Below are 115,343 nucleotides of genomic sequence, written 5' to 3' on the forward strand. Positions count from 1 at the left end.
GCTCTCCTAAGAACGGTTAGGAGGGGCCCCTTGTACAACACTAGGCGTTGACAAGGGGCCCTTCCTTTCAGATCAGGGCAGGATCCACTTCTGGTTCGCGGCGGCGGTGCAGGTCCAGAGGTGCACGACGGTGCTGTCCGCCGAGTTGTTTCCGGAGACGTCGAGGCACTTGCCGGACTGCGCGTTACGCACCGTGCCGTCGGCCTGCGCGGCCCAGTTCTGCGCCCCGGTCCCGTTGCAGGTCCAGAGCTGGATCTTGGTGCCGTCGGCCGACCCGCCACCCGAGACGTCGAGGCACTTGCCCAACGCCCTGATCGTGGAGTTCGGCGTGACCGTCCAGGTCTGCGCTGTACTGCCGTTGCAGGTGTAGATCTGGATCTGCGTACCGTCGGCGGTGGCGGCGTTGCGCACGTCCAGGCACTTGCCGCCCAGACCCTTGATCGGCCCAGCCCCGCCGGCGGGCGGCGTACCGGTGACGAAGGTGAACGCGTCCAGGTCGTAGAGCGCGCCGGTGCCCGACCCGGCGAAGGTCAGGTAGAGCGTCGTGGTGCCGGTCGGCGGGTTGGTGATCGCCCCCGTCACCGTGGTGAAGGTTTCCCAGCCTCCGGTGACCGGGACCGTGGCCGAACCGAGCACCGTGCCGGTGGCGGAGCCGGCCCGGACCTGGAGAGTGCCGCCGGCACCCGCCGAGGAGACCCGGGCGCTGAACGAGGTCACGTTGCCCAGCCGGTACGGCTGGAACGCGATCCAGTCACCGTTGTTGATGTCACCGACGGTCTTGCCACCCTCGGCCGGGGTCTTGCTGAACACGTTGATCCCGGACGAGGTGCCGAAGAACTCGGCCTGCCGGTGCCGCGGCGGCAGCGTGTGCTGCGTGTGCGTGGTCAGCCCACCCGCGTCGGTGTACTCGGCGTCGAAGATGGCGAAGATGTTCGCCGCGTCGTCGTGCTCACCGTCGACCGGGATGGTGATCGATCCGGAGCAGCCGGTCTTCGAGGTGATCTGGTGCCCGTGCTGGTCGTGCCCGAGGACGTAGGTCATCTTGACCTTCGTGCAGTCGATCGTGCCGTCCTCCGGGTCGGTCACGGTGATGCTGAACGGCACCGTGTCGCCGAAGCTGAACAGCTGCCCGTTGCCGGGGCTGTTGATGGTCACGGTGGGCGCGGTGTTGCCAACGTTGATCACCACGCTGGCGGTGCCGGTGGCGCCCTGCGGGTCCCGCACGGTCAACGTCGCGGTGTAGGTGCCGTTGGCGGTGTAAGTCTTGGACGGGTTGGCTGCCGTGGAACTGGTGCCGTCACCGAAGTTCCACGAGTACGTCAGCGCGCCGCCCTCCGGGTCGGACGAGCCGGCCGAGGAGAACGTCACCGCCAGCGGTGCGGCGCCGGAGGTCCGGTTCGCGCTGGCCGAGGCGTTGGGTGCCCGGTTGCCGCCGCCGACGTAGTCGAAGCGGTAGAGCGCGGAGTTGGCGTCGCCGTTGAAGTAGCCGGTGCCGTAGTCGAGCACGTAGTACGCGCCGTCCGGGCCGAACGCCGAGTCCATCACCTGCTTGCCCACCCACGGGAAGGTGTCGATGACGCCTCGGGAGCCGTCCGCGTTGACGTGGATCGGCTTGATCCAGCCGCGGCCGAACTCGGTGGCGAAGAACTGCCCGTCGAACGACTGCGGGAACTTCGTCGTCGAGGTGGACGAGGCGTTGTACCGGTAGACCGGGCCGCCCATCGGTGACTCGGAGCCGCCGCCGAACTCGGGCGGGGTGCCGGCGTCGCCGGCGTACCGGATCCAGGCCGGCTTGGCCGCCGGCAGGGTGCCCAGGCCGGTGTTGCGGAACGAGTTGTTGGTCGGCCCGCCGGTGCAGTTGTACTTCGCTCCGCCAGTGTTGGTGGCGAAGTCCCACTCGTTGTACGTCTCGGTGCTGGTGTTGGTGCCGGTGCAGTACGGCCAGCCGTAGTTGCCGGCCGATGGGACCCGGTTGAACTCCACCTGGCCGGACGGCCCGCGGGTGGCGCTGGTCGAGCCGGCGTCCGGCCCGTAGTCACCGACGTAGACGACGCCGGTGGCCTTGTCCACGCTGATCCGGAACGGGTTGCGGAAGCCCATCGCGTAGATCTCCGGCCGGGTCCTGGCCGTGCCGGGCGCGAACAGGTTGCCCGCCGGGATGGAGTACGTGCCGTTCGCGTTCACCTTGATCCGCAGGATCTTGCCGCGCAGGTCGTTGGTGTTGCCGGCGCTGCGCTGCGCGTCGTACCCCGGGTTGCGGTTGGTCCGCTCGTCCAGGGGCGCGTATCCAGCGGAGTCGAACGGGTTGGTGTCGTCCCCGGTGGACAGGTAGAGGTTGCCGGCGGCGTCGAAGTCGATGTCTCCGCCGACGTGGCAGCACAGGCCGCGATCGGCCGGCACGTCGAGCACGTCGACCTTGCTGGCCTGGTTGATGGTGAAGTCGGCGTTGAGGGTGAACCGGGAGAGCCGGTTGACGCCCTGCCAGGCCGAGAAGTTGGTGCCGGTGGCGGGCGCGTCGCCGCCGGGGGTGGAGAGCGGCGGGGCGTAGTAGAGGAAGATCTGCCGGTTGCTGGCGAAGTTGGGGTCGACCCCGACGCCCTGCAGGCCCTCCTCGTCGTGGGTGTAGACCGGCAGGGTGCCGATCACCGAGGTGGTGCCGTTGGCGTCGGTGCGGCGCAGGGTGCCGTTGCGGGCGGTGTGCAGGACCGAGCGGTCCGGCAGCACGGCCAACGACATCGGTTCACCCATGTCGGCCACGCCGCGGGCCAGCTCGACCTGCTGAAAGTCCGTGGCGTTGATGGGGTGGGCCTGGGCGGGGGTCGGGCCACCGAGCGCGGCCGGGCCGACGCCGAGCGCGACCGTGCCGGCCGCGGCCACCAGGAGCAGTGCCGATCCGGCGGAGAACCATCGTCGGGACCGGTGAGTGGAAGCGTCCTTTATGGACATTGGTGTGCTGTCCCTTCCTGACGAATGACTGCCAGGCCGGGCGCGCGCCGTCGCGCCGGGTGCCGTAGCGGTGGTGGGGATGCGGTCGGCCCACCGGGTGCGTCCCGGCCGGCCGTGACCACCGAGGTGGTGGGGGCCACGTGCTCGGAGGTCACCAGTCGATGGGTTACCGCGCCGCCGGTTCACCTCGACGAAACATTGTCGTGTTGGCCACGACACTAAATCGTGGAGTGTCGATGTGTCTATACCTTCCGGCGGATCGCCGTGAACTTTCGTCGATCCGATCGAAAGTCGGCAGGCAGCGCCGTTTCCCAGACGCCGCAGGGATGTCCGGGGAACGTGTCCGGCGAGCGCCGGCGGGTCAGGCGCGGCGGTCGATCGCCTGCGCGGCCAGCGCGACCAACGCAGCGCGGGCCTCCTCGGCCACCGCGGCGCTCTCCAGCGCGGCCAGCGCGGCCTCGGTCCGGACCCGGATCATCTGCTCGATCCGCTCCCGAGCACCGGTCGCCTCGATGATCCCGCGCAGCTCCGCCGCGCCGTCGGCGTCCAGCGCCGGATTGCCGAACAGCTCGCGCAGCCGGGCGGTCTGCGGCCGGTCGGCGGCGCTACGGGCCAGCGCCATCATCACCGTCGGCTTGCCCTCCCGCAGGTCGTCCAGGACCGACTTGCCGGTGACCGCCGGGTCGCCGAAGACGCCCAGCACGTCGTCGCGGAGCTGGAACGCGTCGCCCAGCGGGTCACCGAACTCGCCCAGCGCGGCGATCAGCTCCGGCCCCGCGCCGGCCAGAGCCGCGCCGATCTGCAGCGGCCGGGTCACCGTGTACCGGGCGGCCTTCATCCGGATCACGGTGAGCGCGCTGGCCACCGAGCCGTCGCCCACCCCGGACACCAGGTCCAGGTACTCCCCCGCGATCACCTCGGTACGCATCAACGCGAACACCCCGTACCCCCGGTGCACCTGCTCGGTACTCAGGCCGCACTCGTGGAACATCTGGTCCGACCAGGCCGCGCAGAGATCCCCGCAGAGCAGCGCCGTGTTGCGTCCGTACGCCTCGGGGTCGCCGCGCCAGGACGAACGTGCGTGCAGGTCGGCGAAGAGCCGGTGCACCGACGGCTCGCCCCGGCGGCGGTCGCTGCCGTCCAGGATGTCGTCGTGGATCAAGGCGAACGCGTGGAACAGCTCCAGTGCCGCCGCGGCCACCACGATCGGGGTGCCGTCGGGCGCCCCGGCACCGCGCCAGCCCCAGTAGCAGAAGAGCGGGCGCAGCCGCTTCCCGCCGGCCAGCACGAACCGGTACAGCGCGGTGAACACTCCGCGTGGCGCGCCGTCCGGCCAGTCCGGGCCCTGCCGGTCCAGGAACCCGGCCAGCTCCGCGTCGAAACGCGCCCGCAGCCCGCTCGCGTCGGTGGGCGTGACGGTGACGGTCATGAACCCTCCCTCGACCGGTCCGCCTCGGCGCCACCGCCGGGAATCAGCCCGGCCAGCTCCAGCAGCAGTGCCTTCACCTCGGTGGCCGCGATCCGCTCCCGGGCGGCGGCCGGGTCGGAACAGAGCAGCACCGGGGCGTCCGCCGGGTCGTCCGGCAGCCGACCGTGCGACCCGCGTACCGCCCGCGCCCCGGCGTCCAGGCCGACCGCGCTCATCAGGTAACGCATGCCCAGCTTCTTGCGGGCCAGCGCGATGCCCGCCCGACGCTTCGCCGCACCCGGCGCGGCCGGATCGAAGAACAGCTCGGCCGGGTCGTAGCCCGGCTTCCGGTGAATCTCCACCAGCCGGGCGAAGTCCGGTGCGCGGGCGTCGTCCAGCCAGTAGTAGTAGGTGAACCAGGCGTCCGGCTCGGCCACCAGCACCAGCTCACCGGCGCGCGGATGATCCAGCCCGTGCGCGGCCTTGCCCTCGGCGTCGAGCACCTCGGCCACTCCGGGCAGCCCGGCGCAGAGCTTCGCCACCGTCGGCACGTCGGCCGGGTCCCGCACGTAGACGTGCGCGATCTGGTGGTCGGCGACCGCGAACGCCCGGGACGTCCACGGGTCGAGGTACTCCATGCCGGCCTGGGTGTGCACCCGCAGCAGCCCCTCGGCGCGCAACAGCCGGTTGACGTCCACCGGCCGGGACACGTCGGTGATGCCGTACTCGGAGAGCACCACGACGGTGGCGTCGCGGGCCCGGGCGGCGTCCAGGAGCGGCCCGAGCACCGTGTCGAGTTCGGCCGCCGCGGCCGCCGCCTGGGCGGAGGACGGGCCGTACCGTTGCAGGTCGTAGTCCAGGTGCGGGACGTAGACCAGGGTCAGGTCGGGCGACACGGCGGCCAGGATCTGCTCGGCCGCCTGGCAGATCCACCGCGACGAGGGCAGCCCGGCTGTCGGCCCCCAGTAGGTGAACAGCGGGAAGGTGCCCAGCCGCCCGGTGAGCGCGTCGTGCAGCTCCGGCGGGTCGGTGTAGCAGTCCGGCTCCTTGCGCCCGTCGGCGTAGTACACGGGCCGTGGAGTGACCGTCCAGTCGACGTCCGCGCCCATCGCGTACCACCAGCAGACGTTGGCGACGGTGTAGCCGGGCTCGGCCCGGCGGGCCGCCTGCCAGAGCTTCTCCCCGCCGACCAGCGCGTTGTGCTGCCGCCACAGCAGCACCTCACCCAGCTCCCGGAAGTACCAGCCGTTGCCGACGATCCCGTGTCCGCTCGGCGGCTCGCCGGTGAGGAAGGTGGACTGCACCGAGCAGGTCACCGCGGGCAGCACGGTGCCGAGCTCGGCCCGGAAGCCGCCGTCGGCGACCCCCCGCAGCCGGGGCATGTGCGCCAGCAGCCGCGGGGTCAACCCGACCACGTCGAGCACCACGAGTCGCCGGCTCATCGCGACACCCCCGCCGTGGCCGTCGTGGTCAGCTCCGGGGTCAGGCCCAGACCGACCAGCTCGTCGCGGGCGAAGGCCAGCTCGGCGGCGATGCCGGCGGCCAGCTCCGCGTCGGTGCCCGGCCGCCGCGCGGCCGGCAGCACCCCCCAGGTGTACGTCTCCACGTCGAGGTGGTCGCAGCCGGCGGCGGGGCCGGCGTAGAGCGCGGCCAGCGCGGCGCGCAGCACCGGCAGGGTGGACCCGAGTGGTTCCTCGGGTGGGGCGTGCAGCGGCACGTGGTAGTGCACCCGCCACGGCCCGGGCAGCGCCGCGTCGAGCGCCTCGTCGAGGTCGTCGGCGGCGTACGCCGGGTCGGCCGGGTCGGCCCCGCCGGCGCAGCCGGCACCCCGGGTCTGGTGCAGGAAGCGCGGCTCCACCCACCGGCGCAGCGCTTCGGCGCCGCCGGCCGGGTCGGCCGCCTCGACGGCGGCGGAGACCTGCACCTTGACCACCGGCAGGCCGGCCGCCCGCAGCCGGTCCAGCGCCACCGCCGGCTCCTCCCAGGCACAGGCCAGGTGGGCCAGGTCGAGGCAGACGCCCAGCCGCTCGGTGTCCATCCCGGACAGCAGCGCGGCGGCCTGACCGGTGCTCTCCACCACGCAGCCGGGCTCCGGCTCGAAGGCGACCCGCACCTGGCGGCCGGTGTCCCGCTGGACCGCGGCCAGGCCGGCCGCGAGCTGGTCCAGCCGGCGGCGGGCCGCGTCGGCCCGATCGGTGTCCCACGGTTGGCGCCAGGCCAGCGGCAGGGTGGAGATCGAGCCCCGGGCGGCGTCGTCGGGCAGCAGGTCGGCGAGCACCCGGGCCAGGTTCAGGGTGTACGTCAGTCGCTGCTCGGTGGTCCAGTCCGGCCGGTAGACCTCATGCTTGACCACCGGTGCCTGGAAGGCGGCGTACGGGAAGCCGTTGAGGGTGACCACCTCCAGGCCACGCGCGTCCAGTTCGGTGCGCAGCCGGCGGCGCAGCGCCGGGTCGGCGGCCAGTTCGGCGGCGACCGGGGCGGCCAGCCACAGGCCGAGCCCGAGCAGGTCGCTGCCGAGCGCCGCGCGTACCGGCACGGCGTAGGTGTCCAGTTGGGCGAGGATGCCGGCGAGATCCTCGGCGGGGTGCACGTTGGTGCAGTAGCCGAGGTGCACGGTGTCGCCGCCGGCGTGCCGCAGCCGCATCAGCTGCCGCCACGCAGGATCGAGTTGCCGGTCTCCGGGTCGACGGCCGCGAGTTCCAGGTCGGTCAGGTCGAGCCGGCCGGACTGCCCGTAGAACTGCACCGGGTTGCGCCACAGCACCTGGTCGACGTCGTCGTCGGTGAATCCGGCCAGCAGCATCGCCTCGCCGGTGGCGCGGGTCAGCAGCGGGTCCGAGCGCCCCCAGTCGGCGGCCGAGTTGACCAGCATCCGTTCCGTCCCGTACTCCCGCAGCAGCTCCACCATGCGTGGCGGTGACATCTTGGTGTCCGGGTAGATGGAGAACCCCAGCCAGCAGCCGGTGTCCCGGACCAGCTTGACGGTCACCTCGTTGAGGTGGTCGACGACCACCCGGCCCGGGTCGATGCCGGATTCGGTGACCACGGCGAGGGTGCGCTCGACACCGCGGGCCTTGTCCCGGTGCGGGGTGTGCACCAGCGCCGGCAGGTCGTACGCCACGGCCAGCGCGAGCTGTGCGGCGAACGCCTCGTCCTCCTCCGGTGTCATCGAGTCGTACCCGATCTCGCCGACCGCGACCACCGCGTCCTTGTCCAGGTAGCGCGGCAGCAGGTCGAGCACCGGCCGGCAGCGGGCGTCGTTCGCCTCCTTGGGGTTCAGCGCCACGGTGGCGTGGTGCCGCACCCCGAACTGCCCGGCCCGGAACGGCTCCCAGCCGATCAGGGAGTCGAAGTAGTCGGCGAACGAGGCGGCGCTGGTGCGGGGCTGGCCCAGCCAGAACGCAGGCTCCACCACGGCCCGGACGCCGGCGGCGGCCATCCGTTCGTAGTCGTCGGTGGTGCGTGAGGTCATGTGGATGTGCGGGTCGAAGATGCGCATCACGCCTCCGTGGGGGTGGGACGGTCGACGGTGCCGGTTCCTCCGCTGTGCGCGGTGAGCCGGTCGAGCAGGTCGGTGGCGTCGGCGGGCAGCTCCCGGCCGGCGGCGTGCCGCTCGGCGGCCAGCGCGGCCAGCATCGCGGCCAGCTCACCGTCGGCGCGGGCGTCCAGGTCGGCCACAGCGGCCAGCGGCACGCCGGAGAACACGCACTTGAGCACCGCCTGCCGCCACGCCGCCGGGTCGAGGTGCCGGGCGTACGGGCCGAGCGCGGCGGCGACCAGTCGGGTGTCGTTGGTCCGGATCGCGTCGTGCAGCAACGGCACCCCGGCGGCCCCGATCGGCAGCAGCGGCAGGGCTCGCAGCACCGCCCGCCGCTCGGCCGCGTCGCCGTGCCGGTAGAGCGTGCCGGCGTGCTCGGCGTGGTCAGCGGGCAGCGCGGTGAGCAGCAGCACCCGGGCCGCGTCGTCGGCCGTCCAGCCCGGTGCGTCGGGCAGTGCGGCCCGGCCGCAGCGCCGGCCGGCGGCCGGGAAGAGCCGGGCGATCGCGCCGGGCTCTGCCGCGACCCGGCGCAGCGCCGTGTCCAGCCAGCCGGGATCGGGTACGCCCCGCAGCGCGGCCCGTAGTGAATCCGGTGTCATCCCGTCTCCTCCCTCGTGCTGCTCCGCAGGCACCCCAGGCGCGCCCTTTGCTCTGCTTCACTCCACGCGACGGCCACTGTCCGGATATCGGACGGCCGCTGTTGCGTCCGTTGAAGCAGGGCAAAGGGCGTCTCGGGGCACCTCGTGCGCGCTGCGCCGGTCAGTCGCCGTCGTGATCGCGGTGGTGCTCCGGGCCGCCGCCGTCGCGACGGCGGCGCGCAGGAACTCGATCGACCGGGCGGCCACGGCGGGCGCGGCATGCGAGTCCCGGGGCAGCTCGACGGCGACCAGCCCGCGGTAGCCGGCCTGCGCCAGGGCCGCCAGCACCGGCGGGAAGTCGATCTCGCCGGAGCCGAACTCCAGGTGCTCGTGCACGCCCCGGCGCATGTCGTCGATCTGCACGTTGACCAGGTGCCCGGCCACCTCGGCGACGCACTGCGGCACCGGCCACGGCTCCAGGCAGCGGCAGTGCCCGATGTCGAGGGTGATGCCGAAGCGGCCGGGGTCTCCGAGCGCCGCGCGCAACCGGCGCCAGCCGGCGATGTCCTCGACCAGCATCCCCGGCTCCGGTTCGAAGCCGAGGGTGACACCGGCGGCGTCGGCGGCGTCGACCACGGTGGCGCAGCCGGCCACCAGCCGGTCCCAGGCGGTCTGCGCCGGCACGGCGTCGGGGCGGACGCCAGCCCAGAAGGAGACCGCCTCCGCGCCCAGGTCGGCGCCGATCCGGACGGCCCGGCGCAGGAACTCGATCCGCCGGGTCGGGTCGTCGTGCAGCAGCGTCGGTGCGTGCTTGTGCCACGGGTCGAGCAGGTAGCGGGCTCCGGTCTCGATCACCACCGCGAGGCCCAGCGCGCTCAGCCGCCGGCCCACCACCGCGATCCGGCGGGACAGACCGGGGGCGAACGGGTCGAGGTGGTCGTGGTCGAGCGTGAGCGCCACCCCGACGTAGCCGAGGTCGGCGAGGACCGCGAGCGCGTCATCGAGCCGGTGGTTGGCGAAGCCGTTGGTGCCGTACCCGAGGCGCAGCGTCCGTGGGTCGGCGACCGGCGGTGCGGCGCGGGGCTGGGGGGCGGTCATGTCGGGGAGACCTTCCGGGCCAGCCGCCGGCCCAGCGGCGCCGCCGCCGCGACGGCCAGCCCGAGCAGGCCGGCTCCGCCGCGCGCGGTGAGCGCTCCCTGCAGGGCGGGCAGTCCGGTGATCCCGGCGCCGACCGCGGCGCGTACCCGCCCGGCCGACGGGTCCCGGACCACCTGGGCCTGTGCCGCGCCGTAGCGGGCGGCGTACCAGCCGGACAGTATCGCGGGCAGCGCGGCGGCGAGCCCGAGCGACCGGGCCCGGCCGCCGCCCACACCGGCCCGGTCGTCGGCCGGGCTCCGCCCGGCGCGCCGGGCGGCGGCGCCGGGGGCTGCGACGGCGGCGCTGGCCGCGACCAGTGCGGTGCCGGCCAGCGTGCGCAGTGGCAGGGCCGCGTCGGCGCCGGTGACCTCGCGGCGGGACAGCGCGGTGACCGTCCAGGTGTGCGCGGCGACGGTCGCCGCCGCCGGCAGCGCCCGGGTCAGCCGACCGCCGGACGCGCCGAGCAGCACGTCCAGCCCGCGGCAGGCGGCCATCACGGCGGGCCCGGCGGCCGTGTTCTTGGCCAGCAGGTCGTACCCCCAGATGCTGGCCGCCAGCGGCACGGCGAGCGCGGCGGCGCGGCGACCGCCCACGGCGACGGCCAGGCCCAGGCCGGCGGCGGTGAGGCCGGCCGCGAGACCAACCGCGGCGGCCGGAGTGACGCGGCCGCTGGGGATGGGCCGCTCGGGCCGCTCGACGGCGTCCAGCCGCCGGTCGGCCCAGTCGTTGGCGGCCATGCCGGCCCAGTAGAGCAGCACCGAGGCGCCGGCCAGGGCGGGGGTACGCCGGCTCAGCGCGCCGGCCGCCGCGGCGCCGGCGACCACGTCCCCGGGGACCGAGAGCGCGGCCGGCGCCCGGACCAGCTCGGCGAGGTCAGCCAACGTTGTCATCAGAACCGTCCCGACCGGCGTGCAGCTGACGGGTGAAGTCGACCAGCCGGGCCCACTGCTCGGCCAGCGAGTGGGTGGGCGCGCCGAGCGGGTCCTTGAAGAAGAAGCCCAGCTCGGCCAGCGGCCCGACGTGACCGGCGGCGTGCGCGGCGGCGGTGAGCCGGGCCAGGTCGAGCACCAGCGGCGCGGCCAGCGCGGAGTCGCAGCCGTGCCAGGTGAACTCCATCCGCATCCCGGTGCCGAGGAAGCCGGCGAAGGTGATCAGATCCCAGGCGGTCTTGAAGTCGCCCAGCTCCTCGACGTACTCGATCCGGGTGCCGCCCTGCGGCAGGTAGCCCAGCGTCTCGCCGAGCACCCGCTGCTTGCTCTGCACCTTGGCCGCGTTGGCGGCCGGGTCGGCGAGGGTGGCGCCGTCGCCACCGCCCAGCAGGTTGACCCCGGACCAGGAACGCACGGCCAGGTTCCGCATCGCGAACATCGGCGCGAGCACCGACTTGACCAGGGTCTCCCCGGTCTTGCCGTCGTGCCCGGCGTACGGCAGCCGGACCTGCTCGGCCAGCGCGGTCAGCGCCGGCAGCCGCAGCCCGGTGGACGGGGTGAAGTCGACGTACGGGCAGCCGGCCAGCAGCGCCGAGTACGCGTACAGGGAGCTGGACGGCAGCACCTCGTCGGGGCCGGTGAGGGCGGCGCGCAGCGCGTCCGGATCGGCGTGCCCGGGATGCGGTGCGGGGGCCGGTTCGGTGGCGGAGACGTTGACGACCACCACCCGGTCCAGCGCGTGCCGCTCACGGAAGGCGGTGAGGTCGCGGACCACGGCGGCGGCCCGGTCGGCCTGGGTGGCGCCGACCGGCGCGGGGCGCAGCTCCTGCTCGACGGCGGCCAGCTCGTCGGGGAGCGCGGCGACCAGCCGGCCGGGGATGACGCCGCTGTCGGCCAGTGCCTCGGCCCGCTTGCACAGCGGGGTGGTGGCCACGTCGTGCCCGCCGAAGACCAGATCGGCGAAGGACGGCAGGGCGGGGCCGCGTAGCTCCGGCAGCTCGGTGACGCAGCCGGTCGGCCCGGCCAGGCCGGCCCGCAGCGCGAGCCCTCCGACGATGCTGGTGGTCGCGACGGAACCGCGCGCGCCCACCAACCAGACACCCGTTCGCATGGTGCTCCTTCCCGTCCAGGAGGAACCGTCGGTGTAACTAAATATAGGAATATCAGAATATTACTCGAAAAGATACGCCCTTGGTGGATGGGCCCCGCCCGCCCGCCCCGCACGGGATGGCACCGGACTCCGACATCGGCGTCGGCGGCGACGACGCCGGACCGGCTCCCGGCACGGGTGCGGGCAGACGGGGCTGGTAGGCAGGGTCGGTCGGCGTCTCGACCCTGCCTCCCCCGCATCCGGCCAGCCGGGGCGTTGGCGCGCCCCGACCGGACGTCTCAGGCCGCCGTGCCCAGCGGATCGTCGACCGGTGTGCGGCCCGCCGGACGTCGGCGAGCGGAAGCGGTACGGGTGGGGGCAGCGGCGGGCGGTGCCATCGGGTCCTCCGGATCGCCGAGGGTGGTGGCGGTCCTCCGGTGCGGCCGGGGAATCCCGGTCCGGTCGCACCGGACGACCGTCCTGCTCGTGCGCTACCGGGCCGTACGGCCCGGCTGCACGCCCTCCGGTGCCGACCTCGTCCCGGCCGCGGGGCGCAAACCGCGGCCGGTCCCTCGCCGGTCGGCTCCGGAAAGCCGGTCGGGCGATGGCGGCGCGAACACCACCATCGCGGATGGTCAGAGGTCAGACAGCCACCGCGGCCAGCGCCGGTTGCACCTCGGTCCAGGAGGAGCCGATCTCCGCCGAACGGGTCACCGCGTCCAGCACGAGCTGGACCTGCAACGCGTCGGCGAAGGAGGGAGCCGGGTCGGCGCCGGTGGCGACCGCCTCGATGAAGTCGCGCATCTGGTGGGTGAAGGAGTGCTCGTAGCCGATGATGTGGCCGGGCGGCCACCACGCCGACATGTACGGGTGCTCGCCCTCGGTCACCAGGATGCGGCTGAAACCCTGTTCCACGCTGGGCCGGGTGGCGTCGTAGAACTCCAGTTCGTTGAGGCGTTCCAGGTCGAAGACCACACTGCCCAGCGAGCCGTTGATCTCGACACGCAGGGCGTTCTTGCGACCGGTGGCGAACCTGCTCGCCTCGTACGTGGCTAGGGCGCCACCGTCGAGCCGGGCCACGAAGACCGCGGCGTCGTCGACGGTGACCGGACCGGTGGCCGGGGCGTTGCCGTCCACCGAACCGCTGCCGTCCACCGAGGCCGCCAACCCGCTGGACCCGGCCGGCAACGGCCGCTCCTTGACGAAGGTCTCGGTGACCGCGCTGACGCCGGTGATCCGCTGGCCGGTGACGAACTGGGTCAGATCGATGATGTGCGCGCCGATGTCACCGAGCGCACCGGAGCCCGCCCTGTCCTTCTGCAACCGCCACACCAGCGGGAACTGCGGGTCCACGATCCAGTCCTGCAGGTACGTCGCTCGGACGTGTCGAATCACCCCGAGTCGTCCGTCGGCGACCAGCTGGCGCATCATCGTGACCGCGGGAACCCGGCGGTAGTTGAACCCGCACATCGACCGCACCCCGGCTGCCCGGGCGGTGTCCGCCGCGGCGGTCATCGCCCGCGCCTCGGCCACCGTGTTGGCCAACGGCTTCTCACACAGCACGTGCTTGCCGGCGGCCAACGCGGCGAGTGCGATCTCGGCGTGGCTGTCACCCGGGGTGCAGACGTCGACCACGTCGATGTCGTCCCGGCTGATCAGGTCACGCCAGTCCGTGGTGTACGCGTCCCAACCGAGCCGGTCGGCGGCGTCCGCCACCTTTCCGGTGTCCCGGCCGCAGATCAGCGCCATCCGGGCCCGCGCCGGCAGGTCGTACACGCGGTTCACGGTCCGCCACGCCTGCGAGTGCGCGGCGCCCATGAACGCGTAGCCGACCATGCCGACCCGCAGTTCTCTGTCTGTCGTGGACAAGGTGGGTCTCCCCCCGTGTGTCAGAACCCGAGCTTCTCGTAGCTGCTCGCGTTCTCCTTGGTGATCGTCTCCGAGGCGAGGGTCAGTTCCTTGGGCACCTGCAGCTCCGTGAGGTCACCCAGGCCCCGGCCCTGGGCGATGAGCCGGGCGAGCGAGATCGCCGACGAGGCCATCGACGGGTTGTAGGTGACCGTCGCCTTGAGCACGCTGTTGTCGGCCTTGATCGCCTCGATCGCGAGCTTCGAGCCCGCGCCGCCGACCATGAAGAACTCCGAGCGGTTGGCCTGCTTGATGGCGGCGAGCACGCCGATGCCCTGGTCGTCGTCGTGGTTCCAGATCGCGTCGATCTTCGGCAGCGCCTGGAGCAACTGGGCCGCCTCGCGCTGGCCGCTGTCCGAGGTGAACTCGGCCGAGCGGCGGTTGTTCACCTCGAACCCGTAGGTGGCCAGGGCCGCCGCGAAGCCCGCGCTGCGCTCGACGGTCAGCGGGATCTCCAGACCGGCGATCTCACCGATGATCGGGTTGGCGACGCCCTTGTCCTTGAGCTGCTTGCCGATGAAGTGCCCGGCGGAGACGCCCATGCCGTAGTTGTCGCCCTTGATGACCAGCCGCGAGGCCAGCGCGTCGGGGAAGACCCGGTCGAGGTTGACGATCGGGATGCCCGCCTGCATCGCCTGGAGGGCGACCGCGTTGACCTCCTTGCCGTCGTGCGGCAGCACGACGATGATGTCCGGCTTCTGGGCGATCAGCGTGCCGAGGGTCGAGCGCTGAGCCTCGGAGGTCGTCCCACCGTCGACCTCCTTGAGCTCCACGTCCGAGTACGCGGCGGCCTGCGCCTTGGCGTTGGCGTGGATCGCGCCCATCCAGCCGTGGTCGGCGGCGGGGGCGGAGAAGCCGATGACGACCTTCTTGCCCGGGGCGTTGTTGCCGGCGCCGTCTCCGGCGGCCTTGGTCTGGGTGCTGGCCGCGGGGGTTTCGTTACTGGTGCAGGCGGTGAGCAGGGTGGCAGCGCCGACGGCGGCCCCACCGAAAAGCAAGCGACGACGCGACAGGTCGCGACTGTGCTGGGTCATGACGACCTCCTGGGAACGGGATGGAGTTGTTGAGGGTGTGCGAGGTCCGGCCACTGTCGAATGTCTCGACGTCGCCAGGAACAACGTGCGGTGCGTCAGGTTGTGGTGGTGAGCCTGTTCCGCGCGAGGAGCCGAGTGAAGGACTTGAACTGGAACTGCTGGACCAGGACGGCGGCGACGATGATGCCGCCCTTGACCATGTTCTGTGCCTCGATGGAGAGGCCGTTGATGGCGAAGAGGTTGGTGATCGTGGCAAAGATGATCACGCCGAGCAGCGAGCCGACGATCGTGCCCCGACCACCGCTGAGCAGCGTCCCGCCGATGATCGCTGCGGCGATCGCGTCCAGCTCGTAGAGGTTGGCCATCGCCGCCTGGGCCGAGGTGGCCTGGGAGGTGAGCATGATGGCGGCGATGCCGCAGCAGAGGCCGGAGAGCGCGTAGAGCAGCATGGTGTGCCGGCGGACGTTGATGCCGGCCAGCCGCGCGGCCTCCGGGTTGCCGCCGACCGCGATGGTCCGCCGCCCGAAGGTCGTCCGGTTGAGCAGGACCCACCCGGCCACCACGACCGCGCCGAGGATGTAGACCAGGATCGGAATCCCGAGCACCTTGCGCGCCGCGATGTCGTTGATGAACGTGCTGCTCGAGACCTGGGTCTGCTTGTTGGAGATCGACGCCGCGAGCCCGCGAGCGGCCACCAGCATCGCGAGCGTCGCGATGAAGGGCACCAGCCGCCCGTACGAGATGAGCACGCCGTTGACCAGACCCACGCAGATGCCGACCACGATCGCGGTGAAGATCATGCCGGCGGCGCCGTAGCTCTGGGTGGCCACCGTGGTGCACCAGACGCCGGCCAGCGCGACGATCGCTCCGACCGACAGGTCGATGCCGCCGCCGATGATCACGAAGGTCATGCCCACCGTGACCACGCCGACGACCGAGGCGAGCTGGAGGATGGCCAGGATGTTGTTCCAGACCCAGGTGGGATCGTCGTAGAGGTCGGGCTTGGTGATCGCGCCGACCAGGATGAGCGCGGCCAGCACTCCGATCAGACCGAGGTTGCGCTTGACACCGTCGCCGTTGTCACCCCGCCACCAGGAGAGCCGCCCCCTGGATGCCGCCTTGTCGCCGGCCACCGCCGTCTCGGCCGGGTCCACCGGCGGCGACTGCACCGGAAGCTGCGTGCGCTCCGGTGTCGCGGTGGGTGTGGGAGTCGCGTCGCTCATGCCGGTGCGCCTTCCATCAGGGACCCCGCCATCACGAGGTCGAGCACGGTGTTCTCGTCGAGTTCGCCGGCCGGGGCCTCGCGGACGACCCGACCCTCCCGCATGACCAGCACCCGGTCGGCCAGGCCGAGCACCTCGGGCACCTCGCTGGAGACCAGCAGCACCCCGACGCCCTGTGCGGCCAACGCCCGGATGACCTGGTAGAGCTCAGCCCGGGCACCCACGTCCACGCCCCGGGTGGGCTCGTCGAGCAGCAGCAGTTTGGTGCCGCCGAGCAGCCAGCGCCCGACCACCACCTTCTGCTGGTTGCCGCCGGAGAGGGTGCGCACCGGCCGTCCGACATCCCGGGGCCGCAGCTCCAGGCTCTCGGCGATCCGGTCCGCTTCGGCCCGTTCCTTGGCGGCGTCGGTGAAGCCGAGCCGCGCGTACCGGCCGAAGGTGGCCAGCGTGACGTTGCGGTAGATCGGTTCACCGAGCAGCAGCGCCTGGCTCTTGCGTTCCTCGGGGGCCATCCCCATGCCGGCCCGTACCGCGGCGCCGACACTGCCCGGACGCAGCACCCGCCCGGCCATCCGGACCGAGCCGGCCTCCGCGACGCGGGCGCCGTAGATGGTCTCCAGCAACTCCGAGCGGCCGGAGCCGACCAGTCCGGCGATGCCGACGATCTCCCCGGCGCGGACGTCGAGCGAGACGTCGGCGAACTCGCCGGGACGGGTCAGCCCCTCCACCTGGAGCAGCTCGGCGCCGACCGTGTCGTCGGTCGGCCGGTCCGGGAAGACGTACTCGATGGTGCGGCCGGTCATCCGGCTGACCAGGTCGCGGGTCGGGGTGTCGCGCGCCGGCAGGTTCGCCGCCGTGGTCCGGCCGTCCTTGAGTACGGTGACCCGGTCGCCGATCTCGCGGATCTCCTCCAGGCGATGGGAGATGTAGATGACCGCGATGCCCTGTGCGGTCAGCTCGCGGATGATCCGGAACAGGTTGCCGACCTCGTCGTGGGCCAGCACGGCGCTCGGCTCGTCCATGATGATCAGCCGGGCCTCGTGCGACAGCGCCCGTGCCATGCTGACGATCTGCTTGCCGGCGGCCGGCAGTGCGCGGACCATCCGCCCGGGCGGGATCTCGCCGTGGCCGAGCCGGCCGAGGATCTGCCGGGTGTGCCGGGCCATCTTGCCGCGCCGGACGAAACCGAAGCTGCGGTGCTCGTGGCCGAGGAAGGCGTTCTCCGCCACCGAGAGATCCTCGACCAGGTCGAGTTCCTGGTAGATGGTCGCGATGCCGGCGCGCATGGCGGCCTGCGGATTGGCGAAGCTGACCGGCTCGCCGCGCCACTCGACCTCGCCGGAGTCCGGCTGGTGCACGCCGGCCAGCACCTTGATCAGGGTGGACTTGCCGGCGCCGTTCTGCCCGAGCAGGCAGTGCACCTCGCCGGCGCGTACCTCCAGCTGCACGCCGTCCAGGGCGCGTACCCCGGGGAAGGTCTTGACCACGTCGGTGAGGCGCAGGACGACCTCACCGGCGACGGTGTCGGCGGGGGCTTCGATCAGCGGCGCGTCGGCACCGGTGGCCGTCGGCTCGGTGGCGGCGTTCTCCTCGGAATGGGCCACGGTCTCCTCCTCGCTCACGACGGTTTTCCGGCTTGCGACTGCGGGCTCATGACGCCTCCGCGAAGGCGACGTCGCTGGCGAGCACCGCCGCGCCGGCGACGCCGGCCCGACCGCCGAGCTCGGAGAGCACGACCGGCAGGTTGCCGGTGGCCAGCGGCAGCGAACGGCGGTAGACCACGCTGCGGATCTCGGCGAGCAGGATGTGCCCGAGCTGGGCGAGCCCGCCGCCGATCACGATCATCGACGGGTTGGTGAAGCTGACCAGGCCGGCGAGCACCCCGCCGACCCGCCGTCCGCCGTCACGGATCAGCTGGATGCAGGTCACGTCCCCCTCGACGGCGCCTTCGGCGACGTCGAGTGCGGTCACCACGCCGCGCAGGGCCATCCGCTCGGCGAGCGCCGGCGACACCCCGCTGCGGGCGGCGGCGGTGGCGTCCTTGGCCAGCGCGGCGCCGCTGAACAACGCCTCCAGGCAGCCGACGTTGCCGCAGGAGCACATCGGACCGTGCGCGTCGACCTGGATGTGGCCGATGTCCCCGGCGCAGCCGTCGGTGCCCCGGTAGACCTCCCCGGTGAGGTAGATCCCGCACCCTATTCCGGTGCCGATCTTCACGAAGAGGAAGTCGTCCACCGAGTGGGCCACCCCGCCGTGTCGCTCGCCGATCGCCATGATGTTGACGTCGTTGTCGACCACCGCCGGGCAGCCGTGCTCCCGGCTGAGCAGCTCGCGCACCGGGAACCGGTCCCAGCCGGGCATGATCGGCGGCGAGACGGGGACGCCGTCGCGGAAGCTGACCGGGCCGGGCACGCCGATGCCCACCGCGTCCAGCCGCTCGTACGCGCCGTCGACCTTTGCCTTGTGCAGCAGCTCGTTGACCCGTTGCAGGGTCACCTTCGGTCCGTTGCGGATGTCGGCGGCTTCGGCGTAGTGGGCCACCGGTTCGAGCCGGCCGTTGACCACCTCGACGTCCATCGAGCTGGCGCCCAGGTCGACGGCCGCGAACCGCAGCTTCGGGTTCAGCTCGACCAGCGTGGAGCGACGCCCGCCCCGGGAGGCGGCGAGCCCGGCCTCCGCGACGTAGCCCAACGCGACCAGTCGGTCCAGCTCAGCCAGGAGACGCGGGCGGGGCATCTGCAGCCGGTCGGCCAGCTCGGCCCGGGACACGGCCCCCTCGTCGCGGAGTAACCGCAACAGCCGGACGTGCAGGGGGTCGACGGTCCGCACCCGGACTCACCTCTTCATTGGACTCGTTCACATCGGCGCAATGCCGATGTGTTGTGTCCGACACAGTAGGAGCGTTCCGTGCCGCCTGTCCAGAGCTTCAGCCATTCTGATCCCAACTTTTGTCCGAAAGAACAAAAGCTACTAGTCGATCAAGAAAAGGATCACCGAGCGCCCGGGTCCGCTCGCCCGATGTGCCACCGCCGGACACGCGACCGCCCCACCACCCGATATGCAGGTGGCGGGGCGATCGGCGCGGACGGGTCAGCGGCGGCGGGCGGAGTTCCGCTTCTTCTTGAGCTTGCGGTCGTCGCGCAGCTCGACGTACGGCTCCTCGTCGACCGAGTGGCCCGCCGAGATGGCCCGGCTGCGCTCCAGCTCCGCGTCGAACTCGGCGCCCAGCAGGATCGCGATGTTGCTCAGCCAGAGCCAGACCAGGAAGATGATCACCCCGGCCAGCGCCCCGTAGGTCTTGTTGTACGAGCCGAAGTTGCTCACGTAGAAGGCGAACAGGCCGGAGATCACCAGCCAGATCACCACGGCCAGCACACCGCCCGGGCTGACCCAGCGGAACCCGCCGTGCCGTGCGTTCGGCGACGCCCAGTACAGGATCGCGAACATCAGGCTGACCAGGATCAGCAGCACCGGCCACTTGGCGACATCCCACACCGTGACCGCCGTCGAGCCGAGGCCGATCGCATCACCGACCAGCTCGGCGAGACGGCCGGTGAAGACCACGATCACCGCGCTGGCCAGCAGCAGCACCCCGATCACCGCGGTCACGCCGAGCCGGATCGGCAGCGTCTTCCAGATCGGCCGCCCCTCCGGCACGTCGTAGATGGCGTTGGAGGCGCGCATGAACGCGCCGATGTACCCGGACGCGGACCAGAACGCCGCCAGCAGACCGAGGATCGCCGCGATGCTGGCCAGGCCGCCGTTCTTGTCCGCTGTGCCTATCGCGTCGGTGATGATCTGCCGGATGTTGCCCTCCGGCACCGCCTGGTTGACGGTGTCCGTGACGCCCTGGGTGGCGCTCTCGCCGAGCAGGCCGAGGAGGGAGATCAGCACCAGCAGGCCGGGGAAGATGGACAGCACCCCGTAGTAGGTCAGCGCCGCCGCCCAGTCGGTCAGGCTGTCGTCCTGGAACTCGGTGACCGTCCGGCGCAGCGCCGCCTTCCAGCCGCTGCCGGGCAGGTCGGCGGGGCTTTCCGGCCCCTCGTCCGGGCCGACCGGCCCACGAGCCGAGTCACGGTCACGCCCGCCGCCAACGGAAGACTGGTCGGAGGCCATCGCCCCTCCTCATCGTCGTGGTGTCGCCTCCGACATGCCCCGAGGAGGGCGGCGGGTAACCCCTACCGGTAGAGCAACCTGCCCATCCGGCGGGAAGCGACCAGCAGGCCGAGCGCCATCATCGCCAGCAGGTAGAGCACGTCGAGCAGCCAGGACCAACCGCTGCCGCCCAGCGCCAGACCGCGGATCAGGTGCACCGACCGGTAGAGCGGGGTGACCTCGATCAGCCAGTGCAGCAGGGTCGGATAGGCCTGCGCCGGCACGAACGTCCCGGAGAAGAGGAAAAGGGTGAACTGGGCGGACCCCATCAGGTCGAAATCCTGCCAGCTGCGCATGAAGGTGGACAGCGCCATGCCGAGCGCACCGAACGCGAACCCGACCAGCGCGGCGGCCGGGAAGGCGGTCAGCGCCCGGGCGACGGTGGTCAGGTCCAGTGCGACCATCACCCCGAGGAACGCGGCCGAGTAGGCGCTGCCCCGCAGCATCGCCCAACCCAACTCGCCGAGGGCGATCTCGAACGGCCGTACCGGGGTGGCGATCACCCCGTCGTACAGCTTCATGTACTTCATCTTGCCGAAGAAGTTGAAAGTCGTCTCCGCGAGCGCCCCGGTCATCGCGGAGGAGGCGAGCATCGCCGGAGCCACGAACTCGGCGTACGGGACCAGCCGCCCGTCGGGCAGCGGGAGGTCGCCGACCAGCGTGCCGACGCCCACCCCGATCGAGAGCAGGTAGAGCAGCGGCTCCACGAAGCCGGAGAGCAGCAGCAGCCAGTAGACCGACTTCAGCGCCGCGACGTTGCGCTCGACCACGGACGCCGACCGCCGGGACGCGGCGGAGACGTCGACCAGCCGAGGCAGGATCAGCGTGACCACGACCACTCCCTAGACGATGAGCTTGCGACGGAACGCGCGCAGCGCCAGCAGCCAGCCGGCGAGCGACCAGGCCACCAGGTAGAGCAGGTGCCCGGCGACCGACCATTGTGGGGCGACGCCGAGCGTGGCCGCACGGCAGAGGTCGACGGCGTGCCACAGCGGCGTCGCGTACGCCAGCCAGCGCAGCGCGTCGGGCAACGACTCGACCGGGAAGAACACGCCAGCGAACAGCGTCATCGGGATGACGGCGAACCGGAACAGCATCGCCAGCCAGCTGTCGCTGGACACCGACGCGGCGTACGCGAAGGTCGGCGCGGCCACGGCCAGCCCGAGCAGCGCCACCACCGGTAGGGTGGCCACCGCCCACGCCGAGTGCAGAGCCCCGAACAGCCCGGTGACCAGCAGGAACGCCGCGATCGCGGTGAGCACCCGGAACATCACGAAGGCCAGGTGCCCGGCCAGGATGTCGGCCACCCGCAGCGGGGCCGCGCTCTGGGCGAAGTACGTCTTGATCCACTGGAAGTTGCTGAACACCGGCCACGTCGAGTCGCCGACGGTCACCTGGAGGGCGGTCGAGGCGATCAGCCCGGGGACCAGCCAGTCGAGGTAACGCACCCCACCGACGCCCTGGTCGATGTAGGCGCCGACGCCGAGCCCGAAGCCGAGCACGGTCAGCACCGGCAGCAGGAACGAGGAGAACACCCCGGCCCGCCAGGTGCGCCGGTAACCCACCAGGAAGTAGTCGAACACGGCGAGCGCCGGCACCCGTGGCAACGCGGGCCGAGCCCGCTCCCGCGCCGAACCCGCCACGCTCACCACGACCACCTCCGCCACACCACGCCCGTCACGCCGACCTTCCTACCCCCGGGGTACGACAGGCCGCCGGTCACCCTACGGCGACCCCGCCGGCATGTCGCCCGGGTTTCCGGAAGTCGAGTTGTCCCGACTCGACCGGCTCGTACGCGCCGGTCAGGCCGGCCGGTGGGCGCGGACCAGCGCCTGCACGGCGTAGCCGAGCAGCAGCAGCCCCGCGCCGGTGCCGATCACCAGACCGGCGGACACCGCCGAGGCGAGCGCGGCGACGAGGCCCGCCGCCGCCACCACGCACAGCGCGACGCCGAGCGGCCGCAGCAGTGGGTCCCGCAGCAACGGGGCGAGCGGGAAGAAGTGCAGCCCGACCACCGCGCAGACCAGCACCGGGACGTACTCGGACCAGCCGGCGGCGGCCAGCACGGCGGCGCCCAGCCCCGCGGCGGCGAATTCGGCGACGACGATGAGCAGGTACCGCCGGTCGGTAGCCCGGTCCCGGGGGCCGCCCGCGCCCCGGGTGTGGGCCGACAGCACGCCGCCCGCCACGGCGGTGAGCAGTGCGGCGATGCTGCCCACCACGAGCAGGGCGCGCAACGGCTGCTCCGCGGCCGGCACGCTGAACCAGACCATCCCGAAGATGCCCAGGTAGAGGGCAGTCAGCCCGGCCTGGTGCCGGCTGTTGGTCTGCACGTCGGACATGAAACCCCCGTGGTCAGCTCCCGGTCGGACGGGCGCGTCGACCGGGCGCGCAGATGTTACCCATGATCAGCTACGGACAGCGCTCCCCGCTCACGCGCAGCCTCCCCGCCCGGAAAGCGGCCAGAGCCCACCGAGCCGCGATCGTTGGCGGCTCAGCAGCTCGGCCCGCGACCGTCAGTCGACCAGGGTGCGGCCGGTCAGGTGCAGGAAGACGTCCTCCAGGCCGCTGCGCCGCACCAGCACGTTGGCCGGACTGAGCCCCAGCGCGGAGACCTCGGCGACCGCCGCGTCGCCATCGGGCACATACAGCAGGACCCGGTCGGGCAGCACCTCGACCCGCTCCCCCAGCCCGGCGAGCTTGCCGGCGAACGGCTCCTGCGACTCGGCGGCGAAGCGAAGCTCGACCACCTCGCGGGTGGAGTGCCGCTCGATCAGCGCCCGGGGCGAGCCCTCGGCGACGATCCGCCCGCCGTCCATCACCACCAGCCGGTCGCAGAGCTGCTCGGCCTCGTCCATGTAGTGCGTGGTGAGCACCAGCGTGACGCCCTGCTGCTTGAGCCGGAACAGCCGCTCCCAGACCAGGTGCCGGGCCTGCGGGTCGAGCCCCGTCGTCGGCTCGTCGAGCAGCACGATCTCCGGCTCGTTGACGAGCGCGCGGGCGATGGTCAGCCGACGCTTCATCCCGCCGGAGAGCGGCTCGACCTTGCTGTCGGCCCGCTCGGTGAGCTGGACGAAGTCGAGCAGCTCGGCCGCCCGCTCCCGGGCCGCCCGCCGCGAGATGCCGAAGTAGCGGGCGTAGACGGTCAGGTTCTCCCGGACGGTCAGCTCCGGGTCGAGGTTGTCCAGCTGCGGGCAGACGCCGAGCCGGGCCCGGATCGCCGGCCCGTCGCGGACCGGGTCCATGTCGAGGATGCGCAGCTCGCCCCCGCTCGGTGGGGAGATGCAGCCGACCATCCGCATGGTGGAGGACTTGCCGGCGCCGTTGGGCCCGAGGAAGCCGAACGCCTCGCCCGAGCGCACGTCGACGTCGATGCCGTCCACAGCGGTGAAGTCGCCGAACCGCTTCACCAGCCCACGAGCCTGAATCAGTGGTCGCCCCGAAGTCACCGTCCGACCCTAGCGGCCGGGTCCGACAGCTCTCCAGGCAAATTCCACCAGGGGCGGCGGGACGACGCCGACCCCGATCGCACCGCGACGAAACACCCGTCGATGCCCCACCCGCCGCTTGATCGACGTGTATCGTCCCCTCGTGTCGCCCACCCGTTCGCCCGACGGTTCGCCGCCACCCGCACAGCCGGCCAACTCCCCCGCCGATGAGCCCGCACCGGGCGACGGCGGCGCACCACCCCGACCGAGAGCGGCCGAGGCGAGCGCGCCCGGTCCGGCCGCCAGCGCCGAGCAGACCGGGCTGGCCGACGACGACGCCCGCATCGACGCCGAACGGGCGACGCGGGACCTGGCCGCCCAGTTCGAGGACGAGAAGCCGGGGCGGGTGTTGTCCGGGCCGGCCGGTCTGCTCCTCACCGCAGCGGCGCTGGCGGTCGGCGGGCTCGCCCTCTGGCAGGTGTTCCGCCCGCTGGCGCAGGGCAGCAAGTACTACCTGATCTTCTTCCTGGCGGGCGTACTGCCGCTGGTCTTCCTGGTCTACCCGGCCGACCTGCGGCTGGCAGCCCGGCTGCGGGCCCGGCTGCGCCGCACCGGCGGCACCGACCGACCGGCCGGGCCGGACCTGCCACGTCCGGCGCCGGCGCGACCCACCGCAATGGACTGGGCCCTGGTGGCCCTGGCGGTGATCGGCTGCCTCTACCCCGTGCTGCCGATCGGGATCGGTACGGGCGGCGGCGGCTACAACGCCTTCCTCGACCGGCAGGGCCTGCTCGCGCCGATGGACCTGGCGATGGGCACCGTCCTGCTGCTCCTGCTGCTCGAAGCGTGCCGGCGGACCACCGGGTGGATCCTGCCCGCGGTCTGCCTGCTGTTCCTCGGCTACGGCTACTACGGCGGACTGCTGCCGCAGGCCTGGCCGGTCGCCCACGCGGGGCTCGACTTCAGCCAGCTGGTCGACGCGTTCTACAACTCGGACAGCGGCTTCTACGGCACGCCGTTGGATGTGGCCGCCTCGTACATCGTGCTGTTCACCATCTACGGGGCGGTGCTGGAGCTATCCGGAGCCGGGCGGTTCTTCGTCGAGCTGTCCGCGGCGGCGTTCCGCCGCTCGCGCACCGCCGCCGGGCGGACGGCGGTGGCCTCCGGCTTCCTTCTCGGCACCGTCTCCGGGTCCGGTGCCGCGACGACGGTGAGCATCGGCGCGGTCACCTGGCCGCTGCTGCGCCGCGCCGGCTATCCCCCGGAGAGGGCCGGCGGCATGCTCGCCGCGGCGGGGGTTGGCGCGATCCTCTCCCCGCCCACCCTGGGGGCGGCGGCGTTCATCATCGCCGAGTACCTCGGCGTCTCGTATCTCCAGGTGCTGGGCTGGGCCACCGTGCCGACGGTGCTCTACTACCTCGGCATCCTGCTCGCCGTGGAGATCGACGCCCGGCGCTCCGGCGTACGCCCGGTGGTGATCGACGTCAGCTCGCCGTGGCGCCTGCTGGCCCGGTTCGGCTACCACTTCGCCTCGCTGATCGCCATCGTCGTGCTTCTCGCCGTCGGCGTGTCCGCGACGAGGGCGGTCGTCTTCGCCACCCTCCTGGCGGTCGCGCTCTCCTTCCTGGACCGGGCGCACCGGCTCACCCCGGCCCGACTGGTGGCGGCGCTCGTCACCGGCGTACGCGGGGTGCTGGCGGTGACCGTCGTCTGCGCCGCGGCCGGCATCATCACGGCCACCACCACGAAGACCGGCCTCGGGCCGCAGGCGGCGGCGCTGCTGATCGGCGGGGCCGAGGCGGTCACCTCGGACCCGACCCTCGTCCTGGTGCTCACCGCGCTGCTCGCGGCCGTCGCACTGAGCCTGCTGGGCCTGGCCGTGCCGGTCACCGCCTCGTTCGTGATCGGCTGGGTGATCGTCGGCCCGGCGCTGCTCGACCTGGGCGTGACGGCGCCGGCGGCGGCGATGTTCGTCTTCTACTTCGCGGTCCTGTCCGAGGTGTCCCCGCCGACCGCGCTCGCCGCGGTGGCCGCAGCGGCGGTCACCGGCGGCCGGCTGGTGCCGACCATGTGGCAGACCCTGCGGTACGCGTTGCCGGCCTACCTGACCCCGATCGCCTTCGTGATCACGCCGGCCGGGCTCGGGCTGCTCGGCATCGGTGGCGCGCAGCGGATCGCCTTCGCCGGTGTGGTCACCGCGCTCAGCGTGGCGGTGCTCGCCGTCGCCGCCGGTGGTTGGCTGCCCGGCGTCGGCCCCGCCGGCGCCCCGGAGCGCGTGCTCGGCGCGGTCGCCGGCGTCACCCTGCTCTGGCTCGAACCCGTGCCGGTCACGGTCGGCGCCACACTGGCCGCCGTCGCCGTCGCGGGGGTGCTCGTACGACGCGGAGCCGCCGGCCGGACCGGCGGGCCGCGAGCCGGATCACCAGCTAACCTCCGGGAGGAGAAACTGTGAGACGAATCGACGTACGGCTCGTGGCGGGCCTGAGCGTGGTGGCTCTCGTCGCGGTCGGCGCCGCGGGTTGCGGGGGCCAGCAGGGCGGCGCGGCCAAGGACGACGCGGCCAACGAGGTCACCTGTGCGGTGAGCCGGGAGACCCGGGTGGGCATCGCCACCGGAAACGCCACCGGCGTCTACTACGTGGTCGGCAACGCCCTGGCCGGGCAGCTGTCCGGGGCGACCGGCGGCAAGCTCACCGGCACCGCCGCGGAGACGGGCGCCTCGGTGCAGAACGTCGAGCAACTGGTCAGCGGCCAGTACGACGTGGCGTTCTCCCTCTTCGACACGGCGGTCAACGCGGTTCAGGGCAAGGGCAGCTTCACCGCGCCGCAGCCAGTCGAGGCGCTCGCGCGGATCTACGACAACTACACCCAGGTCGTCGTCCGCAACGACGCTCAGATCGGCTCGGTGGCCGACATGCGGGGCAAGCGGATCTCCACCGGGTCGCCGAAGTCCGGCACGGAGGTGATCGCCAACCGGCTGCTGGAGGCCGCGGGCCTCGATCCGGCCAAGGACATCCGGGCGCAGCGCCTCGACCTGACCAAGACGGTCGAAGGCATGAAGGATGGCAGCATCGATGGCTTCTTCTGGTCCGGTGGCCTGCCCACCGGCGGCCTGACCGACCTGTTCACCACCTCCGGCGACACGGTGAAGTTCATCGACATCGCGCCGCTGCTGCCGAAGATGAACGAGTTGAGCCCCGCCTACCAGGCCGGGACGATCGGCCGGGACGCGTACCGGACGGCGGCGGACACCCCGACGATCGTCGTGCCGAACGTGCTGCTGGTCCGCAAGGACCTGGACGCCAACGTCGCCTGCGCGATCACCCGGACGGTGTTCGACAAGCGGGACGCCCTGGCCCAGGCGAACCCGGCGGCCCGGGGCATCTCGCTGGAGAACGCCCGCAAGACCGAGCCGGTGCCGCTGCACCGCGGTGCCGCCAAGGCGCTGGAGGATCTCGGCGCCAACTGACCTGGCCGGCGGGTCGGGCGGTCGACGGGCCGCCCGACCGGCTAGCCGTCGACCGGTGCGGTGGCGGCACGGGCGGTGGTCACCAGACGGTCAATCTCGGCGAGCAGGTCCTCGTCGTCGGGCGAGGTGCCGGGGTCGAGTCGGACGGTCCAGGTCAGACCGTCCACTCCGGCCACGCGCCGAGCCGCCACCCGAGCCGCGCCGCCGGGCACCGGGTGATGCTCGGTGTACGCGACCGAGCGGGTCACCCGGGCCCGGACCTGGTGCGGCAGCTCGCCGGGGTCGACCAGCAGGTAGGTCTCGGCCGGGCCGTCGGCGACCACCGTGTAGCCGTCGCGTTCGACGAGGGTCTCGGCGGGCGTGACGGTCAGCTCGCGACCGGACCAGACCGCCTTGAGGATCGCGTGCCAGCCGAGCCGGTGCCCCCGGCCGGGCAGCCACAACCCAAGGTTACTGGCCACCACCACCCCGTCGCCCTCGCCGTTGCCCGCCGCCGCCCAGGCCAGCACCCGCTCGTCGGCGGCCAGGGGCGGCCGGTCGGCCGGCGGAAGCTTCGGCTTGCGGCTGAACAGTCCCATCTAGAGCCCTCCTGCGGCCTGCTCGCGCAGCGCCCGCGCGTGCTGCTCCAGCGACAGCAGCTCGCCGAAGGCGGCGAAGTACTCGTCCTTGTTGTTGACCGGGTTGATGCGCTGGATCCGGGACTTGAGGTCCCGGATGCGGGCCGTGACCGACCCGAACTGCACCCGGGCCATTGTGATCGACACGTAGCGCGGGTCCGGTTCGCCGTCGATCCGCAGCGGCTCCACGGCCAGCTCGCCGACGAGCGCCGCCGACGCCAGGTCGTCGCAGGCGTCGCGGACCGACTCGATCCAGACCGCGCCGCCGGTCGCCGACGCGGCCCCGCCGGCCGCCGCGATGGCGGCGCGCACCGCGACGTGCACCGGGTGGCGGTACTCCGTGGCCTCGACCGCGTCGAACATGGGCCCGGCCAGCACCGGCTGCTGGAGGGCGAGCTTCAACGCCTCCCGCTCGACCATCGACTGCGGGCTGTCCAGCGCCGGCTCGGGGCGGGCCGGGGCGGGGCGGGCCGCGGATGCGGCGTCCCGAGCGGATGCGGCGTCCCGAGCGCTGGGCGGCGGGGCGGACGCGGCGGCGAGCACCGCCCGCTGCACCGGCTCGATCTCCATGCCGAGGTCCATGGCGAGCTTGCGGACGTACTCCGGGCGCTTCTCGCGGTCCTTGAGCTGCGCGACCAGCGGCGCGGCCCGCCGCATCGCCTCGACCCGGCCGTCGACGGTGTCCAGGTCGTACCGGCTGATCACGTGCCGCAGCGCGAAGTCGACCAGCGGCTCGCGCCGGGCGACCAGGTCGCGCACCGCCAGGTCACCCTTGGCCAGCCGCAGCTCGCACGGGTCCATGTTGTCCGGGCTGACCGCGATGAACGTCCGGCCCACGAACCGTTGGTCGTCGGAGAAGGCGCGCAGCGCCGCCTTCTGCCCGGCGGCATCGCCGTCGAAGGTGAAGATGATCTCCCCGGCCACCGAGTCGGTGTCCAGCAGGAGCCGGCGCAGCACCCCGATGTGGTCCGCGCCGAACGCGGTGCCGCAGGTCGCCACCGCCGTGGTCACGCCCGCCAGGTGACAGGCCATCACGTCGGTGTAGCCCTCGACGATCACCGCGCGGCCCTGCTTGGCGATCTCCCGCTTGGCCTGGTCGATGCCGTAGAGCACGTGCGACTTCTTGTAGATCGGCGTCTCGGGGGTGTTCAGGTACTTCGGCCCGTCGTCGTCGTCGAAGAGCTTGCGGGCGCCGAAGCCGATCACGTCACCGGCGAGGTCGCGGATCGGCCAGAGCAGCCGGCGACGGAACCGGTCGATCAGCGTGCCGGAGCGGGACTCGCGGGACAGCCCGGCGGTGACCAGCTCCTGGTGGCTGAAGCCCTGTTGGCGAAGGTGCTTGGTGAGCAGGTCCCAGCCCTCCGGCGCGAAGCCGCAGCCGTAGCGCTCGGCGGCGGCCCGGTCGAAACCGCGCTGCGCCAGGAACTCCCGCGCCGGCCGGGCGCCGGCGGTGCTGAGCTGCGCCCGGTAGAACTCGACCGCGGCGGCGTGCGCGGCCACCAGGCGCTGGCGCTGGCCCTGCTGGGGGCGGGGGCGCGGGGTGCCCTTGTCGTCCTCGATGTAACGCAGCTGGATGCCGGCGCGCCCAGCCAGCCGCTCGACGGACTCGACGAAGCTGAGGTGCTCGGCGTCCATCAGGAACTTGATCGCGTCGCCGCCGGCCCCGCAGCCGAAGCAGTACCAGACGTTGCGGGCCGGAGAGACGTTGAACGACGGGCTCTTCTCGTCGTGGAACGGGCACAGGCCCTTGAGGTTGCCGCCACCGGCGGACTTCAGGGTGACCGTCTCGGAGATCACATCCCCGATCGAGGTGCGTTCCCGGACCAGTGCGATGTCCTCGTCCCGGATCCGCCCAGCCATGCGCCACCCCCTCGCCGTACATCCTGCCCTGCCGGACCGACGACGCGGCGGCCGGGGGACGCGGGTGTGGCGACGGCCGCTGTCGGCCTCTCCGGTTCCGGCCCGGGAGCCGGGCCCGCGCGGGGACGATGACCAGATGCCCAGGGTACGGACCGTCAGCGCCCGCTTGCCGGGATGGTTGACCGGTTGGCTGGGCGTGCGCGGGCCCGCACCGCTGACGGACGAGGCCGGGCACCGGCACGCCACCTGGCTGGAACTCTTCCTGGACATCATCTTCGTGTACGCGCTGGCGGCGGTGGTGGCCCGGCTGGGCACCGACCCGACCCCGACACCGACAGCCATGCTGGCCGTGATCGGGCTCTTCGTGGTGGTCCAGTGGGCCTGGTTGGGGCAGGTCTACTACGACACCCGATTCGACCCGGACGACCTGCCGCACCGGCTGTTGGTGCTGGTCGCGCTGGTCGGCGCCGGCGCGATGACGCTCGGCGTGGACGAGGTGCCGGAGAGCCGGCTGCTGCCGATCGGCTACCTGATCGTCCGTGGCGTACTGCTCCTGCTCTACCTGCGGGCCCGGTCGACCAGCCCGAGGGCCGGGACGGTGACCTCGGTCTACCTGCTCGGCTTCGGGCTGGGCTGGTTGATCTGGCTGGTCTCGCTGGTCGTGCCCACCGCACTGCGCCCGGTGCTGTGGATCGTCGCGATGGCATCGAGCTGGCCACGCCCTGGGTCGGCCGGCACCGGCTCGAGCAGTGGCCGGTCGACCGCCGGCACCTGCCGGAACGGATCGGGCAGTTCACCATCATCGTGCTGGGCAGCGCGTTGGCCAGCCTGCTCTTCGCCGTGCCGGACCACCCCCGGCCGCACATGATCCTCACCGCCGGGTTGGCCTTCGTGGTGCCGGCCGCCGTCTGGTGGGTCTACACCACCTTCGTCACCACGGGCCTGTCGACGACCCGCCTGCTCGGCGGGCAGGCGTACACCTACCTGCACATCCCGCTCGGCGGTTCGCTGCTGCTGCTCGGCTGGTCGCTCGGGCAGGCGGTCCGGCTGGTCGACACCGGCACGACACGGCTGCCGATGGAGGTGCGGCTGCTGCTGGCCGCCTCGGTGGTGGTCTGGACGCTGTGCGGGCTGGGCCTGTACGCGCTCTCGAACCGGCCGAGCAGGGCCCGGCTGGCGATCGCCGGCTACGGGGTGGCCTCGGTCAGCCTGATCGGCGCGACGGTACGCGAGCCGCGTCTGCTGTTGTTCCTGATCGCCGTGGCGATCGTCGGATACGCCGTGCTGCTCAACCGGCGGCTCACCGCGGTCCGCGAGGAGTGGGAGCGCCGGTCCGGCGGCTGACCGTGCTCAGGCGGCCGTGGCCTCCTCGGCCGCCGCCTGCCGGTTCCAGTCGGCCTTGGTCGAGCGCCAGCCCTCGTCGTCCATGCCGCGCCGCCAGTACCCGGAGATGGAGAGCCGATCGGCGGGCACCCCGCGCTCGGCGCGCAGCAGCCGGCGCAGCTCCCGGACGAAAATCGCCTCGCCGTGGACGAAGGCGTGCACCTGGCCCGGCGGGAACTCCAGCTCCCGTACCGCCGCCACCAGAGCGGCGCCCACCGGACGCTCGCCGCGGTGCAGCCAGGTGAGCTGGACCGCGCCCGGGCTGAGCAGCTTCTGCTCCTCCGCCGGATCGGCGATCTCCACGAAGACATGGGCCGGTGCGCCCAGCGGCAGCCGTTCCAGGGCGGCGCCGATCGCCGGCAGCGCGCTCTCGTCGCCGACCAGCAGGTGCCAGTCCGCGTCCGGGCTCGGGGCGTACGCCCCGCCGGGGCCGACGAAGTGCACCGGATCGCCCGGGCGCAGCGCGGCGGCCCACGGCCCGGCCAGCCCCTCGTCGCCGTGGTGCACCACGTCGACGGTCAACTCCTCGGCGAGCGGGTCCCAGCGCCGCACGGTGTACGCGCGCAGCCGGGGCCACTGCTCCCGGGGCAGATCCCGGCGGATCGCGGCGAGGTCCAGCGGCTGCGGGTACGCGACGCCGGGCTGCGGGAAGACCACCTTGATGTAGTGGTCGGTGAACTCGCCCACCGGCAGGTCGGCCAGCCCGTCCCCGCCGAGGACGAGCCGGATGAGGTGCGGGGTGGGCCGCTCGGTGCGCAGCACCCGGACCGAGGTGACGTTCCTGGGGCGTTCCGTCATGCCACTTAGGCTAGCCTAATCTTCGCCGTCCCCCACGGGCGGTGCGCTGCCGCCGACCAGACGGGTGTGCCAGGTCACCGCCGCCGGGTCGGTGAGCGAGGCGACCTGGTCGATCACGACCCGGAGCCGGGCGGCGTCGTCCGGCGCGGCCCGCCACAGCGGGGCGAAGACCGGATCGAGCCCGTCCGGCGCCCGCCGGACCAGCGCGGCCACCAGCTCGGCCAGCATCGTCCGCTGCAGCTCGTAGCGGCCCCGGAAGCCGGGACGACGCATCACGTAGCGCAGCGCGATGCCCTTGAGCAGGGCGCAGTGGGCCCGGACCAGCCGCGGCACCACCAGGTCGGCCGCGTAGCGGCGGTGCGGGCCGGGGCCGAACCGCTCCTCGGTGGCGGCCACCGCCGCGGAGACGAACCGACCGGTCAGCCCGCTGGTGGTGGCCTTCAGCGCGACCTGCGCCCGGTGGCTGCCGTCGTACCCGGCGAGCGGCGCCAGCAGCGGGTCCGCCAGCAGCTCGACCAGCAGCTCGGCCAGGTCGCCCGGGGACTCCCCGGAGTAGGTGGCGGCCACGTCGGCGCAGAGGGCGGCCCGCTCGTCGGCGTCGGCGAGCAGCGGGCGCAGCGACACGTACCCGCCGTGGATGCCGTCCTCCACGTCGTGCACCGAGTACGCGACGTCGTCGGCCCAGTCCATCACCTGCGCCTCCAGGCAACGCCGGTCGCCGGGCGCGCCGGCCCGGATCCAGTCGAAGACCGGGACGTCGTCGGCGTACACCCCGAACTTCCGCTGCCCCGGCCGGCGCGCCCAGGGGTACTTGCCGATGGCGTCGAGCGACGCCCGGGTCAGGTTCAGCCCGGCGGACGAGCCGTCCGGGGCGAGCACCTTCGCCTCCAGCCGGGTCAGCACCCGCAGCGTCTGCGCGTTGCCCTCGAAGCCGCCGCAGGGCGTGGCGAGCAGGTCCAGCGCCGCCTCGCCGTTGTGCCCGAACGGCGGGTGCCCGAGGTCGTGGGCGAGCCCGGCGACGTCCACCACGTCAGGGTCGCAGCCCAACCGGGCGCCCATTTCCCGGGCGATCTGGGCGACCTCCAGCGAGTGGGTGAGCCGGGTGCGCAGGAAGTCGTCGGTGCCGGCGGTGTGCACCTGCGTCTTGGTGGCCAGCCGGCGGAAGGCCGCGGAGTGCAGCACCCGGGCGCGGTCGCGCTCGTACGGTGACCGGCGGTGGCCGGTGTCCTTGGGGGCCTCCTCGACCAGCCGGGCGTCCGCCGCGGCGGACGGCACTGCGGTCAACCGGTCACCGACCTAAGCCTTCTGCCGCAAGACGCAGAACTCGTTGCCCTCCGGGTCGGCCAGCACCGTCCACTGCACGTCGCCCTGGCCGATGTCGACGTGCCGGGCGCCCATGTCGACCAGCCGCTCGACCTCGGCCTCCTGGTCGGCGGGGCGCAGGTCCAGGTGCAGCCGGTTCTTCCGCTCCTTGCCGTCGGCGACCGGCACGAAGACCAGGCCGGGAAGCCGGTCCGCGGACTGGCGGATCTCCACCTCGTCCGGCTTCTCGGTGGTGATCTGGTAGCCGAGCGCCTCGGCCCACCAGCGGGCCAGTCGGGCCGGATCGCGGGCGTCGACGGTCAGGCTCTCCCAGACGCTGCTCATGCAGTCACCCTTCCCCTCGACGGCGTGCGCAATCGGCGGTGTACGAGCGAGCCAAGATTACGCCCGCCGGAGCCGCCCGGCCTGCCCGCGACGCCACGCCGAAAGGTCCACAACCGCCGATTGGCCGGGAGTTGTCAGCCGATCGCCGAGGGTTACGGCCTCGCGGCCGGAGGTAGCCGCCGGTAGCGCCCCCAGCGCGGAACGTGACCAACCGATCGCACGACCGGTAGGGAGAGACGCTCGTGGACGCATCGTGGCCGGTGGCGGCCCGGAAGCCCGGGCCACCACCGGCGACGCGTCAGCGGCTGTCCGAGCCGTCGGTCTCCACCACCGCCCGGCCGGCCTCCAGCCGGGCCACCGGCACCCGGAACGGCGAGCAGGAGACGTAGTCCAGGCCGACCTCGTGGAAGAAGTGCACCGAGTCGGGGTCTCCGCCGTGCTCACCGCAGATACCGAGCTTCAGCCCGGGCCGGGCGGCCCGGCCCTCCTCGGCGGCGATCCGCACCAGCCGGCCGACACCGTCGCGGTCGATCGACTCGAACGGCGAGATGCCGAAGATGCCCAGCTCCAGGTAGCGCCAGAAGAACGCGCCCTCCACGTCGTCGCGGGAGAAGCCCCAGGCCATCTGGGTGAGGTCGTTGGTGCCGAAGGAGAAGAACTCCGCCGCCTCGGCGATCTGCCCGGCGGTCAGCGCCGCCCGGGGCACCTCGATCATGGTGCCGATCAGCACCTCGACGCCGCTGTCCCCGACCACCTCGGCGATGATCTTTTCGGCCTCGGCGCGGACCGTCTCCAGCTCCTGCACGGCGCCGACCAGTGGCACCATGATCTCCGGCTTGGCTGTCCCGCCTGCGCGGGCGCAGGTGACGGCCGCCTCGGCGATGGCCCGGACCTGCATCGCGAAGAGGCCGGGGATGACCAGGCCGAGGCGGACGCCCCGCAGCCCGAGCATCGGGTTCTCCTCGTGCATCCGCCGGACGGCGGCGAGCAGCGCCTCCTCCTTGGCCACGTCCTCGCCGCGCTCCTGGGCGACCGCGACGTTCACCGCGAGCTGCTCCAGCGGCGGGAGGAACTCGTGCAGCGGCGGGTCGATCAGCCGGACGGTCACCGGCAGGCCGTCCATCTCGCGGAAGATCTCCTCGAAGTCGGCCCGCTGCAACGGCAACAGCGCCGCCAGCGCCGCCTCCCGCTCACCCTCGGCTCGGGCCAGGATCAACCGCTCGACCAGCTCCCGCCGGTCACCGAGGAACATGTGTTCGGTGCGGCAGAGTCCGATGCCCTCGGCGCCGAAGCGCCGGGCACGGGCGGCGTCCGCACCGGTGTCGGCGTTCGTGCGAACCGCGAGCCGCCGCTTGCCGTCGGCGTGCGTCATGATCCGGTGTACGGCCCGAACCAGCGCGTTGTCGATGTGCTCCGGGTCGAGACTGCCCTCGAAGTACTGCACCACCTCCGACGGCATGACCGGCACCTCGCCCAGGTAGACCTTGCCGGTGGTGCCGTCGATGGAGACGACGTCGCCCTCGCTCACGGTCTGCCCGGCCACCGTGAACCGCTTCGCCGGCACGTTCACGTCGATCTCGTCGGCGCCGGAGACGCAGGTCTTGCCCATCCCGCGGGCCACCACGGCGGCGTGGCTGGTCTTGCCACCGCGCGAGGTGAGGATGCCCTTGGCGGCGATCATGCCGGTCAGGTCGTCCGGGTTGGTCTCCCGGCGGACCAGAATCACCGACTCGCCCTCGGCCGCCAGCTCGACAGCCCGGGCGGAGGTGAAGACCACCTTGCCCGACGCCGCGCCCGGCGAGGCGCCGATGCCCTTGGCGACCGGCTGGAACTCGTGGTCGAGCTGGAAGCGGGGGAACATCAGCTGGGCCAGCTGCGCGCCGTTGACCCGGTGCAGCGCCTCGTCCAGGTCGATCAGGCCCTCGTCGACGAGCTGCCCGGCGATGACGAACGCGGCGGCGGCGGTGCGCTTGCCGACCCGGGTCTGCAACATCCACAGCTTGCCGCGCTCGATGGTGAACTCGATGTCGCAGAGGTCCCGGTAGTGCTCCTCCAGCCGGGCCATGAAGGAGAGCAGCTGGTCGTAGGACGTCTTGTCCAGCTGCTCCAGCTGCTGCAACGGCACCGTGTTGCGGATGCCGGCGACCACGTCCTCGCCCTGGGCGTTGGCCAGGTAGTCGCCGTAGATGCCCTGGGCGCCGCTGGCCGGGTCGCGGGTGAACGCGACACCGGTGCCGGAATCGGGGCCGAGGTTGCCGAAGACCATGGTCACCACGTTGACCGCGGTGCCGAGGTCGGCCGGGATGCGCTCCTGGCGGCGGTAGAGCACCGCGCGCTCGGCGTTCCACGACTCGAAGACCGCCCGGATGGCCAGGTCGAGCTGTTCGCGCGGCTGCTGCGGGAACTCCCGACCCGTGTGCTTGAGGAAGATCTTCTTGTACGCGTCGACCAGCCCGCGCAGGTCGTCGGCGTCCAGGTCCAGGTCGTTGTGGGTGCCCTTGGCGCGTTTGACGTCGTCGAGGGCGTGCTCGAACTCCTCGCCCGGCACCTCGCAGACGGTCTTGCCGAACATCTGGATGAGGCGTCGGTAGGAGTCCCAGGCGAACCGGTCGTTGCCGCCCGCCTGGGCGGAGAGGCCCACCACGCTCTGGTCGTTGAGCCCGACGTTGAGGACGGTCTCCATCATGCCGGGCATGGAGAACTTGGCGCCGGAGCGGACGGAGACCAGCAGTGGGTCCCGCGGGTCACCGAGGCGCTTGCCCATCGCGCGCTCCAGCGATTCCAGGTGCGCCTCGATCTGGCCGGCGAGCCCGTCCGGCTCCCGGCCGGTCGCGAGGTACGCCTGGCAGGCCTCGGTGGTGATGGTGAAGCCGGGCGGAACGGGCAGACCGAGGTTGGTCATCTCGGCGAGATTGGCGCCCTTGCCGCCGAGCAGGTCCTTGAGGTCCTTGTTGCCCTCGGTGAAGTCGTAGACGTACTTGTGATCGACGGTCTCTTGCGCTGCCACCAGAGCCTCCCACGCGCGCCGGATTGACACTTAACGAAGGTTCAGTTTCCTCATACCCCGGGACGGACCACCGGTAATCCCGGAGTCGACGCCGATCGGTGGGCGAAGGTTAAGCGAACATCGAGTGGCCTGGGCCCGTTCGGTGACAATAGGCACAGCTATCACGACTTTCCGTGTTCGTACCGGTTTTTGGGAACGCTTCCATGCGCACGATCACGCATCCCGGCCTGTCGCCGTACCCTTGACGGCACAGCCAGCCGGTGAACCTCACTTTTGCCATAACCGACGCGAATACACCCCCGGAGCCGCCGCCGTGTCGACCATCCCCTTCCCCGGACCCACCGCCACCCCCGGCGGGTCCGGCGCCCCCGACTCGGTGCCGCTGTCTGCTCACGAACCGGACGCGGCCACCCTGGCCCGGTCGGCCGAACAGGCCGCCGGCGAGCTGCTCGCCCCGCCGGCCCCGGTCCGGCTGGCCGACGTCGTGCCCGCGCCGCAGCAGGTCGAGCCGGACGCGGCCGAGGACTGGCTGCTGCCGCCCGACGCCGTCATCGTGGCCAGCGCCGACCCCGCCGCGCTGACGGTCGCCGCGCACCTCGCCGAGCTGCTGCGACCGGCCACCGGTTACCCGCTGCCGGTCACCGACACCACCCGACCGGCATCGGCCGGTGGCATCGCGCTCGCGCTCACCGACGACGACAGCCTGGGCGCGGAGGGATACCGGCTCGCCGTGACCCGCGCCGGGGTCACCATCACCGCGGTCACCGCCACCGGCCTCTTCTACGGCGCGCAGACCCTGCGCCAGCTGCTACCGCCGGCGATCGAGAGCCCGGTCCCGATCACCGAACGGTGGATGCTGCCCGGCGGGACCATCACCGACGCACCCCGGTTCCCGTACCGGGGCGCGATGCTCGACGTGGCACGGCACTTCTTCGCCGTCGAGGACGTGCTGCGCGTCGTCGACCACCTGGCCCGGTACAAGCTCAACCACCTGCACCTGCACCTCACCGACGACCAGGGCTGGCGGATCGCCGTCGACTCCTGGCCGAAGTTGACCACCGTCGGCGGGGCGACCGAGGTCGGCGGCGGCCCCGGCGGGCACTACACGAAGGCCGACTACCTGCGGATCGTCTCCTACGCCGCCGCCCACCACGTCACCGTCGTTCCGGAGATCGACCTTCCCGGGCACACCAACTCGGCGCTGGTCGCGTACCCCGAACTGGCGCCGGACAAGGTCGCGCCGCCGCCGTACACCGGCACCGAGGTCGGCTTCAGCTACGTCGACCCGACCGACGAGCGGACGTACGACTTCATCGCCGACGTGCTGGGTGAGGTGGCCGCGCTCACCCCCGGCCCGTGGCTGCACATCGGCGGCGACGAGGCGTTCAAGGTCAAGGGTGAGGTCTACACCGGTTTCGTCGAGCGGACGCAGCGGATCGTCGCCGACACCGGCAAGATCGTGGTCGGCTGGCACCAGCTCGCGCCGGCCGCGCACGTCGACGGCCGGGTCCTCCAGTGGTGGGGCACGAACGGCGCGGACCCGGGCACCCTCGAAGCGGTACGCCGGGGCGCACGATTGATCCTCTCCCCGGGCAACCACGCCTACCTGGACATGAAGTACGACCCGGACACCCCGGTCGGGCACGACTGGGCCGGCCTCATCGACGTGCGCCGGGCGTACGACTGGGATCCCGGGTCACACGTGACGGGCGTGCCGGACGCGGCGGTACTCGGTGTCGAGGCACCGCTCTGGACCGAATCGGTCACCTCGCTGGCCGAGATCGAGTTCATGCTGCTGCCCCGGCTGCCCGCCATCGCCGAGCTGGGTTGGTCGTCCCCGGCAACGCACGACTGGGCCGGGTTCCGCGACCGGCTGGCCGGGCACGGCCCGCGCTGGGCCACCGCCGGAATCACCTTCCACCGCGCGCCCGAGGTCCCCTGGCCGGCCGAGCAGGCCACGCCCACCCTGCCGACCCCTCGCGGCCCGGCCGAGGCCGACACCCTCGCCGACAAGCCCTGACCGGGAGGACACCTCCCCCGCTGCCTGTCGAGCTGCCCCGAACCTGGACCGGATCGATGTGCGGGTGCCGGCTCCGGCGCCCCACATCCGGGGCAGCTCGACAGGAGCCTCGCGCCCGCCCCGATCCTCGCGAAGTCGGCACGCCGAAGACCCGGCTCTGGCGCGCGTGTGACCTCTGTGCAAGGCCGTCCGGTTTGGGGACGCCTGTCCCGTGGGCGGGGCCACTCCCAGGGTGGAATCGGGGCTGAGCCCCGGTCGTTACACCTGGCATACCGCCGTGGCTCCGCAGCCCGGCGCGACAGCCGCCGGGAACACCCGCCAGGCCGTCGCGGTTAAACCCCCCGGACACCCGAGCAGGCCCCGGCCGCCGGGCAGATTCCCTTCTGAACTTCCCCGTGCGGCCCGCCCCCTTCGTGCGGGTCGCACGTATCCCCCGAACAGAGGAGCACGCCATCATGCGTACCGATCTGATCCGCAAGACCGCTCTGACCGCTGCCGGCCTCGCCTTCACGGGCGGTGCCATCGCCGTCCCCATCACCGCCGCCTACGCGATGTCGGAGGCGAAGCCGGCCACGCAGACCCAGACCGACCGCAAGGGCCACGGCGACCGCGAGCTCAACGTCCGCTACGAGGCCCAGCCCAACTTCTACTACTGCGGCCCGGCCGCCACGCGTAACGCCCTGTCCGTGCAGGGCAAGAACATCGACGTGGACGCCATGGCCAAGGAGATGGGCACCACCGAGGCCGGCACCAACTCGATCAACGACATCACCCCGGTGCTGAACAAGGAGACCGGCAAGGACGCGTACCGCAGCGTCGAGATCAGCAGCTCCAGCGCCGACGACAAGCAGACCGGCAAGCTGCGCGCCGACATCGTGCACACCGTGGACGAGGGCCGCGCTGTGGTCGCGAACATCGCCGGCACCACCACCGACGTCGATGGCGCCGTCCACTCCTTCGAGGGTGGCCACTACATCAGCGTCGTGGGCTACCGCGACGGCGGCGAGACGGTGAAGATCGCCGACTCGGCCGACCCGAACATGGCCTCGTACTGGATCAGCGTGGACAACCTGGCCGACTGGATCGCCACCCGCGGTTACTCGGCCTCGTGACACAGCGACAACAACGCGAAGGGCCGGCCCCAGCAGGGGCCGGCCCTTTTCGTCGTCCGGATCAGCCGCCGGAGTCGTCCAGCTCCGCGTCCTCCGGGACGGCGTCGTCGTCCCGGCTCGCGAGCCAACCGTCGGGCAGGAAGACCTTGCCCGGGGAGTTCGTCCGGCCGCGCGGCTGGCCGAGGGCGGCCACCGGGAACGGCTCCGCCGGGTCGAGCTTGCCGAGCAGGTCGTCGAGCTGGGCCAGGCTCTCGATCATCGCCAGCGAGCGGCGCAGCTCGCCGCCGACCGGAAAGCCCTTGAGATACCAGGCGACGTGCTTGCGGAAGTCGGTGCAGCCGTCCCGCTCACCGCGGGCCGGGTTGCGCGCGCCCGCGACGAACTGGTCGACCAGCAGCTCAGCGTGCCGGCGCATGGTCACCGCCACCTCGCCGAGGGTGGGCAGCCGCCGCTCCGGCCGACCGTGGAAGGCGGCCTCCAGGTCGGCGAAGAGCCACGGCCGGCCCAGGCAGCCCCGCCCGATCACCACGCCGTCGACCCCGGTGTGCGCGACCATCCGTAGCGCGTCGTCGGCCTCCCAGATGTCGCCGTTGCCGAGCACCGGCACGTCGAGGGCCTGCTTCAGGGTGGCGATGGCGTCCCAGTCGGCGGTGCCCGAGTAGCGCTGCCCGGCCGTCCGCCCGTGCAGGGCCACCGCGGCGACGCCGGCGTCCTGGGCGGCGAGCCCGGCCTCGACGTACGTCAGGTGGTCGTCGTCGATGCCCTTGCGCATCTTCACCGTGACCGGCACCCCGGCCGGTGCCGCGGCGTCCACCGCGGCCTTCACCAGCCGGGCGAAGAGCCGGCGCCGCCACGGCAACGCCGCGCCGCCACCCCGGCGGGTCACCTTGGGCACCGGGCAGCCGAAGTTGAGGTCGATGTGATCGGCCAGATCGCGCTCGACCACGATCCGTACCGCGGCGGCGGTGATCTCCGGATCGGTGCCGTAGAGCTGGAGGCTCCGCGGCTGCTCGTCCGCGCCGAACGCGATCATGCGCAGCGTCTTCGGGTTCCGCTCGACCAGCGCCCGGGTGGTGATCATCTCGCAGACGTAGATGCCGCCGCCCTGCTCCCGGCAGAGCCGCCGGAACCCGACGTTCGTGATCCCGGCCATCGGCGCGAGCACCACCGGCGGCCACACCTGATACCGCCCGAGCGTCAACGGGCGCAGCACAGGAACGGTCGAGGCAGTCACCGCACAAGTGTACGGGGCCCCGACCGGCGCTTTCCGCGTCGGCCGAGGCCCCGTGCCGACCGTCTCAGCAGCCGGGGAGGCGCTCGATCAGGTAGCGCTCGACCTGGTCCAGGGAGACCCGCTCCTGCGCCATGGTGTCCCGGTTGCGCACCGTCACGGCGTTGTCGTCCAGGGTGTCGAAGTCCACCGTCACGCAGAACGGGGTGCCGATCTCGTCCTGCCGACGGTAGCGGCGGCCGATCGCCTGCGAGTCGTCGAACTCCACCACCCAGCGCTTGCGCAGCAGGGCGGCGAGGTCCTTCGCCTTCGGCGACAGCGCCTCGTTGCGGGACAGCGGCAGCACCGCCACCTTGACCGGGGCCAGTCGCGGGTCGAACCGCATCACGGTCCGCTTGTCCACGCCGCCCTTGGTGTTCGGCGCCTCGTCCTCGTCGTACGCCTCCAGCAGGAAGGCGAGCACCGCGCGGGTCAGACCCGCGGCCGGCTCGATGACGTACGGCATCCAGCGCTCGCTCTTGGTCTGGTCGAAGTAGGACAGGTCGACGCCGGAGTGCTTGCTGTGCGTGGAGAGGTCGAAGTCGGTGCGGTTGGCGACGCCCTCCAGCTCGGCGAACTCGGTGCCACCGAACTGGAAGCGGTACTCGATGTCCACGGTCCGCTTCGAGTAGTGCGAGAGCTTCTCCTTGGGGTGCTCGTAGAGCCGCAGGTTGTCCGCCGACAGGCCGAGGTCGAGGTACCAGTTCCAGCGCTCCTGGAGCCAGTACTCGTGCCACTGCTCGTCGGTGCCCGGCTCGACGAAGAACTCCATCTCCATCTGCTCGAACTCACGCGTCCGGAAAATGAAGTTGCCCGGGGTGATCTCGTTGCGGAACGACTTGCCGGTCTGCGCGATGCCGAACGGCGGCTTCTTGCGGGCGACCGTCTCGACGTTCTTGTAGTTGACGAAGATGCCCTGCGCGGTCTCCGGGCGCAGGTAGTGCAGCCCTTCGTCGCTCTCCACCGGGCCCAGGTAGGTCTTCATCAGGCCGTTGAACATCTTCGGCTCGGTGAAGGTGCCCTTGTTGCCGCAGTTCGGGCAGTTCAGCTCGGCGAGCGAGGTCAGCGGCTTGCCGTGCTTCTCGGCGTACGCCTCTTCGAGGTGGTCCGCCCGGAACCGCTTGTGGCAGAACTGGCACTCGGTGAGCGGGTCGACGAACTCGGCGATGTGACCGGACGCCTCCCACACCTTGCGGGCCAGGATCACGGCGGAGTCGAGGCCGACCACGTCGTCGCGCTGCTGGACCATGGTCTTCCACCACTGCCGGCGGACGTTCTCCTTGAGCTCCACGCCGAGCGGGCCGTAGTCCCACGCCGATCGGGTGCCTCCGTAGATCTCGCTGGAGGGGAAGACGAAGCCTCGGCGCTTGGCGAGGCTGACGACGGCGTCGATACGGTCGGCTGGCATGTTTCCTCCTACGCCGGCTGGCGGTCGGCGGGGGCGAGATGTGGATGGATCGGTCAGTTCGGGGACAACGGTACGACCACCGTCGCCCCGAGCCCAGCAGAATACCGGGGCCGGCTCAGCTCACCCCGCAGACCTCCATGCCGCCGGTCTGGCCGTCCTGGCCCAGGCTGACCTGCTGCTGCTCCCGGTCGCCGCCGTCGAGCGTCACGTCGACCGGCACGGTCAGGCTGGTGGTGTCCACGTCACCGACCCGGAACGCGGCGACCTGCGGCTCGGCGGCCGCCCGCCGCTCGAACTCGGGGCGGGACTCGCGCCGCTGCGCGTCGTCGCAGAGCTGGTCGTAGGCCCGTCCATAGTTCCGCTCGACCAGCGCCTGGTAGTAGTCGCTGGTCACCGTGCGGCCCTGTTCCCGGATCGCCTGCACGCCGGTGACGGCCAGGCCGACCACGGCCGCTCCACCCCCGCCACAGCAGAGCAGCACGGCGAGCGCGCCGACGCCGAGGCCGATCCAGAGCCGGGTCCGACGGCCCTCGGTGGGCGGCGCGGCGAACAGCGGCGCCACCCCGGGACCGGGCGGCGGGGCGGGTGCGGTCATAGGAGCAGCGTAGTGTCCGGCGGCTCAGCGGTAAGGACCCGCAGCCCGATCACTCTCGGCAACCACGACGGCCCCGCCGGGCGCGGCGGTGGCGAGGGCCTCGTACGCGGACGGCTCGTCCACCGACTCGGCGAGCAACGGCACGGCGCTCACCTTGACCTCGAAGGCGCCCAGCGCCCGCCGGTACGTGCCGACCGACTCCCACTCGGTGACCAGGGACCAGTGGCGGGGGTCGTCCAGTGCCCGGACCAGTTGACCGCGCAGGTAGCCGGGGCGGGCGGCCAGCGCGGTGAGGGCGGCGTGCGCCCGTTCGGTGAAGTCGTCGGCGACATCGACGTCGACCACGAACCGGTTGGTCACCAGCACCGGGTTCCTCCTCGTAGAGTCTGTGGGATGCAGCGTACGCAGCGCCCTCTGCTGGCTCGGTTGGCCGGGGCGAACCCGACGTCGGTGTTCCTGCTCACCCTGGTGGTGGTGCTGGTCGCGTTCTTCACGCCGGGGGTGGTCGGCGGGCTGCTGACGCTGGCGCTCGCCGCGGGTCTGATCGCCCTGTTGGCCACCACCTGGCCGGTTCAGGCCCCGCAGACCCGGCTGATCCGGCTGCTGATGCTGACCCTGCTGGTGACGGTGGGCCTGGCGAAGCTGCTCTGACATGCAATCATGCGTTTTTGACAATCATTGTCGTTACCACGGACAGTTGAGGGCATGACCAACCGCACCACGTCCCGTGTCCTGGCCGCCGCGACCGCCCTGCTCGCCCTGGGTGCCGGCGCCGGCTGCTCCACCGGCGGCGCCGCCGGCGCCGATCCCCAACGGGTCGACGTGGTCGCCGCGTTCTACCCACTCCAGTTCCTCGCCGAGCGGATCGGCGGCAACGCGGTCCGGGTGACCAACCTCGCCAAGCCCGGCGCCGAACCGCACGACCTGGAGCTCACGCCGAGCCAGGTCGGCCAGGTCAGCGAGGCCGAGCTGATCGTCTACCTGAAGGGCTTCCAGCCGGCGGTGGACGACGCCGTCGAGCAGAACGGTAACGACCGGGCGTTCGACGTCACCAGCGTGCAGCCGCTGCTGGACGCGAGCGCCGGCGGGCACAACCACGCGGGCGAGGGCGCGGACGAGCACGCCGAGGAGAAGAACGGCGGCAAGGACCCGCACGTCTGGCTCGACCCGACCCGCCTGTCCGCCATCGGCGACCAGCTCGCCCAGCGGCTCGGCAAGGCCGACCCGGACCACGCCGCCGACTACACCGCCCGCTCCGCGGCGCTGCGCGCCGACCTGACGACCCTGGACGGCGAGTTCAACCAGGGCCTGCAGACCTGCCAGCGGCGGGAGATCGTGACCAGCCACGCCGCGTTCGGCTACCTGGCCGACCGGTACCGGCTCGAGCAGGTCGGCATCACCGGGCTGAGCCCGGACGTCGAGCCCTCGCCGCAGCGACTCGCGCAGGTGATCGAGGAGGCGAAGGAGCACCGGGCGAGCACGATCTTCTTCGAAACGCTGGTCAGCCCGAAGGTCGCCGAGACCATCGCCGGTCAGGTCGGCGCGCGGACCGCGGTGCTGGACCCGATCGAAGGGCTCGCCGCCGGCAGCGGCGCGGACTACCTTTCGGTCATGCGTACCAACCTGCAGACCTTGCGGACGGCGTTGAGCTGCTCGTGAGCGCACCCGTGATCACCGTCGAGCACGGGGTGGTCGGCTACGACGGCCGCCCCGTGCTCCGGGACGTCTCGCTCACCGTGACCGCCGGGGAGGTGGTCGCGGTGCTCGGCGCCAACGGCTCCGGCAAGTCCACGCTGATCCGGGCCGTGCTCGGGCTGGTGCCGCTCGCCGCCGGCTCGATCACCCTCTTCGACCGGCCGTTGCGCCAGTTCCGCCAGTGGCAGCGCATCGGGTACGTCCCGCAGCGCCTGGGCGCCGGCGGCGGCGTGCCCGCCACCGTCCGCGAGGTCGTGGCCTCCGGCCGGCTGGCCCGCCGGGGGGTGCTCCGGCCACCGGGTAGAGCCGACCGGGCCGCCGTCGACGCCGCACTGCGCGCGGTCGGGCTCGCCGACCGGGCCGCGGACCCGGTGTCCACCCTCTCCGGCGGCCAGCAGCAGCGCACGCTGATCGCCCGAGCGCTGGCCGGCCAACCGGAGCTGCTGATCCTCGACGAGCCCACCGCGGGGGTGGACGCGGCCAGCCAGGAAGCGTTCGCCGGCGCGCTGCGTGACTTCGTCGCCGACGGCGGGACGGTGCTGCTGGTGGCCCACGAGCTGGGCCCGCTGCGACCGGTGATCAGCCGGGCGGTCGTCGTCCACCAGGGCGGCATCTGTCACGACGGTGCCGTGCCGGACCCGGCCGGCCATCATGCGGAGCCCGACCACGACCATGTGCACCCGCACGGTCCCGACGAGCCCGCCGGGCTGTGGAGCAACTAAGCATGGAACTCTTCCAGTACCCCTACATGCAGCGCGCCCTGATCGGCGCGCTGGTGATCGGCCTGGCCGCGCCGGCGCTCGGCATCTACCTGGTGCAGCGCCGGCTGGCGTTGATCGGCGACGGCGTCGGGCACGTGGCGTTGACCGGTGTCGGCGCCGGCCTCCTGCTCAACCGCTCGCCGGTGCTGGTGGCGGTGATCGTGGCCACCATCGGGGCGATCGCCATCGAGCTGGTCCGCGCCCGCGGGCGCACCTCCGGCGACCTGGCTCTGGCGCTGCTCTTCTACGGCGGCATCGCCGGTGGCGTACTGCTGGTCGGGCTCTCCAACGCGACCAGCACCAACCTCAACGCCTACCTGTTCGGGTCGCTGACCACCATCCAGGTCGGCGATCTGATCACCATCGCGGTGCTGGGTGCGGCGATCCTCGTCACCATGATCGCGCTGCGGCCGGCGCTCTTCGCGGTCTGCCACGACGAGGAGTACGCCCGGGTCTCCGGCCTGCCGGTGCGCACACTCAACCTGCTGATCGCGGTGACCACCGCGATCACGGTGACCATCGCGATGCGGGCCGTCGGCGTGCTGCTGATCAGCGCGCTGATGGTGGTGCCGGTGGCCACCGCCCAGCAGGTCACCCGGGGTTTCCGCAGCACGATGACCGCCGCGATGGCGCTCGGGTTCTTCGCCGCCGGCTCCGGCGTGTGGGTGGCGGCCACGGCGGACACGCCGCCGGGCGCCTCGGTGGTGCTGCTGGCGATCGCCTCGTTCCTGGTGGTGGCGGTGGCGGGCGGGGTCTGGCGGGCGTTGCGCCGCCGGGCCACTCCGGCCGCCGCGCCGGCGCCGGAACCGCACGAGGTCGTGCTGGGATGAGCCTGATCAGCGGGATGTCGGTGGTATTGGTTACCGTTGCAGGGTGACCAGCGCAACGGGCTACGAGGGGTTCGATGGGGCCAGCGAGTTGCTCCGCGCCCTGTCGGCGCCCATCCGGCTGGCCATCGTCAGTGAGCTCGCCGGCGGCGAGCGGTGCGTGCACGAGCTGGTGGAGAAGCTCGGGGCCGCGCAACCGCTGGTCTCCCAGCACCTGCGGGTGCTGCGCGGCGCGGGCGTGGTGCGGGGTTCCCGCCGGGGTCGGGAGATCGCCTACAGCCTGGTCGACGAGCACGTCGCGCACATCGTGGCGGACGCGGTCAGCCACGCCGGGGAGGGATGATGAGCGAGAGTGGCGCCGCCGTGCGCAACACCCGGCAGCGCTCGGCCGTGAGCGCGCTGCTCGCCGAGATGGAGGGCTTCCACAGCGCTCAGGACCTGCACGCGATGCTGCGGCAGCGCGGCGAGCGGGTCGGCCTGACCACGGTCTACCGCACGCTCCAGGGGCTGGCCGACGCGGGCGAGATCGACGTGATGCGCCCACCGGGCGGCGAGCACCTCTACCGCCGGTGCAGCGAGGGGCACCACCACCACCTGGTCTGCCGGGCCTGCGGGAGCACGGTCGAGGTGGCCGGCCCGGCGGTGGAGAGCTGGGCCGACCGGGTCGCCGCCCAGCATGGGTACGACGACGTCAGCCACACCCTGGAGATCTTCGGCACCTGCCCGACCTGCGCCCGCTGACGGTGCCGCGCCGGTCCGGGCGTCCCGCCGGCTGATCCGACAGGTGCCCGGTCCGGCCGTTCGTGGCACGCTGTCCGGCGTGAAGATCTACGCCGATCGCTTTCCGACCGCCGCCCGCCAGTTGTTCACCGACCTGCTCGTCGTCGCCTGGGTGTACGTCGCGATCCGCGGCGCGCTCTGGCTGCACGACCTGGTGCAGAAGCTCGCCGTACCCGGGCAGAAGCTGGAGGGCGCCGGCAGCGGGCTCGCCGACAACTTGGGCGACGCCGGCAGCAAGGTCGGCCGAGTGCCGCTGGTCGGCGACGAGCTGACCGCGCCCTTCCAGCGGGCCGCCGACGCCGCCCGGTCGCTCGCCGACGCGGGCCGCGACCAGCAGCAGCTGGTCGACCAGCTCGCCCTCGCCCTCGCCGTCGCAGTGCTGATCTTCCCGCTCGGTCTGGTGCTGTTCGGATGGCTGCCCCTGCGGGTCCGCTGGATGCGCCGGGCCTCCTCGGCCGCGAAGCTGGCCGCCGGGCCGGCCGGCCGGGACCTGCTAGCCCTGCGCGCGCTGGCCACCCAGCCGCTGGGCCGGCTGACCCGGATCGCGCCGGACGTGGCCGAGGCGTGGCGGCGCGGCGACGACGACACCGTCGACGCCCTGGCCGCGCTGGAGCTGCGGCAGCTCGGCCTGCGCGGCAGGAGCCGCTGAGCGGCCCGCTAAGGTCGTCGGCGTGTTCTACTTCCTGGTCGTCATCGCCGTCCTGCTGCTCGGCTACGCCGCGGTCCTGGTCTCCTTCGTCCGGCGGGGCAGGAAGATCCCGCCCGCGGCGTACCTGGGCCTGGCGGTGCTCAACGGCCTGATCCTGGCGGCGGTGCTGGCCTGGGCGGTCGCCCGCTGACCGCCCGGCACGGCGACGCGCCGGGCGGCGCCGGTCACGGCTTCGGCGGGATACGGCGCCGGACGTCGCCGACGGTGGACGGACCGGGTGACCAGCGGGCCACCCAGGGCATCTCGTCGGACGGGGTGATGACGCCCTCCTCCAGGCCCGCGTACCGACCGGCGAGGATCCGCTTCGCGGCGGCGGTGCCGACCGAGTCGGTGTTGTCCCAGAGTGCGGCGAACAGCGTGTCCACCCGGACCCGGGCCTGCCGGCAGAACAGGTCGGCCAGCTCGACGTTCTCCGGCCGGCTGTCCCGCTCGGCGGACGCCCGGACACAGACCGCAGACATCGCGAACAGCTCCGCGCCGATGTCCACCACCCGGCCGAGGAACGCCTGCTTGCGCTCCATCTTTCCCTGCCAGCGGGACATCGCGTAGAACGTCGACCGGGCAAGCTTGCGCGACGAGCGCTCCACCTGACGCAGGTGCGCGGCCAGTGGCCCGAACTCGGCGTACGCCGACGGGCTCTGCCCCCGGCCGACGGCCAGGGTGGGCAGCCACTTCGCGTAGAAGGCCCCGGCTCGGGCGCCGGCTCGGGCCTTGCGACCCAGCCCCGCCTCCGGGTCGATGATGTCGCCGGCCACCGACAGGTGCGCATCGACGGCCTCCCGGGCGATCAGCAGGTGCATGATCTCGGTGGAGCCCTCGAAGATCCGGTTGATCCGCAGGTCGCGCAGCATCTGCTCGACCGCGGCCGGCCGTTCGCCGCGGGCGGCCAGCGAGTCGGCCGTCTCGTAGCCCCGGCCGCCCCGGATCTGGATCAGCTCGTCGGCGATCTTCCAGGCCATCTCGCTGGCGTACAGCTTGACGAGCGCGGCCTCGATCCGGATGTCGTTGCGGTCGTCGTCGGCGAGCAGGCAGCAGAGATCGAGCATGGTCTCCATGCCGTACGTGGTGGCGGCGATGAAGGCGAGCTTCTGGGCGACCGCCTCGTGCTCGCCGACCGGCCGGCCCCACTGGACCCGGTCGGCGGCCCACTCCCGGGCCACGTTCAGCGCCCACTTGCCAGCGCCCACGCACATCGCCGGCAGCGAGAGCCGGCCGGTGTTCAGCGTGGTCAGGGCGATCTTGAGCCCCTTGCCCTCGCCACCGATGACATTCTCGGCCGGCACGAACACGTCGTGGAACCGGGTGACGCTGTTTTCCAGGCCGCGCAGGCCGACGAACTCGTTGCGCCGCTCCACGGTGATGCCCGCGCTGTCGCCGTCCACCACGAACGCGGTGATCCCGCCGCGCCGCCCCTCGGTGGCCGGCACCCGGGCCATCACCACCAGCAGGGTGGCGACGATGCCGTTGGTGGCCCAGAGCTTCACGCCGTTGAGCCGGTAACCGGTGCCGTCCTCGGTCGGCTCGGCGGTGGTGGCCAGCCGGGCCGGGTCGGAGCCGACGTCCGGCTCGGTGAGCAGGAACGCGGACACCTCGCCGGCGGCGAGCCGGGGCAGGAAGCGCTGCTTCTGCTCGGCGGTGCCGAACATCTTCAGCGGCTGCGGCACGCCGATCGACTGGTGCGCCGAGAGCAGCGCGCCGATCGCCGGGCTGACCGAGCCGGCCAGCATCAGCGCGCGGCAGTAGTGCAGGTTGCTCAGCCCGAGACCGCCGTACCTGCGGTCGATCTTCATGCCGAACGCGCCGAGGTCAGCCAGCCCGTGGAACACCGCGTCCGGAATGGACGCGTCGCGCTCGATTGCCGCACCGTCCACCTCGGAGGTCAGGAAGGCGCGGAACCGGCTGAGGAAGTCGTCGGCGCGAGCCACGTCGGCCGGGTCGGACCGGGGCCACGGGTCGATCAGGTCGAGCCGGAACCGGCCGAGGAACAGCTCCTTGCCGAAGCTGGGCCGGTCCCAGGCGGACTCGCGAGCCGCCTCGGCGACCTGCCGGGCCTCCTTCTCGGAGACCTGTCCGGCCTCCGCCGGCAACGGCCCCGCAGCGCCGGCGGTGCTCGGAGCGGGGCCGGGATCGGGGCCGTCCGCTGCCGGTCGGCCGTTCTGCGTCGTGGTCACGGCTGCCCCCTCGAATCTCTCGGTGCGGCTGCGTCGACGTGCGCGACTACCGTCACGCTACCCCCGGGTGTTACTCAGGGGTAGCGGTCCGTGAAGATCGAGTTCAATCCACCAGGGGGCGGCGTCAGGTGGACTCGCTCCGCGGGTTGTCATCCTCGTCGTCGATGTCCTCCTCGCCCCAACTGCGCCGGGCGAACGGCAGGGCCAACCAGAACGTGAGGAACCAGAGCCCGGTCAGCGCGCTGAGCACGAACGCGATCGGCCGTTCCAGCACGAAGTCGGTGATCAGCAGCACCGCGCTGACCATCGAGACCAGCATGAAGGCCAGCCCGCCGCTGGCCATCCGGTGCGCGAACCGGACCAGCTCCGGCTTGCGCCCCTGCCGGAACAGCGCCCGGTGGAACGCCACCGGCGAGATGATCAGCGCGGTGGCGGCGGCCGCGGCGAGCAGGGCGACGATGTAGACGTCCCGCTGGAACTCGGTGGTCTCGGTGAACCCGTTGCTGAACGGCAGCGTGAGCAGGAAGGCGAAGAGGATCTGCACACCGGTCTGGGCGACCCGCAACTCCTGCAACAGGTCGGCGAAGTTGCGCTGCCAACGCTGCTTCTCGGTCTCCTTGGACACGCGCTACCTCCGCTGCGACGGTACTGCCGGCGGTCCTGGCCGCCGGCAGCAACGCCAATGCCCCACCCGGCCGAGCGCGAAACTGGTTCACGACACCGGTCGGTCACCTGCCCGACATTAAGCCCGTCCGAGCGGGCTCAGGAGCCGCGCCGGATGCGACCCGCGTACCGGGCCTCCAGCGCCGCGTTGTGCGCGTCGCCGTCCGGGATGTTCGCCGACAGGTAGACCGGGGGCCGCTCCCCCGCCGCCAGCAACCTGGCCACCACTTCCACGGTGACCTGCTGGGCCAGCAGCGCCGCCGTGATCGAGGAGACCGCGCCCACCGCGCCACCGCCGGGCAGCGGCAGTGTCGCGTCGCCGTACGGCGCGCCGTTGTCGAGCACCACGTCGGCGAGGTCCGCCAGCTTGCGCCCGGACGGGTGGCGGGAGGTCATCCGGCCGGAGTGCTGGGCGGAGGTGATCGCCACCAGCCCGTGACCGCGCTGCTTCACCAGCGTGGCGAACTCCACCATCGCTCCGTTGACCCCGGAGTTCGAGGCGAGCACGAAGACGTCGGTGGGCCGCACCGGGGCCAGCTCGTACAGCCGGTGCGCCACCGCCGGGTCCCGCTCCAGGAACGGGCCGAGCTGGTCGGCCGGTTCGCCGCCGAGCAGCACCAGGTCGCGCAGTGCGATCCGGTTGGTCGGCACCAGACCGCCCGCCCGGCCGGCGATCTCCATGGCGAGGGCCTCCGAGTGCCCGGTGCCGAAGGCGTGCACCACCCCGTCCGCGCGCACCGCGTCGGCGATCAGGTCAGCGGCCCGCCCCACCGCCGCTCGCTGACTCTCGGCCACCCGGCCGATCGTCTCGGTCACCACGGCCAGGTAGTCCTCGGCACTCACCGTCATGCGTCCTCCGTCGTCCGGTTGCGGGCCAGCCATTGCCCTGCGAAGTCGACCGCCGCCCGCTGGCGCATCAACCTCCCAGTCCCGGTGCCGACCCGTCCGGTACGGACCGCTCCGGTCGCCTCCAGGTCCCGGCCCAACGCGCCGAAGTCGGTCTCGTCGAGCCGTACGTCCTGCCACCACACCCATTCGCGGCCACCGTCGGCGGTGCACACGGCCGCGCCCAGCCGATCCCGGCGCGGGGCCGGACGGCGGTACTCGGCCAGGTGCAGCGAGGTGTTCACCGTGTGATCCACACCGAGCAGCAGCACGCTGGCGTCGAGATCGTAGAGCCGGGCCAGCGGGGAGCCCTCGCCAAGCATGTCGGCCCGGGTGTGCCCGGCCACCACCTGTTCGGCGGCCGGGCCGAGGGCTGCGAACGACACGTGGGGGTGCGAGCTGCGCAGCGCTCCGGGCCAGCAGCGGACCGTCTCGGCGAACACGCCCATGAACCGGCTCGGGGTGACCGCCGGATCGAATCCGGGCATCTCGGCGCGGATCAGTGGCCACCAGTCCACCGAAACCGGCGGGTTGCGCCACTGCGCGGGGTCGCTGTTGTCGGGGGTGTGGGTGGGCACCACGATCGTGCCGTCCGGGCCGAGCGCGTCGCGCAGGGCGAGCACGAGCGCGTGCGGCCCACCGCAGACGAAGCCCAGCGGGCGCAGCGCGGCGTGCACCAGCAGCGTCCCGCCGGGGCGTACTCCCAGCATGCGCAGCTGCGCGGCGATCGAGCGTCGGGTGCTCGGCTCGCCGGCGTCCGTCGTCACGGTGCTCCTCCGACCGACACGGCTCAGGCCGTTCCGTTGGCTCGGGCCAGGATCGCCTCGGAGAGCGGGCCCGGCGCGGCGTCCGGGATCCAGTGGCTCACCCCGGGCAGCTGCACGAAGCGGTAGTCCCCGGTGGCGTGGGCGGCGCACGCCTCGGCGGCGGTCCGGCCGATGGCGATGTCCTTGTCGCTCCACACGTACGTGGTGGGCACCGCGACCGGGCCGACGGCGGCCAGGTCGGCGCGGGACATCGCCCGGTACCAGTTCAGCGCGGCGGTCAGCGCCCCCGGCTCGCGCATCGGGTCGGCGTAGTGGTCCACCCGGGACGCGTCACCCACCCCGGTGAGCATCTTGCGCAGTGCGGTGGCGTTCCACGCCAGCAGCACCTTCTCCGCCTTGTCCGGCTTGCGGAACAGCGCGATGTACGACGAGCGGGCCTTCTGCTGGCCGTCGGTGGCGAGGGCGTGCGCCATGGCCGCCGGATGCGGCACGGACACCGCGGTCAACGTACGGACCCGCTCGGGGTGCCCGGCGGCCAGCGCCCAGGCCACGATCGCACCCCAGTCGTGGCCGACCAGGTGGACGGCGTCCAGTCCGAGCGTGTCGAGCACCGCCACCGCGTCGGCGACCAGCTCGGGGATCCGGTAGTCGGCGACCGCCGCCGGCCGGGCGCCCGGCGAGTAGCCCCGCTGGTCCAGCGCGTACGTGCGCAGCCCGGCGGCGTGCAGCGTCGCGGCGACCTCGTCCCACTCGCCGGAGTGCTGGGGGAAGCCGTGCAGCAGCAGGACGGGCGCGCCGTCCGGCGGACCGCCGGCGCGTACGTCGAACGTGAGACCCCGTGCGTCAATCCGCATGATCGTCAGCCTACCCAGCCGACGTCGCCTGAATCGGACGCTGGGACGGCGGACGCCCTGCTGGGCCGGTACCCCTGGTCGGTGCTAGCGTCACCGAGACAACTTCACATCCGACAGGGGAGCGCACAGCGCTGAGAGTGCGGGCACGCCCGCAGACCCTCGAACCTGATCTGGGTAATGCCAGCGCAGGGAGTTCGGTCGACCTCCAGCCGCGCCGTCGTCCGGTGCCACCGGGCGCGCGGCGTGCGTCTTCTCCTGGTTCGCAGTCAGGACTGGGAGCATCGACATGACATTCACCGACACCAACCGCTGGCGCACCATCGACATCGTGGTCGCCTCGGTGATCGCGGTCGCCTTCGGCGTCATCTTCTGGGCCTGGGGCCTGGTCTGGAGCGCCACCGAGGGCGCTTTCGCCTTCTTTCCGCCGGCACAGACCCTGATCTACGGCGTCTGGCTGATGCCGGCCGTGGTCGGCGGCCTGGTCATCCGCAAGCCCGGTGCCGCGCTCTACTGCGAGACGGTGGCCGCGGTCCTCTCCGCGCTGCTGGGCAGCCAGTGGGCCGGCACGGTGATCCCGCAGGGGATCGTGCAGGGTCTCGGCGCCGAGCTGGCCTTCGCCGCCTTCCGGTACCGGTCGTTCCGGCTGCCGACCGCGGTGCTGGCCGGCGCGCTGACCGGGCTCAGCGCCGCGCTCTTCGACTTCTTCGTCTGGAACGCCGACTACGAGCTGGCCGACTACCGCATCCCGTACGCGCTGCTCACCATCGTCAGCGCCACGGTGGTCGCCGGCGCCGGCGGCTGGGCCCTCACCCGCGCCCTGGCCGACACCGGCGTCCTCGACCGCTTCCCGGTCGCCCGCGACCGCGCCGCCATCTGACCCCGTCCGTGTCGATCATGAGGTTGGCGGTCGGGTGGATCTCCCGAAGCGCCGCCAACCTCATGATCGACGGGGCAGGGTGGAGCCGGCGGCGGGGCTGGGGGGTGCGGTGAGCGGGGTGCAGCTGCGGGGGTTCGGGTGGCGGCACGCTGGGCGGCTCGCCTGGGCCGTGCGTGGCGTGGACCTGCGGATCGAGGCTGGGGAGCGGGTGCTGTTGCTCGGGCCGTCGGGGGCCGGCAAGAGCACGCTGCTCAGCGCGCTGGCCGGGCTGCTGCCCGAGGACTCCGGCGAGCAGGAGGGCACCGTCGAGATCGACGGGCTCGACCCGCGCAAGGGTCGCGAACGGGTCGGCATCGTCTTCCAGGACCCGGAGAGCCAGCTGGTGATGGCCCGCAGCGGCGACGACGTCGCGTTCGGGCTGGAAAACCGGGGGGTGCCGGCGGGCGAGATCTGGCCCCGGGTGGACGAGGCGCTGCGCCGGGTCGGCTTCCCGTACGACCGGGACCGGCCCACCGCCGCGCTCTCCGGCGGCGAGCAGCAACGCCTCGCCCTCGCCGGCGCGCTGGCCCTGCGCCCCGGCCTGTTGCTGCTCGACGAACCGACCGCCAACCTCGACCCGGCCGGGGCCGACCTCGTCCGGCGGGCGGTGGCCGGCGCGTTGGACACCGACACCACGCTGATCCTGGTCGAGCACCGGGTCGCCGAGGCGCTCCCGCTGGTCGACCGGGTGGTCGTCCTGGAGCCCGGCGGCGGGGTCCGCGCGGACGGCCCGCCCGAGGCGGTCTTCGCCGCGCACGGCGCCACCCTCGCCGCCGAGGGCGTCTGGGTGCCGGGTCACCCCATCGCCACCCGGCCGGCGACCGCCACCCCCGGCGAGCTGCTGCTCACCGCCGACCGCCTCGGCCTGCCGCCCCGGCTGGCCCCCACCGACCTGGCGGTACGCGCCGGCGAGGCGCTCGCCGTACGCGGGCCCAACGGAGCCGGCAAGTCCACCCTGGCGCTGCTGCTCGGTGGGCTGCTCCGACCGGGCGCCGGCCGGGTCTCCGCGTCCGCCGAGCTGGCCGGGCCGGACCACCGCACTCCCCCGCACCGGTGGCGGGCGCCCGCGCTGGCCCGGCGGATCGGGTCGGTCTTCCAGGACCCGGAACACCAGTTCGTGACCAGCACCGTCTTCGACGAGCTGGCGCTCGGCCCGCGCCGGACCGGCCAGCCCGAGGCGACCGTCAAGGCGACCGTGGCGGGGTTGCTGGACCGGCTGCGGCTGGCCCGGCTCGCCGCCGCCAACCCGTACACCCTCTCCGGTGGGGAGGCCCGGCGGCTGAGCGTGGCGACCGCCCTGGCCACCGCGCCCCGTCTGCTGATCTGCGACGAACCCACCTTCGGCCAGGACCGGCGCACCTGGCGGGAGCTGGTCGACCTCTTCGCCGACCTCCGCGACGCCGGGCACGGCGTGGTCACCGTGACCCACGACCCGGACTTCGTCGCCGCGCTCGCCGACCGCACCGTCACCCTGGAGCGATCGTGACCGGCCGGAACAGCACCCGGTGATCAGCATCGAGCCGGTCGCCGCGCCCGGTGCGCCGCTGGCCCGCCGCAACCCGGTGGCGAAGGTTGCCGCCGCGCTGGTCTTCTCGTTCACCCTGCTGGCCACCCTGGACCCGGTGGCCCCGGCGATCGCCATCGCCGTCGAACTCGCCGTGCTGCCGCTGTTCGGCATCCGCTACCGGGTGCTGGCCCGCCGGGCCTGGCCGCTGCTGGTCAGCGCCGTCGGCATCCTGGTCACCCTGGTGCTCTTCGCCGCCGACCGGTCCGGCCGGGTCCTGCTGGACGCCGGACCGGTGCTGGTGACCACCGGAGTGCTGCTCACCGCGCTCGGCCTGATCCTGCGGGTGCTCGCGGTCGCCCTGCCCGGCGTGATCGTCTTCGCCACCACCGACCCCACCGACCTGGCCGACGCGCTGATCCAGAACGCGAAGGCGCCGGCCCGGTTCGCCATCGGGGCGCTGGCCGCGTTCCGGCTGGTGCCGCTGCTCGGTCAGGAGTGGCAGATGATCAGCATGGCCCGGCGGGCGCGAGGCGTCGACGCCGGACGTAACCCGGCGGCGAAGCTGCGGCTGTTCGCCTCGACCGCGTTCGCGCTGCTGGTCGGGGCGATCCGCCGGGGCACGCGGCTGGCCGTGGCGATGGACGCCCGCGGCTTCGACGCCGGCACCCCACGCACCGTGGCCCGCCGCCAGCCCTTCACCCGCGCCGACGCCGTGCTCATCGCCGCGGCCGCCGCACTGGCCGCCACCGCCCTCACCACCAGCGTCCTGCTGGGCACCTTCCGCCCCCTGCTCGGCTAACCCCCCCGGGTCCCCACCCCCCGCGATCCCCGCGACCCCGGTCCCCCCGGCGATCTTGCAGTTGCTGTCGCCGATCTGTCCGCTATCTGCGTGATGTGGAGGCAGCAACTGCAAGATCGCCGGGGGTGGGGGTGGGGGGTGAGGGTTTAGCTGCGGCGGAAGGCGTAGCGGCGGCTCTGGCCGGCTGGTTGACCACGCCCGCCGGCCGAGCGCGTCCCGCCACCCTGCGGCGGTCCGGCCGTCGGTGCCTTCGGTCGCCCGGCCACCTTCGGCAGGTCTGCCACCGCCGGCGCGTCGACCGCTGCCGGCACGTCGACCGGCGGCACCAGCTCACCCGGTACCACCGCCGGCAGAGCCGGCTGATTCAGCACCGCCGGCAGAGCCGGCTCGACCAGCGCTGCCGGCTCACCCAATGCCGCCGGAAGCGCCGGCTCGACCAGGAGAGCCGGTTCGACCGCGAGGTCCACGTCGGGGCGGGTTGGTAGGAGCGCGTCATGGCCGGCCGTCGGGTCTGCGCCGGCGGACGTGGGTGCCTTGGTACGGGACTTCTTCCGATTGCGCCTGGCGGGCATCCGGGCCTCCTTCGGTGCCGACCGTCACGGCCGTTCCCGCGTTCCGGCGGTCGGTCGGCTCGGCTGGTGACCGTCGTACCGCGACGGTCGAGAGGAATGGGACTGCTCACCGGGGTCGGGCAGGACCAGCACCGCATGCGGCGGGTGGGGATGCGGGACGCCCGGGAGCGCACGGACCGCGGCGCGGGGCGGCGGGCCGGCTCGGAAGTGGGGCGTCAGTTACGCATGCCCGCACGCTATCCGGTGGGCGGGCACCGGCGCATCCGGTTTTCCTGGCAGCATCAGCGGCATGCTGATCGCGTTCTCGATTACCCCGCTCGGTGTCGGTGAGTCCGTCGGTGACCTGGTCGCCGACGCGGTACGGGTGGTCCGCGAGTCCGGCCTGCCCAACCGGACGGATGCCATGTTCACCACCGTCGAGGGCGAGTGGGACGAGGTGATGGCGGTGGTGAAGCGGGCGGTCGACGTGGTGGCCGCGGGGGCGCCCCGGGTGAGTGTGGTGCTCAAGGCCGACGTCCGGCCGGGGGTGACCGACGCGCTCACCGCGAAGGTGACGCGCGTGGAGGACCGGCTGGCCCAGGGCTGAGCGCCACCACTCGGTGACCGGCTGTCGACGAGGCGGCCCGCTCCGCCGCGCACCGCGATACGGTCGCAGCACGGCAGTACGACGGTGAGAGGTGGCGGCACGGATGGCTGAGCAGGCGACGGCGCAGATCGGCGTGACCGGGCTGGCGGTGATGGGCCGCAACCTGGCCCGCAACCTGGCCCGCAACGGCTTCACCGTGGCGGTGCACAACCGTTCGCCGGAGCGCACCCGCAGCCTGATCGCCGAGCACGGCGACGAGGGCACGTTCGTGCCCGGCGAGTCGATGGCCGACTTCGTGGCGTCGCTGGAACGGCCCCGCGCGGTCATCGTGATGGTCAAGGCGGGTGCGCCCACCGACGCGGTGATCGACGAGCTGGTGCCGCTGCTGGAGGAGGGCGACATCGTCGTCGACTGCGGCAACGCCCACTTCGCCGACACCCGCCGCCGGGAGGAGGCGTTGCGGGGGGCCGGGCTGCACTTCGTCGGCACCGGCGTCTCCGGCGGCGAGGAGGGCGCGCTGCTCGGGCCGAGCATCATGCCGGGCGGTTCGACCGAGTCGTACGCCAAGCTCGGGCCGATGTTCGAGAAGATTTCCGCCCACGTGGACGGGGTGCCGTGCTGCCGGCACATCGGGCCGGACGGTGCCGGGCACTTCGTCAAGATGGTGCACAACGGCATCGAGTACGCCGACATGCAGCTCATCGCCGAGGCGTACGACCTGCTCCGCGCGGGCCTGGGCGCGAATCCGGCCGAGATCGCGGAGATCTTCCGGGGGTGGAACGGCGGCGAGTTGGAGTCCTTCCTCATCGAGATCACCGCCGACGTGCTGGCCCACCACGACGCGGCCACCGGCCGGCCCTTCGTCGACGTGGTGCTGGACCGGGCCGAGCAGAAGGGCACCGGGCGGTGGACGGTGCAGAGCGCGCTGGATCTGGGCGTACCGATCACCGGGATCGCCGAGGCGACGTTCGCCCGCTCACTCTCCGGGCACGTCGACCAGCGGGAGGCGGCCCGCCGGGCCTTCCCGGACGCCGGTGAGAAGTGGCAGGTGACCGATCGGGAGGCGTTCGTCGAGGACGTCCGCCGGGCGCTGCTCGCCTCGAAGATCGTCGCGTACGCGCAGGGCTTCGACCACATCCGCGCCGGCAGCCGGGAGTACGACTGGGACATCGATCTCGGCGGCACGGCGACCATCTGGCGGGGTGGCTGCATCATCCGGGCCCGCTTCCTGGACCGGATCCGCGAGGCGTACGACGAGCAGCCCGAGCTGTCCACGCTGCTGGTGGCGCCGTACTTCGCCGAGGCGGTCGGCGCGGGCGTGCCGAGCTGGCGGCGGGTGGTGGCCGACGCGGCCCGGGCGGGGGTGCCGACGCCGGCGTTCTCGTCGTCGCTGGCGTACTTCGACGCGTTGCGCGCCGAGCGCCTGCCGGCCGCGCTGATCCAGGGCCTGCGGGACAACTTCGGCGCGCACACCTACCAGCGTGTCGATCGCGAGGGCTCGTTCCACACCACCTGGGCGGGAGACCGCGCCGAGTCCCCGGCCTGACGGCACGTCGCCTGGCCCTCTGCCCGTCACCGGGTGCGGGGGTCAGGCGATGGTGGCGTGCATCTCCCAGACGAGGATCTCGGCCGGCTCGTCGGCGGTGACCCGACGGCCGCCGGTCCGGGTGAGCCGGGCCGCGTCACCGGTGCCGAGCGGGCCGCTGCCCTCCAGGTTCACCGTGCCGTTGGGCACGTACAGGTGCACGAAGGGCGCGTCCGGGATGGTGACCTCGTCGCCGGGGGCGAGTCGGGCGGCGTGCAGGGTCGCGTACCGGTTGCGGATCCGGATCGCGGAGGCGCCGTCGTAGCGTTCCATGCCGGAGGCGATCGGCACGAGGCCGCCGCGCAGCAGTTCGTCCTCGATCTCCAGCTGCTCGTAGCCGGGGTCGACGCCCTGCTCGTCGGGGAGCACCCACATCTGCACGAAGTGCACCGGGTCGCTGTGCGGCTCCTGGTTGTTGAGCCGCCAGGCGTCGTTCTTCTCGGAGTGCAGGATGCCGGTGCCGGCGCTCATCCGTTGAGCCAGCCCCGGGTAGATCACTCCCGAGTGCCCGGTGGAGTCCTGGTGCACGAGGGAACCGCGCAGCACCCAGGTGACGATCTCCATGTCCTGGTGCGGGTGGGTCTCGAAGCCGGCGCCCGGGCGGACCACGTCGTCATTGTTGACCAGCAGAAGGCCGTGGTGGGTGTTGGCCGGGTCGTAGTGCCGGGAGAACGAGAAGGAGTGCTTGGAGTCCAGCCAGGAGATCCGGGTGGCGAAGCGGTCCTCGGCCCGGCGCACGTCGACCGACGGGGCGGGGGCGGTCGCGGTCACCAGGCACGCTGCCCGGTGTCGGCGGGCGACGGTGCCCAGGTCAGCGCCGGGTCTCCGGTGGCCAGCTCGGCGATCTCGCCGGAGCGCAGCTGCGGGGTGTGGCCGAACTCGGCGCAGTGCTGCTCGGCGATCTCCGCGCAGATCTCGGCCACCTGCTCGCACATCGGGTCACCCAGATCGGCCGCGTTCAACGCCATGATCATCTTGTACCGGAGATCCCGCATGTCCACCTCCGACCGACACGGTTCCGCCCCTCTCGGACCCTACCCGCCCCCATCCCCCACAACCTGGGAAATCACCACACCCCGCAGCCACTGACGCGCACCCCCCGCCGGTGGGCATGCAGAGGCGCCGCCCCCGGGAAGACGGGGACGGCGCCTGGGGTCGCGAGTTACCAGAATCGGCGGCGCTTGGCCTTCTGGGGGCGGATCATGTCGGCGCCCCGGGTCAGCAGCCGGGTCACCCCGGAGGGACCACGCCGGGCCTCCAGGGTGTGGCTGAGCCGGCGGGCGCCGGCCGCGGCCAGTGGCACCGCGACCGCCATCACCGCCCACTGTGCGATGCGCTTCTGGATCATGTGGGTTCACCTCCGTCAGTGGCTCCTGACAGGGGTGATACCCAGCGTGACGTGCCGGTAAGCCTCGGCTCAGCCCACCGGGGCGACCGGGTTGGGCAGCGCCCCGCCGAACCGCCGGTCGCGCTGGGCGTACAGCTCGCACGCGTACCAGAGGTGACGGCGGTCGAAATCCGGCCAGAGCGTGTCCAGGAAGACCAGCTCGGCGTACGCGGTCTGCCAGAGCAGGAAGTTGGAGATGCGCTCCTCGCCGGAGGGGCGGAGGAACAGGTCCACCTCCGGGATCTCCGGGTGGTAAAGGTACTTCGCCACGGTCTTCTCGGTGACCTTCGCCGGATCCAGCCGGCCGGCCGCCACGTCGCGGGCGATCGCGGCGGCGGCGTCGCCGATCTCCGCCTGCCCGCCGTAGTTGACGCAGAACTGCAGGGTCAGTGTCGAGTTGCCGCGGGACATCTCCTCGGCGGTCTGCAACTCGGAGATGACGCTCTTCCACAACCGCCCGGGCCGGCCCGACCAGACCACCCGGACGCCGAGATCGACCAGCTGGTCGCGGCGACGGCGAATGACGTCCCGGTTGAACCCCATCAGGAACCGGACCTCGTCGGGTGAGCGGCGCCAGTTCTCGGTGGAGAAGGCGTACGCCGACAGGTAGGGGATGCCCATCTCGATGGCGCCCTCGATGGTGTCGAAGAGGCTGTGCTCCCCCGCCTCGTGACCCTTGGTGCGGGGCAGCCCGCGCTCCTTGGCCCACCGACCGTTGCCGTCCATCACCACGGCGACGTGCTTCGGAACCGCCTCGGTGGGCAGCGCCGGCGGCCGGGCGCCCGACGGGTGCGGTGTCGGCGGCATCGGCTCGCGCCGGCCGGCCCTCATCGATCGGATCACTCGGCTCTCTCCCTGCTCGCACCGTCCGCCCCGGCCTCCACGTCGCCGTGCGGCCGGAGCGTCGGGGCCCCGGCGCCGCCCGGCGGCGGGACCGCGCCGGCCACCGAGGGACCCCGGTCGACCAGCGGCAGCGAGCGTAGCGCGCGTTCCAGGTGCCACTGCAGGTGAGCCGCCACCAGGCCACTGCACTCCCGGCGTACGCCGGTCTCGGTGGCGTCGGCGATCACCCAGTCGCCGGTGGTCAGCGCGGACATCAGGTCGATGGTGGCCGGGGCGGGATGGGCCGCGCCGGGCGGCCGGCAGTCCGGGCAGACCGCGCCGCCGGCCGGCACGGAGAACGCCCGGTGCCGCCCCGGCGTGCCGCAGACCGCGCACGCGATCAGCGCCGGCGCCCAGCCCGCGAGGGCCATCCCGCGCAGCAGGTACGCGTCGAGCACCAGGGTGGTGGCGTGCTCGCCCCGGGACAGCGCCTTCAGCGCGCCCACGGTGAGCTGGAACAGCCGCAGCGACGGCTCCCGCTCCACCGGGGTCAGCCGCTCGGCGGTCTCGGCGATCGCGCTGGCCGCCGTGTAGCGGGGATAGTCACCGAGGAACCGCTTGCCGTACAGGTCGATGCCCTCGACCTGGCTGACGGTGTGCAGCGAGCTGCCCAGGTTGCCCTTCGGGTCGCCGGCGAGCTGAAGATCGACGTGGCCGAACGGCTCCAGCCGGGCGCCGAACTTGCTGGTGGTGCGGCGGATCCCCCGGGCCACCGCGCGCAGCCGGCCGTGCCGGCGCGTCAGCAGGGTGATGATCCGGTCGGACTCGCCGAGCTTCTGCACGCGCAGCACCACCGCGTCGTCGCGGTAGAGCTGTCGGCGGTACCCGGCCATCGGACCATTCTCCCTCGGGGTGTGAAATCAGGGTCGGTTCGGGGTGGATGCGCGGACGAACCCCGATGCGCCGGGCCGGTGACCGGCCGTAGCGTGCTCGCCATGGCACTGCACGAAATCCGCACCGGCTCCCGTCGCCACGCTAGCGCCCCCATCGCGCTCGGCATGGCCACTGCCCTCATCCTGCTCGCCGGGTGCGACAACCTGTCCTTCCGCCGGCTCGACTACGACGACACCGAGACGGTGAAGATCACCACGATCCGGGTCCAGGGGGGCTCCGGCGATGTGGTGGTCCGGGGCACCGGCCCGGCCGGGCAGGCGCGGATCAAGCGGGTGGTGCGCTACCAGGGCGGCGAACCGGACAACGCCAGGTACGAGATCGAGGGCAGCGAACTGGTGCTGGACACCGACTGTGGCTCGCGATGCAGCATCTCCTACGAGGTGACCGTGCCGGAGGGTGTGGGCGTGCAGGGCGAGGTCGGCTCCGGCAACATCGAGCTGAGCCGGGTCGGCACGGTGGAGGTGCGACTGGGCTCGGGTGACGTGCGCGTCGCCGACGCCTCCGGCGCGCTCGGGGTGGAGACCCGTTCGGGCAACATCGAGGTGAGTGAGACCAGCGCGGCGGTACGGCTGCGTGCCTCGTCCGGGGACATCACGGCGCGCCGGCTGGGCGGCACGGTCGACGCCGAGGCCAGCTCCGGCAATGTCACCGTCGAGCTGGAGACGCCCGCCTCGGCCCGGGCGCACGCCTCCAGCGGGGACGTCACCCTGCTGGTGCCGGCGGGCAGCTACCGGGTCCGAGCCAACGCCGGATCCGGTGACGAGCGGATCACCGTCGCCGACAACCCGGCCGCGTCCCTGGTGCTCGACGGTTCGGCCGGCAGCGGCAACGTCACGATCAGCCAGCGGTGACCTCGACGGTGGCCGCCTCCCCGGCCACCCGCTGCGCCGGCACCACCGCTCGTCCGGCGGTCTTCCCCGCCGGACGAGCTCCGGACCGGCCTGCCGTGTCGGCGCCGGACCGGGCCGGCGGTGCGGCGGGGCGCGGTCGACCACCGGGCACCAGCTCCGCGGGTCGGCGGGCGGCGACGTCCTCGACCCAGCCGACGGCAAGGGTGACCAGCCCCACCAGCGCGAAGACCAGCAAGACCCGCACGGCCAGTCCCAGCGGATCCTGGTGGGACCAGCCGACCACGTCCACCAGCGGGGTGAGCGCCACCACGAACGGCATGTGCCAGAGGTAGACGGTCAGCGCCCGCCGATTGACCACGGTCACCACCCGGTCGGCCAGCCGGCTACGCCCCAACCAGGCGATCCCCGCCGGTGCCCGACCCAGCACGATCAGGATGAACGCGGCGGACCAGAGGGCGTTGCCGAGGTGGTTGTCGTTGAGGTCGTACCCGCGTGGGCCCGGATGCGAGATGATCCAGGCCCCGCCGGCCAGCGCGAGCGTCAGCGCCACCGGGTAGAGCACCCGGCCGGCGAGGCGGCGCAGCATCCCGGCGTGGTGGGCGAAGCCGAGCAGCCACGCGCCGAAGTAGAGCCCGAACTCGCGCAGTACCGGCGGCGCCGGGTAGATCCCCGCCTCGATCGCCACCAGCAGGAGGTACGGGGCGAGCAGAGTGGGCAGCGGGGCGCGCCGGAACAGCCAGAACGCGACCGGTGAGGCGAGCACGAACCACAGGTAGTCGCGCAGGTACCAGATGACGCTCAGCGCCAGGGCGCCCCAGTGGTTGGCCGGTGGATCGGCGATCGGAAACAGCCACAGCAGCAGCCGGGAGGACGCCGGCAGCCCGGTGAGCAGCATGGCCGGCACGAAGATCACCGCCAACACCCACAGCGACGGCAGCAACCGGCGCAGCCGGCGGCCGACCGCCGCCGGTCCAGAGCGGGCCAGCGAGGCGGCCATCAGGGAGCCGGCCAGCGCGAACATCACCGACATGGCCGGGAAGACGAGGGTGAGGGTCGCCCACCCGGTGACGTGGTAGACGACCACCCGGACGATGGCGAGGAAACGGAGCAGATCGAGGTACCTGTTGCGCATCAGCCTGCATCTGGGTCGGGGGCGCCGGGCGTACCTCCCCTACCCTGCGCGCCGCCGGCGCCAAACGGCGGCGGCCCCGACCAAACGTGAACCGTGCCATCCGCGCGACCGAAGACGATCATGCCCTGGCACCCCTGACCGGCCCGACCGGAAGCCCGGCCGGACCGGTGAGTCGGTCAGAAGCCCAGCTTGCGCAGCTGCTTCGGGTCGCGCTGCCACTCCTTCGCCACCCGCACGTGCAGGTCCAGGTAGACCCGGGTGCCGAGCAGCTCCTCGATCTGCTTGCGGGCGTTGGTGCCGACCTCCTTGAGTCGGCTCGCTCGGTGACCGAGCACGATCGCCTTCTGGCTGGGCCGCTCCACGTACAGGTCGGCGTAGATCTTCATGACCTGACCCTCGGGGACCATCTCCTCCACCACCACGGCGATGGAGTGCGGCAGCTCGTCGCGGACCCCTTCCAGGGCGGCCTCCCGGATCAACTCCGCGACCATCACCTGCTCCGGGTCGTCGGTCAGCATGTCGTCCGGGTAGAGCTGCGGCGACGGCGGCAGGTAGCCGGTCATCACGTCAACCAGGGTGTCCACCTGGTGCCCGGAGACGGCGCTCACCGGCACCACCGCGGCGAACTCGCCCATCTCGCTGACCGCGAGCAGCTGCTCGGCCAGCCGACGCTTGTCCACCAGGTCGGTCTTGGTGACCACCGCCAGCACGGTCGCCTTCAACCCGGCCAGCTCGCCGGTGATGAATCGGTCGCCCCGTCCGACCGGCTCGTTGGCTGGAATGCACAGGCCGATCACGTCGACCTCGGTCCAGGTCGATCGGACCAGGTCGTTGAGGCGCTCGCCGAGCAGCGTACGGGGGCGGTGCAGGCCCGGCGTGTCGACCAGGACCAGCTGCGACTCCGGTCGGTGCAGCACGGCCCGGATGACGTGCCGGGTGGTCTGCGGCTTGTTCGAGGTGATCGCGATCTTGGTGCCGATGATGGCGTTGGTCAGCGTGGACTTGCCGGCGTTGGGCCGGCCGACGAAGCAGCCGAACCCGGCCCGGTACGGGCGACCGTCCGGATCCTGCACCGGCGTCACTGGGTCACCGTGCCGAGCACCGTGCCGTCCGGCGCCGCCACGTGGATCGGCGCGTCCACCGCGAGGTCGCGCACCGCGGCGTGCCCGGCGCCGTCCAGCGTCGACGCCTCGGTCACCACCACCGCCGCCTCCAGCCGGCTCGCCCCGGCCGCCACGGCCGAGGCCACCGCCAGTTGCAACGCCGTGAGGGTTAGCGAGGGCAGCGCTACGCTGGCCGTCGCGTACGTCCGGCCATCCTGGTCCCGGACCGCGGCGCCCTCAACGGCACCGACCCGCCCACGGGCTCCCCGGGCCAGGACGACCAGCTTGGCGTCCTCGGCGCTCAGCGGGGCCGGCGCGGTGGGGGTGGGCCGGGCGGCGGGCGCGGCGGGTGTGTCAGGCATCGGCGGGTTGCCTCTCCTCGTCTCGATAGTGGTCCTGGTCGTCCCCGGGACCGGCCTGCTCGCCACGCCCCGCGGTGTCCTGCTCGTCGCCGGGCTCCGCCCGGCTGACCAGGACGGTGTCGATGCGGTTGCGCCGGCCGGTGGTGCCCTCGGCGACCAGCCGGAGGCCGGCCACCTCGACCTGCGCTCCGGGGATCGGCACCCGCCCCAGCGACTGGGCGAGCAGGCCACCGACCGTCTCCACCTCATCGGTGGGCAGATCGGTGTCGAACAGCTCGCCCAGATTCTCCACCGGCAGGCGGGCGGTCACCCGCACCGAGGAGTCCGCCAGGCGTTCGACCGGCGGGCGTTCGACATCGTACTCGTCGGTGATCTCACCGACGATCTCCTCCAGGATGTCCTCGATCGTGACCAGGCCGCCGGTGCCGCCGTACTCGTCGACCACGATGACCAGGTGGTTACGGGCCGCCTGCATCTCCGACAGCAGGTCATCGACCGGCTTGGACTCCGGTACGAAGGTGGCCGGACGCATCAGCTCGGCCACCGGCAACTGCTCGGCGTCCGGGTCACCGCCCCGCGACCGCCGGATCAGGTCCTTGAGGTAGAGCACACCCAGCACATCGTCGACGCTCTCGCCGATCACCGGGATGCGGGAGAAGCCGGACCGCAGGAAGAGCGCCAGCGCCTGTGCGAGGGTCTTGCCCTCCTCGATCCACACCATCTCGGTACGCGGCACCATCACCTCACGGGCGATGGTGTCGCCGAGCGCGAAGACCGAGTGGATCATCTGTCGCTCGCCGTGCTCGACCACCCCGCGCTGCTCGGCCAGGTCGACCAGCTCACGCAGCTCCACCTGGGTGGCGAACGGTCCCTCCCGGAAGCCGCGCCCCGGGGTGACCGCGTTGCCGATGAGGATGAGCAGCGACGCGAGCGGGTTAAGCGCCCGGCCCAGCCAGCGGACCAGCGGCGCCACCGCCCGCCCCACGGCGTACGCGTGCTGCCGGCCGATGGTGCGCGGGGCGACCCCGACCACCACGAAGCTGACCACGGTCATCGCGCCGGCGGTGACCAGCGCGGCCCGCCAGCCGGCGCCGAAAGTGTCCACCGCGACCAGCGCCACCAGCGTGGTGGCGGTCAGCTCGGCGAGCAGCCGCAACAGCAGCAGCAGGTTGAGGTGCCGGACCACGTCGGCGACGACGGTCTGGAGGGTACGGGCGCCGCGCACGCCGTCCCGGGCCAGTTCGGCGGCCCGGGCCGGCGAGACCGCGGCGAGCGCCGCCTCGGTCATCGCGATCAGGCCGGCCAGCACCACGAGGCCGGCCGCGAAGACGATCAGTTGCAGGTCGGGCAGGCCGGCCGTGGGGCCGGCCGCCAGTAGCGGAGTGGGCATCACTGGGTGCGGGTCGACCGCCAGCTCGCCAGCAGTCGGGCCTGGAGCGCGAACATCTCCCGCTCCTCCTCCGGCTCGGCGTGGTCGTAGCCGAGCAGGTGCAGCACCCCGTGCACGGTGAGCAGGTGCAGCTCGTCGGCCGGAGCGTGCCCGGCGGTCGCCGCCTGCTTGGCCGCCACCTCCGGGCAGAGCACGATGTCGCCGAGCAGGGCCGGCTCGCCGCCGGACGGGGCGGTCTCGCCCGGGCCGTGGTCGACGCTGCCCTCGTCCATGGGGAACGCGAGCACGTCGGTCGGGCCTTCGCCACCCATCCAGCGGTGGTTCAGCTCGGTCATGTAGTCGATGTCGACCAGCAGCACGGACAGCTCGGCGAGGGGGTTGACCCCCATCTCGTCGAGGGCGTGCCGGGCGACGGCGAGCACGGCGTCGGTGTCGACCTCGACACCGGACTCGTTGGCGATCTCGATGGACAACTGCTTTCCTCTGCTTTAGCGGCGGCGGCCGGCCCGGCCGCCCTGGGCGGGTCGCCCGGGCACCGCGTGGACGCCCTGCGCCTGCTGGGTCTCCCGCTCGGCGTCCCAGCGGGCGTACGCGTCGACGATCTGCCCGACCAGCTGGTGGCGGACCACGTCGGAGCTGGACAACTGGGCGAAGTGCACGTCCTCGACGTTTTCCAGGATCTCCCGGACCACCCGCAGACCGCTGGTCGTGCCGCCGGGAAGGTCCACCTGGGTGACGTCACCGGTGACGACGATCTTGGAATTGAAGCCGAGCCGGGTGAGGAACATCTTCATCTGCTCGGGCGTCGTGTTCTGCGCCTCGTCCAGGATGATGAACGCGTCGTTGAGCGTCCGGCCACGCATGTACGCCAGCGGGGCGACCTCGATCGTGCCCGCGGCCATCAGCTTCGGGATCGACTCCGGGTCGAGCATGTCGTGCAGCGCGTCGTAGAGCGGGCGCAGGTACGGGTCGATCTTCTCGTTCAGCGTGCCGGGCAGGAAGCCCAGTCGCTCACCCGCCTCGACCGCCGGCCGGGTCAGGATGATCCGGTTGACCTGCTTGGCCTGCAACGCCTGGACGGCCTTCGCCATGGCCAGGTAGGTCTTGCCGGTGCCGGCCGGGCCGATGCCGAAGACGATGGTGTGCGAGTCGATCGCGTCGACGTACCGCTTCTGCCCGAGGGTCTTGGGGCGGATGGTGCGCCCGCGTCGGGAAAGGATGTTGAGGGTCAGGACGTCGGCGGGCCGCTCGGCGCTGCCCTGCTCGAGCATGCCGACGGTGCGCCGAACCGCGTCAGTGGTCAGGGTCTCGCCTTTCTCGATGAGTTCGAGCAGCTCAGTGAAGACCCGCTCGGCGAGGGCGTTGTCCGCGGGCGCACCGGTGATGGTGATCTCGTTGCCGCGAACGTGCACGTCACTGGTGACCGAGCGTTCGACGAGTCGCAGGATCTCGTCACCTGCGCCGAGCAGATTGACCATGATCTTCGAGTCGGGCACGGTGATCCTGGTCTGCACCCGGGGCGGGCCGGGAGGTGGGGTGCCAGTCATAGGTCGGGCCGAAGGGCCCTGCGCACCTGCTCTCGATCTCGGCGCCGGCCCTGCTGGCACGGCGTGCGGACGTTACCCCCATCGTATCCGTTCAACGCGGCCCGCATCGCGTCCATTTCCGCTGGCCGCGATCAACTCCCGGCCCGGAAGTCGTACCGCTCGAAGGTCTCCTGGTGGCGGGTGAAGCGGTACGTCGCCCAGTGCATCCGGACCACGGCGCCCGATTCGTCCCGAGTCAGCCGCAGCAGCTCGCCGGCCTCCCGACCGGAGACCGTGCGGAACACGTCCGGCCGGTCCGGCAGCGGGGCGAAGATCGCCGGTGGACGTCCCGCCGGGTCGCCCGCCCCACGTGCCCGCAGCGTGCCGTCGTGCCAGGAGAAGACGTACTCGAAACCCTCGCCCCACCAGCGGCCGAGCAGACCCCGCAGGGCTGCCGGAGCGGGTGCGCCGGGCCGCCACGGCTCGATCTCGGCCGGGTCGTGCTCGACCGCCGCGGCGAGCAGCCGGTGCGGCAGGTCGAACAGCTCCGCCGCCGTACCGGACGAGCCGAGCACCGCGGCGCCCATCGCGCCCGCCGTGCCGTCGCCGCCCCGCCGGCCGTACACCGCGGCCAGGAAACCGGGCATCGCCCCGTCGTGCCCCACGTGCACCACCCGCTCGCCCTGCGGCACCAGGATCAGCCCGAGCCCGAAGCCGGCGCCCCAGAGCGTTTCGTCGGTGGTGGTCACCGGCCAGCGCATCTCGTCCAGCGTGGCGGGGGCGAGCACCGCGCCCGCCGGGTCCAGCGCCGCCGGGTCGGCGAGGAACGCCGCCCAGCGGGCCATGTCGGTCGCGGTGCTCCAGAGCTGGGCGGCCGGGCCGACCGCGCCGAAGTCGGTCGGCGGCTCCGGGTGCGCCTCGTCGGAGTACGCGTCGACGAGGAACCCGGTGGCCGCCGCCGGCCCGGGAGTCACGGCGGTGTCGGTCAGCCCCAGCGGCGTCAGCACCCGCTCGGCGAGCACCTCCGCCCAACTGCCGCCGCGCAGCCGCGCGACCAGCTGGCCGAGCACGGCCAGGCCGAGGTTCGAGTAGTGGAAGCGGCGGGCCGGCGGCAGTACGCGCTCAGCCCGGTGCAGCTCGGCCACCAACTGCTCGGCGTCCGGCGCGCGCAGGCTGTCCCAGACGTCGCCGAACGGCTCGCGTTGCAGGCCACCGGTGTGCGACAGCAGCCGGCGGACGGTCAGCTCACCGTGCGCCGGCAGGTCCAGGTGCCTGCCCACCGGGTCGTCCAGGTCCAGCAGACCGTCGTCGCGGCACTGGAGGGTGAGCACCGCGGTGAAGGTCTTGGTGACCGAGCCGATCCGGAACTGGGTGCGCGACCCCAGCGGGCTGTCGGTGCCGGTACCGCCCACGGCGCAGCTCCAGAGCGGACGGTCGGCCCGGTGCAGCGCCGCCGACACCGCCGGCACCCGGGCATCGGCCTGCACCCGGCGGACCAGCCGGCCCAACCGCTCGTCCACGGTCCCGGTGGACACCGCCTCAGTGCTCACGCCAGGTCCCTGGCGAGCATCGGGCCGAGCGGCGCGCCACCGAGCAGGTGCGCGTGCGCGTGGAACACCTCCTGCCCGCCGTACGCGCCGGTGTTGAACATCAGCCGGAAACCGTCGCCGAGCAGGCCCTCGTCCTCGGCCACCGCGGCGGCCGTGGCCAGCACCTCCCCGGCCAGCGCCGGGTCACCCTGGGCGAGGGTGGCGACATCGGCGTAGTGCTCCTTCGGAATCACCACGACGTGCACCGGCGCCTTCGGGCCGATGTCGCGGAAGGCGAGCGTGGTGGCGGTCTCCCGGACCACGGTGGCCGGGATCTCCCCGGCGACGATGCGGCAGAACAGGCAATCGGATCCCATCGGGGCAGTGTAAGGAAGGGACCCTTGTTGACGCCTCCGGTAGAGGAAGGGTCCCTTCTCAACATCCGCGGCAGCTACGGCAGGATGGCCGCCATGACGGATCGGGCGGTACTGGTGACCGGGGCCTCGCGCGGGATCGGCCGGGCGGTGGCGAGGGCGTTCGCGGCCGGCGGCGACCGGGTGGCCATCCACCATCGCGACTCCGCGGACGCGGCCGAGGCGCTACGCGCCGAACTGCCCGGCGCGGGGCACGTCGTGGTCCGCGCCGACCTCACCGACCCGGACGCCGTCCGGGCCATGGTCGACCGGGCCGCCGACCTGCTCGGCGGCCTGGACGTGCTGGTCAACAACGCCGGGGTGTACGGCGAGCGGGACGACCCGCACCCGATCTTCGGCGCCTCCTACGAGCAGTGGCAGAAGCGCTGGCGGCAGGTGCTGGAGACCAACCTGACCGGCGCCGGCAACGTCACCTGGTGTGCCGCGCAGCACATGCGGGAGCGCGGCGGGCGGATCGTCAACGTCTCGTCCCGGGGCGCGTTCCGCGGCGAGCCGGCGCAGCCGGCGTACGGCGCCAGCAAGGCGGGACTGAACGCGCTGGGCCAGTCCCTCGCCGTGGCGCTCGCGCCGTACGGCATCGCGGTCGCCACCGTCGCGCCGGGCTTCGTCTCGACCGACATGACCACCGAGCACCTGCGCGGTGAGCAGGGCGCGGCGATCCGGGCGCAGAGCCCGTTCGACCGGGTGGGCCGGCCGGAGGAGATCGCCGCCGCGGTGCACTGGTTGGCCTCGCCACAGGCCGAGTGGGCCTCCGGCACCATCGTCGACCTCAACGGCGCCTCCTACCTCCGCAGCTAACCGCCCCACCCACCGCGACGCCGCCCGCCGCGCGCCGCGCCCCGCCCCTCTTCCCCGTCGATCTAGGGCGTTTCGTCGCTAGTGGATCTCCAACAACGGCGATATGCCCTAGATCAACGGGGACAGGAGGCGGGGAGGCGCGGCCGGGAGGCGGGGACCGGGGGCGGGGGGCGGGGGGTGCGGGCGCTTGGGCGGGGAGTTACCAGCGGTTGAGGCGGGTGGCGAGCACGCTGAGCGCCGCCACCCCGGCGGTGGAGGTGCGCAGCACTGCGGGCCCGAGCCGGACCGGCCGGCCGCCGGCCTCGCGGAAGGCGGTCAGCTCGGCCGGGGCGATGCCGCCCTCCGGGCCGACCACCAGGACGATCTCCCCGGCGGACGGCATCTCGGCGGTGGTCAGCCGCTCGTCGGCCTCCTCGTGCAGCACGAACGCGGCGGCGGCACCGGCGATCCGGCGGGCCACCGTGGCCGTCGACTCGTCCGGCGCCCCGGCCACCACCGGCAGCCAGGGGCGGCGGGCCTGCTTGGCCGCCTCCCGGGCCGTGGCCACCCACTTGTCCCGGGCCCGAACGCCCCGGTCGCCGCGCCACTGGGTCACCGAGCGCACCGCCGCCCAGGGCACGATCTCGTCCACCCCGACCTCGGTCATCGCCTGCACGGCCAGCTCGCCCCGGTCACCCTTGGCGATGCCCTGCACGACCGCCAGCCGGGGTACGGGCGCGTCCGCGTACCCCCGGGAGGTGACGGTGAGCTCCAGGCTGCCCCGGCCGACGGCGGTGACCTCGGCGGCGGCCGTGCCCCCCCGGCCATCGGCGAGCAGCAGCTCCTCGCCGACCCGCAGTCGCTGCACGGTGGCGGCGTGGTGCCCCTCGGGACCGTCGAGGGTCATCGTGTCGGCGGTGGGCAGCGACTCGACCAGGAACAGCGGGGCGGACACGATGATCAGGCTAGCCGCAGCGGCGGCGGCACGGACGGCGAGCCCGGGAGCCGGTCAGGCGTGGCCGTTGAACGCGTCGCGCATCCGGGAGAAGAAGCCGCCCTGCTTGGACAGCTCGGCGACCTCCTCGCCCCGGGTCTTGGCGAAGTCGCGCAGCATCTTCTCCTGGTCCGGGTCGAGCTTGGTCGGCGTCCGGACGTCCAGGTGCACGTAGAGGTCGCCCCGGCCGGTGCCGCGCAGGTGCGGCACACCCCGGGCGCGCAGCCGCAGCGTGCTGGCGGGCTGGGTGCCGGCCTTGACGTCGACCGTCTCCTCGCTGTCCAGGGTCTTGATGGTCAGCCGGGTGCCCAGCGCCGCCGCGGTCATCGGGACGGTGACCCGGCAGTGCAGGTCGTCGCCCTTGCGGGAGTACACGTCGTGCGGCCGCTCGTGGATCTCCACGTAGAGGTCACCGGCGGTGCCGCCACCCGGGCCAACTTCGCCCTGCTGGGCCAGCCGGATCCGCATGCCGTCCTCGACACCGGCGGGGATCTTGACGGTCAGCGAGCGACGGGTGCGCACCCGGCCGTCGCCGGCGCAGGTGGGGCAGGGGTGCGGGATGGTGGTGCCGTAGCCCTGGCAGACGGTGCACGGCCGGGCGGAGACCACCTGGCCGAGGAAGGTGCGCTGCACCGACTGCACCTCGCCCCGGCCGCCGCACGCCTCGCAGGTGGCCAGGTGGGTGCCGGCGGCCGTGCCGGCGCCGGAGCAGGTGGTGCAGAGCACCGCGGTGTCGACGGTGATCGGCGCCTCGACGCCGAACGCCGTCTCGTGCAGGTCCAGCTCCAGCCGCAGGATCGCGTCGGCGCCCGGCCGGGTACGCGGGCGCGGGCCGCGCACGCCACCCGCCGCGCCGCCGAAGAACGCGTCCATGATGTCCTGGAACCCGACGAACGGGCCGGCCCCGCCCGGACCGCCCGGGCCGCCGGCGCCGCCGCCCCCCGGAGCGAGCGGGTCGCCGCCCAGGTCGACGATCTGCCGCTTCCGGTCGTCCGAGAGCACCTCGTACGCGGCGTTGATGTCCTTGAACTTCTCCTGAGCCTCCGGGTCCGGATTGACGTCCGGGTGGAACTGGCGCGCCAGCTTGCGGTAGGCGCGCTTGATTTCGTCGTCGGAGGCTTCCCGGCTCACACCGAGGATGCCGTAGTAGTCCCTGGCCACTGCGTTCCGTGTCCTCATGTTCGTCTCGCGTTGCGCCGGTCGGCGGCCGCAGCCGGCCGTCGGCCCTGACTGGTCAGTTCTGGGCCAGCAGCTCGCCCACGTAGCGTGCCACGGCGCGCACCGTGGCGATGGTGCCGGGGTAGTCCATCCGGGTGGGCCCCAGCACGCCCAGGCCGCCCACGATGGTGGCGCCCGGGCCGTACCCGGTGCTGACCACCGAGGCGGCGCGCAGGTTGTCGAACTCGTTCTCGTCGCCGATCAGCACCCGGGTCGTGCTCGGCTCGGTCTCGCCGATGAGCTTGAGCAGCACGACCTCCTCCTCCAGCGCCTCGAGGATCGGCCGCAGCGAGCCCTGGAAGTCGAGCAGGCCGCCCCGGGTGAGGTTGGCGGTGCCGGCCAGCGCGATGCGTTCTTCGTGCCGCTCGACCAGCGTCTCCAGCAGCACGGTGGAGAGCGTGGTCATCGCCGGGCGCAGCTCGGACGGCGCCTCTTCGACCAGCGCCTGCACCAGCGGTGGAGTGTCGGACAGCCGGGCGCCGGCGAGCTTCTCGTTGACCAGTCGGCGCAGGTCGGTGACGTCGTCGGGGTGCACCGGCCCGGGCAGCTCGACCAACCGCTGCTCCACCCGACCGGTGTCGGCGATCATGACGAGCATCAGCCGGGTGGTGGAGATCGGCACCAGTTCCAGGTGGCGCACCGAGGAGCGGGCCAGGCTCGGGTACTGCACCACGGCCACCTGCCGGGTCAGTTGGGCGAGCAGCCGCACGGTGCGGTGCACCACGTCGTCGAGGTCGACCGCGCCGACCAGGAAGCGTTCGATGGCCCGGCGCTCGGCCGGGCTAAGCGGCTTGACCCGGGAGAGCCGGTCCACGAAGAGCCGGTAGCCGCGGTCGGTGGGCACCCGGCCGGCACTGGTGTGCGGCTGCCGGATGTAGCCCTCCTCCTCCAGCACGGCCATGTCGTTACGGACGGTGGCCGGGGAGACACCGAGCTGGTGCCGCTCGACCAGCGCCTTGCTGCCGACCGGCTCCTGCGTGGAGACGTAGTCCTCGACGATGGCGCGGAGCACGGCGAGCTTGCGGTCGTCGAGACCCATCCTCCGCACCTCCTGTCGCACGTCGGCCGCCGGCACGGTGGGGCCGGCGGGCCGTCCTGGCACTCGACTGTAACGAGTGCCAGTCTACGTCGGCGCGCCCGCCGGCGCGATGATCAAGGCCGTCGCTGTCCGTTCAGCCGGACCGGCCCGGCGGTGTCGCTCTGGTGCGGCGTTGCCACCGGCCCCTACCGTGACATCCATGACTGAACCACCTCGTCCTCCCGGTGCGGGAGACCCCGGCGATCAGCCGCCGGAGCCGACCTACCCGCCGGCCGCACCCGACCCGGCCTCCTCGGCCGAGCCACCCACCGCACCACTGTCCGGGGCACCCGGCCCGGGCGGCTATCCCCCGGCCGGTGGCTATCCGCCGCCCACCGGTGACCAACCGTCGTCGGGCGGCTACCCTCCGCCCGGTGGCTACCCGCCCCCCGGGGGCTATCCCCCTGGCGGCTATCCGACCGGCGGCGCCTACGCCGGCCCCGGCGGCGGCTACGCCAGCAACGAGGACAAGACCTGGGCGCTGGTCGCGCACTTCGGCGGCGCTGCCGGCGCGCTGATCAGCTTCGGCCCGCTGGGCTTCGTCGCCCCGCTCATCGCCTACCTGGCCCGCGGTCAGCAGTCGCCGACCGTCCGCGCGCACGCCCTGGCCGCGCTGAACTTCCAGATCCTCTGGTCGATCATCGCGTTCGTGCTGCTCTTCGTGAGCTGGTGCCTGCTCTTCCTGCCCAGCATCGCGGTGGTGGTGATCCAGATCCTGTTCGGGATCATCGCCGGCATGAAGGCCAACGAGGGTCAGCCCTACCGCTACCCGATGTCGGCCAGTTTCATCAAGTGACCCGGGTCGGCCGCTCCCCCGGCCGGCCCGGTGCACCTGCTCAGGGCAGCAGGTCGCGCACCACGGCGTCGGCGAGCAGGCGGCCGCGCAGGGTGAGCACCGCCCGGCCGGCCGTGTACTCCGGTGCGGCCAGCAGGCCGCCGGCCAGCGCCCGCTCGGCGCCGGCCCGGCCGGTGGCGTCGAGCACCGCCAGCGGCAGGCCGGTGGCGAGCCGCAGCCGGAGCATCACGTCCTCCATGTGCGCCTCGTCGGCGGTGAGCACCTCCCGGGCCAGGCCGGGCGACGCGCCGGCGGCCAGCCGCTGGGCGTACGCGGACGGGTGCTTGACGTTCCACCAGCGCACCCCGCCGACGTGGCTGTGCGCCCCGGGGCCCAGCCCCCACCAGTCGGCGCCGGTCCAGTAGAGCAGGTTGTGCCGGCACCGGGCCTCGTCGGTGCGGGCCCAGTTGGAGACCTCGTACCAGGAGTGGCCAGCCGCGTCGAGAGCGGCCTCCGCGGCCAGGTAGCGGTCCGCGGCGACGTCGTCGCTGGGGTACGGCAGCTCGCCCCGGCGCATCCGGGCGGCCAGCCGGGTGCCGTCCTCCACGATCAGGGCGTACGCGCTGACGTGGTCCACCCCGGCGGCCACCACCTGGTCCAGCGAGGCGGCGAAGTCCTCGGCCCGCTCCCCCGGGGTGCCGTAGATCAGGTCCAGGTTGACGTGCTCGAATCCGGCCTCGCGCGCCTCCAGGGCGGCGGCGGTGGCCCGGCCGGCGCTGTGCTTGCGGTCCAGGATCGCCAGCACCCCCGGGGAGGCGGACTGCATGCCGAGTGAGATCCGGGTGTAGCCGGCGGCCCGCAGCAGCTTCAGCGACTCCGGGGTGACCGATTCCGGGTTGGCCTCGGTGGTCACCTCGGCGTCGGCGGCCAGCCCCCAGGTGCGGTCGATGCCGTCGAGGATGCGGGCCAGGTCGTCGGCGGGGAGCAGGGTGGGCGTGCCACCGCCGACGAAGACCGTGTCGACCCGCGGCGGTGGGCTGTCGCCGAGCACCCGGGCGGCGAGCGCCAGCTCGGCCAGCACGGTGTCGGCGTACCCCTCACGGCTGGCGCCGCCGCCCAACTCGGCCGCCGTGTAGGTGTTGAAGTCGCAGTAGCCGCAGCGGCTGGCACAGAACGGCACGTGGACGTACACGCCGAAGCCGCGCGCGCCGACCGCGGTGGTGGCGGTGGCGGGCAGCGATCCGTCGGCGGGGACGGTCTCACCATCTGGAAGGACGCCGGGCATGGCCACTAGTGTGCCCGGCATGACCTCTCCCGACGTGCTCGTGCGGGTCTCCACGGCCCGCGGGGTGACCACCCTCACCCTGGACAGCCCGCACAACCGCAACGCGCTCTCCACCGGCCTGATGACCCAGCTGCTGGCCGGGCTGGCCGACGCGGTGGCGGACGACGCGGTCCGGGTGATCGTGCTCGACCACACCGGCCCGGTCTTCTGCTCGGGCGCGGACCTGAAGGAGACCGCCGCGGCGTACGCCAGCGGGATGGTGCCGGCCGGGATGCTGGGCGACGTGCTCGCCGCGCTCTGGGACTGCCCGAAGCCGGTGCTGGCCCGGGTCGCCGGTCCGGCGCGGGCCGGCGGGTTGGGCCTGATCGCCGCCGCCGACCTGGCCGTCTGCGCCGACGAGGCCACCTTCGCCTTCACCGAGGTGCGGATCGGGGTGATCCCGGCGGTGATCTCGGCGACCGTGCTGCCCCGCCTGCATCCGCGCGCCGCCGCCGAGCTGTACCTGACCGGGGACACCTTCGACGGCCGTCGGGCGGCCGAGATCGGCCTGGTCACCGCCGCCGTCCCGGCGGACGGGCTGGACGCGGAGGTACGCCGGTACTGCGATTCCCTGGTGCGCGGCGCCCCGGGTGCGCTGGCCGGCGCGAAGGAGTTACTGCGCCGACCGGGCACCGCCGAGCTGCGCGCTGAGCTGGCCCGGCTGTCCGCTCTGTCGACCGGCTACTTCCTCTCGGACGAGGGACGCGAGGGGGTCACCGCATTCCGGGAGAAACGACCGGCGCGCTGGGTGCCCGCTCTCGACGTCTGAGCGGTCCGGGTGGGGTTGCTGTTCGTGCCTCCTTTGCTCTGCTTCAACGGGCGCAACCTCGGTGTCCGGATAGCGGACGTTTGCGCCCCGATCGATGGGGTGACGCTCACGACAGGTGACGCCCGCAGGACGTACGGTGCTCGGCCATGGACCGGTAGACCTCGCACCGACGGCGCTCGTAGCGCGTAATGCCCGATTATTGTCGAATTGGGGCGGATGGAAGAGCGGTACGGGCAGGTGAGAGCACGGTAGGAGCGGGAACGCCGGCTGGTGCGGCCGGGCCGGCCAGGTCGAAACCGGTCGGACGACCCGGATTGGTCGCCGTGGGACGTACGCTTGTCGGACTGTCGATCTGGGGGTGTGGGTGCGAACTCGGGCAACCGTGGCGGGTGGACTGGTTCTCGTCCTCATCGCCGTGATCGCAGTCTGGCTCGTCGTTCGGCAGGTCGGGGACAAGCTGCGGCTGCCGCTGTCCTCGCGGACCTGCACGGTCCAGGCCGACGGCCGGGTCGCCCTGGACGCCGACCAGATGGCCAACGCGGCGACCATCGCGGCGATCGGCGCGCAGCGCGGAATGCCCGAGCGGGCCGTGGTGGTCGCGCTCGCCACGGCGTACCAGGAATCCGGGCTGCGCAACCTCGCCGACGGCGACCGTGACTCGGTCGGCCTCTTCCAGCAGCGCCCGAGCCAGGGCTGGGGCACCCCGAAGCAGATCCGCGACCCGCGCTACGCGGCGAACCGGTTCTACGCGGCGCTGAAGAAGGTGCGCGGCTGGGAGTCGATGCGGGTCACCGACGCCGCCCAGCGGGTGCAGCGCTCGGCGTTCCCCGAGGCGTACCAGAAGTGGGCCGACGACTCTGAGGTGCTCAGCCGGGCGCTGCTGGGCGACGCCACCGGCGCGGTCGCCTGCTCGGTGGGGCGTACCCCGGTGATGCGCGGCGCGGCGGCGGCCGCCCAGTTGACCCGCAACCTGGTGCTGGACTGGGGGGTGTCGAGCACCGATCCGGCGGACCAGACCGGGCTGGCGGTGACCGCGGGCGACCAGCGCGACGGCTGGCGGTACGCGCACTGGCTGGTCTCGCACGCACAGGACCACGGGGTGAAGCTGGTCCGCTTCGGCGGCCTGGAATGGACGGCCCGGGACGGCACCTGGGGGCGGGTGAACGGTGAGCAGGGCCCCACCGGTCAGGTGGTGGCCGAGGTGTTCGCCGAGGTGACGCCGCCCTGATCTCTTGACCGGCAGTCACCGCACAATCGGACAACGGCCCACAGACACCGCTATTAATCACGCAGATCTGACCGTCCGTGTTGGTTCCGCTGCACCCGGTCCAGCCGGGGTCAACCCGCCCCGCTGGCCCTCCCCAATGCCGAGGCATGCGCGTTACGATCGGCGACCTGTGCCACAAGATGGTTTCACCTCATGGGGAGGGGTACGACGCGGTGTTCGATTACGGCGACCGGACCGGCTACGAACCGATCAGCGACACTGACCGCAAGGAGTTCCACGAGCAGGGCTTCCTCCTGCTGCGCAACGTCCTGACCGAGGATCACCGGGCGGCGCTGGAGGCGGCGGTCGACCGCGTCTACGCGGAGGAACAGGCCAAGGGCAACACCAAGAAGGACGGCACCCTGCACCTGCTGGGCTTCCTGGAGCGCGACGAGCTCTTCGGTGAGCTGCTCACCCACCCGATCGCCTTCCCGTACATGTGGGGGCTGGCCGGCTGGAACATCTACACCCACCACAACCACCTGGACGTCACCCCGCCGGCGCTCGAGCCGGAGAAGCCGTACTGGGGCTGGCACCAGGACGGGTACCGCCAGAACTCCGACCCGGAGACGATGGACCCGAACCTGCCGCGGCCGATGTTCTCGCTCAAGGTCGCGTACGTGCTCTCCGACCTCTCCGAGACCGGTCGCGGCGCCACCAAGGTCATCCCGGGCAGCCACCTGTGGAACTCGCTGCCCCGGCCGAAGGACCTCAGCGTGCACAACCCGGACCCGGAGGGCACGGTGGAGATCACCGCCAACCCGGGCGACGCCTTCATCTTCGACCGCCGCCAGTGGCACTCCCGGTCGACGAACCTGTCGAGCATCACCCGCAAGATGCTCTTCGTCGGCTACACGTACCGGTGGATCCGTCCGCTGGACGAGCTGCACCCGGACCTGAACGGCGAGTGGTACCGCAACCGCACGCCGGTGCAGCGCCAGCTGATCGGTGAGGGCACCCACACCGCGAACTACTGGGGCATCAACTGGGACGGGTACGTCGACGACGAGATCCCGCTGCGCAAGGAACTCAAGGAGCGCGGCCTCCTGGACCGCAACATCCCCTGGCTCCGCTGACGTGAGGAAGGGCCCCTTGTCATCGCTTCCTGCATGACAAGGGGCCCTTTTTAACGCGAGGGCCCGTCCGGCGCCGGCCCGCCTGGCCAGCTAGCCGCGGGACGCGAGGCGCGGGTGTGATGCTTCGGCTAGCCGACAGTTGAATGGCACCGCACCGGGCAGGCCGTCGCCTGCCGGCTGCGGGAAGCTCACGCTGGCCGCCTGGGGCGGCACCACCGCCCACATCGAGGACGTCCTGGTGCGGTGAGCGCCGCGTCGGTGACTGGCACCGGCCGACCCCACCGGTGCGCCCGCTCGGCTGGTTGTGTCAGAGCCCCAGCCGGCGGCGGGCCTTCGCCCGGATCGACTCCGGCAGGTCGGGTGTCTCCAGCAGCCGGGGCAGCAGCTCCGGCTCCAGGCTCGTCGCCCGGAACACCTCGCCGATGGTCACCCCGTGCGCGGGCCGGTCCACCACTTCGACCGGGTCGCCCGGGCCCACCTCCCCCTCGCGGAGCACCCGCAGGTAGGCCCCGGGCAGTGCCCGGGCGGTGAACCGCTTGATCAGGTCCGGTACGCCCCAGAAGCCGGCGAAGGTGGTGCACGGGGTTCGGGGCTTGGTCACCTGGAGCAGAGCGGACCCGATCTGCCACTGCTCGCCGATCACCGCGCCGGTCACGTCGACCGCGTACGTGGTGAGGTTCTCGCCGAAGCCGCCGACCCGAACGTTCCGGCCCAGTTCGGTCGCCCACCAGGCGGCGTCCTCCTCCGCGTAGGCGTAGACCGCCTGGTCCTCGCCCCCGTGGTGGGCTCGCTCGCCGATGAAGTCACCGGCCACTCCGTCGACGCGGAACAACACCGGCGTGTCCACCGGCCGCTTGTCGATGCCGCTGCGACCGCTCGCGTCGCCGGCCCACTCGGCCTCGGTGACCACACCGAGGTTCACCGCTGCCACCCTGCCCGTCATGGCGGTCAGCCTAGCGGGGTCGACGGGGTGGGGGCGCTGCCAAGATCCTCTATCCGTACCGGGTGCGGTGTTCAGCCCTTGACGGCGCCGGCGACCAGGCCGGAGACCATCCGCCGCTGCACCAGCAGGAAGAAGATGATGACCGGCAGGGTGAACAGGGTGGAGGCGGCCATCACCGGGCCCCAGTTGGTGTCGTCCCGGCCGAAGAAGAAGGTCATGGCCACCGGCAGGGTGTACCGACCCTGGTCGTTGATGAACGTCAACGCGAAGATCAGCTCGTTCCAGGCGGTGATGAAGGAGAAGATGCTGGTGGCCACCAGACCGGGTGCGACCAGCGGAAACAGGATCCGGCGGAAGATCTGGGCCCGGCTGGCTCCGTCGATCGCCGCCGCCTCCTCCAGTTCCTTGGGCACCGCGGCGACGAAGCCGCGCAGCATCCAGACCGCGAACGGCAGCGAGAAGCCGAGGTACGTGAGGATCAGGCTGGGCAGGGTGTTGTAGAGCCCGAGCCGCTGGATCATCAGGAACAGCGGGATGACCAGCGCCTCCAGCGGGATCATCTGCACGATCAGCAGCATGATCAGGAAGCTGGTCCGCAGCCGGAACCGGAACCGGGCCACCGCGGTCGCGGCGAGCAGCGCCACCAGACCGCTGAGCACCACCGTCGCGACCGCAACCAGCGCGCTGTTGAGGAAGAAGTCGGCGAAGCTCACGCCGGGGATCAGGTTGCCGGTCAGGATCTCCCGGTAGTGCGCCAGCGTCGGGTGGGTCGGCACCGGCTGCGGGGTGGACGAGAAGATCTCCTTGCTCGGCTTCAGCGAGGTGGAGATCATCCAGTACACGGGGAACGCCGCGAAGAGCGCGACCAGCAGCCCGGCGCCGTTGAGGGCGATCTTCTTCACGACTCGTCCTCCTGCCTGAGCACCATCCGTACGTAGAAGCCGGTGACCACGAGCAGGATCAGAGTGAGGATCACCGCGATGGCCGCACCGAGGCCGTACTTCGGCGGCGGCGAGAACGCCTCCGCGTAGGAGTAGATGGAGAGCATGAACGTCGGCCGGTCCTGGGTGCCGCCGGCGAGCACGAACTGCTGGGTGAAGACCTTGAAGTCCCAGATGGTGGAGAGCACGATCAGGATGCCGAAGACCGGGCGCAGCAGCGGGAAGGTGATCTTCCAGAACGCCCGCCACGGCCCGGCGCCGTCCACCCGGGCAGCCTCGTGCAGCTCGCTCGGCACGCTCTTCAGGCCGGCGAGCACGCTGACCGCGATGAACGGGAACGAGTGCCAGACCACCACCAGGGTGAGGATGGCGAAGAAGAGCAGTGGCGAGTTGAACCAGCCGTAGCCGGTCCAGTCACTGTGGCCGAACAGGGCGTTGGAGAGGCCGTCCGGCAACGCGTTGAACAGCCAGGTGACCAGACCGCTGGTGTCGTCGAAGATCCACTTCCAGACGATCGTGCCGGTCAGCGCCGGGGTGGCCCAGGCGAGCATCACGCAGCTGGCCACGAAGGTGGCCATCTTGCGGCCGAGCCGGTTGAGCAGCAGCCCGACCAGGGTGCCGAGGACCATCGTGAGCAGCACGTTGGCCGCGGCGAACAGGACCGTGTTGCGCAGCACGGTCAGGAAGAACGGGTCGGAGAGGATGTCGGCGTAGTTGCCCAGCCCCACCCACGGCCACTCCCGGTCGCCGCGCAGTTGTCGGACGCTGTTCAACCGGTAGAAGGACATCACCACCACCTGGCCGAGAGGCCAGAGCAGCAGCACCCCGATGATCGCCAGTGCGGGCAGTAGCAGCAGGTACGGCAGGCGGTCGACCCGGCGGCGCCGCCGCGCGGGGGTCTCCCGCGCGGCGGCCGCCTCCGGCACCTCGGTCAGCGTGGTCACTTGGCGTTGAGGATGCTTTCCATCTCAGCGGCCGCGTCGGCGGTGGCCTTCTCGACCGTCTTCTGACCCTTCATGACCGAGCTGTTCATCGCCTGGGTCACCGTCTTGGTCCGGCTGACCTCCACCCACTTCGGGGTGAGCGGCGTGAGCTTGGTGTTCTGCATGGTGGTGGCGAACGCCGCCATCACCTTGTCGTTGGTGTACTTGTCGCTGGCGACCAGATCCTGGTAGACCGGGAAGAACCCGAGGCTGCTCGCGAAGCTCTGCGAGTTCTTCTTGTTCAGCAGCACGGTCAGGTAGTCCCAGGCCAGGTCCTGGCGCTCGCTGTCCTTCCAGATCGCCACGTCCGAGCCGCCGGCGAAACCGGGCGCGGCCTTGCCGTCCGGGCCGGGGATCGGGAACGTACCCCAGACCTTCTCGATCTCGGGGTTGTCCTTCTTGATGGCGCCCTGCTGCCAGCTGCCGGCGAAGGCCATCGCGGCCTTGCCGGTGGCGAACTGGGTACGGGCGTCGATCTCGTTCCAGCCCGCGGCGGCCGGCGGGGCCACCTTGTGGACGGTCACCATGTCGGTCCAGAACTTGACGGCCCGCTGCGCCTCCGGCGTGGTGTAGCCGGACTTCCAGGTGCCGCCCTGGTTGCTGGCGATCTCGCCGCCGGCCCCCCAGAGGAAGGAGTAGAAGGGCAGCTCGGAGTTGCCCGGCAGCGCGATGCCGTAGGTGCCCGGCTTCTTCGCCTGCACCGTCTTGGCCACGCTGACCAGCTCGTCCCAGGTCTTCGGCGGCTGTACGCCCGCCTCGGCGAACCAGTCGGTGCGGTAGTAGATCGCGCGCACGCCGGCGTACCAGGGCACGCCGTACTGCTTGCCGTCGAGCTGCGCGTTGCGGACCAGGTCGGGCAGCAGGTCCTTGCCGTCGGCCCAGCCGCCCATCCGGCCGCTCACGTCGGCGAGCGCCTCCTGGGCCGCCCAGCCCTGGGTCTCGGTGTTGCCCAGCTCGGTGATGTCCGGCCCCTCACCGCCGGCGAGCGCGGCCTGGAACTTCTTGGGCGCCTCGAGCCATGGGATGTACTGCACCACCACGTCGGTGTCGGGGTGCTTCTGCCGGAACTCGGTCTCCACCCCGTCGAGGAAGGTGTTCTGCGCGTCCCCACCCTCGCCCATCATCCAGACCGTGAGCTTGCTGTCGTCGGCCGCTTCGTCGCCGGAGCCTCCGCAGCCGGTCAGCACCATCGCGGCCGAGGCCACCACGGCGGTGACCGGGGCCAGCCGCTTCCACCTGTTCACGCCACTTCTCCCCTCACACCGCCTGGAACTAACCTTCTCAGCCGCACCCTAGTACGAAGAATTCCTTTACGACAGTGGGCGTGCCGGCGGAAGCGTGGCGACCGTACCGCAGGGGGCCGGCGAAAGGCGCTGTGACATCGGGCCGAAGTCGGGCACTCCCGCAGGAAAGAGCGCCCGGCCGAGGGCCGGGCGCTCTTTCCTGCGGTGGCGGTGGTGCCAGGTGATGCCGGGCTGTTATCGGGTGACGCTGCGGCGGCGACCCACGCCGGCCACCAGCGCGACCGCGATGGCCGCCAGCACGACCTGCACCAGCAGCTCGCCCCAGTCGATGCCGCTGGTCTCGGTCGCGATGCCGATCGCCCGCGCCAGCACGGTGCCCAACAGGGCCGCGCCGACACCGATCAGCATGTGCAGCCACATCGGCATGTTCTGCCGGCCCGGGACGACCAGGCGGCCCAGTGCCCCGACGATGAGACCGACAACGATCGCAGTGATGATGCCCCACACGGTGAGCTCCACGGTCGCCCTCCTTCGAAAGAATGTCTGACACACGGTGTGTGTTTCCTGTCGTGACCGTTAAGTTCCCGACCCACCGAAAATCCAAACCGACTTTGCCCACCAGACGATCACCCTCGGGCACAGACGACCCGCTTTCCACCGCGACCCGCTCTCCCAGCCGCGGGCTCTCCGCGTGGCCCCCGCACGATCCGCGCGGATCTTGAAATGGTCGAGGGGCGCGACGCTCTTCCGGGGTACGCGGAAGGGCGCCCGACCGTGTCGGTCGGGCGCCCTTCGAACGTGTCGCGTTGTGCGGTGGTGCTGGGTGTTACCGGGTGACGCTGCGGCGGCGACCCACGCCGGCCACCAGCGCGACCGCGATCGCGGCCACGACGACCTGCACCAGCAGTTCGCCCCAGTCGATCCCGTTGGTCTCGGTCGCGATGCCGATCGCTCGCGCCAGCACGGTGCCCAGCAGCGCCGCGCCGACACCGATCAGCATGTGCAGCCACATCGGCATGTTCTGCCGGCCCGGGACGACCAGGCGGCCCAGCGCGCCGACGATGAGACCAACAACAAGCGCAGTGATGATGCCCCACACGGTGAGCTCCACGGTCGCCCTCCTTCAAAGAATGTCTGACACACGGTGTGTGTTTCCTGTCGTGACCGCTAAGTTCCCGACGCACCGAAAATCCAAACCGACTCACCCACGAGGCAAACGGTGGATGTCGATGCAACCCGGCTGCGTCGATTGACGTGGGGGGCGCGTCCACACAGGTCGCAGGCACTGTCGTCGGGCCACCCGCCACCGGTACGGCCCGAAAAATTTCTTCACCCGCCGCCAGGCGCGCCGCTGCCCACCACCGCTCCGGCCGGGTCGGCACGTCGCCCGGCCGGGGACCCGGCGAGCGCCGGTCGCACGGCCGGGGACACGGCGAGGGGCGGGTCAGGGTCCGCGACACGGGGACTGCCGCCGGGCTACGGCGACGGCCGGCACCCCGTCGGGCGACCGGTCTTCGCGACCGGCCCGGCCGGGGCACCGGCCGTGTTCGTCAGTCAACGCCGGCGCACCGGCGGCGGTGTCACTTCTTGCCGGCGGGCTTCCCGTCGCCGGAGTCGGAGGAGAGGGCGGCGATGAAGGCCTCCTGCGGCACCTCGACCCGGCCGACCATCTTCATCCGCTTCTTGCCTTCCTTCTGCTTCTCCAGCAGCTTGCGCTTACGGCTGATGTCACCGCCGTAGCACTTGGCGAGCACGTCCTTGCGGATCGCCCGGATGGTCTCCCGGGCGATGACCCGGCTGCCGATCGCCGCCTGGATCGGCACCTCGAACTGCTGGCGCGGGATCAGGGTGCGCAGCTTGGCGGCGATGGTGACGCCGTAGTTGTACGCCTTGTCCTTGTGCACGATGGCGCTGAACGCGTCCACCGGCTCGCCGTGCAGCAGGATGTCCACCTTCACCAAGTCGGACGCCTGCTCGTCGGTGGGCTCGTAGTCCAGCGAGGCGTAGCCCTTGGTCCGGCTCTTCAACTGGTCGAAGAAGTCGTAGATGATCTCTGCGAGGGGCAGCGTGTAGCGCAGCTCCACCCGGTCGGCGGAGAGGTAGTCCATGCCGAGCAGGCTGCCCCGCCGACCCTGGCAGAGCTCCATCACCGCGCCCACGTAGTCGTTGGGCGTCAGCACGGTCGCCCGGACCACCGGCTCGTACACCTCGGCGATCTTGCCGGTCGGGTACTCGCTGGGGTTGGTGACGACGATCTCCTCGCCGTCGTCCGTGATCGCCCGGTAGACCACGTTCGGCGCGGTGGAAATCAGGTCGAGGTTGTACTCGCGCTCCAGCCGCTCCCGGATGATCTCCAGGTGGAGCAGGCCGAGGAAGCCGCAGCGGAAGCCGAAGCCGAGCGCGCCGGAGGTCTCCGGCTCGTAGTCCAGCGCGGCGTCGTTGAGCTTGAGCTTGTCCAGTGCCTCACGGAGGTTGGGGTAGTCGGACCCGTCGATCGGGTAGAGGCCGGAGTAGACCATCGGCTTCGGGTCCTTGTAGCCACCCAACGCCTCGGCCGCCGGCCGGCTGTTGATGGTGACCGTGTCACCGACCCGGGACTGCCGGACGTCCTTCACGCCGGTGATGAGGTAGCCCACCTCGCCGACGCCGAGCGCCTCGGCCTTCACCATCTCCGGCGAGATGACACCGATCTCCAGCAACTCGTGCACCGCCCCGGTGGACATCATCTTGATCCGGTCCCGGGCGCTGATCCGGCCGTCGATGACCCGGACGTAGGTGACCACGCCGCGGTAGACGTCGTACACCGAGTCGAAGATCATCGCCCGGGCGGGCGCCTCGGCGTCGCCGGTCGGCGGGATGAACTGCCGGACGATCTCGTCGAGCAGGTGCGGCACGCCCTCGCCGGTCTTGCCGGAGACCCGGATGCAGTCGGCGGGGTCGCCGCCGATCAGGTGGGCCAACTCCTCGGCGTACTTCTCCGGCTGGGCGGCCGGCAGGTCGATCTTGTTGAGCACCGGGATGATGCGCAGGTCGTTCTCGAGCGCCAGGTACAGGTTCGCCAGGGTCTGCGCCTCGATGCCCTGCGCAGCGTCGACCAGCAGCACGGCCCCCTCGCAGGCGGCCAGCGACCGGGACACCTCGTAGGTGAAGTCGACGTGCCCCGGGGTGTCGATCATGTTGAGCACCGCGTGCTCACCGGTCCGCTCACCCTCGCGGATGGTCCACGGCATCCGGACGGCCTGGCTCTTGATGGTGATACCGCGCTCGCGCTCGATGTCCATCCGGTCCAGGTACTGGGCGCGCATCTGCCGGGGGTCGACCACGCCGGTGAGCTGCAGCATCCGGTCGGCCAGGGTCGACTTCCCGTGGTCGATGTGGGCGATGATGCCGAAGTTCCGGATGACTGCCGGGTCGGTGGCACCGGGAGCGTTCCGGGCGGAATCGGGCGTCGGTGGCACAGCGGTCCGTTCTGATCGGCTGACGTGAGCGGGCCGGCGCGACGCCGACCCCTTCTATGTTCCCACGCCACCGGGGTGCCCCCACTGCGCGGGCGATGGATCGGCCGGCGGAGCGCCGGGGCGCGTCACTCCACCGGCGGCTCCACGAAGAGCGCGGCCAGCCTCGGCAGCCGCCGGCGGGCCTCCCCCTCGTCGTCGAAGTCCCAGAAGTCGTTGAGGTCCGGCACGCGCACCGGCTCCCGGTCCGCCGGCAGTTCCGACGCGGTGGCCTTGCGGTACGCGTCCCAGGGCACCGCCAGCATCTGCTCGGCGGAGAACTCCTCCCCACTGAGCGAGGCGGCCCGCACCTGGGGCAGCTCGGCCAGCGAGTCCGGGTCGGCGACCGCGCGGGCGAAGACCGCCCGACCCTGGGTCATCAGCCAGCCCCGGAAGTGCTCGAAGCCGTCCGCCGACGCGCCGCCGTTGATCAGGTACGCCGCCCCCCACAGATCCGCCTTGTGCGACGCGGCCAGCACCCGCGTCTGGTGCCGGGCGTACCCGACGATGTCTTCCGGGTCACGCTGGGCGAGCAGCGCCACGGCCCGCGCGGCCACCGGGCCGGGCTCTCCCCCGCCGCCGGCCCGGGCCTCGTCGATCAGCTGCCAGAAGTCCTCGGTCCTCATGGCTTGGCAGTCTGGCAGTGTCGCCGCGCGCTGTGCACGTACCCCGGGGCAGCATGGTGGGGTGTCCCCGACGCCGCTGCCTCCGGTGCCGTACCACGCGAGCGCGCTGCGCCCGTCGTGGCCGGCGCTGCCGGCGGCGCTGCGGGCCGCGATCGCCGACCGGCTCGGCGCGCCGGTGGTCACCGCCCGGGTGGCCGGCGCGGGCTTCACCCGGGGCTTCGCCGCCGTGCTCGGCACCGCCGACGGCGGCCGGGCCTTCGTCAAGGCCGCGTCCGCCGTCGAGCAACCGCGCCTGGTCGACTCGTACGCCCGGGAGGCCGCGATCCTCGACCGGCTGCCGGCCGGCCTGCCGGCGCCCCGCCCCCGGTGGACCCTGTACGAGGCCGGCTGGTTCGTGCTCTGCACCGACGCCGTCGACGGCCACACCCCGCGCCTGCCCTGGGCGCCGGCCGAGCTGGACGCCACGCTCGCCGGATACGCCGAGATCGCCGCCGCGCTGGCCGACCCGCCGGCCGGGCTGACCGCGCTCGGCCTGCCGCACCTGGCCGACCTGGCCCGGTCGGACATCCTCTGGTGGGAGGAGGTCGCCGCCGGCCGCGAGCCACCTCCGGCGCTGCCCGAGCCCGTGCGGGGCCGGCTGCCCGAGCTGGTGGCGCTGGAGTCCCGCCTCCCCCGGTACGCCGCCGCGGCGACCGGCCTGACCCACGGTGACCTGCGGGTGGACAACGTCCTCATCGACGCCGACGGCCGGGCCTGGTTCTGCGACTGGACCTGGGCCTGTCACGGGCCGGCCTGGTTCGACCTGGCCGGCCTGCTGCTCACCACGTACGCCAGCGGCCTGGACGCGGACCGGCTCTTCGCCGCCCACCCGGTGACCGCGGGCGCGCCCCCGGACGCGCTGGACGCCACCCTGGCCGCGCTGGCCGGCTACTTCCTCACCGGCGCCGCCGCGGCCCCGGTGACGGCCTCGCCGCACCTGCCCGCGCACCAGCGGTGGAGTGGCGAGCAGGCGCTCGACTGGCTCGCCCACCGCCAGGGCTGGCGATGACCGGCGGGGGCGTAACCTGGGCCCCGACGGGCCGGATCAGCGGCGCGTTCGGCCGCGCGAGCACGGAGCCGTTTTGGCTCGTCCCGGGCGACCTGGTAACCTGGCTCTTCGCGCAGCGATGACGCATGTTCGTCATCCCGCGCACCTAAGCTGACCAACCCGAGCTATCAAGACGAGGCTGTCGCGTGGCGAACATCAAGTCCCAGATCAAGCGCAACCGGCAGAACGAGAAGGCCCGGCTGCGCAACAAGTCGGTCAAGTCGTCGCTGAAGACCGCCGTCCGGAAGTTCAACGAGGCTGCTGAGGCCGGTGACGTCGAGAAGGCCACCGCGCTGATGCAGGAGGCCTCGCGCAAGCTGGACAAGGCCGTCAGCAAGGGCGTGATCCACTCCAACCAGGCCGCGAACCGCAAGTCCGCGATCGCCAAGCGCGTGGTGTCGCTCTCCGCCTGACGACTCACCGTCAGACTGATTCGGAAAGCCCCGGGCCCCGGCCCGGGGCTTCCGTGTGTCCACCCGCGGGTACGTCTCCGCCCCCCACCCCCGCTCAGTCTGACGGGTCGGTGCGGCGGTTGGGTGGCACCGGATCGGCGTTGATCACCACGCCGGGGACGCTGTGCGAGATCCACTCCACCCGGGCCCGGCCGACCACCGGCTCCATCTGCCGGCGGAAGCGGTCCCGTTCCTGCTCCGGCACGAGCGCCGCGGAACGCACCACGATCGCGGCCACCATGTCGTTGAGCTTCACCATCACCGCCACCACGGCGGGCAGCACCAGCACGGCCCACCAGGTGACCAGCTCGGCGAGCGCGAGCAGCACGGCCAGCGCGACCGTGCCCTCGAAGAAGAGGAAGCAGAGCACCCCACCGGGGTTGACGAACCGCAGGCCGAGGAGCCGGGCGTAGAGCGGCCGATAACGCTCCTCATCGGCGGGGATGGTGGCCCACGCCGTACGGTTCGGCCCCGTCACCGGATGCTGCCCTGCCGGGCCGCCGCGACCGAGAAGACAGCGCGTTCCAGGGCGTACGCCCGGTCGTCCGAGCCGCCCTTGACGGCCGCGTTGCACTCGGCGGCGACCTGCATGGCCCGGACCAGCCCCTCGGGCGTCCAGCCGCGCCCCTGCCGCTGCGCCCGCTCGATCTTCCAGGCCGGCATGCCGAGGCTGCTGACGAGCTGGTACGGGTTGCCCCGCCCGGCCGACGCCACCCGGGCCACCGTGCGGACCCCGTCGGCCAGGGCGTCGGCGATGGGCACCGGGTCGACCCCGACGTGCAGGGCCCAACGCAGCGCCTCCAGCGCGGCCGGCACGTCCCCGACCATGGTGGCGTCCGCCACCGTGAAGCCGCTCACCTCGACCCGGCCCCGGTAGTAGCGGGCGACCGTGTCGGCGCCGATCCGGCCGTCGGTGTCGGCGATCAGTTGGGAGCAGGCGGCGGCCAGCTCGCGCAGGTCGTTGCCGACCGCCGCGATCAGCGCCTCGGCGGCGTCGTCGGTGCACCTGCCGCCGGCCCGGCGGATCTCGTCGCGGACGAAGGTCACCCGGTCGCGGTGCCCCTTGAGCTTCGCCGCCGGGATCACCGTCGCGCCCGCCGCCCGCAGCCCGTCCGCGAACGCCTTGCCCTTGGCACCGCCCAGGTGCAGCACGAGCAGCTGGACCTCCGGGTCGGGGTTCTTCGCGTACGCCAGCAGCGCGGTGACCAGGTCCTTGCGGGCGTCCTGGCCGGAGCGCAGGACGAGCAGCCGCCGCCCGCCGAACAGCGACGGGCTGAGCATCTCGGCGATCTCGCCGACGGTGAGCGCACTGGCCTGGTACTCGCGGACGTCCACCTCAGGGTCGACGCTGCGTACCTTCGCGACAGCTTCGGTCACCGCTCGCGTGGCGAGCAACTCCTCATCACCGAGGACGAGCAGAATGGGGGCGAGGCTGGCGGGGGTCACGCCGCCCATATTCGCACGGCCCACGGCGGGATCGTGCCTGGTCATTCGCCGCTCGGTCGGCACAGCCCGCAGTCAGTGCAAATCCCGACATTCACCCTGATCCCCCTTGAAGTTCCTAATACCCCCAGCATTTACCGCGTTGGTCGCGCAATTTCCGCCGGAAGTCAGGCCAGCATCCTTCCCCGCCCGGTTCAGGGTCGTCGGCCCGGCGGCACGCCCCGGCGCACCACCGCCAGGCCCGCCCCAGTCCGGATCGCCGCCAGATCGCCGTCGGTGTCGGTCCGCAGCACCCGGGCACCGCCCCTGCTCAGCCGGGCGAGCAGCCCCGGATTCGGGTGCCCGTAGCCGGTGCCCACCGGCACCAGCGCGACGGCCGGCCGGACCGCGTCGAGGAAACCCTGGTCCTGGTACGCCGAGCCGTGGTGGGCGACCTTCAACACGTCCGCGCGCAGTTGCCCGGGCGCCGCCCGCGCCAGCACCGCGTGCTGCTCCTCGGTCTCCGCGTCGCCGGGCAGCAGGATCCGCACCCCGACCACCGTGGCGAGCAGCACGAGTGAGTTGTTGTTGGGGTCGGACCTGGTCCCGGCCAGCGGGTACGGCGGGCCGAGCACGAGCAGGTCGACCCGGCCGACCGGGTGGCGAGCACCGGCGGCGGTGGTCAGCAGCGCGGCCCGCCCGGCGGTCGCCGCCACCTGGACCATCTCCCGGCCGCCCTGCGGATCCGTCGATGGCGGGGTCAGCACGGCACCCACCCGACGCCCCCGGAACACCCCGGCCACTCCGCCCACGTGGTCGGCGTGGAAGTGGCTGACCACCAGCAGCGGCACCTCCCGGACGCCGAGCCGGCGCAGGCAGCCGTCCACCGCCGCCGGTTCCGGCCCGGCGTCGACCACCACCGCCCGGCCCGGGGCGACCGGCAGCACCACGGCGTCGCCCTGACCCACCGCGCAGACCACCACCACCCAGCCGGACGGCGGCCAGCCGGCGGCCACGAGCCGGACCGGAAGGGAGCCCAGCAGCGCGGCGACGGCGACCACCGCGACCAGCCGGCGCACCAGCGGCCGGCGTACGGCGACCAGCAGCGCCACGGTCAGCCCGGCCAGCAGCAGGGCGCCCCACACCCCGCCCGGCCACGGCAGCGTGCCGGCCGGCAGTCGGGGGCCCTGGCGGGCAATGACCACCAGCCACCAGGCCGGCCAGCTCGCCAGCCACGCGACGAACTCCGCACCGGCCGGCCAGAGCGGCGACAGCGTGGCCGCCACCACGCCCAGCACGGTCGCTGGCGCGATGGCCGGCACCGCCAGGAGGTTGGCCGGTACCGCCACCAGGCTGACCGTGCTGGAGAGGCCGGCGACGACCGGCCCGCAGGCCAGTTGCGCGGCCGCCGGCACGGCCAGCGCCTCGGCCAGCCCGGCCGGGACGCCCCGCCGGCGCAGCCCGTCCCGCCAGCGGGGCGCGAGCAGCAGCAGACCACCGGTGGCCAGCACGGAGAGCGCGAACCCGGCATCGCCGGCCAGCTCCGGATCGGCCAGACCCAGCACGGTGACGGCGGCGGCCAGCGCGGGCAGCGCCGCCCGGGGGCGGCCGGCGGCGAGCGCGGCGAGCCCGATCGCCCCCATGGTGGCGGCCCGCACGACGCTCGGCGAGGGGCGGACCAGGATGACGAAGCCCACCAGCGCCGCCCCGCAGAGGCCTGCGGCGAGCCACGGGCCGGCCCGCGCCCAGCGGGCCAGCAGCAGCACCGCGCCCACCACGATGGCCACGTTGGAACCGGAGAACGTCCGGTAGAGGGGTGAGTTGCAGAGCCTCCCCGGTAGGTGCGGGAACACCTCCGGGGCCCTGACGGACGCTGGAGGTCCGCCACCCCATGAGTGTAGAAGCCGTGTCATGGGCGCTCAACGATGCGCCCGACGTGCCCCCGTCCTGCCTGGCTGTGCTCATCGGTCTCGCCAACCACGCACACGCCAACGGCAGAGCCGCCTACCCGTCTCAGGAGAGGCTCGCCCACTACGCCCGCAAGTCGACCCGCTCGATCCGTAGCGACCTTGCGACGCTGGAACGCCTCGGCATCATTCGCAGGGGCGATCAGCGCCACGTCTCCCACCTACCGACCGACCGTCGCCCCGTCGTCTGGGATCTGGCGATGGAGCGTCGGCGGACGGTTCCCGACTCGCTCGATTCGTTCGCCGAGCCGCAGTCCGGCCGACCGACCGAAGTCCCCGAGCCTGTGGATAACCGGCCGGAAGCCCGCTTCCCCCCGGTGCCGACCGACCGGAAGCGGGCTCCCAAGCGGCCGGAAGCAGACTTCCGCAGCGGCCGGAAGCAGACTTCCACCGAACCGTCCTTGAACCATCAAGAACCATCCCCGCGCGCCCGCTCCCTTCGGGGCGGCGCTGCGCTACCGACCGACCCCCGCGCCGGTCATTGCTCCAGGCACCGCGGATCCCCTGCCCACAACTGCGGCCCCTGCTGGGCCGAGCGCCTTGGAGGTGCCGCATGAAGGCCGAGCGGATCGAGCAGTTGGTCCTGGTCCTGATCCTGACAACTGTCGGTCTCGCCGCTGGGGCTGCCAGCTTCACCCATGTCCACGACTGGACGATGGACAACAGCCCAGAGGGCACGCCTGACTGGTTCGGCTGGGCGAACGCGGTGATCTCGGAACTGATTCCGGTGGCCGACCTGCTGGCCATACGTCAGCGTCGTCGCACCGGCAGTCCGACCGGGTACCCGATGTTCCTGCTCCTGTCTGCCGCCGGCCTCTCCCTGGCGGCACAGCTCGGTGTCGCTGTCGGCAAGGTAGGCCCGTCCGGCTGGCTGCTCTCGGCGGTGCCGGCGCTCGCCTTCATCGGGCTGTCGAAGCTGGTGCTGTCGGGACTGCCAGCACCCGTGGCCGAGCCCGCCAAGGAGCCGCCCGCCGAGCTGCCGCCGACTGACGTCGAGGCGCCGCTCGATCCGTGGATCTACTCGGAGCCTGCCGTCATGCCCGAGGCTGACGTCAAGCCTGCCGCGACCCGTCACCCCGTCCGCCGCGTACGACCGAAGGTGCTGACGAACGCCGCCAAGGTGGAGGCCGCCGCCGCCGGGCTGGGACCTGACGCCAAGCCGGCTCAGGTGGCAGCCAAGGCCGGCGTCAGCGAGTCGACCGCCCGCCGGTACATGCCCAAGAAGGGCACCGGGGTGGCGTCACCATCCGGTGTGCTACCTGCCGAGATGCTGTTGATCGCGTGAGAGGATCATGCCGTGAGTGAAGGCGAACGCCGACTCAACCTGACGGTCGAGGATTGGCTGGCGATTCAGTACCTGCTCAGCCGCGAGGAGCCCGCCGACATGGACCCCGTCACCAAGGAAGCCTGGCCGATCATCCAGGACGCCGCCCCGTTCGCTCCTGGCGTCGTGCGCAGGGTGCGCCAGGTGTTCGGCCACGACCTCGAAGTCATGTACGAGGGCGAGACGTGGATCGTAATGGTGAAGTACAACGCCACCCCCGTCAGCCCGTACAACGAGCCTGACGGCCCCATGCCGGACGAGCGGAAGGGTCGACTGATCTCCGCTGGCGTGCACGGCAATCTCACCAGCATGACCGTCGAGGTGTCGGCTGACAGCAAGGCGCTGGCCGAGCGGATCGCCCTCGGTGTCGCCAGGTGGTGGGCGCACATCTACCGGCTGCCTGAGCCCGTCAGGGTGACCGTGATGGATAACGAGATACCTGAAGCATGAGAAAGCCCCGGCGCAGGGGCGATCGAAGAGCCGGAGCCGGCGCCTGACGGGCGAGTAGGCGGCAGGCCCCACCTCATGCTTCTACCCGGAATCGAGTTCCGCTGGCGTGGCTGAGGGGTCGCCCGGTTGGGCGTGTCCTCTTGACGGTTGCACGCCGTGCTCGCCCCGGCCGATGATTGACGATCAACAACGGAGGGGGCAGGCCATGTGGCTACGGAAGCGGAAGCGCGAGGAGCCGCCTCAGCGGCGATACGCGGACTACATCCCAGGGACCGAGGTGCCTCCATCTCCGCTGGCCGGTACGGCGAGCATTCGGCTAACCGTGGCCGTGGACGTTGAGACGTGGGCCCAGGCTCGGGGCAAGACTGCCGAGGAGGCTCAGCGAGTGCTACACCAGCGGATCAATGACGCCACAACGCCGATGCTCGCAGAGCTCACAACGGAGCTGGGCGACATGGCGGACTCGATCCTGTCCGCCACCGTAAGCACCGGATGACACGTCGGCATTGTCGGTGCCTCCGTTTAGCCTCCTCGCCGTGAACATGAGCGATTCCGAGGCCATCAGGCTCAAGCTCCGGGCGATGATGCGCGCCACCCTCAACGACGAGAAGGTGGGCGACGACAGCCTGGGCCAGGCGGTCGAGCTGGTGCGCAACCGGGAGTCGGTGGAGGGCGCCACCGACGAGGAGCTGCGGTCCGAGCTGCGCCGGCTTCACGACGAGCCCCTGGACCCCGACGACCCCCAGCAGGTCGCCGACGAGTTCAAGGCGATGCAGTACGGCAGCATGGGCTTGACCAGACCTGTGGCCAGAGGCCGGGCGGCAGCCAAGTTCGTGGCGAACATTCGCCAGCTGAGCAACGACGCGGCGGCCAGACCCCAACCCCGGGCCCTACTCGTCTAGCCGATCCCCGCATGACCTGCGGCTGTCCAAGGGCATGACGCGTTGGCGAGAGGCGGCCTTCTCCCGTCGGATCGTCGGGTGGAAAACCTCCGACCGCTGCGACACCGACCTGATCCTCGCCGCGCTGGAGTACGGGATCTGGTCCCGCGACGTGCGTGACGGCCAGTTGATCCATCACAGCGACCGCGGGTCGAACGGCGGATTCCAGTGGTCGTTGCAACACCTCAATCAAGGGGTGTGTGCATGGGTAGGCCACCAGGTTGGGTGACGGAGGTGACGGGCAGGCCAGCGATGCGATCGCCGGGCCGGCCGGGTGTGAACGAGCACCGGGAGGTGCGGCGGCAGTTCTGGCGTCGGATCGCCGAAGGTCTGTCGAGCGAGGAAGCTGCGGCGGCGTGTGGTGTGTCGCAGCCGGTGGGTGGGCGCTGGTTTCGTCAGGGTGGCGGTATGGCACCTTTGTCGCTGGTTCCGCCGTCGGGCCGGTATCTGTCCTTCGCCGAGCGTGAAGAGGTCGCGCTGCTCAAAGCACAAGGCAAGGGCGTGCGAGAGATCGCTCGAGCGGTAGGCCGTGACGCGTCGACGATTTCGCGAGAGCTGCGCCGCAACGCCGTGACTCGTGGCGGCAGCCTGGACTACCGTGCCGTGGCCGCGCAGTGGCATGCCGAGCGTCGTGGCCGTCGCCCGAAAACCGCGAAGCTGGCGGCGAACCAGCTGCTGCGCGACTACGTGCAGAAGCGGCTCGCCGGCACGATCACCGACGTTGATGGTCGGCCGATCCCGGGCCCGAACGTGCCGTGGAAGGGACGCCGGCACGGGCGTCGCGCAGATCGGCGATGGGGCACGGCCTGGAGCCCGGAACAGATCAGTCGGCGGTTGCGGGTGGACTTCCCGGATGATGAGTCGATGCGGATCTCGCACGAGGCGATCTATCAGTCGCTCTACGTTCAAAGCCGCGGTGCGCTGCGCCGTGAGCTGACGGCGTGCTTGCGCACCGGCCGGGCGTTACGGGTGCCGCAGGCGCGCACCCGTAGACGGGGCAAGCACTTCCTCAGCCCAGAGGTCATGATCAGCCAACGGCCGGCGGAGGTCACCGACCGGGCCGTGCCAGGCCATTGGGAGGGCGACCTGATCATCGGCCTGGAACGCTCGGCCATCGGCACGCTGGTCGAGCGCAGCACCCGGTTCACGATGCTTCTGCACCTGCCCCGCATGGATGGCTACGGTCAGCAGCCTGTGGTGAAGAACGGCCCGCCGCTGGCCGGGCACGGCGCCGAAGCGGTCCGAGACGCTATCGCCGACCAGATCACCAACCTGCCCGAGCAGCTACGCCGCTCGCTGACCTGGGACCAGGGAGCCGAGATGGCCCAACATGTCCAGCTGCGTCTGGACATCGGTCTCGAGGTCTACTTCTGCGACCCGCACAGTCCCTGGCAGCGCGGCACCAACGAGAACACCAACGGACTGCTGCGCCAGTACTTCCCTAAAGGCACCGACCTATCACGACACAGCATCACCGACCTCGAGGCCATCGCCGCCGTGCTCAACAGTCGGCCCCGCAAGTCTCTGGAGTGGAGAACGCCAGCAGAGGCCCTGGACGAACACCTAAGATCAATCCAACAGGCCGGTGTTGCAACGACTCCTTGAACCTAAGAACTACACGTCATTCCGGTTCGCCGAACGCTTACAGGACAACGGGATCCTGCCCTCCATGGGCTCCGTCGGCGACTCGTACGACAACGCGCTCATGGAGAACTTCTGGTCAACCCTGAAGATCGAACTCGTCTACCGCACCTCCTGGCGGACCCGGGACGAGGCCGAGAACGCGATCTTCGCCTACATCGACGGTTGGTACAACACCCGCCGTGTCCAGAAGGAACTCGGCTACCTCAGCCCCGACGAGTACGAGACCGCCTGGCACACCCGCCAGAACGACCCAGCCGAGCCAACTATCGCCACCCCTGCACCAGCCGGCAGCAGGTAACCACCGCTCCATCAAAGCGGGGGGAACTCACATGGCGGTCAGTCCCTCTGGCGGGGTGCAAGCCTCATGGGCGATGCGACGACTTTCACGACCTGCAACGAGTCAGGATTGAAGCGCAAATACGACTCATCCAACTCGTCGTCAGGGTCGACGCAACCTTCCGGGCCGCAAAAGATGACACAGTTCGTTCCTTCGTTCTGTGAACTTGAGGACAAGATGCCATCGACTTGCTCCGGCGACATCCAGCGCAGATACTCGGTAACAACCTGCGTAGGAACATAATCAATGTGTTCACGCCCGTCGAGTACGACAGGCTTCCGGAGATCGGCACCGAAGTCGTGAAGGAACCGCAGGTCGTAATACGATTCGCGCCCACTCTCGGTGAAGATACTCGGTACCGCCGGAAGAGCTGCAAGGTTCAGCATAGTAAGGGGCTTAGTCGTCTCGAATGACCCTACCGCCGCATGACTCCTCGAACCATGGGCTCCGATCTCCGCAACGACAGTTTCGATGTCGTCGCTTCCGTAAAACATCGAGATTCCCGCAGGGCTCATCCGGTTAGCGGACGCTTTATCTGGCGGCGGTGAGCCCAACTCCTTCGCCCCATACCGCGGCAACTTAGAATCGCCCACTAGGCGGCCACGCCAGAAGACGCGCCCAGCCGGCACCTTTACTAGCGCCCCGCTAGTCGAGATGATCTCCATCAACCTCGCCATAAATTCGACCGATGTGAACTCGTCCGGCATCAGAGAAGGAGACTGTGGGATCGCCATGAAAAGGAACCTTGTTTCATGTTTGATCCTCTGGCAGAACTCGTCCCACCCCAACCGCATTGCACGATCCGGCTGCAGCAACTGGTAGTTGCGGTAGGTCCAGGCGTTGTGGTCCACGACCTCCTGAATGGCCTCCACGACGTTCTCCTTGGCCGCGTAGCCGCAGATGTCTTCAACAACATCGTAGGAGTCAAGGACTGGACCGCCCACCCAATCGCCCTCATCGAAAGGAACACCTTCGTCGTTCGCGAGGCCGTAAATGAAGTTCACGCCGTCCATCACGACGTACATAAAGCGTTCGAAGTCGACAGCGATCGGGGCGCCATCGTCGCCTGCCTTGGCGCCACAGAACGAACATTGAGGCTCGTCAAGAATGTCTCTGACTTCCCCAACGAGACCCTCGTCGGTCAGGCACTCCAGGCAGACAGCCTGATCGCCGGTCTCACCGAAACCACGGGTGAACAGCTCATACTCGCGTTCCTTAGCCCATCCCACATTGGCATCCAACCATGAAGTCGACGATAGGTCAGCGGCGACTTTTGAGGCATGTCGGGCATAAGGACATCCGAGCACGCCGGAGACTAGACAGCGATGATCAGACTGTCGTCCCCAGCCGTTCCCCCAGGCCGCAGGACCCGGTCCACTCAAATGTTCTTGAATGTACCTGTAATCCCGATTTGGTTGAGCCGTTGCTGGACGTCGGCCGCCGCGTCCTTGTCAAGAACAAGCTGCAGCGTCCCCTGCAAGTAGCTGATCTTGCGTTCGTCGAGGGCCATGTAGAGGGTCTTGAGCAGCGATGCGAAGTTATCGGCGTCGCCGGGATTTGACAGCAGGCTGCGGGAGAAGGAGAAGGCGACCTGCTGCTCGGTTGCCGGCGACACAACATCGCAGGCGCCGCTGTGCACTGGCTTGCCGCAGGTAGCGCAGTTGGTCGAAGGCTTAGAGCCTTTCCCAGGGCCGGTTGAGCCCGGTCCACCCCCAGTACCTGTACCCGTCTTTCCGCCCGTTGGGGTCTCGCACGGCCCCTCGTGTAGGGGCTCGCCACAGGCGTCGCAGGTCTTCGGCTGCGGCTTGGCGAGCCGAAGGCCAGCGCTGTTCAAGTTGACCTGATTGGGTGCCGTGACTACCACAGGGTCACCGCCGCCGTCGACCACATCGACGAGCCCAGCTGCAACCGCGTCGTAGATCGCCTGCTGCAGATCGCGATCCCCGCCATAGAGCAGCGGCAGCCGCGGCGCGGAGTAAAACGCAGCGCGGATGTCCGAGAGCGCCCTGCCATAGTCGGTGTCACGCATGTTGTGCAGTAGTGCTCTAGGACCAAACTGACCCTGCTCGAACACCTTGTCGCGTTCCGCTAGCGCTTTCCAAACGATAGTGCCGTCAAGTGCGGTGCTGTGCTCGTCGTCGAAAGTTAGCTGGTCGAGATAGCGTTCGCCCTCGGGATCGGGCTGTGCGAGGTACACGACGTGCTGGTAGGCGCGCTTAAGCGCCTTCTCGACCTGCTCCTTAGCGCTGGCCAGTTCCTTCGTCCCAGCGGCCTTCAGGTCGGCGTCGTTCTGAACTTCAGGCGCGGCAAGAGCCTTCTGATGAGCCAAATACTCGACGGCCAACGTCCGAGCGAGTCCCCGACGCTGGGTGTTGACCACGGCGTAGACGGCACTGGAAGCCCACTGCACTGGTAGCTGCTGGGCGCCTTTACCCAAGCCCATCGCGACGGTGAGTGCCGCGATGGTTGGCTGCTCCATCCCGTTGCGCAAGCTGTACTGTGCTGGATCGAGAACGACGAGCCTACTTACGTATGCCGTGTCGAGCCCCGCCGTGGCGAGGACATCAGTGGGGCTGCGCTGAGGCTCAGCCACGACGAACTTCAGGTCGCGGAACGGCCCGCTGTTTGCCAACCGCTGGGCAAATTGGGCGATGACCCTGTCGCGCTCACCATCGGTAATGGTACGTCGGATGTTATTAACGAGCATCCGATGAGTAAGACGGGTCGACAAGAAGTAACGAGCCGGCTTGTTGTGGCCCTGCCCGCTCACGATCTCCACTGCCGACATGCCTCGTCCCGGGTTGACGAGGTCCTCCACCACCGTGTCCGCATCGGTAACGGTATAGGAGATGTTGGGCACGCTGATGGCGGCCCTAACTTCGGGACCGCTTGCTCCACGGCCACGTCCCGGCCTTAAGGTGCCGACGATGCTGGCAGGGCCCCGGCAAAGTCCTCAGGTGATGCCGAGTAGGGCCAGTGGTCGGTTGCTGTCGCGGGCGTGGTGGCGGTTGGCGGCGGCGATGTTGGTGACGCCGGTCAGGCGTAGTGCGCCGATGGCGGCGTTGCGCAGGGCTGCCATGACTTGGGGTCCGGTGCCGGTGCGGATCTGGGATCGGTCTTCGTCGTAGGTGACGTCGCGGACCCAGTGGACCTTGTTCTCGATGGACCAGTGACCGCGGAGCCAGGTGGCGAGCTGGGCGGGTTTGGCCTGGTGAACGAGCAGGTCGGTGATCGCGTAGACGGTTTCGGTGGTGAAGCGTTTCGGCTGGTCGAGGCGCCGGCGGCGGCGTCGGATCTGCAGTGCTTGGGCGGCGTTGGGGAAGTCGATCCCGGTGGAGATGGAGAGGATCTTCAGGGTGCGGATCTCTCGGCGGCCGTGACCACGGTCGCTGTCACGGGCGGCGTCGGGAACGGCCCGCCAGGGCAAGCGGGCCAGTTGGGCGTGCAGGCTGGGCTGGTTGCCTTTGACGGTGAGGATCCAGTGGGCACCGCGTTCGGCGAGGTAGGCGACGTGGTCGCGTTGGCAGTGCAGCGCGTCGGCGGTCACCACTGTGTCGCGCAGGTCGCTGAGCTGGTCGAGCAGCGGCTGGAACCGGGTGATCTCGTTCGTCTTGCCGTCGACATCGGTGCTGGCCAGCACCACACCCGTGGCCTGGTCGGCGGCGGCGAGGACGTGCCGGGCGACCGTGTCGCTGGTGCGGGAGCCACGTAACGTCTTGCCATCCACGGCGATCGCCCGGCGTGTTCCCGCCGTCGGCGCGGGGACCTGCGCGCCGAGCCAGGCACCGATCACCGCGGCCAGCCGATCGGGGTCCAGGGCCTGCAACAGCCTGCGGATCATGGCCTCTGACGGCCGCCGGCCCGCGTCGATCCCGAGCACCGCCGCGGTATCAGCGGGTAGATCAGCGACCCACTCACCGATCGCCGCATACGAGCGGTAACCAGCGACGACCGCACAGACCGCCGCCGCGACCACGGTTACCAGAGCATGCCGGACTCCACGCCGGGCACGTGGATCGGGCAGGGAACCCAACGCCGTGAGCAGGCCGGCAGCCGAGGCCACGGCAGATGTCCCGGGCGGTGCGGCAGACAACGATGAGATCAGCGATGATGGCAGCGCGGGCATGGCTCACTTCAAATAGATCAACAGGCCTCGAGAACCTCGATGATCTTCTGGAACGGCCATGCCCGCCCTGCTGCCCACACCAAGGGCGCGTCTACGCCAACCACCTCAACCCAGACACCCCTCACGACTTTGCCGGGGCCCTGACGATGCTGGCAAGGAAAATGAAGGTAGCAGCCCGTTCGGCAGCCCGCGGATTGGCATCCGACCACAACAAGGCTTGACGCTCAATGTCTTTGCGACGGGCCGTGCCGCCAGTGGCGTCGTTGTTTACGACTTCGATCTCAGCAAGGCTGCGATAGTTGGAGATGGTTCGCTCGTCTTCGACGAGCCCAGAGCCGAGCAGCGCCTCCCGCACAGCGGAGTCGCTTAGCGGTAGATCTCCAGGGCCGATGAGCGATGGCACCCACTCGCCCCCTATACCGCGCCGCTGAAGGGCGTAGACAGTCGCAGCAAAGATCCTGATGGTGGAGCGGACACGCTGGAAGCCGGTGACCTTGCTCCACTCCTCCTTAGCGATCGCCATCAGCATCGGATGGAACGGATAGCAGGCAGCCACTTCCTCATCCCAGCGGCCACGCCACTCGGCGCCAATCGGACCCCATACATTTTTCGTCCAGGACTTGTCCTGCAACACCGGCTGGTATAGAGCGGCGGTGGCGGCGAGTACCTCTGCGGCCGGCTCGGCGTCGAAAAGGCGACGGCGCAGGATGTCTGCGAAGTCGCCAACCTCGGTGACCGTAGCGGGGGTGCCATTACGTTCGAGCAGGCTATTCAAATCGTCGCGCCTAGCCTGGCCAGCGGCAGACAAGGCCGTCTTGTCCCGGTCAGACGCGATCATAACAACAAGCATCGCTACGTGCGGAACATCGTTGACGACGTCAAGCAGGGCCCGCAAGAAAGCGACATCCTGCGCCACTAATTCGGGCTTCTTCGCACCATCAAGCCCGTTACCGATGTAGTCCAAGACCTCATCGATGATAATGAGGGCCGGCCGATTAATGGCTTTGATCGCCTCGGCGATCTTGCTCTTGTCGCTCCAGTAAGGCTGGTATCGCTCGTATAGCGAGTAGTCCTTTGAAAACAACCGCCACAGGAAGCGCTCGTAGAGATTGACCGCAGGACCGTCAAGCTCCTGGGCAGACGCACCCGGCGTCATGTTGTCGCACGGGAGCACCACGACGTGCGGCCGGTTCAGGTCAGCCGGCAGGCTGCGGCCTACCTTAGCCTTCACCTGAGCCGCAACGCGGTGACCCAGTTCTGTGCCAAGCAGCGACTGCGGGTGTGCTGCAAGATGAAAGGCGCCGATACAGGCGTGCGACTTACCTCCACCCATGCCCTGGTCGAGACGCGTAACCGCCCGGGCTTTGAGGTAGTCCGGCCCACCGCCGATCCGCACAGCAATCTCGGTTAGCAAGTCAGCCAGCCGTTCGGTCGGGTGAGTGATCTCTCCGTAGTAGGCGGGGTCGGCGTACGGTGGCTTGTCCGCCCCAAGGCCATACACGGCCTGGAACAGCGACATCTGCACGTCGTCGATCTGGCCAGAAGCGCTGATGATCTCTTTGCGAATCTTCAGCGCCTTCCACCACGGCGTCACGCTGGTTACCACGTCACCCATCCTTGTGCACTCGGGCTTGCTGGTTCAACTGCTGGTTTAAGCCGCTGACTAGAGCAGCGACAGTTGGACGCTCTCGGCCTGTTGGCGTTGCTGCCGTTGCTCCTTGGCTACGAGTACGTTCTCGGCAGCGTTGGCGATGCCGTCCCGTACCCGGAGTACCCGAGTGAACGCAACGGCGTCCGGGTCGGAGTCAGGCAGCCGATCAGCGAGGAACTTCACCGCCGCCCACAGGTAGGTGTCGTTCACGCCTCCGCCAGCGGCAGCCAGCACTTCTCCCATCGCAGCGAGCCCGTCTTCAGAGGCAGCTGCAAGGGCGAGCGCAACATCGACTACTGCTGACTCCGTATTGATAGCTACCTTGAGCTGCCGAGCTGTGGTAAATCGGACGCCCTTGTCGGCGTCGGGCACTAAGTCGCGAACATCTGCGAGGTCCATCGAGGAAGCCAGCGTCTGCCAACGAAGCTCCGACTTGGCTTGGACCTGGCGGCCGTACAGACGCACCCACCACAGTGCAAACTTTGTACGAGCGTCGAACGTCTCCAGGGGGAGATGGTCGATCTCAACGGCCATGGCCTCCTGCACCGCCGAGCGCGCCAGCGGCAGGAACGTGTAGATGTCGACTGGTTCGCCCTTGGCGTTGAACACCTCGCTGTAGCGTCCAACTACCTCCATGGCCGGCCCGGCCGCTGCCATCAGCATGTCTGCCGGCGCGAGCCCCCAACGCTCCCAGTCGGGGTAACGTCGCTTGATTTCGGCCTTGATCTCGGCCTCCACGCCACCCTTCCGTCCTGCCGGACGGTTCCTCGGCGCAGGCCGGCACGCCATGGTCAGCGTCGTCTCAATGTTTGCCTTGCCTTGCTGCCCTCCGGACTCGGTGTTGGCCGGCCAAGAACCAGTCATGACGAGGTCGGCCTGCTGAATCGAGGAAAGCAGCCTCTGCCAGACCTCTGGCTCGCCGTGACCGAAAACAATCGTTACGACGCCGTCGTCCCGGACGACCTGCTTCATCTGGGCGAAGGCGCGTGCAATCAAGGTGTCGTAATGCTGCCGGTTCCGGTGCTCAGCTGGGGCATCACCGCGCACCCGCTTAACGATAATCTCCTCAGTTTTATCTTGGCATCCATGCGGGTCAGCGGTGATGCAGAGCTCCGGCCAAGTGGTGTGCAGGCACCGTTTGGCCCAAGCGTAAAAGAGGTCCGACGCATCGGCGTAGGCGATCATCTGATCGTACGGCGGGTCGGTTACGACCGCAGCGAACCGCTTCGGAGGGAACGGCAATGACGTGGCCGTCCCCCTTTGGACGTGTGCTGGTGCGCCCTGAAGGCCGCTGAAGAGATTGCGGCAGGCCGCGAGCACGTTGTCGGAGATAGAGCGCCAGGTGCCGGGACCATCGCCGATGCCCGCTTCGAAGAAATCATGAGAGAAGGTGATGGAGCCCTCGTTGACGAACAGGTCGCCCACTTGGGCGCCACCCTTGCTTTGGAAACGAGCCCCCCTAGTGGAGCGACGCAACTTCTTGACCACTACGGCCGTCGCGTACCCCGTTAGCGCGCGTACGTAGTCGTGTGAGACCCCGGCTCCGGTAAGCTCATCGCCGAGACTTGAGATTGTCCGGGCAAGGCGAATGTATGAGAGGGACTGCCGGTCAACCATGAAGTCGCCGTAGCTCTTGGCCCCATAGATACTCGGGCCGATGATGTTGTTGTTGCCCGGGGCGATGCCTTCGTCAGGCAAGGCAGGCAGCAACGGATTAAAAGGCTGTTCCGCTCGAAGGGCCTCGCTCGCGGCGCCTACCGCTTGCCGCTCTTGATCAGTCGGGACGCGGAACGCCTTACGCCCGCGCTCGTCGATGTCGGCTGCGAGGACGAGTTCGTCTCGTCCCTGCCCTTCTTGCAGCAGTCGACGATGCACCGCGAGCGGATGGACGTGGGAGCAGAACACACAGACAGCAGACTTGCCGGCGATTTTCCGGCCGTCGACAACTGCGTTCCTGAGGGTTGGCTGGTGTGTCGGCGCGCCCCTGCTGACGACAGGAGCCCACGTTCCCTCGCTTCGGTCGGCCGCGATGTGGAAGGACACTTCTTCCCGGCGAGCCCGCGGCAGCAGCAGCTCGTAGGCGCCAACGAGTGGGAATCTCCGGCCACACTCCTGGCAGGGGATGCTCACCGCCCACAGGTAGCCCCAAGGCTGTCGTCCACTGTGCTCGGGGTAGAAGTCACACATGGAGGAGGCATGGCGTCGCTGCACCTCGTCGAACACGAACTTCAGGTCATGCAGCAACCGATCGGCTGGAGCAGTACGCAGGCCGTCCGGTTGCTGGCCAAACGGCAAAACGGGCTCCTGCGACCGATCCTTGAAGGGCGCCTCTGTCAGCAGATAGCTGGCCAACACCGCCATCGGGCTGTAGTCGACGGCCTCAGTTGGCAGGCCGAGCCTGGCCGCCTCTAGCGGGATCATGCCTCGGCCAGAGAACGGGTCGAGTGTCGATGCGCCTTGAGGGTTATGACGGAGGATCTCTGACCGGACCTCGCTCCAAGCTGCGTAACGCCCAGCAAGGGCGGACCTAACCAGGTCCTGAAGCCTCTTCTGTTCCGACTCCTCGTCGGGCCACGGCAGCAATGAGCACAGTATCGCCGCCTTGGCCTGCACAGTCGGCCGCTTCGCAAACCACATGAAAAGCGCGATCTCGCTGTTGCCAGAGCCCCAGCCCTTGTCGCTGTTCTCCGACACTTCGGAGCTAGGGAACCATCGTTCAATCATTCGAGTCATGCGACGCTCCCTGGGGCGTTTTTCAGGCTGCTACCGGGGACGCGGAAGATGGCGTTGCCGGTCATGTCGGTGGAAAAGAGCGTGGCCGGATCTTCGTAGGCCCCGAAAAGTCGGCCCTTGCCGTTGGCGCACTGGTCGATGACGTAGAGCCAGTAGCCCTTGCGGTGCTGAGTGGCGATGAGCACTTCGTTACCCGTCATACGGATGCCGTCGCTGGCAGCATTGCCCGCAACGCCCTTGACCTCGATGTGGCGGATTTGGGAATGCCTTCGAGTCTCAAGATCGTAGCCGCGGCCTTCGGTGTGGACATCCTCAACTGTCCAGCCTTCGTCTTCAAGGTGCTTCTGGACGTGCCGCATGGCCACCCACTCAGAGTTGGCCTCCGCAGCTGTCGCTGGGGTTGCCGCAGGTAGTACGCGGAGGCGGCCAACGAGTTTGGGCTCAGTCAGCTGCACCTGGACCAACTTTTCGAGCTGGTCGAGCCGGTTCACGGTCTGGATCCGCAGGTGATTTCGAAGCGCAATCCGCTCGTCACGGTCGTCGATGCTGTCGGTAAGTGCGATGGGAAGGTTGGTGAGGTCCCTCCGGGCTTGGCCAAACCAGTCAGTGCGCACCTTGTGGTGCTCCTCCACCGTCGCTGCGGCCAGCGCTGTCGCAGCCGCGGTAGCGGACTCCTGTCGCGCGGGGTGAGGGGCCGTCCCCGAGTGCTCAGTGGGGACAAGGTTCGCCAGCGTCTCCCAACGCACAGCGCGAGCATTGCCCGAGTCGTCGACTTTGATCAGGGTGGCCCAGACGCTGGCACGCTTACCGTCGGACTCTGTTAGCGCTGCTTCAAAGGCGTATAGGTCGTACGGGGTGAGGCTGGTGGGATCCTCGGCCGCCCCTGAGCGGAGGACGTCTTCGGCAAGCGTCCGGTCAGCGAGCCTGATTAGATCGGCGAAACCCGGCTCTCCGGGACCGAGGGTAATGAGACCGGTCGTGTCTATGCTGACCGCCTCGCGCACCGCCTCGCCGCTAGTGGCGACATGCGCCTCGGCCCCACCGCCCAGAGTGGCTGGCAAGCTACCAGTGGTCATGCTCAGTCGCCGGAAACCGGGACCGGCCGCGGTAGCCTGGGCGGTCAGCAGTTGGGCGGCCGCGAGTCGGTCGAGGTAGGCCTCGACGATGGCGGGGTTGATGCGGGCGAACAGGTCGCGTTGGAGCAGGGTAAGTGCGGCGACGGCGTCGACTTGACTCGCAAGCCGCCGCTCCGTGTCCTTGACCTTGCGAGCGATGCGAGTGAGATCCTGAGCTTGCACAGCCTTCGCGGCGTCGATCGCAGCCTGCTTCTTGACATCGTCGTTGCCGTACAGATCGCTGAGCCACCGCTCATAGTCGACGCCGGTAATTTCTGCGACGGCGGACAGGCTGTCGAACATCTGGCCGCGCAGCTCGTTTGCAGCGGCGACGAAGTTGTCGAGCAGAGTTAACAGCGTGGCGCCTTCGCGAGTGTCGGTGGCGACGAGGTTGTAGAGGAACACGTCACGGGTCTGCCCTACCCGGTGAATACGGCCCATGCGCTGTTCGAGCCGCACAAGCGACCAGGGAATGTCGTAGTTAACCAAGACGTGGGCGGCCTGCAGGTCGATGCCTTCATTGCCGGCATCGGTAGTGACGATGATCTGGAACTCGCCACGCATGAAGGCGAGACGGACCTCGTCCCGTTCGGCGTTGCTCTGCCGCCCGGAGTACATGCGCGCGGTGTAGCCGACATTCAGCAGGCGCTGGGTGATCCAAGCGGCCGAATCGGCGTATTCGGTGAAGATGACAGCCTGCTCTGTGTTGCCCGGGTAGATGCCGTGCTTGCCGAGGCAGTCTTCGGTGAGCCTGCGCCACTTGGAGGGTTGCCAGCTTCGATCCGTGACCGTGGCCGTGATCTGGTCGATCAACGTCTTGATGCCGGACCGCTCTGCCCGTGCGGCGGTTGAACCCGCGTGTACGACCTTGGCTTCGTCGTTCTCGCTCTCGTCACCCTGGTGCTCACGGTCGGCCTTGAGGGCTGCCTCGGCCCCGCTCATCTCCCCCATGTGTGCGTATCGCCGACGCAGCGTCTCTACGAGCGCCCACAGACTGGAGGCAGCACGCTTGCCATAGACCATTCGCGCCAGCGGTTGAGCGGTGGCCGGGAAATACTGATCCACCATGTCGAGAGCGGCCTGGTAGTAGCCGAACTCGACTTTGGACAGAGGCACCCGGTGGTTGGCGGCGGTACGGGCCTTGAACAATCGGGTCTTACCGTCATAGTCAACCAAGTCCTCCTTCATGCGGCGCAGGAAGTGGATGGAGCCCGGCCGCAAGGGCGGCAGCGTTACATTTGGATCGTCTCCCGGATCGGGATAGATGTCGGGATCGACCAGGTGCAGCAGGTGCCGGAAGAGCCACTCCTTGCCGCGGTGGGGCGTCGCGGTCATCAGCAACGCTCGCGGTGTGTTCTTGGCAAGCAACCGTCCGACCTGGTGAAAGCTCTTGGCCGTGGGCGTAAGTCGGTGCGCCTCATCGAACACGACCAATTCCCAGCCGGCCTTGTCTGGGCGGATAGCGTCTTGAACTGCCGGGTTGACCGCGGCGAGTTCAAGTGAGACGACCCATAGGTCGTGGCCGCCAACCGCATCCTCACGGACGGTATTTGCAGTCAGGTGGCGGAGTCCGCCCCCCAGAAATCGCCTGAAGTCGGCGACCCACTTCGTGGCCAGGTTGGCAGGGCAGACGATGATGGCGCGCCGCACCAGCCCGAGTCGCTGCATCTCACGCAGGTACAAACCAGCCATGATCGTCTTGCCGGTGCCCGGCTCATCTGCGAGGAGAAACCGCAGCAACGGCTGAGGCAGCATTGCCCCATAGACGGCTGTGGTCTGGTGAGCGTACGGCCTGAGCTGGGTCGAAGCGATGGCACTTGACTCGGCGTTGGTAGCTGCAGCCGCCATCCAACGGGTCCACATGCCCGCTAGCACGCGCGCGGAACCTGCCCCGCCATCCGGGAAGATCGGACGTACCGTCTCTAGATCGCCCGCCCGTATCGCGACTTCGTGTAAACGGGCCTGGTCGTCGAGCAAGATGAGCGCCCAGCTCCCGTCTGAGCTTGGCAGCGCGAGCCGAACTGTGGCGAAGTCAGGTACTCCCTCCGCACACACTCGAACACGCTGCCCCTGCTCAAACACTTCTCTCCAACCTAGACGCACGGACGAGCGGCCAACGATGGGCCTACTGTTGGTCGTGGCGACCTCACGATACGAGATGGCCGGCGGCCCGACCAGCAGCGCCATAGTGCCGGCATCGCTCTTGATCAAACACCATCCCAAGCTGCATGTCAGCCTCTAGGACGGGAGCTTGCAGGTCCATCGACCATCCAGACGATGATCTTCTAGCGAAGCTACAGCGTGGGCTGCACTGCCCCGGCGACCGATCTCAAAGCTGCCCCGCAGAGGCTGAGCGACAGAAGAGAGGGTCCGGCTCGCACGCAGTGATGGGTCGAGCTGCTCCAGCCATGTCCGTGCCAACGGGCGTTGAATCGCCGCATGATGGCCCCGGCGCCTTGGAATCGGCACAACAACTACTGCACACCCGGCTACATGACTTGAATGCAGAGAGGTGGAGGCGTCACCGCCCTAGCTCGCTCGCCTCACAGGGGCGCTGGACGCCCTCGGCGCCTTGACAGGGCACAGGGCAGACCTGACGACGCATCAGATGACGGACACGCGGCGGGAAGCTCAGGACTACTTCCGCCAGTTGGACCGAGAACATGGGAGGCGGTACCCACTGACGGAGGAAGACAGAGACGACTTGGTGCGCATCATGCAGGTCGCTTGGCTGATCAGGGCCACCCGCGGCCACGGGCCGCGCTTCCGCGGCCACTCCGGAGGCCCAGTCATACAGCAAAGGGTCGTTTGCTGTATGATCATGGTGTGGCCAAGACGAAGACTGCCCCCGCCAACACCGTCGTTGCATACCTCAGGGTCTCCACCGACGAGCAAGCCGAGTCCGGTGCCGGTCTCATGGCTCAGCGTGCTGCCATGCAGGCGGAGGCGGACCGCAGGGGTTGGGTCATCGTCGCGTGGAAGGAAGACAAGGGGGCGTCCGGCAAGTCGCTCGGTGGCCGTCCCGCGCTTGCGGAGGCGCTAGAGCTGGTCGAGTCGCACCAGGCCGCCACGCTGGTTGTCGCCAAGCTCGACCGTCTCTCCCGCTCCCTGGTGGACTTCGCGGGTCTGATGGACCGGGCGCGGGCCAAGCGATGGAACCTGATCGCCCTTGACCTCGGCATCGACCTCTCCACGCCCGCCGGCGAATTCCTCGCGTCGGTGATGGCCTCTGCGGCCCAGTGGGAGCGGCGCATCATTGGGCAGCGAACCCGCGAGGGCCTGGCGGCGAAGAAGGCCGCTGGCGTCCGCCTCGGGCGACCCGTCACTCTGCCTGCTGAAGTGCGGCACCGCATCCGGAGCGAGGCGAACAGCGGAAGCAGTCTGGCCTGCATCGCCCGCGGCCTCAACGCCGACGAGGTGCCTACGGCGCAGGGTGGCAAGAAGTGGTACCCCTCCACGGTCAAGGCTGTCCTCGCCTCGCAGCATCCGACGGTAACCGCAGCGGCGGGAGCGTGAGCACGGTGAGTGTCGGTGATAGCGGCGATACTCCCGGCGTGGACGCGCAGACAGCAGTTGATGCGGAGATCCTTTTCGGCTGGCCGGTCGAGGCGATCGACGAACTTGCTGCCTTGAGCAGGCAGGCGCACGCTGGCTCCATCTCGATTGGAGACTGGCGCAGCCGCGACCGCGAGATGCGGGCGCAACTGCCCCCACTGTCCGACCACGACAGGAAGTCCGTAGCTGACCTGAAGAGAGAGCTCATCCGCTCCGGCGGATACGAGAGCGACGACGGCGACCGGCTCTTCTCCCGCCTTCACGCCATGATCACTCCGGCGCCAGACAATGCCAAGCTGCGGCAGCGGCTAACCCGTGTTGCCGACCTGCGCAAAGAGTCCGATGCCGAAATGCAAGCGTCACTGGACAAGGGACGCGAACGGATCCTCCGCTGGCTACGCGAAGAAGGCGACGACGACCGCGACCCGGTAACGATGCTGCCATGGTCGTTCATCGCCCAGTTCCGCGTGGTTGATGAACCGAAGCTGGGGCCACTGCCGCAGCCGATCAACGCAGCGAGGAAGCGGGCCCTGGAGCGGGCAACCGTGGAGCAGGTAGCTGAGGCACGCGCGATGAGTGGTCAACGAGTGGATGCCCTTGCCGCAGCCTCATCCAACATGGCGCTCTACGCGCTAACCCTGTTTCCGAAGCTCCTCATCGAGGCCGACCCAGACGACCCGAAGGCTGCAGAGTTGCCGCACGCGATGCGGGACCTCTGGGACAACCCGGCGACTCAGCGAGCTTTGCGACGAGAAACGGCGGACGGATGGCCGCCGGAATACGAGTAGCGGTGCGGTGCTGCAGTCGTAGCCGTGGTGGGCGCCCGGTCCTTCATAGTGATTAAGCGCGGCGCCTGATCGAGTGCGTTCAGTGGCCGGCTACGAGACCAGCCTCCTCCTCGGGATGAGCAACCGCCCACCAGCCGTGCCTTGCGGCGCCTCCGCTCGATAGAGAAGCAGGCCACGCAAGAGGAGGACGGGATGAGCGCCGCCAAGAGAAGCCGCCGTGAGGAGCGTGCCGCAGCAGAGGAGGCAGCCCGCGAGGCGTGGATTCAGCACCACCTCGCTAAGGCCCCTACACGGACATGGGAGCGGTGGGCGGCCTCCAACGCCTGCCTTGGCATCAAGGTCACGCGTCGAGAGAGTGCCAGCCCATCGACCCAGCCACCGTCGAGTGCAGTGAGGACCCGTTCTGTTGTCCAGCCGACACTGCCAACGCCATCAGCAGCGAAGCCGACGAGATCCCCCGATAGTCCGATCAACGGGGAGGGAAGCGTCACGCCGAAGGTGAGCCTGAGCGAAACGGCGATCAACTTGCTAGGGGCCGCCAACCAGGGCGATCTAGACCTGGGCGACAACGCCGACCTGCACCGCCAGTCGCTCACGTACGCGGTCCTCGCTGTGGCTGAGGAACTGCGCCAGCTCAGGGGGGCTATGAACGGTGTTCAAGAGATGTTGAGGGATCAGAGCGGGATCGGCGCGGGCGATCACATGAGGCGGATCAACGGCTGGCTCAAGGACATCGCTGAGAAGTCTTGAGCCGGGCCGTTGGCGAGAGATCCGCTCGGCCAACAGGCCGCACCCTTGATCGGCAGATGGCCTCAGGCGCTGTCCGCAACCTCGAAGGACTTCGAGAAGCGGCTCCAGCCGTCGTCCGGTGACCAACGGAAGCCGTGAGGAGCACTCCAGGTGCTCATGACCCAGGCATGCGTCACTGCGGGCGGCAGAGTCGGTGGCACGGTCGGCAGGGGTGCTTCGGGCCGCATGAGGAGTTCGGCGGCAGCGAACGGTGCGGTGGTGAACCCTGGCAGGATCACGAAGAGGTGCCGTTCTGCCGCTCCGGATCGCTCAAGCTTCCGGAGGTTGTCGGCCTCGTGAGGTTCAAGCATCCAACCGCTCAGCCACTCAGCAAGGGCATCGCCCGTATCGGCAACCCACCCGCCGGACCTCTCAAGAGGTAGTTCGATGTTGACGTAGATGCTCCCGGGGGAGTCCGTTCCTGCTTGATGGGCGTGGACTACGCCGAGTTCGCCAAGCCAGGCGGAGAACCGATCGGTTGAGTGGCGGTATCTCGGAACCTCGCGAACACCGCGCCGCTCAAGTTCGGCGAGCAAGATCGGGAGTTCTGAGCGCAGCCTCTTCGCACGAGCCGACGGTAGTAACGCGACGGCCCAGCCACCCGCGAGATCCCGCTCGATCCACCGCTGACCCGGCCGGTACATCAGCTTCCACAGGGCGATCGACTCACCATCGGCAGCCGCCGTCACCTCAACCGCTCCGAACCGCCAGCCACCTCGGATCAAGTCGAGGTCGTGCATGCTGCCGCGAGAGTTGTCGTCGTGCTGCTTGACTTCGACGCCTGGGAGCGCCCCCTCGACGCAGGCCTTGACCCACTGCTCTTCATCGCGAAGGCCTGTCATGCTTGTGACTATCCGTCACCCCTCCGACAACCGCCGTTGAAGACTACATAGGACTGGCGCCACACCGATCCGGGAGAGCAATGGCAGAGCGACGGACGCGGGTGGTTCGCCCGTGGGTGTGGGCTCTTGGCTGCCTCGTGGGTGTGCTCCTACTCGCGTTCGCGCTTGTGGTGGGCCCGTGGCTGCTGACCCGTCACCCACAGAACGGCCTGACGGCTGAGCAGGCACTCAAGGCGAAGAACGACGTACGGACCACCCTGGTCCAGGCCCTCGCCGGACTCGCCGTGGCCGGCGGCCTAGCCGTTACCTACGGCACGTATCGGCAGAACCAGCGAGACCAAGCGGATAGGCGGACGGAGCAGGATCGTCTCTACCAGCTCAGCCAGGCCGAGCAGGCAGACCGGCGGGCCGAACAGGACCGAGCGCATCAGCTGAACCTAGCCACACACGTAAACGACCTATACACCAAGGCGGTCGAGCAGCTCGGACACACGCAAGCTCCCGTACGGCTCGGCGCCCTGTACTCGCTGGTGCAACTCGCACAGGCCAACCCCGAGCACCGACAGACAGTGGTGAACGTGCTGTGCGCGTACCTGCGCATGCCCTACAGCCGGCCGGAGGACTTGCCGGAGCCGGCTACTCCGGCAGAGCAGCGGGACGCGAGCCAGGAGCTGCAGGTGCGGCTTACAGCCCAACGTCTCCTTGCCGAACACCTCCGCGCACCCGGGGGCGTCTCAGGGGAGGAGGCGCAGGACAAGCCGCCCTCTCCGGATGAGCCGTTCTGGCCGGGCATGAACCTCGACCTGACCGGCGCTGCACTCATCGACTTCAGTTTGATGAGGGCATCCGTTGCCTCGGCCATTTTCGAGAGGACGACCTTCAGCGGGAGAGGCGGGTTCGACGGCACGACCTTCACCGGCCTCGCGTGGTTCAGAGGTGCGACCTTCAGTGGCAGGGCATGGTTCTTCGGGGCTAACTTCAGCGGCGACGCCTCGTTCGTCGACGCGCGCTTCGACGGCGAGGCCTTGTTCCACAGAGCGATCTTCGCCAGCGACGTCAAGTTCGACAAGGCCATCATCAGCGGGAACGCAATTTTCGACAAGGTCATCTTCGGCGGAGACGCCCGGTTCCATGCGACGACCTTCGGCGGCAAGGCCGCCAGTTTTCGTGAGGCGACTTTCAGCGGCGATACCTCGTTCGCCGATGTGCGCTTCGACGGCGACGCCCGGTTCCACAGCGCGACCTTCATCGCCCACGCCTGGTTCACAGGTGTGACGTTCGCCCAAGCCGCCTCGTTCTGGAAGGCGACCTTCGACGACGCTCAGTCGTTCGGCCACGCACGCGTGCTGCACCTCGATGACCCGGGCCTCAACGAGGGCGGAGAGGAAGGGCGCCGCGTCTGGCCAGACGGATGGACCGTTCGCCCCGACGCGAAGGACCCGACGCACGGCACGCTGGCCTTGTCGTCGGAAGGCGTGGGGGTATGACCCCTTGAGTCTGCTGCCCGCTCGGACTCCTCAAGGAGCGACGGCAAGGGCTCGATTGGCGGCAGATCGACGGACAGCACTAGACCAGGAGCCGACGCCGAAGGCGGCGCCAAGTTGGTAACGTGCCCCGTTGACGTGCAGGCATCGATACCAGGGCGGGCAGTGTGACCACCGCAGACAAGATCACCGTTGGTGTCGCCATCGCGACCGCGCTTGGGGTCGGTGCCCTGATCAAGTCTTGGGTAGACCACCTGTTGTCCCGGGGTGAGAAGAAGGTCAGCATCGCTGACCAGTCAGTGCAGACGGCCGCGACGGTGATGACCATGCTGGACGGCCAACTGAAACGCGTGCAGGAGGCTCTTGACAAGGCGCAACAAGAGAGCGAGGAGTTGCGCTTGACCCTGGCGGAGACCAAGACCGCCAAGGGGAAGCTCAGCGAGCAGCTGAAGGAAGCGAAGAAGTCCCTGCAAGGCGTGAACGTGCAGCTCTCGAACGCGAGCAGCGCGATCGGCGCCATGCAGGGAGACGTGCAACAGGTCCGGGCCTCGGGTGGACTCGGCGGTCTGGCCGCTCAATCGAGGGCAGGGCGGGAGTTCTTAGACAGCTTTTTGAAGACTCACGGCGCTACAACGATCGCCCAGATAACAGGTTCTGCCGGGAGCCACGGATCGGCCGACCCCGAGGCGAGATCCCATCGCTGATCAAGCCAGGAACACCTGGGGGTACGACCCCTTAGCCGAGGAAGCCGCACCGCCATGTCTTAGCAGCCAAGATCCTGCCACAGTTCGAAGGTCGATCTGTTAACCCGAAATCGACTCTGAGCTGCCTGCCGATACGCGCCATGAGCAACGTGCGTAACGGCCCTTAATCCGGGCTGTTTTCGACGACCACAGCAGGGCGCAGGGCCTCCGTAGAGACTCTGCCCCCTGCGACGAGCCAGCTAGGCAGCGGGCTTGCTGACCAACACGAGCTCGACCGCGACGGGGTTGGGGTTGATGA

105 protein-coding genes, 3 pseudogenes and 1 riboswitch are annotated in these 115,343 nt (G+C 70.9%); of the genes and pseudogenes, 38 read left to right on the top strand and 70 right to left on the bottom strand.

Annotation, left to right across the window (positions count from 1 at the left end; translation table 11 throughout):
* Positions 1-72: 72 nt before the first annotated feature.
* The 19 genes from BUS84_RS16205 to BUS84_RS16295 all read right to left on the bottom strand — a co-directional run bounded on the left by BUS84_RS16205 (position 73) and on the right by BUS84_RS16295 (position 23,394).
* A complete protein-coding gene (locus tag BUS84_RS16205; protein ID WP_074313501.1) occupies positions 73-2,946 on the bottom strand; it encodes a PQQ-dependent sugar dehydrogenase in 2,874 nt (957 codons plus the stop codon).
* A 361-nt stretch (positions 2,947-3,307) separates the two neighbouring features.
* Complete coding sequence (locus BUS84_RS16210) at positions 3,308-4,375, bottom strand: polyprenyl synthetase family protein (RefSeq protein WP_074313503.1); 1,068 nt, start codon at positions 4,373-4,375, stop codon at positions 3,308-3,310.
* A complete protein-coding gene (locus BUS84_RS16215; RefSeq protein ID WP_074313505.1) occupies positions 4,372-5,796 on the bottom strand; it encodes an alkaline phosphatase family protein in 1,425 nt (474 codons plus the stop codon). The genes BUS84_RS16210 and BUS84_RS16215 overlap by 4 nt, the downstream gene beginning before the upstream one ends.
* Positions 5,793-6,998, bottom strand: coding sequence for a metabolite traffic protein EboE (eboE, locus tag BUS84_RS16220; protein WP_074313507.1), 1,206 nt, complete (start codon positions 6,996-6,998; stop codon positions 5,793-5,795). The genes BUS84_RS16215 and eboE overlap by 4 nt, the downstream gene beginning before the upstream one ends.
* Positions 6,998-7,852, bottom strand: a complete 855-nt coding sequence (locus BUS84_RS16225) for a TatD family hydrolase (protein ID WP_074313509.1) — start codon at positions 7,850-7,852, stop codon at positions 6,998-7,000. The genes eboE and BUS84_RS16225 overlap by 1 nt, the downstream gene beginning before the upstream one ends.
* On the bottom strand, positions 7,852-8,490 hold the full coding sequence (locus tag BUS84_RS16230; protein WP_074313511.1) for an EboA domain-containing protein: 639 nt from the start codon (positions 8,488-8,490) through the stop codon (positions 7,852-7,854). The genes BUS84_RS16225 and BUS84_RS16230 overlap by 1 nt, the downstream gene beginning before the upstream one ends.
* A gap of 57 nt (positions 8,491-8,547) precedes the next feature.
* On the bottom strand, positions 8,548-9,567 hold the full coding sequence (locus BUS84_RS16235) for a sugar phosphate isomerase/epimerase family protein (RefSeq protein WP_074313513.1): 1,020 nt from the start codon (positions 9,565-9,567) through the stop codon (positions 8,548-8,550).
* Positions 9,564-10,496, bottom strand: coding sequence for an SCO3242 family prenyltransferase (locus tag BUS84_RS16240; protein WP_074313516.1), 933 nt, complete (start codon positions 10,494-10,496; stop codon positions 9,564-9,566). The genes BUS84_RS16235 and BUS84_RS16240 overlap by 4 nt, the downstream gene beginning before the upstream one ends.
* Positions 10,480-11,646, bottom strand: coding sequence for an inositol-3-phosphate synthase (locus BUS84_RS16245; RefSeq protein ID WP_074313518.1), 1,167 nt, complete (start codon positions 11,644-11,646; stop codon positions 10,480-10,482). The genes BUS84_RS16240 and BUS84_RS16245 overlap by 17 nt, the downstream gene beginning before the upstream one ends.
* 621 nt (positions 11,647-12,267) lie before the next feature.
* A complete protein-coding gene (locus BUS84_RS16250; RefSeq protein ID WP_425293487.1) occupies positions 12,268-13,461 on the bottom strand; it encodes a Gfo/Idh/MocA family protein in 1,194 nt (397 codons plus the stop codon).
* A gap of 53 nt (positions 13,462-13,514) precedes the next feature.
* On the bottom strand, positions 13,515-14,567 hold the full coding sequence (locus BUS84_RS16255) for a substrate-binding domain-containing protein (RefSeq protein WP_074313522.1): 1,053 nt from the start codon (positions 14,565-14,567) through the stop codon (positions 13,515-13,517).
* Between the two features lie 95 nt (positions 14,568-14,662).
* Positions 14,663-15,790, bottom strand: a complete 1,128-nt coding sequence (locus tag BUS84_RS16260) for an ABC transporter permease (RefSeq protein WP_074313524.1) — start codon at positions 15,788-15,790, stop codon at positions 14,663-14,665.
* Positions 15,787-17,331: a sugar ABC transporter ATP-binding protein gene (locus BUS84_RS16265; protein WP_208869856.1), complete on the bottom strand. Its 1,545-nt coding sequence runs from the start codon at positions 17,329-17,331 to the stop codon at positions 15,787-15,789. The genes BUS84_RS16260 and BUS84_RS16265 overlap by 4 nt, the downstream gene beginning before the upstream one ends.
* Before the next feature lie 109 nt (positions 17,332-17,440).
* Positions 17,441-18,619 carry an ROK family transcriptional regulator gene (locus tag BUS84_RS16270; RefSeq protein ID WP_074313526.1) on the bottom strand — a complete coding sequence of 393 codons (1,179 nt, stop codon included), beginning with the start codon at positions 18,617-18,619 and terminating at the stop codon, positions 17,441-17,443.
* Between the two features lie 261 nt (positions 18,620-18,880).
* Positions 18,881-19,906, bottom strand: coding sequence for a YihY/virulence factor BrkB family protein (locus BUS84_RS16275; RefSeq protein ID WP_074313528.1), 1,026 nt, complete (start codon positions 19,904-19,906; stop codon positions 18,881-18,883).
* Between the two features lie 62 nt (positions 19,907-19,968).
* A complete protein-coding gene (locus BUS84_RS16280; RefSeq protein WP_074318849.1) occupies positions 19,969-20,778 on the bottom strand; it encodes an ABC transporter permease in 810 nt (269 codons plus the stop codon).
* 9 nt (positions 20,779-20,787) lie between these two features.
* The gene (locus tag BUS84_RS16285) at positions 20,788-21,588 is read right to left on the bottom strand and encodes an ABC transporter permease (RefSeq protein ID WP_074318850.1); all 801 of its coding nucleotides are present in this window, start codon (positions 21,586-21,588) and stop codon (positions 20,788-20,790) included.
* 159 nt (positions 21,589-21,747) lie between these two features.
* The gene (locus tag BUS84_RS16290; RefSeq protein ID WP_074313530.1) at positions 21,748-22,287 is read right to left on the bottom strand and encodes a hypothetical protein; all 540 of its coding nucleotides are present in this window, start codon (positions 22,285-22,287) and stop codon (positions 21,748-21,750) included.
* Between the two features lie 174 nt (positions 22,288-22,461).
* Positions 22,462-23,394, bottom strand: coding sequence for an ABC transporter ATP-binding protein (locus BUS84_RS16295; protein ID WP_074313532.1), 933 nt, complete (start codon positions 23,392-23,394; stop codon positions 22,462-22,464).
* 142 nt (positions 23,395-23,536) lie between these two features.
* On the opposite strand from BUS84_RS16295, the gene BUS84_RS16300 reads away from it, so the two are divergent.
* Together BUS84_RS16300 and BUS84_RS16305 are read left to right on the top strand one after the other, a co-directional pair.
* Positions 23,537-25,825 carry a TRAP transporter permease gene (locus BUS84_RS16300; protein ID WP_074313535.1) on the top strand — a complete coding sequence of 763 codons (2,289 nt, stop codon included), beginning with the start codon at positions 23,537-23,539 and terminating at the stop codon, positions 25,823-25,825.
* A complete protein-coding gene (locus BUS84_RS16305) occupies positions 25,822-26,841 on the top strand; it encodes a TAXI family TRAP transporter solute-binding subunit (RefSeq protein WP_074313538.1) in 1,020 nt (339 codons plus the stop codon). Before BUS84_RS16300 ends, BUS84_RS16305 begins: the two co-directional genes overlap by 4 nt.
* Before the next feature lie 41 nt (positions 26,842-26,882).
* Here the strand turns inward: BUS84_RS16305 and BUS84_RS16310 are convergent, their stop codons facing one another.
* Both BUS84_RS16310 and dnaG read right to left on the bottom strand, forming a co-directional pair.
* Positions 26,883-27,419 carry a hypothetical protein gene (locus BUS84_RS16310; protein WP_074313540.1) on the bottom strand — a complete coding sequence of 179 codons (537 nt, stop codon included), beginning with the start codon at positions 27,417-27,419 and terminating at the stop codon, positions 26,883-26,885.
* Positions 27,420-29,340, bottom strand: a pseudogene (dnaG, locus tag BUS84_RS16315) (DNA primase). It abuts the gene before it with no gap.
* A 114-nt stretch (positions 29,341-29,454) separates the two neighbouring features.
* Between dnaG and BUS84_RS41435 the strand changes: the two are divergent.
* Positions 29,455-30,662 (top strand): annotated as a pseudogene (locus tag BUS84_RS41435) (low temperature requirement protein A).
* 6 nt (positions 30,663-30,668) lie between these two features.
* On the opposite strand, the gene BUS84_RS16330 reads toward BUS84_RS41435, so the two are convergent.
* The 4 genes from BUS84_RS16330 to ppdK all read right to left on the bottom strand — a co-directional run bounded on the left by BUS84_RS16330 (position 30,669) and on the right by ppdK (position 36,153).
* Positions 30,669-31,499 carry a siderophore-interacting protein gene (locus BUS84_RS16330; RefSeq protein ID WP_074313548.1) on the bottom strand — a complete coding sequence of 277 codons (831 nt, stop codon included), beginning with the start codon at positions 31,497-31,499 and terminating at the stop codon, positions 30,669-30,671.
* A gap of 15 nt (positions 31,500-31,514) precedes the next feature.
* Positions 31,515-32,774 (bottom strand): deoxyguanosinetriphosphate triphosphohydrolase, encoded by a 1,260-nt coding sequence (locus BUS84_RS16335; RefSeq protein WP_143728638.1) that lies wholly within the window; start codon positions 32,772-32,774, stop codon positions 31,515-31,517.
* Between the two features lie 21 nt (positions 32,775-32,795).
* Positions 32,796-33,146 (bottom strand): VOC family protein, encoded by a 351-nt coding sequence (locus tag BUS84_RS16340; protein WP_074313552.1) that lies wholly within the window; start codon positions 33,144-33,146, stop codon positions 32,796-32,798.
* 298 nt (positions 33,147-33,444) lie between these two features.
* Positions 33,445-36,153, bottom strand: a complete 2,709-nt coding sequence (gene ppdK, locus BUS84_RS16345) for a pyruvate, phosphate dikinase (RefSeq protein WP_074313554.1) — start codon at positions 36,151-36,153, stop codon at positions 33,445-33,447.
* Positions 36,154-36,466: 313 nt separating this feature from the next.
* On the opposite strand from ppdK, the gene BUS84_RS16350 reads away from it, so the two are divergent.
* Positions 36,467-38,173, top strand: a complete 1,707-nt coding sequence (locus BUS84_RS16350; protein ID WP_074313556.1) for a beta-N-acetylhexosaminidase — start codon at positions 36,467-36,469, stop codon at positions 38,171-38,173.
* A gap of 455 nt (positions 38,174-38,628) precedes the next feature.
* Entirely contained in the window at positions 38,629-39,285 is a 657-nt protein-coding gene (locus BUS84_RS16355) for a C39 family peptidase (protein WP_074313558.1), read from the top strand.
* 61 nt (positions 39,286-39,346) lie between these two features.
* Here the strand turns inward: BUS84_RS16355 and dusB are convergent, their stop codons facing one another.
* From dusB to BUS84_RS16375, 4 genes are all read right to left on the bottom strand, one after another.
* Entirely contained in the window at positions 39,347-40,519 is a 1,173-nt protein-coding gene (gene dusB, locus BUS84_RS16360; protein WP_074313560.1) for a tRNA dihydrouridine synthase DusB, read from the bottom strand.
* Between the two features lie 64 nt (positions 40,520-40,583).
* Positions 40,584-41,963: a glycine--tRNA ligase gene (locus BUS84_RS16365; RefSeq protein ID WP_074313562.1), complete on the bottom strand. Its 1,380-nt coding sequence runs from the start codon at positions 41,961-41,963 to the stop codon at positions 40,584-40,586.
* A gap of 115 nt (positions 41,964-42,078) precedes the next feature.
* A complete protein-coding gene (locus BUS84_RS16370) occupies positions 42,079-42,558 on the bottom strand; it encodes a hypothetical protein (protein ID WP_074313564.1) in 480 nt (159 codons plus the stop codon).
* 24 nt (positions 42,559-42,582) lie between these two features.
* Positions 42,583-42,924 (bottom strand): antibiotic biosynthesis monooxygenase family protein, encoded by a 342-nt coding sequence (locus BUS84_RS16375; protein WP_074313566.1) that lies wholly within the window; start codon positions 42,922-42,924, stop codon positions 42,583-42,585.
* Positions 42,925-42,951: 27 nt separating this feature from the next.
* On the opposite strand from BUS84_RS16375, the gene BUS84_RS16380 reads away from it, so the two are divergent.
* The 8 genes from BUS84_RS16380 (at position 42,952) to BUS84_RS38650 (ending at position 47,460) form a co-directional block, all read left to right on the top strand.
* Entirely contained in the window at positions 42,952-43,209 is a 258-nt protein-coding gene (locus BUS84_RS16380) for a hypothetical protein (RefSeq protein WP_074313568.1), read from the top strand.
* A 54-nt stretch (positions 43,210-43,263) separates the two neighbouring features.
* Positions 43,264-44,217 carry a metal ABC transporter substrate-binding protein gene (locus BUS84_RS16385; protein ID WP_074313570.1) on the top strand — a complete coding sequence of 318 codons (954 nt, stop codon included), beginning with the start codon at positions 43,264-43,266 and terminating at the stop codon, positions 44,215-44,217.
* Entirely contained in the window at positions 44,214-44,975 is a 762-nt protein-coding gene (locus BUS84_RS16390) for a metal ABC transporter ATP-binding protein (protein WP_074313572.1), read from the top strand. The genes BUS84_RS16385 and BUS84_RS16390 overlap by 4 nt, the downstream gene beginning before the upstream one ends.
* A gap of 2 nt (positions 44,976-44,977) precedes the next feature.
* Positions 44,978-45,844 (top strand): metal ABC transporter permease, encoded by an 867-nt coding sequence (locus BUS84_RS16395; RefSeq protein WP_074313574.1) that lies wholly within the window; start codon positions 44,978-44,980, stop codon positions 45,842-45,844.
* 43 nt (positions 45,845-45,887) lie between these two features.
* Positions 45,888-46,184, top strand: coding sequence for an ArsR/SmtB family transcription factor (locus BUS84_RS16400; protein ID WP_074313577.1), 297 nt, complete (start codon positions 45,888-45,890; stop codon positions 46,182-46,184).
* Complete coding sequence (locus tag BUS84_RS16405; RefSeq protein WP_074313579.1) at positions 46,184-46,582, top strand: Fur family transcriptional regulator; 399 nt, start codon at positions 46,184-46,186, stop codon at positions 46,580-46,582. Before BUS84_RS16400 ends, BUS84_RS16405 begins: the two co-directional genes overlap by 1 nt.
* Before the next feature lie 79 nt (positions 46,583-46,661).
* The gene (locus BUS84_RS16410; RefSeq protein ID WP_074318851.1) at positions 46,662-47,270 is read left to right on the top strand and encodes a hypothetical protein; all 609 of its coding nucleotides are present in this window, start codon (positions 46,662-46,664) and stop codon (positions 47,268-47,270) included.
* A gap of 22 nt (positions 47,271-47,292) precedes the next feature.
* Entirely contained in the window at positions 47,293-47,460 is a 168-nt protein-coding gene (locus tag BUS84_RS38650) for a hypothetical protein (protein WP_167517539.1), read from the top strand.
* A 34-nt stretch (positions 47,461-47,494) separates the two neighbouring features.
* Here BUS84_RS38650 and BUS84_RS16415 read toward each other — a convergent pair whose 3' ends face one another.
* The 5 genes from BUS84_RS16415 to BUS84_RS16435 form a co-directional block, all read right to left on the bottom strand.
* Positions 47,495-49,501: an acyl-CoA dehydrogenase family protein gene (locus tag BUS84_RS16415; RefSeq protein WP_074313582.1), complete on the bottom strand. Its 2,007-nt coding sequence runs from the start codon at positions 49,499-49,501 to the stop codon at positions 47,495-47,497.
* A 124-nt stretch (positions 49,502-49,625) separates the two neighbouring features.
* The gene (locus BUS84_RS16420; RefSeq protein ID WP_074313583.1) at positions 49,626-50,126 is read right to left on the bottom strand and encodes a DUF6328 family protein; all 501 of its coding nucleotides are present in this window, start codon (positions 50,124-50,126) and stop codon (positions 49,626-49,628) included.
* Positions 50,127-50,263: 137 nt separating this feature from the next.
* Positions 50,264-51,013 carry a sugar isomerase domain-containing protein gene (locus BUS84_RS16425; protein ID WP_074313585.1) on the bottom strand — a complete coding sequence of 250 codons (750 nt, stop codon included), beginning with the start codon at positions 51,011-51,013 and terminating at the stop codon, positions 50,264-50,266.
* On the bottom strand, positions 51,010-51,816 hold the full coding sequence (locus BUS84_RS16430) for an AAC(3) family N-acetyltransferase (RefSeq protein WP_074313587.1): 807 nt from the start codon (positions 51,814-51,816) through the stop codon (positions 51,010-51,012). Before BUS84_RS16430 ends, BUS84_RS16425 begins: the two co-directional genes overlap by 4 nt.
* A 23-nt stretch (positions 51,817-51,839) precedes the next feature.
* Positions 51,840-52,670: an alpha/beta fold hydrolase gene (locus tag BUS84_RS16435; RefSeq protein WP_074313589.1), complete on the bottom strand. Its 831-nt coding sequence runs from the start codon at positions 52,668-52,670 to the stop codon at positions 51,840-51,842.
* Between the two features lie 105 nt (positions 52,671-52,775).
* A riboswitch (TPP riboswitch) is annotated at positions 52,776-52,880 on the top strand.
* Between the two features lie 76 nt (positions 52,881-52,956).
* On the opposite strand from BUS84_RS16435, the gene BUS84_RS16440 reads away from it, so the two are divergent.
* The 3 genes from BUS84_RS16440 (at position 52,957) to BUS84_RS16450 (ending at position 55,892) form a co-directional block, all read left to right on the top strand.
* Positions 52,957-53,547: an ECF transporter S component gene (locus BUS84_RS16440; RefSeq protein ID WP_074313591.1), complete on the top strand. Its 591-nt coding sequence runs from the start codon at positions 52,957-52,959 to the stop codon at positions 53,545-53,547.
* A gap of 109 nt (positions 53,548-53,656) precedes the next feature.
* The gene (locus BUS84_RS16445; protein ID WP_074318852.1) at positions 53,657-55,072 is read left to right on the top strand and encodes an ABC transporter ATP-binding protein; all 1,416 of its coding nucleotides are present in this window, start codon (positions 53,657-53,659) and stop codon (positions 55,070-55,072) included.
* A 19-nt stretch (positions 55,073-55,091) separates the two neighbouring features.
* Positions 55,092-55,892: an energy-coupling factor transporter transmembrane component T family protein gene (locus BUS84_RS16450; protein ID WP_074313593.1), complete on the top strand. Its 801-nt coding sequence runs from the start codon at positions 55,092-55,094 to the stop codon at positions 55,890-55,892.
* Positions 55,893-56,038: 146 nt separating this feature from the next.
* Here BUS84_RS16450 and BUS84_RS38275 read toward each other — a convergent pair whose 3' ends face one another.
* Complete coding sequence (locus BUS84_RS38275; protein ID WP_159451040.1) at positions 56,039-56,464, bottom strand: hypothetical protein; 426 nt, start codon at positions 56,462-56,464, stop codon at positions 56,039-56,041.
* Between the two features lie 289 nt (positions 56,465-56,753).
* Here BUS84_RS38275 and BUS84_RS16460 point away from each other — a divergent pair, with 289 nt between their 5' ends.
* On the top strand, positions 56,754-57,050 hold the full coding sequence (locus tag BUS84_RS16460; RefSeq protein ID WP_074313599.1) for an MTH1187 family thiamine-binding protein: 297 nt from the start codon (positions 56,754-56,756) through the stop codon (positions 57,048-57,050).
* Between the two features lie 103 nt (positions 57,051-57,153).
* Positions 57,154-58,596: an NADP-dependent phosphogluconate dehydrogenase gene (gene gndA, locus BUS84_RS16465; RefSeq protein ID WP_074313601.1), complete on the top strand. Its 1,443-nt coding sequence runs from the start codon at positions 57,154-57,156 to the stop codon at positions 58,594-58,596.
* A 42-nt stretch (positions 58,597-58,638) separates the two neighbouring features.
* Here the strand turns inward: gndA and BUS84_RS16470 are convergent, their stop codons facing one another.
* From BUS84_RS16470 to recO, 5 genes are all read right to left on the bottom strand, one after another.
* A complete protein-coding gene (locus tag BUS84_RS16470) occupies positions 58,639-59,406 on the bottom strand; it encodes a pirin family protein (RefSeq protein WP_208869682.1) in 768 nt (255 codons plus the stop codon).
* Positions 59,403-59,630, bottom strand: a complete 228-nt coding sequence (locus BUS84_RS16475; RefSeq protein WP_074318854.1) for a thioredoxin reductase — start codon at positions 59,628-59,630, stop codon at positions 59,403-59,405. The genes BUS84_RS16470 and BUS84_RS16475 overlap by 4 nt, the downstream gene beginning before the upstream one ends.
* A gap of 167 nt (positions 59,631-59,797) precedes the next feature.
* The gene (locus BUS84_RS16480; protein ID WP_074313604.1) at positions 59,798-59,983 is read right to left on the bottom strand and encodes a hypothetical protein; all 186 of its coding nucleotides are present in this window, start codon (positions 59,981-59,983) and stop codon (positions 59,798-59,800) included.
* A 69-nt stretch (positions 59,984-60,052) separates the two neighbouring features.
* On the bottom strand, positions 60,053-60,829 hold the full coding sequence (locus BUS84_RS16485) for an isoprenyl transferase (RefSeq protein ID WP_121655422.1): 777 nt from the start codon (positions 60,827-60,829) through the stop codon (positions 60,053-60,055).
* A gap of 32 nt (positions 60,830-60,861) precedes the next feature.
* Positions 60,862-61,737, bottom strand: a complete 876-nt coding sequence (gene recO, locus BUS84_RS16490) for a DNA repair protein RecO (RefSeq protein WP_074313608.1) — start codon at positions 61,735-61,737, stop codon at positions 60,862-60,864.
* A gap of 102 nt (positions 61,738-61,839) precedes the next feature.
* On the opposite strand from recO, the gene BUS84_RS16495 reads away from it, so the two are divergent.
* The gene (locus tag BUS84_RS16495; protein ID WP_074318855.1) at positions 61,840-62,649 is read left to right on the top strand and encodes a DUF4097 family beta strand repeat-containing protein; all 810 of its coding nucleotides are present in this window, start codon (positions 61,840-61,842) and stop codon (positions 62,647-62,649) included.
* On the opposite strand, the gene BUS84_RS16500 is transcribed toward BUS84_RS16495, so the two are convergent.
* The 8 genes from BUS84_RS16500 to BUS84_RS16535 form a co-directional block, all read right to left on the bottom strand.
* Positions 62,636-63,781, bottom strand: coding sequence for an acyltransferase family protein (locus tag BUS84_RS16500; RefSeq protein WP_074313610.1), 1,146 nt, complete (start codon positions 63,779-63,781; stop codon positions 62,636-62,638). The two genes, BUS84_RS16495 and BUS84_RS16500, sit on opposite strands and share 14 nt — an antisense overlap.
* 176 nt (positions 63,782-63,957) lie before the next feature.
* Positions 63,958-64,854 carry a GTPase Era gene (gene era / locus BUS84_RS16505; RefSeq protein WP_143728639.1) on the bottom strand — a complete coding sequence of 299 codons (897 nt, stop codon included), beginning with the start codon at positions 64,852-64,854 and terminating at the stop codon, positions 63,958-63,960.
* Positions 64,855-64,859: 5 nt separating this feature from the next.
* Entirely contained in the window at positions 64,860-65,246 is a 387-nt protein-coding gene (locus tag BUS84_RS16510; protein ID WP_074313614.1) for a cytidine deaminase, read from the bottom strand.
* Positions 65,239-66,660 (bottom strand): hemolysin family protein, encoded by a 1,422-nt coding sequence (locus tag BUS84_RS16515; protein WP_425293488.1) that lies wholly within the window; start codon positions 66,658-66,660, stop codon positions 65,239-65,241. The genes BUS84_RS16510 and BUS84_RS16515 overlap by 8 nt, the downstream gene beginning before the upstream one ends.
* Positions 66,636-67,109, bottom strand: coding sequence for an rRNA maturation RNase YbeY (ybeY, locus tag BUS84_RS16520; protein WP_074313617.1), 474 nt, complete (start codon positions 67,107-67,109; stop codon positions 66,636-66,638). Before ybeY ends, BUS84_RS16515 begins: the two co-directional genes overlap by 25 nt.
* A 15-nt stretch (positions 67,110-67,124) precedes the next feature.
* On the bottom strand, positions 67,125-68,183 hold the full coding sequence (locus tag BUS84_RS16525) for a PhoH family protein (protein WP_074313619.1): 1,059 nt from the start codon (positions 68,181-68,183) through the stop codon (positions 67,125-67,127).
* Positions 68,184-68,314: 131 nt separating this feature from the next.
* Positions 68,315-69,712: a serine hydrolase domain-containing protein gene (locus BUS84_RS16530; protein ID WP_244298606.1), complete on the bottom strand. Its 1,398-nt coding sequence runs from the start codon at positions 69,710-69,712 to the stop codon at positions 68,315-68,317.
* The gene (locus BUS84_RS16535; RefSeq protein ID WP_074313621.1) at positions 69,709-70,068 is read right to left on the bottom strand and encodes a histidine triad nucleotide-binding protein; all 360 of its coding nucleotides are present in this window, start codon (positions 70,066-70,068) and stop codon (positions 69,709-69,711) included. Before BUS84_RS16535 ends, BUS84_RS16530 begins: the two co-directional genes overlap by 4 nt.
* A gap of 93 nt (positions 70,069-70,161) precedes the next feature.
* Between BUS84_RS16535 and BUS84_RS16540 the strand changes: the two genes are divergently transcribed.
* Positions 70,162-70,923, top strand: a complete 762-nt coding sequence (locus tag BUS84_RS16540) for an SDR family NAD(P)-dependent oxidoreductase (protein ID WP_074318857.1) — start codon at positions 70,162-70,164, stop codon at positions 70,921-70,923.
* 199 nt (positions 70,924-71,122) lie between these two features.
* On the opposite strand, the gene BUS84_RS16545 is transcribed toward BUS84_RS16540, so the two are convergent.
* The 3 genes from BUS84_RS16545 to hrcA form a co-directional block, all read right to left on the bottom strand.
* Positions 71,123-71,857 (bottom strand): 16S rRNA (uracil(1498)-N(3))-methyltransferase, encoded by a 735-nt coding sequence (locus BUS84_RS16545; protein ID WP_074313623.1) that lies wholly within the window; start codon positions 71,855-71,857, stop codon positions 71,123-71,125.
* A 54-nt stretch (positions 71,858-71,911) separates the two neighbouring features.
* Entirely contained in the window at positions 71,912-73,057 is a 1,146-nt protein-coding gene (dnaJ, locus tag BUS84_RS16550) for a molecular chaperone DnaJ (RefSeq protein WP_208869860.1), read from the bottom strand.
* A 73-nt stretch (positions 73,058-73,130) separates the two neighbouring features.
* Positions 73,131-74,153 (bottom strand): heat-inducible transcriptional repressor HrcA, encoded by a 1,023-nt coding sequence (hrcA, locus tag BUS84_RS16555; RefSeq protein WP_074313627.1) that lies wholly within the window; start codon positions 74,151-74,153, stop codon positions 73,131-73,133.
* Positions 74,154-74,352: 199 nt separating this feature from the next.
* Between hrcA and BUS84_RS16560 the strand changes: the two genes are divergently transcribed.
* Positions 74,353-74,988, top strand: coding sequence for a DUF4870 domain-containing protein (locus BUS84_RS16560; RefSeq protein ID WP_074313629.1), 636 nt, complete (start codon positions 74,353-74,355; stop codon positions 74,986-74,988).
* 40 nt (positions 74,989-75,028) lie between these two features.
* Here the strand turns inward: BUS84_RS16560 and hemW are convergent, their stop codons facing one another.
* Positions 75,029-76,252, bottom strand: a complete 1,224-nt coding sequence (hemW, locus tag BUS84_RS16565; protein WP_208869861.1) for a radical SAM family heme chaperone HemW — start codon at positions 76,250-76,252, stop codon at positions 75,029-75,031.
* 19 nt (positions 76,253-76,271) lie between these two features.
* Here hemW and BUS84_RS16570 point away from each other — a divergent pair, with 19 nt between their 5' ends.
* From BUS84_RS16570 to BUS84_RS16580, 3 genes are all read left to right on the top strand, one after another.
* Positions 76,272-77,060 (top strand): enoyl-CoA hydratase-related protein, encoded by a 789-nt coding sequence (locus BUS84_RS16570; protein ID WP_074318858.1) that lies wholly within the window; start codon positions 76,272-76,274, stop codon positions 77,058-77,060.
* A 358-nt stretch (positions 77,061-77,418) separates the two neighbouring features.
* Positions 77,419-78,288 carry a hypothetical protein gene (locus BUS84_RS16575; protein ID WP_074313633.1) on the top strand — a complete coding sequence of 290 codons (870 nt, stop codon included), beginning with the start codon at positions 77,419-77,421 and terminating at the stop codon, positions 78,286-78,288.
* Between the two features lie 146 nt (positions 78,289-78,434).
* A complete protein-coding gene (locus BUS84_RS16580; protein WP_244298607.1) occupies positions 78,435-79,403 on the top strand; it encodes a phytanoyl-CoA dioxygenase family protein in 969 nt (322 codons plus the stop codon).
* Positions 79,404-79,710: 307 nt separating this feature from the next.
* Here the strand turns inward: BUS84_RS16580 and BUS84_RS16585 are convergent, their stop codons facing one another.
* From BUS84_RS16585 to BUS84_RS16620, 8 genes are all read right to left on the bottom strand, one after another.
* The gene (locus BUS84_RS16585; protein WP_074313635.1) at positions 79,711-80,346 is read right to left on the bottom strand and encodes an MOSC domain-containing protein; all 636 of its coding nucleotides are present in this window, start codon (positions 80,344-80,346) and stop codon (positions 79,711-79,713) included.
* Positions 80,347-80,417: 71 nt separating this feature from the next.
* On the bottom strand, positions 80,418-81,248 hold the full coding sequence (locus BUS84_RS16590; RefSeq protein WP_074313641.1) for a carbohydrate ABC transporter permease: 831 nt from the start codon (positions 81,246-81,248) through the stop codon (positions 80,418-80,420).
* Positions 81,245-82,231, bottom strand: a complete 987-nt coding sequence (locus BUS84_RS16595; protein ID WP_074313643.1) for a carbohydrate ABC transporter permease — start codon at positions 82,229-82,231, stop codon at positions 81,245-81,247. The genes BUS84_RS16590 and BUS84_RS16595 overlap by 4 nt, the downstream gene beginning before the upstream one ends.
* Positions 82,228-83,514, bottom strand: a complete 1,287-nt coding sequence (locus tag BUS84_RS16600) for a sugar ABC transporter substrate-binding protein (RefSeq protein ID WP_074313645.1) — start codon at positions 83,512-83,514, stop codon at positions 82,228-82,230. The genes BUS84_RS16595 and BUS84_RS16600 overlap by 4 nt, the downstream gene beginning before the upstream one ends.
* 234 nt (positions 83,515-83,748) lie before the next feature.
* Positions 83,749-84,033 (bottom strand): GlsB/YeaQ/YmgE family stress response membrane protein, encoded by a 285-nt coding sequence (locus tag BUS84_RS16605; RefSeq protein WP_074313646.1) that lies wholly within the window; start codon positions 84,031-84,033, stop codon positions 83,749-83,751.
* Between the two features lie 307 nt (positions 84,034-84,340).
* On the bottom strand, positions 84,341-84,625 hold the full coding sequence (locus BUS84_RS16610; protein WP_074313648.1) for a GlsB/YeaQ/YmgE family stress response membrane protein: 285 nt from the start codon (positions 84,623-84,625) through the stop codon (positions 84,341-84,343).
* 469 nt (positions 84,626-85,094) lie between these two features.
* Positions 85,095-86,972, bottom strand: a complete 1,878-nt coding sequence (gene lepA, locus BUS84_RS16615; protein WP_074313650.1) for a translation elongation factor 4 — start codon at positions 86,970-86,972, stop codon at positions 85,095-85,097.
* A gap of 125 nt (positions 86,973-87,097) precedes the next feature.
* On the bottom strand, positions 87,098-87,634 hold the full coding sequence (locus BUS84_RS16620) for a DUF4240 domain-containing protein (RefSeq protein WP_074313652.1): 537 nt from the start codon (positions 87,632-87,634) through the stop codon (positions 87,098-87,100).
* On the opposite strand from BUS84_RS16620, the gene BUS84_RS16625 reads away from it, so the two are divergent.
* Positions 87,633-88,682 (top strand): aminoglycoside phosphotransferase family protein, encoded by a 1,050-nt coding sequence (locus BUS84_RS16625; RefSeq protein ID WP_143728438.1) that lies wholly within the window; start codon positions 87,633-87,635, stop codon positions 88,680-88,682. The genes BUS84_RS16620 and BUS84_RS16625 overlap by 2 nt on opposite strands.
* Positions 88,683-88,867: 185 nt before the next feature.
* Positions 88,868-89,134 carry a 30S ribosomal protein S20 gene (gene rpsT / locus BUS84_RS16630; RefSeq protein ID WP_074313654.1) on the top strand — a complete coding sequence of 89 codons (267 nt, stop codon included), beginning with the start codon at positions 88,868-88,870 and terminating at the stop codon, positions 89,132-89,134.
* A 94-nt stretch (positions 89,135-89,228) separates the two neighbouring features.
* Here the strand turns inward: rpsT and BUS84_RS16635 are convergent, their stop codons facing one another.
* The 3 genes and pseudogenes from BUS84_RS16635 to BUS84_RS16645 all read right to left on the bottom strand — a co-directional run.
* Entirely contained in the window at positions 89,229-89,651 is a 423-nt protein-coding gene (locus BUS84_RS16635; protein ID WP_074313655.1) for a hypothetical protein, read from the bottom strand.
* On the bottom strand, positions 89,648-90,628 hold the full coding sequence (gene holA, locus BUS84_RS16640) for a DNA polymerase III subunit delta (RefSeq protein ID WP_074313657.1): 981 nt from the start codon (positions 90,626-90,628) through the stop codon (positions 89,648-89,650). Before holA ends, BUS84_RS16635 begins: the two co-directional genes overlap by 4 nt.
* A 182-nt stretch (positions 90,629-90,810) precedes the next feature.
* Positions 90,811-92,394 (bottom strand): annotated as a pseudogene (locus tag BUS84_RS16645) (ComEC/Rec2 family competence protein); the annotation flags it as partial.
* 92 nt (positions 92,395-92,486) lie between these two features.
* On the opposite strand from BUS84_RS16645, the gene BUS84_RS41265 reads away from it, so the two are divergent.
* From BUS84_RS41265 to BUS84_RS16685, 7 genes are all read left to right on the top strand, one after another.
* Positions 92,487-93,119: a helix-turn-helix domain-containing protein gene (locus tag BUS84_RS41265; RefSeq protein WP_084757500.1), complete on the top strand. Its 633-nt coding sequence runs from the start codon at positions 92,487-92,489 to the stop codon at positions 93,117-93,119.
* Complete coding sequence (locus BUS84_RS40005; protein ID WP_244298609.1) at positions 93,116-93,847, top strand: DUF2637 domain-containing protein; 732 nt, start codon at positions 93,116-93,118, stop codon at positions 93,845-93,847. The genes BUS84_RS41265 and BUS84_RS40005 overlap by 4 nt, the downstream gene beginning before the upstream one ends.
* Before the next feature lie 12 nt (positions 93,848-93,859).
* Positions 93,860-94,336, top strand: coding sequence for a hypothetical protein (locus tag BUS84_RS16660; protein ID WP_074313661.1), 477 nt, complete (start codon positions 93,860-93,862; stop codon positions 94,334-94,336).
* A 536-nt stretch (positions 94,337-94,872) separates the two neighbouring features.
* Positions 94,873-95,238 carry a hypothetical protein gene (locus tag BUS84_RS16670; RefSeq protein ID WP_074313665.1) on the top strand — a complete coding sequence of 122 codons (366 nt, stop codon included), beginning with the start codon at positions 94,873-94,875 and terminating at the stop codon, positions 95,236-95,238.
* A 34-nt stretch (positions 95,239-95,272) separates the two neighbouring features.
* On the top strand, positions 95,273-95,506 hold the full coding sequence (locus tag BUS84_RS16675) for a hypothetical protein (protein WP_074313667.1): 234 nt from the start codon (positions 95,273-95,275) through the stop codon (positions 95,504-95,506).
* On the top strand, positions 95,482-96,882 hold the full coding sequence (locus tag BUS84_RS16680) for an IS30 family transposase (RefSeq protein ID WP_074308642.1): 1,401 nt from the start codon (positions 95,482-95,484) through the stop codon (positions 96,880-96,882). Before BUS84_RS16675 ends, BUS84_RS16680 begins: the two co-directional genes overlap by 25 nt.
* Entirely contained in the window at positions 96,863-97,219 is a 357-nt protein-coding gene (locus BUS84_RS16685) for an IS3 family transposase (protein ID WP_280175135.1), read from the top strand. Before BUS84_RS16680 ends, BUS84_RS16685 begins: the two co-directional genes overlap by 20 nt.
* Positions 97,220-97,257: 38 nt before the next feature.
* On the opposite strand, the gene BUS84_RS16690 is transcribed toward BUS84_RS16685, so the two are convergent.
* The 6 genes from BUS84_RS16690 to BUS84_RS16715 form a co-directional block, all read right to left on the bottom strand.
* On the bottom strand, positions 97,258-98,499 hold the full coding sequence (locus BUS84_RS16690; RefSeq protein WP_143728440.1) for a HEPN-associated N-terminal domain-containing protein: 1,242 nt from the start codon (positions 98,497-98,499) through the stop codon (positions 97,258-97,260).
* Between the two features lie 137 nt (positions 98,500-98,636).
* The gene (locus tag BUS84_RS16695; protein ID WP_074313671.1) at positions 98,637-100,118 is read right to left on the bottom strand and encodes a hypothetical protein; all 1,482 of its coding nucleotides are present in this window, start codon (positions 100,116-100,118) and stop codon (positions 98,637-98,639) included.
* Between the two features lie 93 nt (positions 100,119-100,211).
* Positions 100,212-101,384, bottom strand: a complete 1,173-nt coding sequence (locus BUS84_RS16700) for an ISAs1 family transposase (RefSeq protein WP_280175136.1) — start codon at positions 101,382-101,384, stop codon at positions 100,212-100,214.
* Between the two features lie 121 nt (positions 101,385-101,505).
* Complete coding sequence (locus tag BUS84_RS16705; protein WP_208869683.1) at positions 101,506-102,990, bottom strand: DUF499 domain-containing protein; 1,485 nt, start codon at positions 102,988-102,990, stop codon at positions 101,506-101,508.
* Between the two features lie 57 nt (positions 102,991-103,047).
* A complete protein-coding gene (locus tag BUS84_RS16710) occupies positions 103,048-105,768 on the bottom strand; it encodes a DUF1156 domain-containing protein (protein ID WP_159451042.1) in 2,721 nt (906 codons plus the stop codon).
* The gene (locus BUS84_RS16715) at positions 105,765-108,860 is read right to left on the bottom strand and encodes a helicase-related protein (RefSeq protein ID WP_208869684.1); all 3,096 of its coding nucleotides are present in this window, start codon (positions 108,858-108,860) and stop codon (positions 105,765-105,767) included. The genes BUS84_RS16710 and BUS84_RS16715 overlap by 4 nt, the downstream gene beginning before the upstream one ends.
* Before the next feature lie 849 nt (positions 108,861-109,709).
* Between BUS84_RS16715 and BUS84_RS16720 the strand changes: the two genes are divergently transcribed.
* The 3 genes from BUS84_RS16720 to BUS84_RS37570 all read left to right on the top strand — a co-directional run bounded on the left by BUS84_RS16720 (position 109,710) and on the right by BUS84_RS37570 (position 111,976).
* Complete coding sequence (locus tag BUS84_RS16720; protein ID WP_208869685.1) at positions 109,710-110,399, top strand: recombinase family protein; 690 nt, start codon at positions 109,710-109,712, stop codon at positions 110,397-110,399.
* Positions 110,400-110,437: 38 nt separating this feature from the next.
* Positions 110,438-111,226, top strand: coding sequence for a hypothetical protein (locus BUS84_RS16725; RefSeq protein WP_143728442.1), 789 nt, complete (start codon positions 110,438-110,440; stop codon positions 111,224-111,226).
* 192 nt (positions 111,227-111,418) lie between these two features.
* Positions 111,419-111,976 carry a hypothetical protein gene (locus BUS84_RS37570; RefSeq protein WP_143728443.1) on the top strand — a complete coding sequence of 186 codons (558 nt, stop codon included), beginning with the start codon at positions 111,419-111,421 and terminating at the stop codon, positions 111,974-111,976.
* Positions 111,977-112,038: 62 nt separating this feature from the next.
* On the opposite strand, the gene BUS84_RS16735 is transcribed toward BUS84_RS37570, so the two are convergent.
* Positions 112,039-112,857 carry a hypothetical protein gene (locus tag BUS84_RS16735; protein ID WP_074313681.1) on the bottom strand — a complete coding sequence of 273 codons (819 nt, stop codon included), beginning with the start codon at positions 112,855-112,857 and terminating at the stop codon, positions 112,039-112,041.
* Positions 112,858-113,000: 143 nt separating this feature from the next.
* On the opposite strand from BUS84_RS16735, the gene BUS84_RS16740 reads away from it, so the two are divergent.
* Positions 113,001-114,344: a pentapeptide repeat-containing protein gene (locus BUS84_RS16740; RefSeq protein WP_159451043.1), complete on the top strand. Its 1,344-nt coding sequence runs from the start codon at positions 113,001-113,003 to the stop codon at positions 114,342-114,344.
* A gap of 164 nt (positions 114,345-114,508) precedes the next feature.
* A complete protein-coding gene (locus BUS84_RS16745; protein WP_074313684.1) occupies positions 114,509-115,045 on the top strand; it encodes a hypothetical protein in 537 nt (178 codons plus the stop codon).
* The last annotated feature ends 298 nt before the right edge of the window (positions 115,046-115,343 follow it).

This window comes from Micromonospora cremea (assembly GCF_900143515.1).
Taxonomy (GTDB): Bacteria; Actinomycetota; Actinomycetes; order Mycobacteriales; family Micromonosporaceae; genus Micromonospora; species Micromonospora cremea.

Excerpts from the sequence above, each read along its gene's own strand:
- BUS84_RS16205 (WP_074313501.1), bottom strand. The coding sequence starts at position 2,946 with ATGTCCATAAAGGACGCTTCCACTCACCGGTCCCGACGATGGTTCTCC.
- BUS84_RS16210 (WP_074313503.1), bottom strand. The coding sequence starts at position 4,375 with ATGACCGTCACCGTCACGCCCACCGACGCGAGCGGGCTGCGGGCGCGT.
- BUS84_RS16215 (WP_074313505.1), bottom strand. The coding sequence starts at position 5,796 with ATGAGCCGGCGACTCGTGGTGCTCGACGTGGTCGGGTTGACCCCGCGG.
- eboE (WP_074313507.1), bottom strand. The coding sequence starts at position 6,998 with ATGCGGCTGCGGCACGCCGGCGGCGACACCGTGCACCTCGGCTACTGC.
- BUS84_RS16225 (WP_074313509.1), bottom strand. The coding sequence starts at position 7,852 with ATGCGCATCTTCGACCCGCACATCCACATGACCTCACGCACCACCGAC.
- BUS84_RS16230 (WP_074313511.1), bottom strand. The coding sequence starts at position 8,490 with ATGACACCGGATTCACTACGGGCCGCGCTGCGGGGCGTACCCGATCCC.
- BUS84_RS16235 (WP_074313513.1), bottom strand. The coding sequence starts at position 9,567 with ATGACCGCCCCCCAGCCCCGCGCCGCACCGCCGGTCGCCGACCCACGG.
- BUS84_RS16240 (WP_074313516.1), bottom strand. The coding sequence starts at position 10,496 with ATGACAACGTTGGCTGACCTCGCCGAGCTGGTCCGGGCGCCGGCCGCG.
- BUS84_RS16245 (WP_074313518.1), bottom strand. The coding sequence starts at position 11,646 with ATGCGAACGGGTGTCTGGTTGGTGGGCGCGCGCGGTTCCGTCGCGACC.
- BUS84_RS16250 (WP_425293487.1), bottom strand. The coding sequence starts at position 13,461 with ATGGTCGGCTACGCGTTCATGGGCGCCGCGCACTCGCAGGCGTGGCGG.
- BUS84_RS16255 (WP_074313522.1), bottom strand. The coding sequence starts at position 14,567 with ATGACCCAGCACAGTCGCGACCTGTCGCGTCGTCGCTTGCTTTTCGGT.
- BUS84_RS16260 (WP_074313524.1), bottom strand. The coding sequence starts at position 15,790 with ATGAGCGACGCGACTCCCACACCCACCGCGACACCGGAGCGCACGCAG.
- BUS84_RS16275 (WP_074313528.1), bottom strand. The coding sequence starts at position 19,906 with ATGGCCTCCGACCAGTCTTCCGTTGGCGGCGGGCGTGACCGTGACTCG.
- BUS84_RS16290 (WP_074313530.1), bottom strand. The coding sequence starts at position 22,287 with ATGTCCGACGTGCAGACCAACAGCCGGCACCAGGCCGGGCTGACTGCC.
- BUS84_RS16310 (WP_074313540.1), bottom strand. The coding sequence starts at position 27,419 with ATGGGACTGTTCAGCCGCAAGCCGAAGCTTCCGCCGGCCGACCGGCCG.
- BUS84_RS16330 (WP_074313548.1), bottom strand. The coding sequence starts at position 31,499 with ATGACGGAACGCCCCAGGAACGTCACCTCGGTCCGGGTGCTGCGCACC.
- BUS84_RS16340 (WP_074313552.1), bottom strand. The coding sequence starts at position 33,146 with ATGAGCAGCGTCTGGGAGAGCCTGACCGTCGACGCCCGCGATCCGGCC.
- BUS84_RS16355 (WP_074313558.1), top strand. The coding sequence starts at position 38,629 with ATGCGTACCGATCTGATCCGCAAGACCGCTCTGACCGCTGCCGGCCTC.
- BUS84_RS16365 (WP_074313562.1), bottom strand. The coding sequence starts at position 41,963 with ATGCCAGCCGACCGTATCGACGCCGTCGTCAGCCTCGCCAAGCGCCGA.
- BUS84_RS16370 (WP_074313564.1), bottom strand. The coding sequence starts at position 42,558 with ATGACCGCACCCGCCCCGCCGCCCGGTCCCGGGGTGGCGCCGCTGTTC.
- BUS84_RS16380 (WP_074313568.1), top strand. The coding sequence starts at position 42,952 with ATGCAGCGTACGCAGCGCCCTCTGCTGGCTCGGTTGGCCGGGGCGAAC.
- BUS84_RS16385 (WP_074313570.1), top strand. The coding sequence starts at position 43,264 with ATGACCAACCGCACCACGTCCCGTGTCCTGGCCGCCGCGACCGCCCTG.
- BUS84_RS16395 (WP_074313574.1), top strand. The coding sequence starts at position 44,978 with ATGGAACTCTTCCAGTACCCCTACATGCAGCGCGCCCTGATCGGCGCG.
- BUS84_RS16405 (WP_074313579.1), top strand. The coding sequence starts at position 46,184 with ATGAGCGAGAGTGGCGCCGCCGTGCGCAACACCCGGCAGCGCTCGGCC.
- BUS84_RS16425 (WP_074313585.1), bottom strand. The coding sequence starts at position 51,013 with ATGACGGTGAGTGCCGAGGACTACCTGGCCGTGGTGACCGAGACGATC.
- BUS84_RS16435 (WP_074313589.1), bottom strand. The coding sequence starts at position 52,670 with ATGCGGATTGACGCACGGGGTCTCACGTTCGACGTACGCGCCGGCGGT.
- BUS84_RS16440 (WP_074313591.1), top strand. The coding sequence starts at position 52,957 with ATGACATTCACCGACACCAACCGCTGGCGCACCATCGACATCGTGGTC.
- BUS84_RS38275 (WP_159451040.1), bottom strand. The coding sequence starts at position 56,464 with ATGCCCGCCAGGCGCAATCGGAAGAAGTCCCGTACCAAGGCACCCACG.
- BUS84_RS16460 (WP_074313599.1), top strand. The coding sequence starts at position 56,754 with ATGCTGATCGCGTTCTCGATTACCCCGCTCGGTGTCGGTGAGTCCGTC.
- gndA (WP_074313601.1), top strand. The coding sequence starts at position 57,154 with ATGGCTGAGCAGGCGACGGCGCAGATCGGCGTGACCGGGCTGGCGGTG.
- BUS84_RS16475 (WP_074318854.1), bottom strand. The coding sequence starts at position 59,630 with ATGCGGGATCTCCGGTACAAGATGATCATGGCGTTGAACGCGGCCGAT.
- BUS84_RS16480 (WP_074313604.1), bottom strand. The coding sequence starts at position 59,983 with ATGATCCAGAAGCGCATCGCACAGTGGGCGGTGATGGCGGTCGCGGTG.
- BUS84_RS16485 (WP_121655422.1), bottom strand. The coding sequence starts at position 60,829 with ATGCCGCCGACACCGCACCCGTCGGGCGCCCGGCCGCCGGCGCTGCCC.
- recO (WP_074313608.1), bottom strand. The coding sequence starts at position 61,737 with ATGGCCGGGTACCGCCGACAGCTCTACCGCGACGACGCGGTGGTGCTG.
- BUS84_RS16495 (WP_074318855.1), top strand. The coding sequence starts at position 61,840 with ATGGCACTGCACGAAATCCGCACCGGCTCCCGTCGCCACGCTAGCGCC.
- BUS84_RS16500 (WP_074313610.1), bottom strand. The coding sequence starts at position 63,781 with ATGCGCAACAGGTACCTCGATCTGCTCCGTTTCCTCGCCATCGTCCGG.
- BUS84_RS16510 (WP_074313614.1), bottom strand. The coding sequence starts at position 65,246 with ATGCCTGACACACCCGCCGCGCCCGCCGCCCGGCCCACCCCCACCGCG.
- BUS84_RS16525 (WP_074313619.1), bottom strand. The coding sequence starts at position 68,183 with ATGACTGGCACCCCACCTCCCGGCCCGCCCCGGGTGCAGACCAGGATC.
- BUS84_RS16535 (WP_074313621.1), bottom strand. The coding sequence starts at position 70,068 with ATGGGATCCGATTGCCTGTTCTGCCGCATCGTCGCCGGGGAGATCCCG.
- BUS84_RS16540 (WP_074318857.1), top strand. The coding sequence starts at position 70,162 with ATGACGGATCGGGCGGTACTGGTGACCGGGGCCTCGCGCGGGATCGGC.
- hrcA (WP_074313627.1), bottom strand. The coding sequence starts at position 74,153 with ATGGGTCTCGACGACCGCAAGCTCGCCGTGCTCCGCGCCATCGTCGAG.
- BUS84_RS16560 (WP_074313629.1), top strand. The coding sequence starts at position 74,353 with ATGACTGAACCACCTCGTCCTCCCGGTGCGGGAGACCCCGGCGATCAG.
- hemW (WP_208869861.1), bottom strand. The coding sequence starts at position 76,252 with ATGCCCGGCGTCCTTCCAGATGGTGAGACCGTCCCCGCCGACGGATCG.
- BUS84_RS16570 (WP_074318858.1), top strand. The coding sequence starts at position 76,272 with ATGACCTCTCCCGACGTGCTCGTGCGGGTCTCCACGGCCCGCGGGGTG.
- BUS84_RS16580 (WP_244298607.1), top strand. The coding sequence starts at position 78,435 with ATGCGCGTTACGATCGGCGACCTGTGCCACAAGATGGTTTCACCTCAT.
- BUS84_RS16585 (WP_074313635.1), bottom strand. The coding sequence starts at position 80,346 with ATGACGGGCAGGGTGGCAGCGGTGAACCTCGGTGTGGTCACCGAGGCC.
- BUS84_RS16625 (WP_143728438.1), top strand. The coding sequence starts at position 87,633 with ATGGCTTGGCAGTCTGGCAGTGTCGCCGCGCGCTGTGCACGTACCCCG.
- BUS84_RS16620 (WP_074313652.1), bottom strand. The coding sequence starts at position 87,634 with ATGAGGACCGAGGACTTCTGGCAGCTGATCGACGAGGCCCGGGCCGGC.
- holA (WP_074313657.1), bottom strand. The coding sequence starts at position 90,628 with ATGGGCGGCGTGACCCCCGCCAGCCTCGCCCCCATTCTGCTCGTCCTC.
- BUS84_RS41265 (WP_084757500.1), top strand. The coding sequence starts at position 92,487 with ATGAGTGTAGAAGCCGTGTCATGGGCGCTCAACGATGCGCCCGACGTG.
- BUS84_RS40005 (WP_244298609.1), top strand. The coding sequence starts at position 93,116 with ATGAAGGCCGAGCGGATCGAGCAGTTGGTCCTGGTCCTGATCCTGACA.
- BUS84_RS16675 (WP_074313667.1), top strand. The coding sequence starts at position 95,273 with ATGACGCGTTGGCGAGAGGCGGCCTTCTCCCGTCGGATCGTCGGGTGG.
- BUS84_RS16680 (WP_074308642.1), top strand. The coding sequence starts at position 95,482 with ATGGGTAGGCCACCAGGTTGGGTGACGGAGGTGACGGGCAGGCCAGCG.
- BUS84_RS16700 (WP_280175136.1), bottom strand. The coding sequence starts at position 101,384 with ATGCCCGCGCTGCCATCATCGCTGATCTCATCGTTGTCTGCCGCACCG.
- BUS84_RS16710 (WP_159451042.1), bottom strand. The coding sequence starts at position 105,768 with ATGACTCGAATGATTGAACGATGGTTCCCTAGCTCCGAAGTGTCGGAG.
- BUS84_RS37570 (WP_143728443.1), top strand. The coding sequence starts at position 111,419 with ATGAGCGCCGCCAAGAGAAGCCGCCGTGAGGAGCGTGCCGCAGCAGAG.
- BUS84_RS16735 (WP_074313681.1), bottom strand. The coding sequence starts at position 112,857 with ATGACAGGCCTTCGCGATGAAGAGCAGTGGGTCAAGGCCTGCGTCGAG.